Consider the following 115,343-nt stretch of genomic DNA (forward strand, 5'->3'; position numbering starts at 1 on the left):
AGCACAGGACTCTAGTCTGGCTGTACCTGGAGATATCTCGGTCATGGGATATGACGATATCGAACTGGCTCGCTATGTCACCCCAGCCCTGACAACGGTAAGGCAGGACACGGAACTATTGGGAAGACGAGCAGCGGAAATCCTGCTCGCCGCGATCGACAAGATCCCAGACGGCAAGGAAGCTCTGGCATTGCCAGTGGAGGTCATTGTAAGAGATTCCTGTGCACCCCCGGGGAACAAGGAGTAACTATAATCGGGGCCCATCCGGTCTTAGGGAATAAGCACGGATGGCGCTTCAGTTGGCTCTCTGCTATGATTTTTGCGTCAAAGAAGAAGATCATTTTTTTTCGAAACAATCGAAACCGGTTTCGATTGTTTCGAAAGCCATCATTCCAACTATAAGGAGATATGACAATGACAACAGTTCAAACCGTAGTGACCGCCAAAGACACAGGAGAACGCCTCAGCAAGGTAGACGGAATTGAGTTTAAGGCCAGAGAGGGCAGTGTTGCAGCCCAAGTGGAGCTGAAGCCTGAAGAGTCCTACCAGAAGATGATCGGCTTCGGCGGAGCATTCACTGAAGCCGCTGCGTATACATTGTCCCGGCTTAGCCCTGAGAAGCGGGCCGAGGTGATTCACCGCTATTTTCACCCTGAAGAAGGACTTAACTACTCCATGGGCCGCGTACATATCCATAGCTGCGATTTTGCGCTTGGCAACTACACTTACGTGGAGGACAACGATACAGAGCTGTCCACTTTCGATATTTCCCATGACCATCAATGGGTACTGCCACTGATCAAGGACGCCATGGCTGTTAAAGGTGGCGAGTTCACCATGCTCGCTTCCCCATGGAGTCCTCCAGCATGGATGAAGACGAACGGAGAGATGAATAACGGCGGACAACTGAAGCCCGAATATGCTGATGTATGGGCGCGTTACTACACGAAGTTTATTGAAGCTTACAGTAAAGAAGGCGTGCCGATCTGGGCAGTTTCCGTACAGAATGAGCCAGCAGCTGTTCAGACATGGGATTCTTGTGTGTACAGTGCGGAAGAAGAACGCGACTTCGTGAAGAATCACCTGGGACCGGTGATGCACAAAGAGGGCTACGGCGATGTGAACATTGTAATCTGGGATCATAACCGGGACATTATGGTTGAACGTGCGTCAGCAGTGCTATCCGATCCTGAAGCTGCAAAGTATGTCTGGGGTACAGGTATTCACTGGTATGGTGGCGAGGAGTTCGAGAAGGTGGGCCAGGTACATGATCTGTTCCCTGACAAGCATTTGCTGTTCACCGAAGGCTGCCAGGAAGGCGGCGTGAGACTGGGTGAGTGGTTCACGGGCGAACGTTACGGACGGAATATGATTGGCGACCTCAATCATTGGACCGAAGGATATCTGGACTGGAACCTGGTGCTGGATGAGACTGGAGGCCCGAACCATGTTAACAATTTGTGCGATGCTCCAGTGATTGCTGACACGACTACGAACGAGGTTCATTATAACAGTTCGTATTATTATATCGGGCATTTCAGTAAATATATCGCTCCAGGTGCAGTGAGAATCGGCCTGAAAAATGCCGCTGAAGGCGTCCTGTCCACAGCTTTCCGCAATCCGGATGGCAGCCTTGCCGTCGTGCTGATGAACGAAGGAGAAGACTCCCGCGAGGTTACTTTGGGACTGGGCGATGAGGTTGCCCGCTTCGAGCTTCCGGCCCATTCCATCATCACGCATCTCATTACACAATAGTTCATTCAGGGAGGTCAACAGTATGAGCCATTATTATTTTGATTCCGGTAAATTTGTGATAGAGCAGTTCCATGAAGGTAAGCCGTTTGCCAGTTTCCTACCTGGTCTAGCCGGCCTTAAAGGGATTCCGATGTGGTCCTTCTATGTGAACCGGGGCCAAGGGGTATGCAGCTTCGGGATCCGCGACAAGAACTCGCCGATTATGGAGTTCTCTCCGGCGAACATCTCTTACAAGAATGTCGCCAATTCTGGTTTCCGGACCTTTATCAAGATCAAGGGGGAACGGGAAATTTACGAGCCGTTCCAGTCAGCGCGACCTGATGCCGACGCCAAGCGGGTCATGACCATTCTTCCAAATGGCCTGACCATTGAAGAGAGTCATGCCGGACATGGATTGAAGACGACAGTTCACTACTTTAATCTTCCGAATGAAGATTACGCTGCACTCGTACGGCGGGTGACAATTGAGAATATCGGGGGCCAGGAGATCGATTTTGAGCTGCTGGATGGTCTTCCGGAAATTCTGCCGTTCGGTGTTGAGAACAGTGGCTACAAAGACATTGGCAACCTTCTGCGGAGCTGGATGGATGTCTACAACCTGGAGAACGGCATCCCGTTCTACAAGCTGCGTTCCAGCACCAATGACGATGCGGAAGTCAGCGAGATTACGAAGGGTCATTTCTACCTGTCCTTTACTGGTGAGGGGGAGAAAATCTCCCCGTTCGTGGACTTTGAGGTTGTATTTGGCGGTAATACTTCACTGTCTTATCCCGACCGCTTTGCGGAGCTGTCGTTGTCTGGCCTTGCAGAACTGCCGCAATATCCGGTCAATAAGGTTCCTTGCGGTTTCAGTGGTGTAGCACGGACTTTGGTTTCAGGTTCCAGCCTGACAGTGAACACTCTGATTGGCCATGTCAACGACATTGATAAAATTAACAATAAAGCAACGGACATTTGCCGTGATGCATACATTTCTGGCAAAGCAGAGGAAGCTGTCAGACTGACTGAGGATTTGACTGAAGATATTGCAACGAAGACCTCTTCTCCGATCTTTGATGCGTACTGCCGTCAGTCCTATCTCGACAACTTCCTGCGTGGGGGCTACCCGTTCATCTTCGACAACGGTGGAGATGGCTTCGTAGTGCATTTGTATTCCCGTAAGCATGGCGACATGGAGCGGGACTACAACTTCTTCTCGCTAGCGCCAGAATACTATTCGCAGGGCAACGGGAACTTCCGGGATATGAACCAGAACCGGCGCAATGATGTGTTCTTCAATCCGAAGGTCGGTAGCTTCAATATCAAAATGTTCTACAGCCTGATGCAAGCTGACGGGTACAATCCACTGAGTGTTCAGGGGACGACCTTTGAAATTCTGCCGGAGAACCGCTCTGCGCTGGAAGCCTGGATTGAGAAGGGCGCAGCAAATCAGCACGAAGGGCTTCGCAAGCTGCTTAGTGGCGTTTTCACCGCAGGCGGTCTGATCAATTACATCGCTGACGATCATGTCGAGCTGCAAGTAGAGGAGCAGGAATTCCTGTCTGGTGTGCTTTCCTTGTCCAAACAGAACATTGAGGCTTCCTTCGGAGAGGGATTCTGGTCCGATCACTGGACGTACAACCTTGATCTGGTTGAGGGGTATCTGGATATTTTTCCTGACCGGAGACAAGAATTGCTCTTCGGGGACGCTACCTATGCGTTCTATGACAGTCCGGCCTATGTTCTCCCACGCAGCGAGAAATACGTCATCAGCGACGGGAAAGTACGTCAGTACGGTGCACTGCTTGAGGATGAAGAGAAGTTGCATAAGCTGAAGCGTAAAGCTGGAAGCACGGAGTGGCTGCGGACAGAACGCGGTCGTGGCGAGGTGTATAATACAAACCTGTTTGTGAAAATAGTATCGCTGGCTCTGAACAAATTCGCTACACTTGATCCTTACGGTATGGGGGTGGAGATGGAAGGCAACAAGCCGGGCTGGAATGATGCTATGAACGGCTTGCCAGGATTGTTCGGCTCCGGGATGAGTGAGACCTTCGAACTTAAGCGGACCGTATCCTTCTTGCTGGATGTACTGGATAGCCCGGAAAATGCGGAAGGCACAGCCCGTCTGCCAGAAGAAATAGCGTATCTGCTAGAGCAGGTGAACGCTGCTGTTATTTCTGTGTTGGAAGGGGGGATGACTCAGTTTGCATACTGGGATACGGTAGCTTCGGCCCGTGAAGCTTACCGCGAGAGTATCCGGTTCGGCATTACGGGAAGCGAGTCTGAGGTCGCTCTTACTGATATCCGCGGCGCCTTCTCCCGGTTCCTGCTCAAGCTTGACGAGGGTATTGACCGAGCGGTGAAGCTGGGCAACGGACTGACCCCGACCTATTTCCGCTTCGAGGCTACTCGGTTTGAGCCTGTGGTAGATGACGAAGGTGGACCCGTGCTTAGTGGCTATGGCCTGCAAAAAGCAGTAGTACAGGAGTTTGAGGCCCAGGCGTTGCCTTATTTCCTGGAAGGGCCAACCCGCTGGCTGAAGACGTTGAAGAATCCGGCGAAGGCCAAAGAGATCTATACCTTGATCAAGGGTACCGGACTATATGATCCCCAGACTTCGATGTACCAAACGTCTGTAAGTTTAGAAGAGGAATCCCATGAAATCGGGCGGATGCGTGCCTTCACTCCAGGCTGGCTGGAGCGGGAGTCTAACTTCTTGCATATGACTTACAAATATCTGCTGGAGCTGCTGAAGGCTGGACTGCACGAGGAGTTCTATTCGGAATTAAAAACCTCGCTCGTTCCGTTCCTTGATCCGGCCGTGTATGGTCGGAGTACGCTGGAGAACTCGTCGTTTATTGCTACGGGAGGCAATCCCGACCCTGGCACACATGGCCGTGGCTTCGTAGCCCGGTTAAGCGGATCGACGGCTGAATTCCTCAGCATGTGGCGCAAAATGATGGCCGGCAGCAAGGCCTTCTCTGTGGTGGATGGAGAGCTGGCGTTATCCCTCAGTCCTGTGCTTCCGGGCTGGCTGTTTGACGAACAGGGAGAGCTGACCTTCACCTTCCTGGGTCAAACCAAGGTGACATATTATAACCACCGCAAGGTTAACACCTTTGGAGAAGGCGGAGCAACCATCCACAGTATGACGCTTCAGCATACGGATGGTACGGTTAGGAGAATCAACGGCGCATTGCTACGCGGAGCAACGGCGGAAGCGCTTCGGCGTGGTGAAATCAGCCTGATCAAGGCTGAATTAGAATAGAAGCAATAGAATAACATCAAGCGAGCAGTCAGCTCGCTTGCCAATGGAATGCAGGCAGCAGATCCCCGGTTATCCGGAGGTCTGCTGCTTTTTTGTGCTGGGATCCTGTTCTTGATCACCGGCTGGGAGATTAGACCCGAAAAATGGAACCCCTCACATGAAAAATGGAACCTTACGGAGTAAGTAGGGTAGCGCATACAATGATAGAGAGTTAAATGGAAGCGCTTTTATAAATGAGCTGGAGCATGGAGGTCCGTAAGATGGAGAACAAAAGAAGCGCCGAACCTGCCGGGGGCATGACACCGCTCATCCCTGCAAATTACAAAACCGGTACCGGCACCGGTAACCGTCCCTCTCTCTGGAGGCGGCTGATCACCCAGAAACACTTGCAGACCATGGCGCTGCTGGGCGTCATTTGGATGATTATTTTCAACTACATCCCGATGTACGGCATCATTATTTCATTCAAGGATTATAACATTGTCAAATCCATTGCCGAGGCTCCGTGGGTGGGGCTGACCCATTTTCGAGAGTTTATGGCGGATGAGAACCTGGTCAACGTTATCAAGAATACACTAGGCATCAGCTTGATCAAACTGGTTATCGGTTTTCCACTTCCCATTATATTCGCTTTATTCCTGAACGAGATCCGTTCGGTCCGGTTCAAAAAGAGCATTCAAACGATCTCCTACCTGCCGCACTTTCTCTCTTGGGTTGTGCTTGGAGGGATTTTAGCTACATGGCTTGCAGACGTAGGAATTATCAACAACATTCTGCTGGCGCTGGGTCTGATTGACCAGCCGATCTCCTATCTGGCAGAACCCAATTATTTCTGGGGAATTGTCATCACGTCCGATATCTGGAAAGAGCTTGGCTGGTCTGCCATCATTTATCTCGCGGCCATCTCCGGGGTCTCTCCGGAAATGTACGAGGCAGCTACGATTGATGGAGCAGGACGTTTTCAGAAAATGTGGTATGTCACCTTACCGGCCATCAAGGCCACGATCAGTATTCTGTTCATTCTGGCGGTCAGCGGCGTACTCAACTCTAATTTTGACCAGATCCTGGTCTTGCGCAACGCCCTCAATGACAGTGCAAGCAACGTGATTGACTACTATGTGTACTACACGGGTATTCTGTCCGGGCGCTTCTCCTATTCGACTGCAGTTGGCCTGCTGAAATCGGTCATTGCGCTAATCTTACTGCTGATTGCTAACAGCGTATCCCAAAAAATCAACGATACGTCGCTGTTCTAGGACAAGGGGGAACTACACATGTGGTCATTAAAGCGTAAAACAACAGGCGAGGCACTGTTCGATTTCGCCAATAACATCATTATGTTATGCCTTTGCTTCGTCACGTTGTATCCGATCTGGTATGTAATTGTGAATGCGTTCAATAATGGTTCAGATGCGATGCAAGGCGGGATTTACTGGTGGCCGCGAATGTTCAGCCTGGAGAATTTCAAAGCGGTCTTCGCAAGTCCAGGCATTATGCTCGCTATGTGGATTACCGTTGCCAAAACTCTGGTGGGTACGGTCACGCACGTTTTCTTCACGGCGATGGTGGCTTATGCGTTCTCGCGCAGGAATCTGATTGGCGGCAAAATCTATATCCTGATGGGAACGGTGACCCTCTTCTTCAGCGGCGGATTGATTCCGACCTTTCTGCTGATCAGGAACCTTCACCTGCTTGATAATTTCCTGGTCTATATTATTCCGGTACTGTTCAGTTTCTTCGATCTCATTATCTTCATGACGTTCTTCCGCGATATTCCCGAAGGTCTTGAAGAAGCGGCGCGTATTGACGGCGCCAATGACTGGTCGATCTTCCTGCGGGTGGTGATTCCGGTATCCATGCCCGTGATCGCGACGATCGCGCTGTTCCATGGTGTGTATCAATGGAATGATTATTTTGCGGGGATTATCTATGTCAATAATACAGATCTGCAGCCAGTGCAGACGTTCCTGTACCGTGTTGTAGCACAGTCCAGTTCGAATCAGATGATCACGGCTGTACAGGGCAGCAATGTGGTGAAAAGCGTCACCTCACAGTCCATCAAGCTGGCGACGATGATTGTGACTACGCTGCCGATTGTCTTTGTCTATCCGTTCTTGCAGCGATATTTCGTTAAGGGCATGATGCTGGGTTCCATCAAAGGTTAGCCTACCGTCTCCTGGTAACTCCTCAGGCTGCTTGTACTCAGCGTCTGAGTTGCGTTTATATTGAATACATTCTTAGAAAAGGGGTAAATAAACATGACAATAAAGCGTAAGCCGAAGAAAATGGTGACCTTGCTACTGGCAATGATTATGACATTATCTGCAGCAGGCTGTTCCAGCGGAGGTAATAGCGGAGGTAATAATGGCGGCAATGCCGAAGGAAGCAAGAATACAAATTCTCCAGCCCAGACAGAGCCGGCCACAGAAACGAAGCTGTCTGAAGATGAACCAGGCTGGAAGGCCGATACCTCCCCGATCACGTTTGACTGGTACTTGAACTTCTCCTGGTTCGCGAACAAGTGGGGCGTAGATGCTACCTCAAAATATATTACGAAAAAGACGGGCGTCGACATTAACTTTATCGTCCCTGCCGGTAATGAGAATGAGAAACTCAATACGCTGGTCGCTTCCGGCAAGCTTCCCGATTTCATCACCATTGACTTTGCGAATGATAATGTAAAGAAGATGATTGAAGGAGATTTGGTGCTTCCGCTGAATAAATTGGCAGAAGAATACGATCCTTACTTCTTCAAGGCATCCGACCCGGCGAAGCTGAACTGGTATACCCAGGAGGACGGCAATGTCTACGGATATCCGAACGCATCCTCGTCCCCGGCTGATTATGAGAAATATGGTGATACCTATGTTGCCAATCAGGTCTTCGTAGTCCGCAAAGACATGTACGAAGCCCTCGGCAAGCCGGATATGAGTACACCGGAAGGCTTCCTGAAAGCCTTGCAACTGGCGAAAGAGAAGTACCCGCAGGTGAATGGCCAACCTCTAATCCCGCTCGGCCTGCATGAATTCGGCGACACCGGGAACTACTCGCTGGAAGCCTATATACAGAACTTCCTGGCCATTCCAAGGGAGAAGGGCGGCAAGCTCTACAACCGCGAGACGGATCCCGAGTATGTTAGCTGGCTAAAGACACTACGTCAAGCGAACCAGGATGGGCTGCTGGCCAAGGATATCTTTATAGATAAACGTGTACAAATGGAGGAAAAGATCGCACAGGGCAGATATTTCGCCATGCTGTATCAGCGGACCGATTTTGCCACTCAGGAAGGGACACTCTTCCAGAAGAATCCTGAGCAAATTTATATTGCTATCGATGGCCCGGCCAACAGCAAGCATGATGCTCCGACCTTGGATGGCCCGGGGATCTCCGGCTGGACCGTTACTCTTATCTCAAAGAATGTTAAGGACAAAGCGCGGGCTATTCGCTTTCTGAGCTATTTAAACAGTGAGGAAGGCAACAAGGATCTTTTCCTTGGGGAAAAAGGAGTCAGCTATGATACGATTGACGGGAAAGACCAATTCAAACCGGAGGTTCTGGAGCTGCTCAATAAGGACCGCTCGGCCTTTGACAAGCAATACGGTTCTTCCTTTACTTTCTGGATGCTGATGAATACGAATATTACCCAGCAATGGAATAACCCTGCGGTTGAACCCTTCAAACAGTTGGAGGATTGGACCCGAGGCAAGACGAAGAGTGCCTCTGCCTTCGAAGGCATTGACCCGACAGGCAATTCGCCGGAAGGGATTATCGGCTCCAAGATCAAATCGCTGCGTGCTAAAACGCTGCCGAAGCTACTAATGGCGCCATCTGATGCAGAGTTCGATAAGATCTGGAACGATTATCTGGAGAAGCAGCAGAAGGAAGGTCTGGATAAGTTCCAGGCATATCAGCAGAAGAAATACGAAGAGAACAAACAAAAACTGTCGCAATAACTCTCAAGCATAATTCGATGGCCCGCTGCCGGCGGGCTTTTGAGTTATGTTAATGTGTTTTATAAAGGTCTTACCCGTGAGGAGCGAAGCGAGGCAGGGGGAATCAGGTGAGATTGGGCAAACGTACAGCAATTACTTGGCATTCATTTTATTACTGGTGGGGGCGTAGGTCCCTGCAGAGCCGTTTGATTGGTGCCTATGTATTTATCATCCTGGGACCGTGCCTGATGGTATCCTATTATTCTTACAGGGCTATTAACAACACGTATGTCCGGGATGCGGTGGAGAAGAACAGCTACTTGCTAGATATGGAGAAGCTACACATCCTCAACCAGATTGAAGCTATGGAACGTGCAGCTCAGATGGCGTTTGAAGATAAAGATGTTAAAAGCTATCTGGCCAATGAGCGTGAACCTGAGGTAGGAGAGCTTGTCGATTTTAATACAAGCGCTTACATTAATTTGATGCGCATTCAGTTTAACAACCCCAATATCGAGCATTTACGACTCTACTCGCGAAGTCCCAGCGTACATGAAATTTGGCCGATGATCTACCGGGAAGAACGTGTGATTTCCGAGTCCTGGTTCCAGAAGGGCTTGCGTGGCAAAGGGCAAGAGGTGTGGGCATTTCAGGACAGTGATGCAGAGCCAATGCAGAGTTATCTCGGCCTGACGCCGAAGAATACCCCGAAGATTTCCCTGCTGCGGGAAATGAGTATTCCTACGGGCCATCATATCGGGATGGTTCAGGTGGATATGCTGCTGGAGCGATTTACGCCCAAGACGTATACCAAAGTACAGGACAGTCAATCCCAGATGTTCCTTGTCGATGATGAAATGCAGTTATTTACAAGGACAGAACATTCTTATCTGCCAGGCAATCCTAACATGGCTGAAGCTATTACAGACCGTACTCGGAAGTATCAGGAGACGGGGGAATGGGATATCCACTATGAAGAGAACGGTAAAACCTATCTGTTAATTAACACCCCGCTGGACCTCATTCATGCTTCATTGGTAAATGTCGTGTCCATGGAGGGCGTCATGAGCGATATTTCCCATACACGCAATCTGATTATCGGGGCCAATATTGGCTTCATCGTTCTGGTTACTGTGATTGCCAATGTGCTGAATGCTTTTATATTGAAGAACCTGCGACGGCTGACGGAAGCGATGAAGAAAGTGCGCAGAGGCGAAGCTTACAGTGGAATTACCATCCGCGGCGGCGGAGAAGTGGGCGAACTGGCGCACCATTTCTCCAAGTTGATGAACACCATTAACTCGCTGGTAGCTCAGGCGGTACAGAAACAGGCGCTGTCCAAAGAAGCCGAACTTCGCACTCTGCATAATCAGATCGACGCTCATTTTCTTTACAATACACTGGAGAATATTAAAATGCTTGCCGAAATTGAGAATCAGCGGGTGATCTCAGACGCGTTGACCTCGCTCGGGGGCATGATGCGCTATAACTTTAAATGGTGCGGTGAGTATGTGAAGCTGCGCGACGAAATCCGTCATATCGAAAATTACATTGATGTTATGAATATCCGTTTTGAACATCCGATTGAGCTGGTTCTGAATATTGCGCCCTCCTATCTGGAGTTAGAGGTGCTGAAAATGTCGCTGCAGCCTATCGTGGAGAACAGTGTCAAGCATGCCTGGCCCGGGGGAGATACGGAAACCGCCTCCCGGAAGATTCACATTAAGGTAGAAGAAGCGGATAGTGATATCTTCATTTCGATCCGTGACAATGGTATTGGGCTTGCTCCAGAGAGGCTGGCCTCGTTAAATGATGCGATTTTTAATACTAAGGAGCCGGATATTGAGCTGACCGGACCGGGAAAAGGCAGCCGTCAGGCGGGGGGGATCGGTCTGCGTAATGTCTATCAACGCCTGCAGCTGTTCTATGGGGAGTCGTATGGACTTGAAGTAATGAGCAAGGCAGGGGAGTGGACGATGGTATCCATGTGTCTGCCGAAAGTTCTATTAACGGGGGAAAGCAGCTATGACGAAACTTCTAATCGTGGATGACGAGAAGAATATAAGATATGGGCTGAAAATCATGATTGAACGGGAATATCCGTCTATGTATGCGATAACGATGGCTGGAAACGGCGCAGAGGCGCTCGCGTATTACGAGGCTGAGGGAGCCGACATCGTGATTACTGATATCCGCATGCCCGTCATGGACGGCATTGCCCTGCTGGAGCAGTTGTCCGCGCAGAACCGGGTGGGGGAAGGTCCCGCACTGGTTATTCTTAGTGGTTATGATGACTTTGAATATGCTAAAAGTGCAATTCGTTATCGCGTAAAGGACTATCTGCTTAAGCCGATTCGCCGCGATGAGTTGTTCAGTATTTTGGAGCGTATCCAGAAGGAACGTGACGAGCGGGAGAACAATGTCCGTCTGCAGGAAGAGAAAGCAGCCTGTCTGCGCCAAGAGCTACGCGCAAGTCGGCTCCGTGGATTGCTAATCCATGAGGAAGTACAGCCTAATAGGGAGCAGGCGGAGGAACTGGCCATCCTGTCCCTGCCTTTTACCGTTGGTGTTCTGAGTTATTATTACAATGACGGTACACGGATGAAGCCCACTGAGATTCAGGGACTAACGGAGCGCTTGTCTGGACCTCTGGAGAAGAAGTATCCGGAAATATTAACAGACTGGGAAGGTAAACTGGTGCTGATCGGGAGTAGCAAGAAGGATTTCATGGAGTTGTCGCGGCAGGCCGAAGCCAGAGAACTGAAGGGACTGCTGATTGGTGTGAGTAGCCTGGGGCGCGTGGGAATAGACATCCGCCGCTGCTATCAAGAGGCTTGCCGGGCGCTGCAATACACCTTCCTGTATCCCCAAGTGAACCTTATTGATTATGAGAATATCAGAGAAGAGCGCTTGAGCTTCCCCAAACCGGATCAGGAGCTTCACAAGCTGCTTAACATGCTCGGTACAGACCGTGAAAAGGAGCTGAAGACACTGCTGGCTGCTATTTTCCAAGTAGAACAGATCAAGCAGCTCGATCTGGCGTATCTGGAAATGGTGGGGCGTAGTATCAACGAACGTGTGCTGGACGAAGTCTTTCGGGTGCACGGCGAGGCCTCGATAGAGGTGCTGAAGCTGTACCGATCTGTAGGGAGTATGTACAATTTCCGGCATTTTCACGACTATTATCGAACACTTGAGCATTTGCTCCTCTGCGTGAACGATTATATTATTGGAGTAAGGACCGCTCACACCGAGCATAAGGATATGAAGGAGGCGCTGGCCTATATTGAAGCTAATTACAGCCGTCCGCTTAACATGGCTATGGTCAGCAATCACGTTTCCTTGAATTATTCCTATTTCAGCGAAGCTTTCAAGGCATATACCGGAGAGAACTTTATTATATACCTGAAAAAAGTACGCATTCGTCACGCCAAAATGCTGCTATCTGAGGACTCAGGCAGGCTGGCCTATATCGGGGAGGCTGTCGGCTTCGAGAACAGCAAGCAGTTCGCGCGGGTCTTCAAGGAACTTGAAGGCATCTCTCCCGGTGAATACAGAAGCAAAGCTTTACAGAAGATGTATTACGCTCAGGAGGAACGGGAGTCCTAACCTGCTCTGCTGATGCCACTCGGCAGCTCTCTATTCCAGCGGCATGGTGGGTTTAAACGCATAGATTTGGAGGGCTTGAGGGTGGAAATGATACAAGGTAATTTAATTACAGTGGAAACATTGGCGGAGGATTTCCGCCGCCTGGGGGTGCATAAAGGGATGACACTAATTATGCACTCTTCATTTAAATCGCTTGGTCAATGGGTGGCTGGTGGGCCTGTTGCTGTTATTTTGGCGCTTGAAGAGGTATTGGGAGAAGAGGGCACACTGGTTATGCCTACTCATTCGAGCGATTTATCCGATCCTTCCGGATGGTCACGGCCCCCAGTTCCTGAGGCCTGGTGGGCTTCAATCCGGGAAAAGATGCCTGCGTATGATCCGGATATGACTCTGCTAAGTGGGATGGGGATCATACCGGATACCTTCCGTAAGCAAAAGAGTGTCAAGCGCAGTGGTCACCCCATTCATTCGTTCGCAGCTTGGGGCCAGCACAGGGAGCAGATTGTAGACGGACATGAGTTAGACTTCGGATTGGGGGAACATTCACCCCTGGCCCGCATCTATGATCTGCACGGAAGTGTTCTGCTACTAGGGGTGGAGAACCTCAATAACACCTCACTGCATTTGGCGGAATGCCGGGCTTCTTTTCCTAGCAAACAGGAAATCGTGGGTGGAGCGCCAATAATGGTGGACGGGAAAAGACAATGGGTGGAGTTCAAGGAGCTCGACTGGGAGTCCGAGGATTTTATAGCCCTGGCCGGGCAATTTCAGGAGGATACAGGCGGAATTGCTTTGGGCCGGGTTGCAGCAGCTCCTGCTAAGCTGATTCCTCAGCGGGAGATCGTAGATTATGCGGTCAGCTGGATGGAACGGAACCGGACATAAGGAGGATTGGCGATGAGCACAACAACAATTTATTTGACCCGGCACGGACAGACGGAATGGAATGTACAGCACCGCATGCAAGGTCATAAAGATTCGGCGCTGACACCGCTTGGTGTCCAGCAGGCAGAATGGTTGCAACGGGGCCTGGTCACCGAACGGCTAGATGCCGTCTATGCAAGCCCCAGTCCAAGGGCTTGGCGGACGGCAGAGATCATTATCGGGGAGCGGAATATTCCGCTTCAGTCTGCCGAAGAATTCCTGGAGATCGGGATGGGGATTTGGGAGGGCAGTGACTCCACAGAGCTTGAGGTCATCCATCCGGATCAGTACGAATATTTCTGGAAGGACCCTGCCAAATTCAAGGTGAAGGGCAGCGAGACCTTTGCAGAAGTACAGGAACGGGCACTGGACAGGCTTGCCGCGATCGTAGATGCCCATAAGGGTGAAGCTGTACTGATCGTCACCCATACGGTGGTGATCAAGCTGTTAATGGCATACTTCGAGGGTAGACCCCTTCCTAAGCTCTGGGATCTCCCGTATATCCATCCTACCTGCCTAAGCCGGATTGATTTTACAGGGGACATTCCGGAAATCGTGCTGCATGGAGATATCAGCCATTATGAATCTAATGCTGACGAAGTAAAATCCTGACAGACAGATTACCTTATACCATATCATTGAACTATTACTTATAGAGTTGTTGATCAAAAGGAGATGCTCCGTTATGTCGGAATATCTCCTTTATTCGTTGTTAGATGTTGTTTTATCCTGTGTGTTGCCTCCAGGTCTGACAGATCTCCGTTAATTCCTTTTAGAACAGGTAGTAGCATTGCTACTCCTGAACACAGGATAGGAATCAGACCAGCGGCCAGGAAAAGAATAGGCAGGCCGTAAGCATGTGCTATTGCTGCTCCGCCCATAGCACCGATTGGTTGCAGGCTGCCGCCGATCAGAAAGCGGATCGAGTTGACTCGCCCCTGCAAATGGGACGGAACCAGGCGTCCATGCAAGGAAGAGCTTAGTGAACCGAAGAAGGGGACTGCTACTCCGGTGATGAACTGAGCCGCCAACACCAAGGGGTAACTCGAAGCAAATCCCATTAATACCGTAGATAGGCCGATAACTATGAGGCTTGATAGCATGACTGTCTGCCTCTGTTTGATTTCTCCAAGGAATGAAATCATGGTCAGCCCGACTAAGGTACCCAGTGCAAAGACTGTCGTCAAGATGCCTATAGCGGCGGCATCCCTATTCAGCACATCGCTTACAAAGGGAATGATCATCGTCCAGACGGCCATATTGCACATGTTACTGATTGCCACCATGCACATGATCGCCAGCATGGCTGGAAAGTTCTTATAGAAAGAGAATCCTTCTGTAATCTCCCGGATGTAGCGGGCCAAGGATAAATTGCTGCCGTTTTTTACAGGTGTCTGCATCTTGGGCAGCCATAGTAAAGTAACGATGGCTCCCGTGTAGCAGACGGCGTAAATACCCAAGGCCGGCAGAGCTCCGGCGGCGACTGTCAGAGCGCCGGCCATGGCAGGGCCCAGCAAGGCAGCTGCGTTCTTGAAGCCGTCGATTACGGCAAACGCACGCACTAGCTTGCGAGTGTCCGCCACGTCGGGCACGACGGCCATCGCCGTTGGCATAAAGAGGGCGGCACATGCACCGCTGAGTCCGGCTGCAAGAAACAGATGCCACAGCTGCAGCTGTCCGGCCAGACCCATCGTCAGCGGCACCAGTATGGCCAGCAGACGTACTGCTGCCAGGCCGGCCATGAATCGGCTGCGGTGCAGCCGATCAGACAACGGTGAACCGATGAGTCGGAGGACGAATTCGGGAATGCTGGAGCTGAGTACTAAGGCACCCATGGCCAGTTTGGAGCCGGTCAAATCATAGACCAGCCACTCCATCGCCAGCAGACCGAAGGTATCTCCCAGGGAACTGAGCGATATTGTGGCCAGCAAACCGTAGTAACCGCATTTTAACATGTGATTCCTCCCTAAAGCTTGGGTTCTCCCTAATGTGCCTTTCCCATCAGCTCTTCATGTAATCGCCGATTTGCCGGGGCAGATCGTTCAGTGCCTCCAGGCGCAGGCTATAGTCTGTAGTCTTATTGTTATAGTGCACGATAACCAGTCCTGCCGCTCGAAGGGTGATGAGATGGTAGTGAATCGTACTTTTGGATAAGCCAACCTCTCGAACGATCTCGGTGAACGTAAGCTGCTTCCCTGTCAGCAAGCGAAGGATGCAGAGCCTTGTTTCGTCCGACAGGGCTCGTGTTAGCCGCAACAGCTCTGCAGACGGGCGGCCTTCCCCAGGCGGAAGAACATCGCAGGAATAGCTGGTGAAAATAACCTCATCATAAATAGCACTGGTTACGAGTGGCCGGGTATGATACTGGGGGATGATCACAACTTGCTTCAGAAGATCGGTAGGATACAGCCGCATGCCTCCTGTAGCCTGCTCATAGACCTCCATACTATTATCTTTGTTCAATATGCGGCGCTTGTACTCGGCTTCACGCGTAAGACCCTCAATGATAGCCTGATCGATGCCGCTGAAGTAATGGGTGTTCCAAGCCCGTAAAGCCTCAGAGGCTAGGTCGCGTAGTTCTGGAAGATTAGGCGGAACGCTGAGATTATACCGGGCAGCGATCTCATATAGCTCTCCCGAGGAGAGGGCGTCTAGCCAATCCAGGAAGCCGGTAACAGAACGATCGCCTGGACAGTTCCAGATATAAGGATAGAGATTGGACTCATCCGTTGCATCCATGGCTTTTTGCATCTTTTGTAGCAGTGCAGGTGATAAGTGCTGCTGAACTTCCCGAACCCAGAGTTTTCCTGAATCCATGACCGCATGGCTCTGCTTGCGGAGAAACGCGTTGAAGCTATTCACGCATTCATAAATGGGCGCGAAATCTACTTCCACGATGTAGTTGGTAGGGGGCATAGGTTCACTTGTCCTCTCAGCGTTAATTGATGTTGATTAGTTAGGTTAAACACGATCATTTTATTTGTTCTATAAATATAGAACTATATATTGGTTTCATTATAATGGAACAAATTCAAAAATTCAATCCCGATTTTAACATGGAAATAGCGGTTGTACTGCAGGCCAGACCTAATGCAGGCTCCAGTCTATACAAAATAATAAGAGGGACCTGGACGAAACTTTCGCCCAGGTCCCTCTTTATTGATGATTTACGATCTGTGGTTTAATGATGGATAAACTTGAAGTTTAGTTGATGAAGTGAAGCGACTTCAGAGTCTTCTCCAGCATGGTTACGGCTTCCGCACGGGTTGCCGCCTTTTGCGGAGCGAAAGCTCCGTCTGGTGTTCCCTGAATGATACCAGCGGCCGCGATTTCTGCTACGGCTTCGCGGGACCAGGCCGGGATACCGGCTGCATCGCTGAACTTGGCTAGCACCGCAGGGTCTGCATTCAGGGTTGCGCCTGTATACTTGATAGCTTTAGCTAGTACAGCTGCCATTTCCTGGCGGGAAATCTGACTGTCCGGACGGAAAGTACCATCCGTATAACCAGAGATCAGGCCAGCTGCAGAAGCTGTCTGGATAGCACCCGCATACCACTTGGAAGAGCTGACATCGCTGAACGTTGTTCCGCTGCTAACAGTTTCCAAGCCGAGTGCCCGTGTGATCAATGCTGCGAATTCAGCACGGCTGACCGATTGTGAAGGGGAGAAGGTAGTGTTGCTTGTTCCGCTCACAATTTGTTTGGAAGCCAGCAGATCAATAGATGACTTCGCCCAGTGTCCAGTAGTATCTCCGAACGATTTGCTGGATTGGATCACAGTATAAATGCTGTTGCTGTTGCGTGTAATGGTTACTTCTGTTGTTCCGTCTGCTTTGGCTGTAAAGACGGATGGCACGAAGATCAACTGTCCGCTAGCTTGGTCGAAGACCACTGCTGTAGCGTTCTGTGCATTCAAAGTGCCTGGCACGATGATTGTCCGCTTAACATACGTGCTGCCAAAGCTATTTACAGGGACCTTCTTGGCTCCTGCTTGGGCTGTGATACTGAATTCAATCACAGGTCCGGCAAGAGTGATAGAGCCTTGCTGTGCCGCGGCTTTGTTCACGCTGCTCAGCGTAACCGAATCTGCTGGTGTCATGGAGACAGTAACTGTAAAGTCACTTGTACCCAATTGATCAGCAAGTGCAGATCCCTTGATGATGCTTACAGGCATGGAGTAGGAAGTGCTGCCTGCAGTAAAGGTCAGGATAGTATTCGGTTGTTTGACTGCTTGAGCCACAATAACGCTGCCCGGAAGGACGATTTGAGAACCGTTAGCCGAGGCATTAACTGGGATCGTCAATTCTTTGCTGCCCGCAGACATTTTTGCCAATTGTGCTGTCAGTTCAGCTTCTGTAATGGTCGTCACTTGCGGCGTGTCCGATGATGCCGGAGTCGCTGTAGGTGAAGTTGTTGCAGTTGGTTTAACTGTTGGTGCTGGTGTAGACCCTGATCCCGATCCTCCAGATGGAGCCGTTGGCACCGGCGTCGGTGTCGGTGAAGTCTCAGGCGTTGGTGTAGGCACAGCAGTTTTCAGGTCGATAATCCGTCCCTCAAGACCGATGTTCACATCGCCAATTTGTTCTAGGTAGTCTGTGAACACTACATAGTCCGGCATGTAAAGCTCATAGTAACGTCCGTCTGCCTTAGCTTTTGCCAAAGAGCGGTAGAAGTCACCGCCGCCAGCCATGAAGGAGTTTGTGGACAGGATATAGTAGCCATTTGGATCAATAGCAGCGTAGCTTCCGTCTGCTTGTTTGATCTCTACAGATACCATCCGTTCCCCTTTTTGCTCCAGGACGTTGGTGGTTGGGTTGATGATTTCCGGTTTCTTCTTGGAGTCAAAGGTGTACTTCATACCGGATACTTGTGCAAAACGTCCTTGGTCACTTTCCAGTCCGCTTACACCGTTCTCCAAGGATTCAATAATCTCTTGACCTGTTACTTTCAACGCTACGAGACTGTTGGAGAATGGCATTACAGAAAGTACATCCCCAAGGAAGATCTCGCCCTTCTTAATCGGTACGCGGATGCCACCACCGTTTTGAATCGAGACAAAGCCTTTGATCGTGCTCAGTTCGTCAGCAGACAGCAACTTCGTGACCAACTCTTTAGATTTGCTGTTCACGCCATCTGCGATCAGATTTCCGATCGCTGTTTCTTCCTGGCGCACAACACGTACGGACTTACCATCGATCATCCGGTTGGTATCGAGCTCTACATTGGTATGTCCAACCTTGGTTTTGCGTGTTGCTTCCAAATCCTTATCATAATCAGCAAGAAGAGACTTGGCATATTCATCTTCAGCAAATTTGCTGACATCCAGCAACTTGCCTTGGTATGAAGTAATAACACCCTTGTCGTTGAATTTAACATCCAACTCACCAAGGTTTTGACCATACTCGCCGGTCTGTACGATTAGAGTCGGCTCGCCGTCTTTGTTCTTGACGACAGGCGCATCCAGCTTCGTATGGGAGTGACCACCAACGATAACGTCGATGCCTGGTACTTGTACTGCGAGTTGCTCATCCACAGTGTAGCCCAGGTGGGAGAGAGCAATGATTTTGTTGATACCTTGATCTTGCAGCATTTTTACGGTATTAGCTGCGCTTGTCTTGTAATCTTTAAAGGCAATGTTGTCGCCTGGAGAAGACAGTCCAACAGTGTCCTCGGTAGTGAGACCGAAAATACCAACCTTCTCTCCGTTGACTTCTTTAATAATGGCAGGGTAGATGTGGCCATTTTGAACGGAAGAGTTCAGTCCGCCGATCTCATTCTTGAAATTGCCTTTCAGCTCATTGTCTTTGGTCATAAAGTCAATGTTAGAGCTAACAAATGGGAAGTCTGCCTTATCAATGAATTTCTTCAGTGTAGGCAAGCCATTATCAAATTCGTGATTACCGAAGGTCATGGCATCGTAACCGATGTAGTTCATGAACTTCAAATCGGCAAGTCCTTTGAACGTCGTATAGTACAGTGTACCGGAGAATACATCACCTGCATCGAGCAGGATAGAGTTGTCGGTACGCTCTTGCTTAATTGCAGTCATCCGTTTCACAACAGTCTCAAGATGACTGTGAGTATCGTTCGTGTGCAGGATACGTAGCGGGAAATCTTTTCCTGGCGCTGGTGTACCTTTCAGGTCGGTAATCCGGCCCTCTAGCTCCATGTTCACCTCGCCAATTTGTTTCAAGTAACCCGTGAATACTTCAAAGTCAGGCAGATACAGTTCATAGTAACGTCCGTCTGCCTTAGCTTTTGCCAGGGAGCGATAGAAGTCACCGCCGCCCGCCATGAAGGAGTTCGTGGACAGGATATAGTAGCCTTTAGGATCAATAGCAGTGTAGCTTCCATCTGCTTGTTTGATCTCTACAGATACCATCCGTTCCCCTTTTTGCTCCAGGACGTTGGTGGTTGGGTTGATGATCTCCGGCTTCTTCTTGGAGTCATAGGTATATTTCATACCAGATACTTGTGCAAAACGTCCTTGGTCACTTTCCAGTCCGCTTACACCGTTCTCCAAGGATTCAATAATCTCTTGACCTGTTACTTTCAGTGCTACGAGACTGTTGGAGAATGGCATTACGGAAAGTACATCCCCAAGGAAGATTTCACCTTTCTTAATCGGTACGCGGATGCCGCCACCGTTTTGAATCGAGACGAAACCTTTGATCGTAGCTTGCTCTTCTGGAGATAATAGCTTGGAGACCAATTCCTTGGACTTGCTATTCACGCCATCTGCGATCAGGTTTCCGATTACTGTTTCTTCTTTGCGAACAACACGTACGGATTTACCATCGATGATGCGGTTGGTGTCCAGTTCCACGTTCGTTTTACCGACCGGGGTTTTACGTACTTCTTCCAAATCCTTGTCATAGCCAGCAAGAAGAGACTTGGCATATTCATCTTCAGCAAATTTGCTGACATCCAGCAACTTACCTTGGTATGAAGTAATAACACCCTTGTCGTTGAATTTAACATCCAACTCACCAAGGTTTTGACCGTACTCGCCGGTCTGTACAATTAGAGTCGGCTCGTTATCTTTGTTCTTGACGACAGGCGCATCCAGCTTCGTATGCGAGTGACCACCGACAATCACGTCGATGCCTGGTACTTGTACAGCCAGTTGCTCATCCACAGTGTAGCCCAGGTGGGAGAGAGCAATGATTTTGTTGATGCCTTGATCTTGTAGCATTTTCACAGTATTAGCTGCGCTAGTCTTATAGTCTTTGAAAGCGATGTTGTCGCCTGGCGAAGCCAGTCCAACGGTGTCTTCAGTAGTGAGACCGAAGATCCCGACTTTCTGTCCGTTAACTTCTTTAATAATGGCAGGGTAGATGTGGCCATCTTGAACGGAAGAGTTCAGTCCGCCAATTTCATTCTTGAAATTGCCCTTCAGCTCATTGTCTTTGGTCATAAAGTCAATGTTAGAGCTAACAAATGGGAAGTCTGCCTTATCAATGAATTTCTTCAGTGTAGGCAAGCCATTATCAAATTCGTGGTTTCCGAAGGTCATGGCATCGTAACCGATGTAGTTCATGAACTTCAAATCAGCAAGCCCTTCGAACTTCGTATAGTACAGTGTACCGGAGAATACATCACCTGCATCCAGTAGGATAGAGTTGTCGGTACGTTCTTGCTTGATCGCAGTCATCCGTTTCACAACAGTCTCAAGGTGACTGTGCGTATCGTTCGTGTGCAGGATGCGCAGCGGGAAATCACTTGTAGCTTTTACGTCAATCTGAGCCATCACGGCATCATGATCGGATACACGTCCTCTGGAGGATGGGAAGTCAGCATTCAGGTGAATAACATCCACATCGGCAGAAGCCGTCAGTTTTTTGCTGACCAGAATATGGTCAAGTACTTGAGAGTTACCGTCATAAGTATACGTATACTGCTCATTCAAAGGCAGTTTGTCGATCAGATTATCCAGTTCGTCGCCTTTCAGAATCGTGGCAGTCGGCGTGAATTGGAAATCGTTTAGGTCGCCAAGTGCTACGATGTTGGCATCAGGATTGGCTGTCAGCACTTGCTTGACGAAGCCATTCACAACAGCCGCGATCTTGTGGCGCTGAGTTTCACTGGACAATACCGGAGGTTGAGTGCTGCCGAAAGGAGCAGTGTCTCCACCTTTGGAGTTGAAGTGATTGGCAATAACAATGACTTTCTCACCGCGGAAGACAAATTGTGCTGCCAGCGGTTTACGCGAACTTGTAAATGCTTCGTTGGTCGGATCAATCCGGCCAGGGTTGTAGGTCAGCTTATCGGCTGCTTTATCGTAGCCTACCGCTTGTGTAGAGGTGCCCTTTTGACCATTAACACTGTCTGCCAGCTCTACACGTGCCGGGTTGTACAAGAAGCCTACGCGGATGTTTCCGCCCGGAGCTCCTCCGTCTTTTTTATCCTGTGGAGCAACATCAATGTACTTGTATGCTGGACCGCCTGCAGCCTGAATGGCTTGAATAAGCGGGATAGCGTTGGCTTCAACCGTTCCGTTGTCGGTTTCGCCATTGCTGTCTTGCATTTCAATAACGCCGATAATATCCGGTTTTTTCATGTTGGCTGTGATGGATTCAGCGAGCTTTTTGGTCTTGGCTTCGCCTACACCTGGGTAATAGTTCTCGATATTGTAGGATGCGATCAAGAGCTTGTCCGCATTAACATTAATCGTCGATGTCTCTTGATTGAACGGGCTTGTGGTGATGGAAGGCAGCTTGCCATACTCCGGAATCACCTTAAAGTTGCCATTGTTGTAGCCGATTACGCCGGTAATGTCACCGTTGAAAGTGTCTCCAGTACCAACTTCTTGGCCAGGGTTACCATAAGCGATCAGGAGGCGCTGAGGGTTGTAATTCTTGTATTCTTTCAGCGCAAGGCCGCCTGCTGGCGTAATAGCATCTTCAGTTCCGTTATCAATTCTTGTTGCGATGTTGTACACCTGGGAAGTACCGTTACCACTTGTCCAATAAGGACTGAGGATGGTTGGTGAAGGAAGCTTCACCAGCATGCCTTCCAGGGATTCATAAAAATCGATAGCATCTTTATCGGATTGGAACTCAGTTCTGTTGTCGAGAATGGATGTAGGAATGACACGTCCACCCTTGCCGAGCACGACTGGTTCCGGGAAAGATACACCTGCTTTAGGCAGTTGTTTGATCGATGACAAAGTGATTTGGGTTGAAGTCAGGTTCGTGCTACTTCCTTCATTATGTTCGGTTACTACACCTGTTACGGAGACAAAGTCTCCAACAGTAGGTTTCAAGCTTTGGCTTGTGCTGTATACGAAAATCCCTTCGGAAGTGTTCGGATTGTTATCCGGCTTCGGATCTTGGATAAAGAATCCTTTGTAGTTGCCGTTCGCAAACGTATATCCGTATTGGGTCACAATACCCTCTACATCCGTGACGGTATGACCTTCAAACTCGGACTTGTGGGTCTCGCCCTGGATATCATGGATACGCGGAGCTTCAGAAGGTGTGTAAGCAAAAGTGTAAACCTTGCTTGTCAGGCCTCCGGCCACGGCAATGGCTTTAATGGTAATTTTCTCGTTGACCACAAGCGGGGCGGTGTACTTGGTGCTTGCCGCTGTGGGGTCTATTCCGTTGATTGTGTAAAAAATCTCTGCGCCAGCCGCTGGACTGGAGAGAGTTACCTTACCGCCAGTGATGATGCGGCCTGCGCCTGGGCTTGCCATTACGGAAAGAGTTTCTTCCACCAGTGCGTTCTCGTTAAGCGGGATGAACTGGTAGGTTGTATTGAATTGTTTAATTACACCTGTAATGCGTTCAAACGTTTTTCCACTTGTTCCAGGATCAAGCTTCGACAAAGCGGAATAAATCGTAAACTCCTGATTCCCTTGCTTTGCGATTACTGTACTTCCTGTCTTGCTAACGATACTGACATTCTCCATCGTTACAAGTTGTGCTTCATGTTTCTCACCGTTAGCTGCGCTCAAATCAGCTGCAGTCAACAGTTTTGGAGCAGGTACGCCTACATCTGGCGTAACGACTTTGTAAGACAAACCGGGTTGCAGCTTGATTTCTTGCAGACCGTTATAAATTTCCATGGCACCGGAGACTTCAACTTCATCTCCAATGTTGGCGAATGTTGGGAATCCGTAAACAACAATCCCTGCATCGCCATCCTGTATGTACATTTCAGCTCCGTCGATATGCGTCACGATGCCTTTTGTCCACACATTTTGTCCTTTTTCCATAACTCTTGTAGCAGGAATGGTGCTTTGGTACAGCACCGAGTAAACAAAATTAGTGATAGGGCTGTCAGCCAAACCAGGGGCCGAAGCAAAAGCGTTAATTCCTGTATCAGCAGTTAATTGAATCGGCTGATCGAAGAGCTGATAGTCTCTTGTACCGCCATTGCCGTACACAGCAGCATAGACAGACGCTCCTACAGTAGGAGAGCTAAGGGAGATTGAAGTCCCCAATGGCCATGCATTCGGAGCCGGTGCGGCAACGACAGGAGCTGCCGCAGTCGGCGCTTCTGGCGCTTGTCCGTAGCTGCTGTTGCGCGGGCTAGGTGCACCGACACTGAAGTCGTTGAAATTGTCATCGGTGTCGCGTCCACGACTGTCAACTGGTTCTCCGTCAATCGCTTTGCGAGTTGCGGATAAAATAGCAGACAGGGCAGGGGTAGGAGCTTTATCGAACTCATTGGCTGTACCGAAACCGACAAAGTCAACACGTTTGCCAGAATCGTCAAGAAGTTCAACTTTTCCAGCGGCAGCCCCCATATTAATTGTGCCTGTAATGTCAGGAGTAGGAAGCTCTTTGGTGCCGCCTGCACCCGGTGCTTCCTGAATCAGATAATACCCCTTGGCGGATATAGTTCCACTTAACGCTGTAATAATTGTAGAAGAGTTGATAGGATTGTTTGCGCTGTTATAACGTACCTTCCAACCACTCAAATTTACAGCGGAATCGGTCGGATTGTATAATTCTATGAAGTCATTTTTAAACTCCGCTCCACTGTTTCCTCCGCCACCATAAACCTGCGATATGACTACCGCGCTATTATCTGGCGCTGCTTGGGCAGTATGGACAGCAGGGAATACATTGCCGACCGTAATCAGCACCGCGAGCCCTGCTGCAAGCCATTTCCTTACCCTTTTAGAGATAACCATTTGTTTAAATCTACCCCTCTCAAGAACTAAATTTGACAACCTATACAATCCTATCATTTATTTGTTAAATGAAAGGTTGCCTCACATCAATATATATTAATTTAATGTTAATTTGAACGGATTTATAATATATTTATAGTTAATAAACTTAAAATAAAGAGAAAGTACCATGAAATTTATAATACATTGGTCAATTATATGTATTAGGTACTATTGATTTCATCTTTTTGTTGATTTATGTAAAATGCATGTTAAATATATTTATATTTTCATGTTAGATATATCTTTGGGACTAGATTCTCCTATTTAATATGGCGATAGGTAAGCAGACAGCACTAAAAGGCAGCGGAATCCGCTGCCTGTAGGAGTGATTCTATCTATTTTTTCAAAAGGTGACTCTTCGCACTATTAGCTTACTTTCATGTTAGAGAATTAGTTGTGTTTGCCCATCCATATATTTGCGCAAAGCCTGGGGAATATAGATGCTGCCATCCTCCTGCTGATGGTTCTCCAGAAGGGGAATCAGAATTCGCGGCGTAGCCACGGCAGTATTATTCAACGTATGGCAATACTGCAGTCGTCCATCGTAATCCCGATAGCGAATGCCCGACCGGCGAGCTTGGAAATCCAGCAGATTGGATGCCGAATGGGTCTCTCCATATGCGCCTCTGCTAGGCATCCAGGTTTCGATATCGTATTGCTTATGTGTCTTTAGGGCCATGTCCCCAGTACAGACGGCGACTACTCTGTAAGGCAGTTCCAGCAGCTCAAGAATATATTCGGCATTGGCCGTTATTTCCTGAAGCAGGCTCTCCGATACGCCCGCATCCTTCCGGCAGAGAATGACCTGCTCAATCTTTGAGAATTGATGCACCCGGTACAGTCCGCGTACATCCCGTCCCGCCGAACCGACCTCACGCCGGAAGCAGGTCGACATGCCGGCGATGCGGAGGGGGCTATCCAGATCCACGATTTCGTCGCTGTATAGCGAAACAAGCGAGACCTCCGAGGTTCCTGCGAGCCAGCGATTCTCCCCATTCAGCTCATAGGTCTGTTCCATACCGCCAGGGAAGAACCCGGTGCGTTGCAGCGTCTCCGGACGAACAATCACGGGCACATCCATAACGGTGAAGCCGCGCTCGGTCAAAACATCCAGTGCGAGCCGCTGCACGGCAAGGTGCAGGTAGAGCCCCGCGCCTTTAAGCACGTAGCTGCGCGGTCCACCGGCCTTGACACCCCTGGGGATATCCAGAATATCATGCAGTTCGCCAAGTTCTACATGATCACGCGGCGTGAAATCGAATTCTGGTGGTGTTCCGACTCGGCGTAGTTCGACATTATCGCTATCATCACGTCCTACGGGCGTATCCAGCGATACAGGGTTCGGGGCGAGCAGCATCAGCTCGCTACTGCGCTGTTCAGCTTCGGCCAGCCCGGTCTCCAGCCCCGTTAGCGCGCTATTGATCTCGCGCACGCGCTCCTTCGCGGCTTCTCCGGCAGGGCGGTTACCTTCACGTAGCCATTGCTCCACTTCTTTGGTCAGCGCATTACGCTTTGCCCGCAGTTGTTCCGTCTCCTGAAGCAGGCTACGCCGTTTATCCTCCCATGCCAGTAATTCATCCAGTGGAAATACCACATTCTTCTGTGTTGCCGTGCTTCTGAGAGTCTCCGTGTTTTCCTTGATCCAATTCATGTCCAGCATACCGATCCGCTCCTTTTGTCTTATAAAAACACAAAAACGCCCTCATCCATGGGACGAGGAGCGTCAGCTCGCGGTGCCACCCAGGTTGACCGAATCATCGTCTCGCATGATGAATTCGATCCTCTTTGGTCTTCGCGGTAACGGGCGAAACCCGGTAAACTTAGGGAACACAAAGAACTGCTCCGGTCGCAGACGCCTCACGGTTGGATGCCGATCACTGGCCTGATCTCAATTTAATATTGTTGCCTATTATAATGTAAGAAAGAAAACAACGCAAGGGACGCCAACTTCACGTTTATGTTTGACAAAAATCCGCTCCCTTTGTTACGATTAGATTTAATTTAAAGTATTTTAGTCGGAATAAACAGCGCAAGCTGATAAACAGAACAGAAGAGGTGGAGAAATTGGCTAAAATTGTTGTCATTAACGGAACGCCATCCCTGGTATCACGCATCAATGCAGTCATCGAATATGCTGAAGCGGATCTGGTCCGTCGCGGTTTTGAGGTTGACCGTATTAATGTAGCGGAGCTGCCAGCGGAGGATTTGATTCATACCAAGTTTGAGAGTGAAGCTATCGTTAAAGCGAATGGTCTGGTTGCCGAAGCTGATGCTGTGATCGTAGTCAGCCCGGTATATAAAGCCTCCTATACAGGTGTGCTGAAGACTTTCCTGGATCTGGTTCCGCAAAAAGGGCTAGCCGGCAAAGTAGTGCTTCCGCTCTTTATGGGAGGCAGTCTGGCGCATCTATTGTCAATTGACTATGCATTGAAACCTGTATTGTCTGTGCTGGGTGCACGTTACATTCTCGGTGGTGTGTATGCTGTTGACTCCCAGGTCGTTCGGAATGATCAGGGCCAAGTGGATGTCGCAGAGGAATTACAGCTGCGTCTGAATGCAGCTCTGGAAGAACTGGCCGAAGAAACCGAGCATCGTGTTGCAAGAGGCGTTAAAGCTTAAGAAGTAGGGAGTTATTTCGGTATCATACTGTACAGTCAAAAGTCCTACACTTCTAATAAGCCAACAAACCCTCGTCAATGTGCTCGATTAGGTTGTTTTTCTATGTGACAATATTCGACAAGAACTTTTGACTGTCAAGTATCATATATGGATGAAAATAAAGCGTCTCTTCTACCGGTAGTGTGGGAGGGACGTTTTTTGTGATTAAAATAAAAAATGGGAATAAATATAATTGTGTAAAAGAAAATTGTGGTAATACTAAATTTAGTAAAGTATACTATTTTGGCTATATCTTAATAACAAGAGATAAGGAGGCAGAAGTTACTATTATTTTGAAAAAGGTGGTTAAGTTGAACAGAATGTAATCTTTTAAAAGTATCCATGCTTTGCCTTAAGATTAAAAACGGAGGGACAATTAATTGAGGAAGATGTTTTCATTTTTATTAATGTTTTTTTTAGCGAGTTTTTTTGGTTACCAAGTTTTTGCTCAACAAAATAATGTTCCTCAGCAACAAGAACTGAAAAAAGGTAGCGAAGGGGAGCTAAGGAACGGGCACAACCTAGAAAGAAGTTTATTGAACATTAATTCGGGTATTGATTCGAGAACTTATCCAGATAAAGAGCTAGTTGATAAGCGAACGCAATATAGTAAAACTTTTGATTTAGGTAACGAGGTGTATGATGTTAAGCTCGTAGATCAAGACGGTGAGCAGCAGGAAGAGAGTTCAGAACAAGATGATAGCTCGGTAACTGAGGATGTATACTTAGAAGGAGTAAATAACTTTCTTTCCATGGCTGTTGAAAAACCGCCAGTTTTAGAGAAGCCACCTGTCTATAACAAAACTTCTTTTAATGAAGCTCCTTATGCTATTGGTATAAACAATGAAAATGTCTCCAGTATGTCGGGTGGGCTATCCATAGAAAACGATGATTTGTCCTTGCCGGGCCGCAATGGACTTTCTTTTACATTGACTAGAAAATATGATTCGAACTCTGCCCAATTCTTCGGGATGGATTATAATTACAGAACCTTTAATTATGATTCCTACGATTGGGGAGTGACGTATAACGCAATTAAAAAAGATATTATAAATAAATATGATGTCTATATGCGGGAGAATCTGCAAATCGAATATGACTATAACGGTGATGGAAGCGTCGATAATAGAAGTATCCTTGTGGAGCAACCTAAAAGAAATATGGGAACATACGGCACTGAGAATGAGGCGAGACAACGTGTGAATCAAATCCCAAGTCTAACCTATACAGTTCCTTCAGATACCCTTGAGATTAACCGCACTGTAACTAGTACATCTAATATTTTTAACTCTTACTTATTCTATAACTCAAATGGTTATGGAGGAACCTTATATACGTCCGGAGGCTCTTATGTAAGTGGCGGTTCTTACATTCCTGCACAGTCAAAAACTGCGAAGGATAGCTGTGATAATATAATTAGCGGTGCCTATAACTCATCAGGAAAGTGGGAAGCTACCTCACAAGGAACATCTTGTCCTTCAACAAAGACGTATAACGAAGGTGGCTATGCGGGAGAACTAAGTAGGACAGGCACTACGACCAATAAGGATTGTCCTACCAACGGTACACCTGGTTATAAATGTACTAAATCATTTACCGCAAACTATTCGGGAACAGTAACAAAGCCTTCAGTAGATACGAGAGAGTATACACAAAATTACAGAGGAAACGTGACGAGAGCGTCGTATACAAGTACAGATCGTTATGAAGGTTGGGTTAACGATGGGAATGGTAGAACGAGAAAAGTGTATTCCCGTTATGGTGCTGCATGGGTTGAGCAAAAACCTCATGAAAGCAACACGGGTACTCCAATCCGTTTGGGTGTTTATGAGTTGCCTGAATATTCGGACGCTGTCTATGTTGTAAATTATATTAACGCTAGTGCAGGCGAATTTATTGCTCAAGGAGATTCCGGCGGTGTAACTTCTAATTATTATTATTCCACTAGCCCTAATCCAGAAATAATTAATTATAAATCTGGTGAAGGAGTTGGATATGAGTATTATAATTCGACAACCAAACCACTGGAAGAAAAGTTGTATCCAATCGGTAAAGGATGGAGCTGGAAGCTGCCGTATGTTGAGTATAAGGACGAAAAACCTTATGTGCATTTAGCAGAGGGTGGCAGTTATGAGGTGGAAAACTCTACTCTGAAGAATTATGATTGGCTCGGAGTAACATTTACCCCGGATTCTTCAGTCAATGTTAATGGGTTAACTTCAACATCTGTGTTATCCAGTGCAGATGGCACAGAGAAGCAATATTTTGATAAAGAAGGCCGCTTGATCCAAATAGCGGATGCTTACAATAATACGATCCAATTCTTCTATGATCAAAACCCAACCTATGGACTGCCGCTGCTTAGTAGAGTAAAGGATTCAATAGGCAACGAAATCCAAATTTCTTATACTGCTTCTGAAGTTGTTTTGAGTAAAGGTAATCAAAAAATAACTTATTCTAAACACACCCAAGATGGTGTTGAGCTTCTAGATGTTGTAAAGGATGCTGAAGGACGTAAGACAACATATAATTATCAAATAAAAAATGCTCAATTCAATTTATTATCTAATTATGGGGAGAGAGCACTTTCTAATCCTTATGCATTGTTGTCGAAGGTACAGCACCCTACAGGTGCAGCCACGGAATATAATTATGAACCTCAACCTGTAAGACGATTTATTGGGGAGAGTTCGTATAATGAAGCGTATCGGCTATCTTCCAGAAGAGATTTGATCTTTTATGATAATGGAACGTCAAAAGAATTCAATCGGCATTCACTGTTCTATAACAATAGTGATATGGGTTCTTCTTATAATCAGAATATGTCTTTCTCTACGACGCTAAATGACGGTCTGACCGAAACGACCTTTAATTACAAGAAAATCTTTATCAATAATGAAACCCCTTCTCAGTATTATTTGGATTCTTCGGTTCAGAGTGCTGGCGGTATGGAGAAGAAAACAGCTTATACCTATGATAAATATGTAGGATCAAGAGGCTATGCTGCATCAGTTCCGACCCGGGTAACAGCAACTGATAACAAAACTTCGGATGTTATTGCAGTTGCGAATAAATATGATGATTACGGAAATGTCGTAGAATCAACAGATGAAAAGGATAGGACACAAACGCTTACCTATGATAATAGGCATTTATTGCTAACTGCATTAAAACCGGTTAATAATGGAGCTTTTACTTATACGGAGTACAGTAGAAATAACCAGGGAAGCATTACACAACTTATTGTAAGGAAGGATAATGCGTCCGGGGAGATCCTGCAGCAAGTTAATTTTAACAATATAGATAACTATGGTAATCCAACGGTTCAATCCGTTCTTAATGGAACGAAGACCATTACCACAAATACAACTTATGACCAGAATCATGCTTTTCCCAAACTGCAACAAGTCAATGTAACAGATGTTAAAGGTCAAGTATCCCAAGTTATTGTGGAGAAAACCTATGATCCGGCTACAGGTTTGGTATCTTCATTTATTGACGGGAATGATCGTCTTACACGTTATGCCACAAAGTACACGTATGATAAGTTAGGGAGAGTACTGACAGTAACGTATCCGGATTACTCTAACATAAGTGCGGTATATGATGATAAGAACAACACGGTTACAGTAACTGATGAGACAGGCGGAATCACTCGTACATCATGGAATGCTTTGGGCTTGCAGATGGAGACTGGAATTATTGCCCAAGGTATTTATCAAAAGAAGACTTTCGTGGATTACGACGGATTCGGTAGAGCTCAATCCAGTCAGGACGCTCTTGAAAACACTACACAATATAAGTACGACTTATGGAGTCGGCCGATTCATACGATTTATCCTGATTTGTCACAGTCTTCAGTAGAATATAATGATATAACCCATACGGCATCTATCAAGGACGCTGAGGGTTATATCATTGAGGAAACCGCCAATAAATGGGGGCAAGTGGAGAGTAGAGGAGAGCGCCTCTCAGCATCTGCTGCACTGAAGCCACTTGAAAGAATCAACTACAACCCATGGAACGATCAGGTCATGAGTCATACTGACGGTGAAGGGAACACCACAAGTTTCTCTTATGATTACAATGGTAGTCTTACTTCTGTAACGAATGCTAAAAAAGAAGTGACTCAATATACTTATGATATGTTCGGGAACCAACTCTCCACAACTTATCCAAGTGGTGAAGTGAAGAGAAAGGCGTATGATGAATTAGGACGGGTCATCTCTTCAACGGACGAATTAGGACTAAACAATCAGTATACGTACGACGCAAATGGCAATGTACTGACTAGTACCGATCGAAATGGTACTGTGTTAACGATGTTATATGATAGAAGAGACCGTTTGAAAGAACGGGTAAGTCCAGATGAGACGGTAACGTTTATGTATGATTCTGCAGGAAGACGAACCAAGATGAAAGATAACTTGGGCGAAACTTCTTATGACTATGATCCTTATGCTGGCTATATAACACAGGTCAAGTATTCAGATGGACTGACCTTGGAAATACCCGAGTATGATGCTAATGGGAACCGTAAGAAGATGGTTGATCCTTTTGGCGAGACGATCGATTATTCCTATGATGGGATGAACCGCCTTGTAACCATTGCTCCTGGGGGAAGTAATACTACTCCTATAGCGAGCTATACTTACTACCGCAACAGTCTGCCTAATCTGGTAAGCAAAATAAACGGGGTGGAATCTAAGTCTAAGTATACGGGGCTAGATCTTACGCAATTAGAACAAAGCAATAAAGGCTTAAGATTAAATCTATATCAATACACTTATGATCTAAACAAAAACATTCAAACCCGTACTACGAATAATGTTTCGGACAGCTATAAGTATGATGAATTGGATCGGATCTCTTCATCTACAGGAAGCAGCAATCTCGCGTATAGTTATGATAAAAGAGGGAACCGGGTATCACTGGAAGGTGATAGCACATTTGGAGAACTCAAAGACACAGAGTACACTTATGATAAGCAAAACCGCTTAACTAGAGTAAATAGTGAAGGTAGTGCGGTTCAATATCGTTATAACGGGAATGGACTCTTAGTTGAGCGTGAGGAACGCGGGGAAATAATTCGTTATTATTATGATGGTGACCAAATTATAGCTGAAGCTAAAGTTGTAAACGGGGTTCCACAGAAAGTAGCAAGTTATATTCGTGGGCAACGCTTAGAGGCTATCAAATATAATGATAGTACTACAGCTTATCCAACATACAACGGTCATGGCGATGTCGTTGAATTGCGTGACGAAAATGGAGATATTTTAAATAAGTATGATTATGACATTTGGGGGAATATCACTTACAAGGATGAGAAGGTCCACAATCCTTTCCGTTATTCAGGGGAATTATGGGATGATACAACTCATTTGCAGTATCTCCGGGCCAGATGGTACGATCCGAGTGTAGGAAGATTTTTGAATGAGGACACGTTCGAAGGAGATATAAATAATCCTCTATCATTGAATTTGTATACGTATGTATCGAATAATCCACTAATCTATGTAGATCCAAGTGGTAACGTATGGAGCTGGGTAGGGAATACTTGGAAGGCAGTTAAAACAGGAACAGTTGCTGTAGCTAACTTCTTGGTTGTTGATGATATCCGTACAATTCTAGATCCTAATGCATCGACTTTTGATAAGGCTTTATCTGCTGCTAGTTTTGTCCCTTTTGGAAAAGTAGTTAAGGGAGGAAGTCTGGTAATTAAGCTTATCAATAAAGAAGGAAGGATTATTGAGAGAGCTGTAGAAAAAACTGCCAGCAATGAACAGGCGATTGCCAAGGTATTAAAAGGATGTAACTGTTTTGTTGCAGGGACCAAAGTTTTAACAGACAAAGGGGAGAAAAATATCGAAGACATTGAGGTCGGAGATAAGGTTCTAGCCAAGGATGAGAATAACCCTGATGGAGAAGTAGACTACAAGGAAGTAACGAACCTTTACCGTAACCAACGTGATGATATAATTAAATTGTACGTCGGGGAGCAAATCATCGAGACGACCGACAACCATCCGTTTTGGGTTGAAGGAAAAGGTTGGGTCTTCGCAGATGAACTTCAAGTGGGCGATAAACTTCAAAAGGCAGACGGAAGTAACCTTACGGTTAATAAGGTAGAGCTTGTTAAATTGAATGAACCCGTTACGGTTTACAACTTTACGGTTGCTGACTACCATACGTATTATGTAACGGATCTAGGAATATGGGTTCATAATACGAATTGCTTTAGTGGTTCTGCGACAGACTTAGCAAATTTTGCAAACAAGTCAAAAAAGATTGATGGATTGCCTGGTGCAGTGGTTCCGCTAAATCAAGTATATGATGCAGGAAAGCAATTTGTAGGTAGTGGATATTCCACTATTCAGAAGAATGGATATACCTGGTATACGAGTAGCAATGGTTTGAAAAGAGTTAGGGTGGGCACTAAGGCGAGTAAACCTGGAGAAATTGAAGCTAACTATGAGACTTTCAAGAATCCATTTGATTTTAGTCGTGATAACCAACTTACAAATTACCACGTAACTGTGCAAAAACCTTAATAAGAAAGGCAGGTAGGAGCTTTGATTATTCCAGAAATAAAAGACATTATTATTACAGGGAATCCTGCAGTTATTGGTAAATTAGAAATTGATGAAACTGATAATTTAGGGGAGGATTTTCTTCTGTCAGGAACAGCATGTATTGGTACAAGGGAATCCAATGCATGTGATAATTTTGACTTTACTGTCATTTCTCCGAGAGCACTTGAGAAAAAATTAAGTACTACAAACTTAATTCATGGGCGAGCATACTTCATATTAATGGAATTTAATTACCAAGTACTAAAAGAAAGACTAAACAGTATAGTTTCGAGTTGTCAGGGTGAGACATGGGATGAAATCGCATTGAAATTAAGCCCATATTTTTACTGGGAATACGAAAAATAAAAAATGTGCAGTCATTTTGGCCTTAAGGGGTATATCCCTTAGGGTCTTTTCTTTTACCTCCCACCCAGTGCCGAATGAATCGGGCGGCATGTCACTAAAGAACTTTACCCTCATCTGCCCCTTACCAAAATTCCATCAAAATAGTGTACGCACAGCTACATGCTTGAATGTTATACCCTTTTTGTTGTAACGTTCACCTTCACTATTGCACCTAAATCCCCAGTTACCATCATATTTCATGTCAAATTCCTTACCTTTGCTTTCTTGCGGTTTTTCCAAATAAAACAGCTTCCGCAACTTCATTACTACATAAGCCGACTACGAATAGTAAGAGAAATTTTAAATCCTCCGCAACGATCTGGCAATAAGCAACGATGGTTATAGCAGAGCGACAGTCTGGTGACGACCAGTTGACATAGAACAGGTAAGGTAACGCTTAGGCTAGCCGCCTTCCTGACTGTATAGCCGGCCCACGGCGGTACACCAATCGCATGGAAGGTAGAGACGAATGAAAACGAAGTACAACGACTTCTGGTTGACTAAGAACAACACCGCCGCTAATACGTACATGGACGAGGTTGCCAAGGAGAGCAACTTTACAGGATATCATAAGGGATACACTATCCTGCCGCATAAAATCCATCGGTGTTATGGACTCAATGTGTATGAGAAGCTGATTCTAGTTGATATTATCGCGTATATGAGCGACAAGAGTCAGTGTTACCCCACCATTGAGATGATTGCCCGAAACATCGGATGCAGTTCCAAGACCGTAGAACGTCACATTGGGAGTTTAGCCGAGAAAAAGCTGATTCTGGTCATTCAGAGCAAGAACAACACGTACTACCTGCCGAACTATCTTCATTGCCATCCGAACTTACTGATGTCTGAAAAGACACATGAGTTCATTGGGGGCCTGAGGAAGCAGGTAACCGAGAGGGAACTGACGCTGTGGATTCAAGAGGTCGTAAAGAGTGACGGTTACACAGCGTATACGGCCCGACTCCAGAGACTTCATGAAAGACGCTTTGCGTCCGACAAATTCGCGGAGAAGGAAGACTTGGACAGCTATGCCCAGTATCTAACAACAGCGTTTGCTGAGAGATTTCCGCCAGATGTCAACGGGGCATAATGGAGAGTCTGTTATTTCAATGGACTCTATGTCCAGATAGCCGTCACACGGTCGGTTAAAGGTAAGAAATAAGGGCTGTAGACTCTGTGTCCGCGATTTCGACAGAGAGTCGGCAATGCCAGACCGAGAGTCTGAATCGTAGACGTAGAGTCTGTTACGAACCGTCAGATAGTCTCACTAATAAGAATCAATAAATAAGATTCAATTCAATAAGAATCAAGATAAGAATCACTTGAAAAAGAAGCAGCAAACACGCCGTTGGCGGTCTGCGATTTCGGGGGGAGATTCTTGATTCTTGGGTGGGAGGGTAAAGTTGGCGGATAACTCTTTACAGATACTTTACTCAAGCATCAAAGATAGAGTTCCGCCGCCGCACCTTCTGCCTGCCCCATTGGGCGGCTTGCTCAATGGATCTGAGAACGCACAGGAATCCTTTATAGGCATTTAATACGTTGGGAGTAATTGGATATGGTTGAAGTAATATGAAAGATCTACAAGCCTTATTATAGGTGATATGGGATTGGTGTAATGCTACTCGTCTTCTACCGAGACAATGAGTTGGTCTACAGTAATATTCAAGGCTTCGCAGATTTGTTCCAACGTTCGGATATAAACCCTGTCTACAGATTCGGAACAGAGATGATTTATTGTTGGGTGACGAATCCCCATCATTCGTGCAAGTTCTCTTTGAGAAATACCTTTTTCTGCAAGAATTTCTTTTAAGCGTAATTTTATTTTCATACGATTTCCTCCGACCAAAACTTATGAAATAACTATACCATGAATTTTGATAAAAGGCATTGACTGGTAGTCTTAACCGTACTATTATTAGGCTGTGGTAGTCATAAGCGTAACGGTAATCAAAATTATCGTAACGGTGGGGAGGAAACAGCATGAAAGTCATCGGTTATGTCAGAGTTTCAACAAGTGGACAAGCAAGAGATGGTTACAGCTTGTCCTATCAGCAGGACGAAATCCGCTCCTATTGTGAACAGCAAGGATGGGACTTAAAAGACATCTTTATAGACGAAGGAATCAGTGGAGCAAAGATTGACGAAGAAGCCCTAGAGGTGGACAGAATTGGCTTTCAGACGATGCTAACTGCTATTGCCGCCCAAGATGTGGATGCAGTTATTGTCCTCAATACGAGTCGATTATGGCGGTCTGACATCGTTAAAGTTCTTGTACATCGGGAGTTCAAGAAGCATAGCGTGGATGTGAGAAGCATTGAACAGCCAACGTACAGCATTTACAAGAAAGACCCTTCCGACTTTCTGATTAACGGACTGATGGAACTACTCGACGCTTATCAACGGTTAGAAATCTCGATGAAGCTAAGTCGAGGACGCAACAAGAAGGCACAGCAGGGCGGCTACGCAGGTGGGCGAGCGGCGTTTGGGTACAAAGCTACTAAAGGACATAAGGCAATTGAAATCAATCTTGATGAAGCATTAGCCGTACAACGAGTATTTGAACTAAAGGAATTATTCCCTGATTGGTCATTATCCCAATTGGCGTATCAGATGAACTATGACAGTTATACTACTGCTCAAGGCAAGAAGTTTACGAAAGTACAGGTCAAACGAATCCTTGACCGCAAGGCGTTCTATCAAGGACTTTATCTATACGGCGATATTCAAGCAGATGGGCTTCACCAAGCCATTATATAGGCGGTAGCGGCAAGCGTTTATAGAGGAAGAATAGACACGCTTACCCTTCAATGTACGCTTCCGAGCGAATACTAAACAGACGATGCGGCTATTCTTTTTCCCTAAACGCTATAAGCGGCAAGGGGGATACTCAACATGAAACACCGTAAAGAACAGTTTATCTATGTTGGCGTTGATTTGCATAAGCGGACGCATACTGCCGTTGTTATTAATTGTTGGAATGAGAAGCTAGAAGTAATAGAATTTGAGAATAAGCCAAGAGAGAATAGTAGAAATGTGTGTTCCACAAAGAAAGCTATGCTTATCCTTGAAAGTGTTCAAGCCGATGGAGATACGAAGCGAACAGGTCAGGAATACCGAGATTTTTAGTACGTAGTCTTGTGAACCAAGTTCGAGATGTACAACGTGAGATGAGCGATGTTGGGGATAATATTGCTGACATCATGAAGAAACTAGATTTCAAACTGAATACATTTACAGGCATAGATACGGTAACAGCTTCCGCTATTGTAGCTGAGATTGGAGATATCAGCCGATTTAGTAATGCAGATAAGCTAGCTAAGTATGCAGGGCTTACGCCAAGCCAAATGAGTAGCGGCGGCAGAGGGAAAGAGCGCAATCAGCGGCAAGGGAACAGAGCCTTAAACAAGATTCTGTGGGGGCTAGCTGTAAGACAGGTTCAGACTGATAGAACATCCAAGAAGCCACTCAATCCTCTATTCCATGCCTATTACGAGAAGCGATTAAGTGAAGGCAAAAAGAAAAAACAAGCGATCATCTGCATTGTGCGAAGGATAGTCAGCATTATCTATGGCATGATGAAGAACAAAACCGAATATCGGCTTGCTCCTTTGCCTGAACAGGTAGCAAGTTAATGATACAATGGCGGTAGCTACAAAGTTGCCGCCTTCTTTCTCCCCTAAATCAAGTTTATAACTAACGAAGGGGAGAAGAATATCGAAGACATTGAGGTCGGAGATAAGGTTTTTGCCAAAGATGAGAATAATCCTGATGGAGAGTTGGCTTACAAGGAAGTAACAAATCTTTACCACAACCAACGTGATGATATAATTAAGCTGTATGTTGGGGAGCAAATCATCGAGACGACCGATAACCATCCGTTCTGGGTTGAAGGTAAAGGTTGGATTTTTGCCGATGAACTCCAAGTGGGTGATAAACTCCAAAAGGCTGACGGAAGCAACCTGACAATTGATAAAGTTGAATTCATTAAACTAGATGAGTCTGTCACGGTTTATAACTTTAGGGTTGCGGACTACCATACGTATTATGTTACTGATTTAGGGATTTGGGTGCATAATACTAGATGTGGTGAAATAACCCTCCCTAGTCTTAAAACATATGAACAGGCTAGAAATAAAGCATTCGACCTCATTGGAGATATGGGAGAAACAAGGGCTTACTATGGTCGATTAGAATCTAGTGCAGGTTACGGTAAAATAATTGGTAGGGAATCTCTCGATGGTAAAGTCAGATGGAGATTGGATTATGACCCAACAAAAGGAATGCACATTAATGTTGAGGACTTTAGAAATGGAAAAGGGGAAAAGGCCCTGAAATATGTTGTACCGTTTGATGGCAATGAGTCCACATATAAATCATTAATAAAGATGTTAAATAAATAGTAGTAAATAAATAGTAGGGAGAAAGACTATGACACTATTTGAAGAATGCATAGAAGCTCTTGGTAATCCAAGCATTATGAGTGAAATAGAATCTCAAGGAGAATTTAATCGTTTTAGAGAAATCTTTTCATTTTCATATGGTAGGATAGATTGGAGTAAAATCGAAAAGAAAGAACCTGTTGAAGAAATTTCTGATATTCCCAATAAAGTAAATAAGCATGGAGATGATTTTCTCATCATTTGGGATAATGCACGTTTGCCAATAGTTAAATCGAATCTAGAAAGTATTATCAAAGCGTTAGATGATGTCTTAGCTGTTAGTTTTGATACATGGTTATATAGACCTGAAGATGGAACAATTATTGAGTTTTTCCATGAAGGTGACGTAACTATAGGTAAGATATAACAATATGACCTTGGGGGCGGCAATCCTCAAGGTCTTTCTATTACCCCCACCTAGTGCCGAATGAATCGGGTGGCTAAATTCATTATAACCTACCTGAACTAGTGATTATTTCCAATTAACCCTCAGAATCATCAGATACCACCGTATTGGGAAGCAAAAACATCAGCTCTGTTTTCTCACGGTTTTCCAAAATAAATAGAGTCTGTAGATGACCGCCAAGAGCGGTCTTTTTAAGTTGAATCAGATTTGCAAATTATCAATAACATAGCCCGACCACTATAGTATGAGCGGCGGATAAAAATTTATAATTTGTTCCGCAACGATCTGGACATAAGAAGCGAAGATTACCCTGCAAAGACAATCTGGTAACATGCCAGTTGACATGTAGAAGGAAGGAACTAAAGATGAAGACAAGGAGAAACGACTTCTGGCTGACTAAAAGTAACAAAGCCGCTAATTCGTACATGGACGAGGTAGCTAAAGAAAGTAGCTTTACTGGACAACACAAGGGATATACTATCTTGCCGCATAAAATTCATCGCTGTTACAGCTTGAGCCAGTATGAAAAGCTGATATGATTGTTCTTATCGCTTATATGAGCGACAAGAATCAGTGTTACCCCACCATTGAAAGGGTGAGACGGTGTATATTTGTAAAGTTTGTGGTTATGATGAATTGGAATGGCCACAATATCTTGAAGATGATGCTCCGAATTTTATTATTTGTGAATGTTGTGGTTTTCAGTCTGGATATGACGATTTAGATCTTGGGAAGACATTTGAGGAATATCGTAATGAATGGATAGCTAGAGGCACTCCTTGGACGAATCCAAGGAAGAGACCCGCAAATTGGGCTATCAAAAAACAACTATCCAACATAAAAGCTTGACCAAAAGACCTCGAGGGTGCTAATCCTCAAGGTCTTTTCTTTTTCCCCACCCGATGCCGAATGAATTGGGAGATACATTCCTAAAAAATATAGCTTCGATTCTTCATTCCCCTTCGTTAGTGTCTAGGATTTCTACAACGCTGCATTACAAATGTTGTATTAGAATAAGTGATGGAAAGTGTTGGTTTTATCTCCTTATTAATGCTCGACTAGCAAAAACGCATATTCTTACCTTACAACTATTTCGTCTAGAGTGAGAATGGGAGAATTACACTAATCTTTATTATTTTATAAGCATTTATTTCAGTTTTTGCTTAGTCGCAGATGACTTGTTTTTTATATCATAGCAATTACATGTGTTTAAATCTTTGTGTAAATTAAAAAATGAATGAAAGCAGATTTAATAATCTATTTTTAAAACAATAAAGCGATGTTATAAATCTATTCCCCAACTTGTTTGCTTAATTTAAATGACGAAAAAATTTTGTTACACTTAGTTAAATCAAAAAACTATACCCCAAACAATATTCTTTGTTTGGGGTATAGTTCAAGATGAATCAGTAATCTTTTTTCTTACAAATCATCAAATCCGTTATCTTCGCCTACCTTGCCGTAATTGCGGGACTTGGCTTCGAAGAAGTCGGTTTTCGTTGCATTTAGTGCGTCGTCAGAGAACGGCTTGATCCAAGGCATGCAGTTCACATCTACGCCTTCATAGGCTTTTTCCATGCCCATCAGGGTCAGGCGCTTATTGGCAATGTACTTGATGTAATCGCTGAGCTCGTTCAGGTCGATACCTTCTACATTGGAGAGGGTATAATGCGCCCAATTGGTCTCCAGATCCACTGCACGGTCAAAGGTACGATAGACATAATCCATGTTTTCCTTGGTGTTCAGCTCTGGGAAATCGGCCAGCAATTGCTTGAACACTTCGGCGAAGAAGTAGCAGTGCTGGTTCTCGTCACGTTGGATATAAGAGATCATCTGGCTAGTCGCCATCATCTTCTGGTCACGGGCCAGATTGTAGAAGAAGGCGAAGGTGCTGTAGAAGAAGACCCCTTCGAGAATGAGATCGGCCACGAGCGCACGGAAGAAGGTCTCCTTGGATGGCTCATCACGGAAAGCTTGATAGATTTCGGAGATGAACTGATTGCGTTCCAGTAGCACAGGATCTTTTTTCCAATATTCAAAAATCTCCTTCTGCTCCCCCTCCGAAACGATGGAAGAAAGGACGTAGGAATAGGACTGGTTGTGTACAACCTCCTGCTGTCCAATAATAGCGGAGATCGCCTCCAGCGAGGAGTCGGTTAAATACCGCTTCACATCACCCACGTACATCGTCTGCATGGAATCCAGTACGGCCAGCAGGGCGATGTTGATCTTGAACACACGCTGCTCTTCAGGGTCCAGGTTCGGGAATTGTTGAGCATCCTTGGACATCGGAATTTCATCAGCGATCCAGTGGTTCAGCAGCAGCACCTTGTACAGTTTGTACATGTGGGGCATGCGGATATCGTTCCAGTTCAGAATCCCGGAGCATTCACCTTCGATGATACGTGTGGATTGGTTGGGTGCTTCGGTGTTGAATATTTTTTGCAATTGCATTTATTTTTCCCTCCATTTTTTGCGCGTTTAAACTAAGCAGATCGCTTTAAAATCCGAAGCCTTAAAAGTCACTTCGAGCAATGTTTGAATTTCCGGTCACTGCAGACAGCCTGCGTTGCGAGCTTTCCTACGGAAAGCTTTCAGGCGAACGCAATGCTCTACAGATCCAAACGTTCCTCTCCGTGACTACGGCTGTGTAATTAACGGCAATTTTGTACCTTAAAATAACTGTACTACCGGGTTTAGTGGTAATTAACGGCAATTTTGTATCTTAAATCTGCTATAAAACCTCTTTTAAGAGCATTTTTTCTAAATTAAGATACAATAATGCTCTTAATTCCCTTATTTCCCTTCATTTCATAAGTATAAGATACAAAAATGCTGTTAGTTGGAAAGAGTCCCTTCATTCCATCTCACTCTTTTTTAGCTCGCGCAAGATTCGCACTCTTCAATCGTCAATGCACGGCTGCGCACATAATAAGTGGATTTCAGACCGCCCTTCCAGGCGTTCAGATGAAGCTCCAGGAACTCTGTTGCTTTGATGTCAGGGCGCACATACAGGTTGAAGCTTTGCGCTTGATCGACATGGCGCTGACGGGCCGAAGCCATGCGGATCGACCAATTTTGATCAATCATGAACGCTGTTTTATAGTACCAGATGGTCTTCTCGGACAGATCTGGGGCAGGGTTGGCAATCTTGTACGTTGTTTTCTCCTCGTAGGAGAGCAGCTCGTACAGTGGATCAATACTGGCTGTAGAGCCGGCAATGATCGAAGTGGAGCCGTTCGGCGCAATCGCGAACATCCAGGCGTTACGCACGCCGTCCTTGGCAACTTCCTCTTGCAGTTCACGCCATTGCTCTGTGGTCACATACTTGCCTTCTTGCTCACCGTTAGTGTAGCCGCGTGAAGTAAAGTATGCGCCAGATTCCCAATCGGAACCGGCGAATTTCGGATAACGTCCTTTTTCGCGAGCAAGCTCCATGCTGGAACGTACCAGTAGATAGTTAATATGCTCGTACAGATGGTTGTTGTATTCTACGGCCTCTTCGGACTCCCAACGGATGCCTTTCAGGGCCAGCAAGTGATGCAGACCGAAAGTTCCGAGGCCGACGGCACGGTATTGGCTGTTTGTATATTGTGCTTGCAATACTTCAATGTTGTTGATGTCGATAACGTTATCCAGCATACGAACCTGGATCGGCACCAGACGCTCCAGCACACCTGCAGGAACTGCACGGGCCAAGTGGATGGAGTTCAGGTTGCAGACTACGAAATCGCCAGGGATTTTGGAGATAACAATTCGGGTCTGGCCGTCTTTGGTCACCAGTTCTTCTTGTTCAATAACAGTAGCGGATTGGTTCTGCATAATTTCGGTGCACAGGTTGGAAGAAAAGACCATGCCTGCATGTCTGTTCGGGTTCGCACGGTTGACCGTGTCACGGTAGAACATGTATGGCGTGCCTGTCTCAAGTTGAGATTTCATGATCCGTTTCATAATGTCGATGGCAGGAACTGTGATCCGGGACAACTCCAGGTTAGCCGTAGCTTCTGCATATTTTTCACGGAAGGTGCCTTGTCCAAGCTCTTCGTCGTAGAAATCTTCAAGACCGAGAGGGCGGCCGTTCTCGTCCTTCCAGCCCATCACTTTCTTGATTTCATGCGGGCAGAACAGGTTCCAGTGACTGCGCGCTTCTACAGCTTCCATGAACAAGTCCGGCAGGCAGACGCCATGGAAAACGTCATGCGCGCGCATCCGCTCGTCGCCGTTGTTCAGCTTAAGATCCAGGAAGGCCAGAATATCCTTATGGAAAACGTCGAGATATACAGCCACGGCGCCTTTGCGCGTACCAAGCTGGTCTACACTGACAGCGGTATTGTTCAGCTGGCGAATCCATGGGATAACGCCGGAGCTGGTGTTCTTGTGGCCACGGATATCGGAGCCGCGGGCCCGGACTTTACCGAGGTAGACACCGATACCGCCGCCCATTTTACTAAGCCGAGCTACGTCTGTATTGGAATCGAAGATACCTTCGAGAGAGTCATCAACAGTGTCGATGAAGCAACTAGAGAGCTGACCGGCTACCTTTTTACCCGCATTGGACATAGTTGGAGTAGCGGCAGTCATATAGATGTTGCTCATCGCCCAGTAGGCTTCTTTTACAAGCTCCATACGTTTCTCTTCCGGCTCGGTGTGCATCAGGTACATCGCAATGATCATGTAACGCTCTTGCGGCAATTCCATGACACGGCCGTCAAAATCATGCGCCAAATAGCGGTCAGACAGGGTCAGTAGGCCAATATAGTCAAACAGCAGGTCGCGGGTATAGTCGATAGTAGCGCCAAGCTCGTTGATTTGTTCTTTGGTATAGTGAGATAGTAGTTCTTCGCGGTAGATCCCTTTTTTCACCAGGTCGGCAATCAAGGGATACAGCTCACCATAAGGCTCTTCCGGATAGGCTTTGTAACGGCGGTTTACAGCAGCTTTCTTATATAATGAAGTTAAAAGCGAACGTGCAGCAGCAAATTTCCATTCCGGCTCTTCTTTGCTCACCAGTTCCAGGGCGCTCATCGTGAATGCGCTGCTGATTTCTTCTCCGCTCACTTCGTCGCGACGTAGCTTGGATTGTACTCCGCGCAGGAGGGACTCCTTGCTGAGTTGTTCAAGTCCGTTCAGAATGCGGTCGGCGTATACGGAAAGGCGGATTTCATCAAAAGCCAATTGGCGATTATCGGGTTTTACTACGAATTGCGGCATAGTTGTACATCCCTTCATATTTTGAATTTAATTATGATTATTAAAAATTGATCTATTAGACCGTAAAAGGCGCCAAAAACGGCTAAAGCGTCGTTGGCTGCCAAAGTACGATGTCAGGGCCGGCAAGGCTGGCCTCAATATCAATAATGCGCTGATTGGAGCTCCCGCGGTAGGGGAGGGTGGTGTCTTTTAAAGCTTCTTCAAAACGTCCGTCAATCAGCACCTGACACTGGCTGAGCAGACGCCATTCCGGTGAACCGGAGACCGCTGTAACCTCTTCGTACGTGTACCCGCTGTAGATCCAGACCGGAAAGTCTGGGAGCGTGGCACGAAGTTCCTCAATGAACTCTACTACTTCTTGTGCAGAAAAGAAAGGGTCACCGCCTGCCAATGTTAGTCCGTCCAATAGCGGGTTGGCCGCAATCTCCGCGATTAGCTCACGTCTGCGCTCCGGGGTAAAGGCTTCCCCGTAATTAAAATTCCACGTCTTCGGATTGAAGCAGCCCGGGCAGCGGTGGCGGCACCCGCTAATGAAGAGGACGGCCCGCAGGCCCTCGCCTTCATTAATTGACTCGGGATAGTAGCCACAAATATTCATAGATGCTTAACCCGGTCCCTTACTTCCGCCTGCTTGGCCGCATTGAAGCGGGTCTGATAATCTCCGGTCAAATATCCCGTCACCCGGCGCAAGCGCCGGATATGAACTTCATTCTCATGGGCGCCGCAGGAAGGGCAATTCGTGCCGATCACCCCTTCATAGCCGCAGCCTTGGCAGCGGTCTATAGGGTGGTTGATGCTAAAGTAGCTAATCTCCTGCTGGAGAGCGTATCGGATAATTTTGACAAAAGCGGCCGGGTTGCTGCGTGCATTGCCATCTAATTCGACATAGGATATCGCACCGGCATTGCAGTACTCATGGAAAGGAGCTTCCAGACTGATCTTCTGGGCAGCGCCCAGAGTGTAGTATACAGGAATGTGAAACGAGTTGGTATAATATTCGCGGTCGGTGACGCCGGGAATGGATCCCAGTACCTTATGATCGACCTTCGTGAACTTGCCGGACAAACCTTCAGCAGGCGTAGCGAATAGGGTGATATTGAGATTATATTCCTCGCTCTTCCGATCACAATATTCCCGCATGTGGCGGACAATAGCCAGCGCTTTGGCGTGAACCGCCATGTCTTCCCCGTGGTGCTTGCCATACATAGCCTTCATGCATTCCGCAATCCCGATGAAGCCAAGCGACAGGCTGCCATGCTTCAACAGCTCGCCAACGCTATCCTCTGGCGCCAAATGTTCGCCGCCTTCCCAGACCCCCTCACGCATCATGAAATCGGATGCTTTGGCTTTCTGGGAGGCTTGAATACGGAAGCGGTGAAGCAGACCGTCCAGCGCGATGTCCAGATAATGATCCAGGTCGCTATAGAAGCCTTTTTCATCGGCTACCTTGCGGCGACCTGTGACGATGCCATGTGCCAAACCGAGGCGCACCAGATTCAATGTATTAAAGGAAAGGTTACCTTTACCAGAACAATGATTGCGGCCAAAACGGTCGCTGAGCACGCGAGTGCGGCAGCCCATGGTGGCGAACTCGGTATCGGGATTAGAAGAATCATAATACTGCATATTCAGCGGTGCGTCTAGGTTGGCAAAGTTCGGATATAGTCTGCGTGCAGAGCACTCAGCCGCCTTGATGAACAGTTCATAGTTCGGATCACCCGGCTGCTGGTTGACGCCCTGCTTGCACTTGAAGATTTGAATCGGGAACACCGGCGTCTCGCCACTGCCGAGTCCGCGCATGGTTGCCGTTAGCAAGGAACTGATCACGAGCTGGCCTTCTGGCGATGTGCAGGTACCGTAGTTGATGCTGGTGAACGGAATCTGTCCGCCGGACCGGCTCGACATGGTGTTCAGATTATGTATCATACTCTCGGCAGCCTGGAGTGTTTCACTTTCGGTTTCTTTTAGCGCAAAACGGAACGCCTTAGGATACTGCTCTGCCAGATCGGTGCGGCTCATATGAATTTCGCCAAGCTCAAGTGGCTCCACGGTTTGTTTTTCTTCAAAATAATCCAGGCCCTTGCGGAATAGCTTGGCAAAGGATTTGGTGACATATGGAGCTAGATCGTAATCCAGCTTATTGGCGGATACACCGCCGTATTGGGCATTTTGCTGGGATTGAAAAATAATCGCTACCAGTGCCATAGCCGTCATAATTGAGTTCGGGGGGCGTACACTGCCATTGCCCGTGTTGAAGCCTTCACGCAGAAGCTTCTCGAACGGGATAAAAATACAATTGGTCGTTCCGATCGCATATTGGTCCAGATCATGCACATAGACGACGTTGTCCTGGATGGCTTGTACCAACTGCGGCGGCATCGTGAAGTTACGGGCATACCATTTGGAATATTCACTGCCGAACTTGCTCATTTTACCGGAGAAACTCTCCCCGTTCAAATTTGCGTTCTCCCTGAGCAAGTCGAGGTCCCGGCTGTCAATAATATCGCGCCCCAAATGAATAACTTCTTCCAATAAAGCTTCCTGTGCCTGTTGACCACTGTTGTACGGCTTCTCCAGCAATGTCATGTACTGATCTCCTCTCCATATAAAAAGACATCCTCTGCTGTGACATGCAGAAAATGCCCGTGTGCTTGTCGTAACTATCCTAAACAGGATAATAACCCGGTCTTGTGATGTAGGCTTGCATGCGGACACCATTTCTGCTTCCTGCATACCTCTATTAATCTCCCGATATACGGGAGGGTGAAAACACCGTTTACCACTATATTTTGTCGATAGAGATTACGATACATCAATATATTGTGTTTGTAAAGATTTTTTAGCAAACCCGCGCGGGGGCTGGGATCACCCGTTTTTCTCCACAGATAGTCCACAGACCATCCACAGGTAATCCACAAATCATCCACAAAAAAAGCTGAAATGGTTCATAATTTATCCGAAAATATGCCACAAACCGTCCATAAATGAGATATAGGTTTTTACTAGATTTTGTGCTACGAGAGCTAGAAATCTCTAAGGGCAGAAAACAATTATACATCCGGTTTGTAGGAGAGACGGAGAGTGGGTACAATAAGGGAAAGTAGTTGTTTTTCCAAAATGAAAAGACAAGGGAGGGATTTGGCATGCCGATAGCTGAAGTTACGGTCATTCCGATTGGCACGGGCAGTACCAGTCTGAGCGCTTATGTTGCGGATATGCAGCGTGTGTTAGAGACGGTGGAGGGAGTGACGTATGAACTTACGTCCATGGGAACCATTATTGAAGGCCCGCTACAGCGGATTCTCGCCGCTGTGGAAGCCCTGCATGAGTCTCCTTTTACTAACGGGGCCCAGCGTGTCTCCACCGCTGTCAAGATTGATGACCGCCGTGACAAGCCCTCTAGCAGTAGAAGTAAGCTTGAATCCGTAGAGCGTAAGCTCCATACTGATCTGGTGGAATAACCGGGTCTGTCATTAGCCTCGAAAAAGGAATTGATTTTTCCAGAATAAGGGGTATAATATTTTTTGTTTAACGAAGTTACAGCTTCAAGCTGGTGTAGCTCAGGGGTAGAGCAACGCACTCGTAATGCGTAGGTCGGGGGTTCAATTCCCTTCACCAGCATTTCCAACAAGATGATATTGGCGCGGATTCCGGGGGTTCGGAGCCGCGCCTTTTCTGTTCTTTTACCATTCTGCTTGGATTCATTTAATTCATTCTCTTTAGTTCTTCATCAATAAAGTTCTTTGTAGCCCTTTCTTTAGAAAATTTGTCGTTATTATATTGTTTGGAACCCTGCTTTGGAACAGATAAACTTTCCCAACTACTCTTTTTTAAAATTTTTGCAGCGTAAATGATTTGCCCAACGTGATATGGGTAATGTGCCAATTGTCTATTGATTGCTTCAATAACGGTGTGTCCTTCATTCCGTATATAAATAATTTGTGATAATTGATCCGCATGAATTGAATCCATTGCATTGAATAAACATGTCCAGCCTTCGTTCCATTTTATTAAAAGATCCTCTTTAGTGTTAATGTCATTCTCAAACTCTGAATCTCTATCTCTCCATGATTTTTCTCCGTCAGTGCTTAGAAAATCTGTCCATCTTGAAAGCATATTTCCCCATAAGTGTTTTACTATAGTTGCAATACTATTGGAATCGTCATTAAAAGTTACAAATAATTGTTCGGGATCTACTTGATTAATGGCTGCTTCCCCGAGGGTTTTGTAATAAAGAAATTGTTTTTTGCTACTTTCCAAATAGATTTGCTCATTATCCATTTCAAACACCTTGCTTTCGTATATTATTTTTAATGATCTTATTCTATCAGAAGTCCATTATTTCTGTTCGGACACAGGGCCTAATAGAACTCAATAACACATAAATGTGTTGCATTCGTAATGCGTAGGCCGGGAGTTCAATTCCCTTCACCAGCGTCCTCAAAAAGACAATAAAGGCGCGGATTCCGTGGGTTCGGAGCCGCGCCTTTTTTCAATTAAAGTGCTCGTTAAATTATTTATTTGTTTGCCAGAGTTAGGGCTGCTTCCTCTGCTTCTTTAAATGCTGTCTTTAATATCTCGTCCTTGTTCAGTAGAGCAGTCCCTTGTACTCTCAGGGTTTGGAAATCCTCAATACCAAAGAAATTAAACATGGACTTTAAGTATTTATGCGAGTATTCAACCTCAGTGTACCAGTCATCATTAGTATAGATCGAACCGCTCGCCTGAATGACTACCATGCTTCTCCCATCTTTTAAAAGTCCCACTGACCCTGTATCGGTATACTTAAATGTCTCCCTTGCAATCATAATGTTATCGACATAATCCTTGAGCTTTGATGGAACGTTGAAGTTATGCAGCGGGTGAACAATAAGATATTTATTAGCACTTTTGAATTGTTGTAATACTTCATTCATTCGTCCGGTTACTTCTTTTTCTTGAGTAGTTAGTGCTTCGCCTTTTGCAGATTTGTCCCAAGCGCCTAGGACAGTCTTATCAATTAAGGGAATTTCATCTTCGTATAGGTTAATTTGTTCTATGATTTCATTATTAGGTTTATGCACTTCATAAGTCTCCATGAAGTGTTTGAATACACCAAGACTGAATGAAGTAGTTGAATCAACTAAAGGGTGTGCGTTAATGATAAGCAATTTGCTCATTAGATAGTGCCTCCATAATTAAGTTTTTTGTTGTACATTTATGTAGACAAATGTGAAGGACAATCTGTGACACTTAATCACAAAAAATGAATTTTTGCTGCATGGATGTCTTGGTTAATTTTGTCCGGACATTTCATGATATATGCAAGTGCGTTATGTGGACCGCTTGCAACTTTGTTAATTGTGGTGTTGGATAAGAAGTTCGATATCTAGATAAATGAGTTATAGTAGGGATGTACACCTGATGGCTCAGTGAAATAAAGAAGGAGATAACACAACATGCGTTGCTTAACAATACGGCAGCCCTGGGCTACATTGGTTGCGCTTGGTGAGAAAAACTACGAAACCCGTTCATGGCGAACGGCATATCGTGGAGAACTGGCAATCCATGCCGGTCTTAAAATAGACAAGGCCGCATGTAGACGAGAGCCGTTCCAATCGCTACTCGCAAAGCTCGGCTATACAGAAGGGAATTTACCCACGGGTGTTATTATTGCTACAGGGAAACTGAAGGAGTGCCATGGTATTACTGGGTTGAATGGTATTACTGGGTTGAATGGTGTGGCGCAGTGGATAAGCGAGAACGAACGGGCTTTTGGCGACTATACAGAAGGACGTTTCGCTTGGGAGCTGGAGGATGTTCGCCCGCTGGTTCATCCCGTCCCGGCCAAAGGGCGACTGGGCTTCTGGGAGTACCCCCTTTCGGATGAAGAGGAACATTTCTGATCTTCGTTTAACAAAAATCGTGACATTTTTTAAGCTAATTTTTATCTTAAGATCAGCTTATTTTCAGGTTCGGGGGTTATATTGGATTTACCAAACGCCCCCCAGTGTTTAGTGGTATAGATTTGGGTCCTGCCAACTCCCATGGCAGGGCCTATTTTTTTAACCGATCCTTAGCATAGGGTAGATTTAGAGTTGAGGGGCAGGATTGATTCTGTATTGCTCCTGCTCATTTCGGAAAGCCGAAATATCCAGTCCTAGATACTTGCGCATATGGATTCCTGCTTGTGCGGCAATGAGTTCATTCAGCAGCAGCATCCGTTCGTGATATCCCCGGCAGATGAATTTAGCCTCAAGGCCATGCGGGAGCTTATGTTGTTCATATACCTTAATGCCGCGAATTCTCATCTCCGTGCGGATATCCCTGAGATCTGCAGTAGCTGCATGGGCTGCCGTATCCAAAACTTCAAGATAAGGTGAAGGTGTTCGGAGCTGCGCGGAAATGATGCTGGCATCGCGTTCAAAAGCAGATAGGATCAGCGGGAGAAGCAAATACGATTTTACCAGATGATTGTCTATACTCTCGGCTTTGTGCATGCGTATCACCACCTAAAATGAGAACGTGTATTCCTATTCTACTCCGAATTTCAAAAAATATTCAATGGTATTTATAAACTAACACAATATTGTGATGTAATTCACAATTCATTCGAAGGAATGATATTATATTTAATTTGAAATACTAAAAGGAAGACTATTGTAATATTGGGGAGAAGTGAGCCATGGAGCATGAAGGGAATATTTATCGGGGTATGTTGTTCGGACTGTTCCTGAGTATTCCGTTATGGATATCAATTATCGGGTGGATACAGATGTTCTAAAAAGAGGATAAAATGACGATTTGAAGCGCCTTTTGGCGCTTTTTTCATTTAAATATTGTACAAAAAGGAATTCGTTGACAATGCGATAACGCCAAGCTACACTATTGATAAATTACAGCAAAAAATATCACGCAGGGCCTGCCGTATGTTGTTTTGCGGGCATTTCTAGTAAGTTATTATCGTCATGTATAATAGCAAACCGTCTGAAAAGACGGGACGCAAAGTCCAGGAGTCTAAAGTACTGACAAGTGCCATGACCGTCCGACTGCCATGAAGAGAGCTTCTCTACTTCTTGGTGGTCTTTTTTTGTTGTCATCGTAGCTGCTACGAGATCATATAAAATTTAATAGGAGGTGTAAGCATTGAGGAAAAAAATGAAGTCGGCAGTGAAATTGTTCCTGGCAGGGCTGCTGACAGTGGGAAGCACGTTTTCCCTGGGCGTCCCGGTGAACGCAACATCGGGCTTGCCGTATACCCCCACGCCAGTTTTGGGGGTTGCCGGGAATTTTAATGCTTTTGTGTTTGGAGACTTCACGCAGTCGAACGACCAGATTCACGGGCGGCTTGCGGCCGCAGGGAACATCAGCCTGAAAGGTTATGGCGTATCTAAGGATGCCCAGGGCGGCGATGTTCTAATTGCGGGAGGAAACATTAATTTGACTGATGGAACTGTGTATGGCACAGCCGTTTACGGGGGATCTTTGAGCAAGGAACGGGCTGATATCAAAGAAGGCGAGAGAAAGGCTACTCCAATTGATTTTGCTAGAGAAAAGCAATTTCTGATTAATAAATCGGCTGAGCTGGCGTCTCTCCCCGAGGCAGGATCTTTCAAGAAGGAATACGGGAAAATAACCATCAACGCCCCGGAAGCCTTTAATGTCGTGAATCTATCCGCCTCCGATTTGGCGGATGCCAACGGTCTTCAGTTCAACATTGCAAACAATGGCACTGTTATAGTCAATGTTAGCGGAGGCGCGATCAGCATTCCAAGTTTTCAAATCTGGGGAGGAAGTCCCCGGAAGGTATTATTTAATTTTTATCAAGCAGGCTCAATCAGTATAGCTAATACAACGATAGAAGGTACAATTCTGGCGCCAAAAGCGAGTGTGTTCTACAGTTATGCGGAGTTGCATGGCACGTTGATAGCCACTTCATTCAACGGTTTTGTGCAAATGCACCATTATCCGTTTGAAGGAACCACCCCGTCAACAACGCCTACGCCAAGCCCAAGTCCGACACCGTCTGCTACCCCAACACCATCACCGAGTGCAACGCCGAAACCAACAGCTACACCGACAGCGACGGCAACACCAAGTCCGAAACCGACAGCTACACCAACAGCGACGGTAACACCAAGTCCGAAGCCAACAGCTACGCCGACGCCAACGCCAAGTCCGAAGCCAACGGCAACACCGACAGCGACGACAACACCAACGCCAACACCATGCCCAACACCAACACCAACGCCAACACCAAAGCCGACAAAAACACCTAAACCAACGGCTACGCCGACAGCGACGCCGAAACCAACACCGACAGCAACGGCAACACCAACAGCGACGCCGAAGCCAACACCAACGGCAACGCCGACACCAACAGCGACGCCGAAGCCAACACCAACGGCTACGCCGACACCAACAGCGACGCCGAAGCCAACACCAACACCAACGGCTACGCCGACAGCGACGCCGAAACCAACACCGACAGCAACGGCAACGCCGACAGCGACGCCGAAGCCAACGCCGACACCAACGGCTACGCCGACACCAACGGCTACGCCGACACCAACGGCTACGCCGACACCAACGGCGACGCCGAAGCCAACACCAACGGCAACGCCGACAGCGACGCCGACGCCGAAGCCGACGCCAACACCAACAGCGACGCCGAAGCCGACACCAACGGCTACGCCGACAGCGACGCCGAAACCAACACCAACACCGACGGCAACGCCGACAGCGACGCCGAAGCCAACACCAACGGCAACGCCGACAGCGACGCCAACGGCAACACCGACACCAACGCCAACGCCGACACCAACGCCAACGGCAACACCGACACCAACGCCAACGGCTACACCGACGGCAACGCCAACGCCGACACCAACGGCAACACCAACGCCAACGGCTACACCGACGGCAACGCCAACACCAACGCCAACGGCTACACCGAAGGCAACGCCAACACCAACACCAACACCAACACCAACACCAACGGCAACGCCAACAGCGACGCCGAAACCAACGGCTACGCCAACAGCGACGCCAACACCAACACCAACGGCTACGCCAACAGCGACGCCGAAACCAACGGCTACGCCAACACCAACACCAACGGCTACGCCAACACCAACACCAACGGCTACGCCAACAGCGACGCCGAAACCAACACCAACACCGACGGCAACGCCGACAGCGACGCCGAAGCCAACACCAACGGCAACGCCGACACCAACGCCAACGGCAACACCAACGCCAACGGCTACACCGACGGCAACGCCAACGCCGACACCGACACCAACGCCAACGGCTACACCGACGCCAACACCAACACCAACACCAACACCAACACCAACACCAACACCAACACCAACACCAACACCAACACCAACACCAACACCAACACCAACGCCAACGGCTACACCGACGGCAACGCCGACACCAACGCCAACGGCAACACCAACACCAACACCAACGGCAACACCAACACCAACACCAACACCGGAAGTAACGCCGACACCAACGCCGGAAGGAACACCAACACCAACACCGGAAGTAACACCGACGCCAACGCCGGAAGTAACGCCGACACCAACGCCGGAAGGAACACCAACACCAACACCGGAAGTAACGCCGACGCCAACGCCGGAAGTAACGCCGGCACCAACGCCTGAAGGCACACCGACACCAACACCGGAAGTGACGCCGACGCCAACACCGGCATCGACGCCCGAAACACCAACATGGACGCCATCACCACCAGTGGTTACACCGGAGCCAAGTCCAACGACGCCACCTGTAATTGGCACAATCGTTGTGGATCGTGATCCGGTACCGGCTGGACCAGTGTCAACACCAACAGCAACAGCAACGCCAACACTGACGCCAACACCAACACCGGACAATGATGAAATCATCATTGAAGATGAGCAAGTACCACTGGCACCGGTGCCGACGTCCACGCCGTCACCTTCGAAAAAACCGTCCACGCCTGCTATCACCCTGGCTAATAACAGCGTTCCGCTGAGTGGTCCGGCTGTAGATAAGCTGCCGAAGACGGGTGAATCGAGCCCTGTCCCTTATTATGTAACTGGGCTAGGTTTAGCCGCTTTGGGATTGCTAGTAAGATTCAGATTCTCTAGAAGAAACAAATCTTAATCGGCAGACGGGATCATTCATTGTTTTGCCGCAAATAACAGCAGAGCCGCTTTCGGAATCTTCATTTTCCGGAAAGCGGCTCTTTTTCTATGAACTCCATACTTCACTTTGGTCTCCTTGCAGGGCATGCTATACTAGCTTCATCTGGAAAAATTATGATGTTCAATAGGAGGGAAATGCAGATTGTCATGGACATTGATTATTGGCGCAGTGATTGTTATCGTTGCAGCGGTGGTGGTATACGCCGGATTCTTTTTCTACGGAGTTGCAGTCAAGCGGGCGCCCAAAGAATTTCTGGGTAGCAGTCCTGACCTGAAGGTCGATCCTCCCGTTGCTGGTCCATCCTGGGGTGAGGGGAAGGAATGGATCTCACGTCAGATCTTCCAGGACGTTAGCATCGTCTCCGAGAATGGGCTGGAATTGAAAGGGTATTTCCTCTCTTCGGAGCGTGCGGAGGGACGTACGGCTATCATTGCTCATGGCTATTCTGGTCAGGCAAAAGATATGGGGGCCTACGCCAAATTCTATTATGAGAATCTTGGCTATAATGTGCTGCTGCCGGATGCTAGAGGGCATGGTGCGAGTGCTGGGGATTATATCGGCTTCGGCTGGCCCGAACGTCGCGATTATTTGCAGTGGATTCATTATGTGACCGAGCAGACAGGGCTGGGTGCGCAGATTGTTCTGCACGGGGTATCCATGGGCGGGGCAACGGTGCTAATGACATCTGGCGAGGTGCTTCCACAGCAGGTAAAAGTCATCGTAGCAGATTGTGCCTACAGCTCGGTTACAGCCCAACTAACATATCAGTTGAAGCGTATGTATAAGCTGCCTAGCTTTCCGTTTGTACAAAGTGCCAGCACAGTTACCCGGCTGAAGGCAGGGTATCGGTTCAGCGAAGCTTCCGCGCTCAAACAGGTACGCAAAGCACAAGTGCCGATTCTCTTCATCCACGGTGATGCCGATAAGTTTGTGCCTTTTGCCATGCTGGATGAGTTATATGAGGCTTGCCGAAGCCCCAAGGAGAAGTTTGTTGTTCCGGGGGCAGGTCATGGATTGGCCTATGATACGGACAAGGAGGCCTATAAAGCCAAGGTTGCTGGATTTGTAACTCGTTATGTACATTGAGCGAAGAATTGCCGAGAAAATGTCCTGAAACGTAGACGACGCCCGATATCCGCGAAAAGCGGTTATCGGGCGCCTAATTTTTTTCCACACATGGCCAGTGTTCCTGAGCAAGAGGGACTATGTACCATGCATCTCGTTATATTTATCCCCTGCCGTCGTGAGCAACGGGGTCATTATTCCTTGTTATTTCCAGCAGCCGTATGGCGAGAGTAATCCTTCCAAAACGACAAAAGCCCTACCTCTCTTTTGTCCTTGCGGCTCCGTGGCCGCGCCAGTGCGAATCGGAATGCTATGTTCGAATTTCATCTCATAAAAAGGAAGAGTTCTGCAAGAAAACGTAAGAGATTGTGTCCAAAATGCCGATAATAATAATGAAAGCAACGATCGGCCTGACATCTTCTTGATGGGGATACATATAGCGACAATCAAATATTATTAAATCTTAGCATATAAATACAAATAAAGCAAATAAGTCATTGACATCATGGGAAGACCGGGATCGGAGGAATAGATGGTTTTATATACGGCATTTATACAAAAACAGATCCGAAACTACTTGTTCGGCTCTATTGTCGCTGTGCTCGCAGTAGGCAGTGTGTTGTTGATCTCCTCCCTGGAGCTGTCTGCACTGGAGTATGGCCGCCTTTTTTTGGTTTTGCTATTTTCTTTCCTGGTGATGGCGCTACTGGAGATCAGCTTGTTCATGAAGCATGTCAAGCCCATCCGCACCGCCCTGAGGGCAGCTGACCCCAGCCTGGAACTGCTGGAGAAGGCTTACCAGTATACTCATCGCCTGCCCAAGCATGCTGTGTACCGGATTCTTGGTCCGCATCTGTTTGGAATGGCGGTGCCTGCGATTCTGATGACCTATTGGATGATACATGCCGATCTCGTCAGCTTGCCGTACTCCGTTCTCTATCAGGCGGTAACGGGTGCGGTGCTGATCGCATGCATGCACGCTTTGATTGAATTTTTCCTGACCTGCTCTGCCATTATTCCTCTAATCAAGGAATTCCGGAATCGGGCGCTTGAACGTTATAATGTGGATTTCTCGCTTGAAGGCTATGTTTTTGTTCCGATCGGTCCCAAGTTCATGATCAGTTGCATGTTGATTGGTACTTTCCCACTGGCGCTATTCATTATGGCGACCAAAGTGCGACTGCATGATACTGCGCTTAGCAGAACCGGAATTCAGAATTTCTGGGGCTGGGCGGGGATGGTGTTATTCATCGGCACAGCGTTCTCCGCCATTGCTGCATGGTTGTTGACTAAAAGCGTACAGCATCCTATCAATGAGTTATATAAGGCGACCAATAATGTTAAGGATGGACAACTGCTGCAGATCCAGGATGAATACTTGGATGAATTCTCCAATCTGGTCGCCGGGTTCAATATGATGGTACGTGGCCTACAGGCCCGGGAAGAGCAGAACAGACAGCTGCTGGACAGCTACTTTACTACCTTGGCCGTAGCGCTGGATGCAAGGGACCCCTACACAGCCGGACATTCCTTAAGGGTAGCCGAGTATTCGGTTATCATTGGACAGTTGGCCGGGATCACGGGTGTGGAACTCGACAATCTGCGCAAGTCGGCGCTGCTGCATGATATCGGCAAAATCGGTGTGCGAGACAGTGTGTTATTTAAAGAAGGCAAACTTACAGATGAAGAGTTCGATCAGATCAAGGCCCACCCAGTGTTGGGTGAGAATATACTGCGGCAGATTGAGCCTTTGGAGAAAATGACTCCTTATTTGGGTGGCGTGAGATCCCATCATGAACGATACGATGGCAAAGGCTACCCTGATGGGCTTGCCGGACAGGCGATTCCGTTATACGGAAGAATTATTGCCGTAGCTGATGCCTATGATGCTATGACCTCAGATCGTCCTTACCGCAAGGGGATGGATTCCGAGCAGGCGCTGGGAATTCTGGAGCAGGGGAGAGGGACGCAATGGGACCCTGTTTTTGCTGGATTGTTCCTGGCGTATTCCCGAGAAAATAGCAAGCTTAGACCGACGGATTATCCCACTACAACGGGATAATCCGTTTTCTCGTAAGAAGGGACTATCCTTTTTTGCAAAGACAGGAAAGGTTCGTGCCTATTTTGTGAAATTATGCACTTAAAGGTGACAATAAACGTCTACATTCATTGAAGGATTGATAGAGGACCGTTATAATTAATAAGTCAGGATTTTAATTAAAAAATAAGGGAGAATTTTATGAAACGCGCAGATGTTTGGCTGATTTCCATCGTTCTGGTGGCTGCGCTCGCTTTTCTCGTACCACGCTGGTTTTCAAGTGATGAGAGTAAAGGTGGGATTGGCGACAACCTAGTGGCCAATGTGACGGTGGACGGAAAGTTATTTAAAACAGTTAAGCTTACTAAAGAAGAACAAACCATTGATATCCGCACGGATCGGGGCTATAACATTTTGAAGGTGCATGACTATGGCATTGAAATGTATGATGCTGATTGCCCGGATAAGGTATGTCTCGGTTTTGGAAGGATTACCCGGACCAAGCAAACGATTGTCTGCCTGCCGCACCGGGTGCTGGTAGAGATCGCTAGTGTGTCGGGGGAGGATGAAGTAGATGGGTATGTCCAGTAGTGAATCAGCTACGGCGCTGAAAAGAACGGTCATTATCGCGATTTTCGCTGCAGTGGCTGTAGTGCTGAGTCTAGTGGAGGCCCAAATTCCACTGTCAGGAATGGGGTTGGTACCTGGTGCCAAGCTGGGCCTGGCTAATATCATGATATTGACCTGTATTTTCTTTTTGCGCGGACGCGATGCCTTCCTGCTCGTTGTTCTGAAGACACTGCTTACCGCATTTATACTAGGCACCTTTTCCAGTTTATTGTTTAGTCTATTCGGGTCGTTGTTCAGTTTCGTAGTGATGTACCTGTTGATGTTAATTGGCGGGAAGCAGCTTAGCCTGATCGGCATCAGTATAGCTGGCGGAGTCGCTCACAATATCGGACAGCTGCTGGCAGCGTCGATGGTCTTTGCTTCACTGAAAATATTCTACTATTTGCCGATGCTGCTCATTACAGGGGTGGTTACAGGGGTGGCTGTAGGATTTGCTGTCCGGTATCTGGTCACCTCACTGTCTAAAATCTCGTTGTTCGAAGAGTTTCTGGACGATCCGGGAGACGCAGCGAAAGGATGACACTAACATGAAGGAAGCGCATGGAGAACAATCTAACGGAGCGCAAGCGGGACAAGTGGTAATCGCGCTAGAGGGTGTCTCATTCGGCTATGGTCCGGAGCATCCGATTCTGCAAGACATATCGTTCACCATTCCCCAAGGGCAGTGGGTAAGCATCGTTGGCCCCAACGGCTGTGGTAAATCCTCGCTGGTGAAGCTCTTTAATGCTCTGCTGCCTGCAGGGGAGGGAGAGATTACCGTTTGTGGAATGAAGCTTGAAGAGGCAGCGATTGGTCCTATCCGGCAGAGCATCGGCATGGTCTTCCAGAATCCTGATAACCAGTTTATCGGGGCTACTGTAGAAGAAGATATTCTTTTTGGCCTGGAAGGACTCTGTCTATCCCGCGAAGAGATGGAGAATCGTCTGCAGATCTATTCGGAGCGCTTAGGGATTGCTCATCTGCTGGCCAAGCACCCCGGGGAGCTGTCGGGAGGCCAGAAGCAGCGTGTCGCCATTGCTTCCATTCTTGCGATGGAGCCAGGCATCGTCATCTTTGACGAGGCCTCTTCTATGTTGGACGAGGGAAGCCGTGACGAACTGCTTGGCATCCTGAAAGGGATGCATGCCGAAGGCAGATATACCCTTCTGATGATTACGCATGATGCGGATGAGATTCTGGCTTCTGAGCGAGTGCTGGCCCTTCACGGAGGCGGGCTGGCTGCCGATGTGACACCAGCCGAGCTGTTTCGCAACGAGGAGCTGCTGGAGAGATGCCATCTGCGCGCGCCATACGCATGGCGGCTGGCAGGCGAGCTGGAGGAGCATGGAATTCAAGTGGACGTTCCCCGCAGTGAAAAGGAGCTTATAGAGACGCTATGGCCATACAATTACAGCAAGTAAGCTACACCTATGCCGACCGAAGCCTGTGGAAACAGACGGCACTGCATGACATTGATCTGAGCATTCCGCAAGGCTCTATTGTAGGCATTGCTGGGGCGACAGGCTCCGGCAAGTCCACACTGCTGCAGTTGTTCAACGGTATCTTGAAGCCATCGGAGGGGACTGTAAGGGTGCTTGATGTAACGCTTCGTGCCGGAGAGAAGTCACCTAGGCTGCTGCCGCTGCGCCGCCGCGTAGGTCTGGTCTTTCAATTCCCGGAGCAGCAGATGTTTGAGGAGACGGTTGAGAAGGATCTCTGTTTCGGTCCGCTGAACTTTGGAATGAGTCCGGAAGATGCAAAGGCACGTGCGCGCAAGGCGATGCTGGACATGGGACTGGATCTGGAACTTCTGGAGCGTAATCCGTTCAAGCTCAGCGGCGGCCAGATGCGTAAGGCAGCGATCGCCTCTGTGCTGGCGATGGACCCTGATATTATCGTGCTGGATGAACCGACAGCCACTCTTGATCCCATCAGCCGTAGAGAACTGATCTCGCTGTTGGAACGGCTGTGCCGGGAGCAGGGCCGGACGGTGGTTATTGTGACCCACCGGATGGATGAGCTGTTACCCGTGGCAGACCGCTGGATCTTGTTAAAGGAAGGCCGAATGGCTTTTCAGGGAAACGCCAGTGATCTTGCCAAGGACCCAACCATTCTGGAACGCTGCGGTCTTACGGTGCCACAGTCGCTCCGTTACTGGAGCGCAGTCGCTGACCGATTGGGATTAGAGGATGAAGTGCCTCGACTGACAGCTGAGAGTCTTGCCGAACTTATAGCCTCACTACCTACAGAAGGCAAGGGCCTTGACGGGGCTGGCCGAAAGAGGGATGACCATGAATGAGAGGCTGCTGCTGGGTCGCAGCATTGAAACGGGATCATGGGTACACAAGCTGGATGCCAGAGCCAAAATTACCGGGATGCTGCTGTATGTAGTCGTCATTCTGCTATCCAGCTCCTGGATGGCGATGGCACTGCTCGCGGTATTCTCGGTGGTGGTCATGGCTTCGACCCGAATCCCGCTCAAGTATTTCCTTAAAGCAGCTAAGCCGCTGCGCTACCTGATGCTATTTATTTTTATCGTACAGATTGTATCCGTAAAAGAAGGAGCAGTGTGGCTGTCCATTGGTTCTTGGGACTTGTACGAAGACGGGCTTCGTCTGGGTGCCTTCTCGGTGATTCGTATGTTCTTCCTGATCACCTTCTCGGCGCTGCTGACCTTCACGACCACTCCGGGCAAGCTGAATCAGGGTCTGGAAGGAATTCTGTCACCGTTCAAAAAAATCGGGCTATCGCCGGACCGTATCACGCTCATGATCGATATCTCGCTGCGGTTCATTCCTACGATTCTCGATGAATCTCAGATCATTATGAAGGCGCAGGCTTCACGCGGTGCTGATCTGAAGGAACTGCCCTTGAAGGAGAAGGGGCGGATGCTGGTGTCGCTGCTTGTTCCCGTTATCGCCAGCGCCTTCCGCCGCGCACAGGACCTGGTCTACTCCATGGAGGCTCGTGGCTTCCGTATGGATGCGCCGCGCAGCCGGTATCACCGCCCGATATGGGGCGGGGCCGATACTGTTTTTATACTAATGTTTGTCGTGATGGGCGTTGCAGTAGCTTGGCTATAGCGCGCTTTATTGGCGACAATGCATTTATAGAGCAAGATCAACTTGGGAGGGAACAACTATGGCACGTTATTTTAATGGTAGAGAGATTGAACTGTTAGCACCGGCCGGCACCTTCGATATTTTTAAGGAAGTCATTCAGTCTGGTTGCGATGCCGTCTATTTGGGCGGCCCGGTTCTCAATATGAGAATGATGCGCAAAGGGTACAATCTGTCACATGAAGAGATCGTAGAGGCGCTGGAGATTGCCCATCGTCTGGACAAAAAAGTATATATCACAGTAAACAATCTGTTTAGTGAAGAAGATGTGGAGGAAGCCCGCGAGTATCTGCGTTTTCTGGATAGCGTTCGTCCCGACGCCTTAATCGTACAGGATATGTCGGTGCTGGAATTGATCCGCGAGATGGGGCTCAGCCTTATGGTTCACTCTTCGGTCATGATGAATGTACACAATTTAGAGATGATTTACGCACTGCGTGATCTTGGCGTCACCAGGGTCGTCACTTCACGGGAAATGGATCTGCAGACAGCTAAGCTGCTGGGCCAGCGGAGCGGAATGGAACTGGAATACTTCATGCATGGTGATATGTGTTCCGTTCACGGAGCGAATTGTTACTTCAGCTCCCAGGTGTTCGGCATGAGCAGCAACCGGGGCAAGTGTATGAAGCCGTGCCGGTGGGACTATCGCGTGAAGAAGGACGGCTATGTTTTCCCCGCTGAGTACCCGCTTGCGGTCAAAGATATGTACATGTATGAGCACATCCCTGAGTTGATCGAATCCGGCATTACCTCCTTCAAGATCGAAGGCCGGATGCGTGATAAAGAGTTTATGGTGACGCTGGTGAACAGCTATGGTGATGCGATTGAACGGTACATCGATGATCCTGTAGGTTTTGAACGCACAGTGGATTCGAAGCTGCTTTATCAGAACCGCAAACGTGATTTCTCTACAGCCTATGCTTTCGGCAACCCTGGACTATCCAATATTAATCGGCGTTATGAGGGAACAGGTAAGTTCTACAGCACTGGCAAGGTATTCAGCACACCGACGGCAGAGCGCGAGCTGTCCCAAGAACGTGTAACCTTATTACGGGAGCGGATGGCACAAGCTGGACAGAAGAGACAATCTAGACCGGAGCTTGCGGTACGCGTTAACAACATGGAGCAGGCGAGAATGGTGCTTTCGCAGGGCGTAGACATTCTACACCTTCCTGGAGATGTATTTGAGCCAGATCGTCCGTTCACGAAGCGTGATATACAGGAGCTAGGCACATTGAAGGGCGATACGAAAATCTACCTGGGCATGCCGCGCATGATGACTGAGCTGCATTTTGACCAATATGACCAGTTGTTAAACGGTGAACGCCTGCCGATCGATGGTCTGCTCGTAACCAATCTCGGAGCCATTCGCCGGTACAAAACTACTGGCTACCCAATGATCGGCGACAGCAATCTGAATGTGTACAATCATTTGTCTGCTGGATTCTATGCCGGATATGGTCTGAACAAGCTTACTGTATCGCCGGAGATGACACTAGAGCATTTCACTACCTTTGCCGCCCGCTGTGAGCAGCTGTTGGAAGTGGTCGTGCATGGCACACCGGCGCTGATGTATATGGATCACGATCTCTATGAGAATACAGAAGTTATGGAGCCGATTGGTCAGGAAGACAACCTGTATGTAAGTAATGAAGTACTGGTACTCAAAACTGACAAAGGCGAGAATCCGGTCTACCGCGATCAGCATGGACGCTGCCATTTATTATTCGCTAAAGAGCTATGTTACCTGCCGATGATACAGGAAATGAGTGGGCTGGGGATTGCCAGCTTCCGAATCGAAGGCGCCACGTACACCGTGAAGCAACTGCGTGACATTATTATTTCGTATCAACATGCGATACAAGGCTTGAACCAGAACGACGAACTGCTCGGTGGCCTGAAGCCTGTCTATGCGGGCTATACTTTAGGGGCCTTGCAATTTAATTAAAATTTTAAATAAATAGGGTTGGGGAAAAATAGCGGTAGATGATGAGTTATATTGTTATTATTTTCACAAAGTATTCATTTTATTCACCGATTATGCCGCTATATAAGTTAAAATTAAAAATAACATGTAGCCTGCGAATAATCCCAAGTCTCGGGTTATCAAGCAACAGAAAGGGAGGAAATCATCGATGGAACAAGGAAGCTATATTGGAAGAGAAGCAGTAGCTGCCAAACGCAAACAATACTTCTATCCCTGCACAGCGCATTTTTATCGCGATTCTCCACAGATCGTACGGGGGAATATGCAGTTTGTCTATGATGAAAAGGGGAAGGAATACACCGACTTCTTCGCTGGCGTCTCTGTAGTGGCTTGCGGTCACTGTAATCCGGCCATTACCGAACGGACGATAGCACAGCTTCAGCAGTTGCAGCATACAACAACGATCTATCTAACGCAGCCAGCTGTAGATCTGGCGGAGAGACTGGAGGAAGTGCTGCCAGGTAACTTGCGCCGGACTTTCTTCGTCAACAGCGGATCAGAGGCTAATGAGGGGGCGTTGCTCCTGGCCCGGATGCACACCGGACGCAAAGGGTTTATAGCGCTGGAAAGCGGCTTGCATGGCCGAACTAACTTGACGATGAGTGTGACAGGTCTGCCTATGTGGCGAACAGATCGTTATCTCGATGAGGATGTTACGTTCATTGAACGGCCTTATCATCCGGGTCTGACGCTTGAAGAGGCGGCAGAGATCTCGCTGAAAAGTCTGGCACGGGTGCTGGAGGAAAAGGGAGACAGTATCGCCGCGCTGATCGCTGAACCGATTCAGGGTAACGGAGGCATGATTATGCCAATATCCTGGTACTTCCGCGAGGTGAAGGCGCTGCTGGATCAGTACGGTGTGCTTCTGATTGCTGATGAGATCCAAACCGGCTTTGGGCGGACGGGTGCCATGTTTGCGATGGAGCACTTTGATGTTGTGCCGGATATCATCAGCATGGCCAAAGCACTTGGTAACGGCGTACCGGTAGCGGCTTTCGCCACCACGGATGAGATTGCACTTTCGCTGAACCGCCCGTCTGCCTCTACCTTTGGCGGAAACCCGGTATCAGCTGTTACAGCCCTTGCTGTGCTTGATTATATCCGTACTGAGGGGCTGCAGGAACGTGCGGCCTCGCTCGGGGCCCATCTTAAGGCAGGTCTTAAGTCACTGCAAGAACGTTACCCGGCGTTGATCTCCGATGTGCGGGGAACCGGATTTATGCTGGGTGCGGAGCTTACTGGGGGCGATGCCGCTGCTGCCGGGGCCTTAACGGACGACATTTTAGAAGAGATGAAGGACCGTGGTTATCTGATTGGCAAGAACGGAATCAACCGTAATGTATTGGCTTTTCAGCCGCCACTTATCGTTACAGCCGAAGATATTGATGGTATGATTACAGTATTGGATGAGGTGCTGCGGCAAGTCTCGAAGTAATAGTGCAAGCAATGGGTTTGACCCGTGGGCGAAGCCGCATGCTACAGGAAACGAAGAAAGAGGAATCATGCTATGGTGATATTCAATGCTTTTAAGAATGCTGCTCTAAAAATAAAAATGTTCGGCGAATTGGTCATGTTCTCCCATACGCTGTTCTCGCTGCCGTTTGCCATTATTTCTATGGTCTGGGCAGCAGGCGGCTGGCCGTCCGGCCGGGTCATGCTATGGGGACTGATCGCTTTGATCGGCGCCCGAAACGGTGCGAATGCGTTCAATCGGCTGGCAGATCGCGCTTTTGACAAAGCCAACCCTCGCACCGCCCACCGCCATCTGCCACAACGGCTACTGATGGAGAAAGAAGTCATTTTATTTATCATTATCAACTATGCTATCTTTATTGTGGCTTCGGGGATGCTGAATCTGCTCTGCCTGGTGCTGTCGCCGGTAGCGATTCTGCTAATCTCCTCATACTCGTATACCAAGCGTTTTACGTTCCTCAGCCATCTGTATCTGGGGTTTGTGATTGCTTCGGCTCCAATCGGCGCTTGGTTCGCCGTGACGGGCAATATTGCCTTCACCCCATTTGTCATTGGGACAGTAGTCATGCTGTGGATTGCCGGCTTTGACATTATTTACGGCACGCAGGATATTGAATTTGATCGCCGGCATGGGTTGTGGTCCATTCCTAGCTTTTTCGGCTTGGAGAATGCTCTGCGCATCGCCCAGGGGCTGCACTTTATCATGATTATGCTGCTGCTCTTCCTGTACGTCTGGCGTGATCTAGGCTGGATCTATCTGCTCGGAATCGGTATAGCGACGGTCCTACTAATGACTGAACACAAGATCATCAAGCCCTCGAATCGCAAATTGATGAAGGTGGCTTCGTATAATCTAAATCAGGTGATCAGTATGGTGATCCTGTTGTGTACGCTGGTGGATTATTTTTACGTTAGCTGAGTGGAAGGTTAGGTAAGGTGGGCAGTTAGCTAAGTTAAGTGCAAAGTGCTAAGTGCTAAGTGCTAAGTGCTAAGTGCAAGGTGCAAGGTGCTAGGTGCTAAGTGCAAGGTGCAAAGTGCTGTTAGTGCGGCTTCCGGGAATGTGCGGCTTAGGGCTAAAGTTAGTCTATTGAGCTTAGTGCTATAGTGAGCCTATTGTTTATGCTCGTATTATGGATGAACTCGTATTACGATGAACTTGTATTATGAATTAGTTTGTATTATACACGTAGGAAGGTAACGGGAGAAATTCCTGTTAAATCGAAGGAAAACGGATTATTAGGACGAATAACGGGAATTTATCCAGTTGTTTCATTAGGTTAGCCTATTTTTAGGTTGAAATACAAAGATTAATGGGAAAAATTCCTGTTAATCTTTTTCTTTTGGTGTTAAATGGCGAATTAACTGGAGATTTTCCAGTTAATTAAAAGGGGCGGATTTCCGGTGAAGAGAAGTGTGCGTAGTTAAACTAATCTTGTGAGGCTGCGGCACTCCATCTGAAGTTTATCGTTAAGAAGAGTGGTTGAATGATCAAAAGTAATGGCTACAAGATCAAAATGGTGGCCGCAAGATCAAAAAGAGTGGGTAAAAGATCAAAATAGTAACTGTAAGATCAAAAAATAACGGAAATGGCTTCTACATCCAAGATTATGCTATAACAAAAAAAGCCTCTACAACCACGCTAAGGTGGGAGTAGAGGCTTTTTGTTCCCGGCGGGGGATTGATAACCCCGCCGCTAGTGGTCACGCGCTGAGAAGTATTCCAGCAACGTGACCAGGTTGGTATGCGCCGGGTAGGATGACAGCTGCTGGATAATGACAGCAGCTTGGTCCAGATAATCCCGGCTGACCTGCTCGGCCCGCAGCAGCGCATCGCTGCGGGTGATGAGGCCAAGTACATGAGAAATCTCGGCATCCGAAGAATCGGGGCCGATCATACGGATGGCCGGGGCCAGCTCAGGGTCCTGCAGGGCGAATAGCACCGGCAGCGTGACTTGGCCATGGCGCAGGTCACTGCCGGCCGGCTTACCGAGTACCTCAGCAGACTGCGTGAAATCCAGCAGATCATCCTGGATTTGAAAGGACATGCCCAGCGCCTCACCGAAGTTGTACAGAAGGCTTGCGGCCTCTGTTGTGCTTTCGGATGACAAGGCGCCGACGCGTAGGCAGGTAGCCATCAGCAGCGCTGTTTTGTTGCGTGATTTCTCCAAGTATTGCTCCATGGTGAAGTCGTAATCATAGGCATGTTCCAACTGCTGGTACTCACCCAGACAGAGCTGAGCGGTCGCGACAGCAGACAGGTCATGAACATAACGATTTTTATCTCCGGTGTGTTTGCTTAACAGCTCAATGACCCGGGCAGACATGTAATTCCCGATATGTACGGCGGAACCTACGCCGGTTATGACATGGAGAGCAGGACTTCCGCGCCGAACTTCTGCATCGTCAATAACGTCATCATGAATCAAGGAGGCGGCGTGAATGAATTCCGCGGCTGCGGCTAGCTGGAGAGCTCTGCGTCCGGGAAGCTTTCGGCCAAAACGGCTTCCGACGATGACCATCAATGGCCTAAGCCGTTTACCGCCGGACCCGATCAATTGCAGAATGCCTTGGGCAAGCTGCGAATTCTTAGGCACATCTTTATCACGCGCCACCAGATTCTCAATCTCCCGGTTTATTTCCTTCAGGTCGATGTTCAAGGCCTCATGCAGCTTCATCTTAATGATCCCCACCTGTCAAATGGCTTTGCTTGTGCGTCCCTGTTGTCTTTGTTCCCTGATCAGGAACTCTTCCATTATAACAGCCAGATTCTCTTCCGCGAAGTTTCCATTTGCCCGTCTAATCTGCATTTTTTTGATTGAAGGAGCCAAATAAGCTACGAGATCCAACTCGCGGGTTTTCACCGCAAATTGTAAGTAAAAGCTGTATAAATAGTCTCCATCCAAAATGTTGCGGGTAAGGTCGGGATGATGTGGTACACATTCCATATGGCGTTTCGCAGCCAGGGTGAGAATGGTGTAAATACCCAGCAAATGAACTTTGCGGCTGTATTCCAGATCATGGCGTTCCAGTACCGGGAGCAGTTGCTCACCTTCCACCGGAGAGAGATGCAGCTGAATTCCGGCGATGGGTGACATGTCAGCCTGTAGCAACCGGAAGGTCTCTTGAGCGAGTTGATTATTCACAAGAATCTCTCCTTCTTGTCGGTTTTGCTGGAAGGAACCATTCCCGATCATCCCTACAAAACCACTCGTAAATAAGTAGAGTAATGTGTCCGCGGACACATTACTCTGAAGAATACACATATTAAGCTGAAAGAACATACAAACTTCACATTTTAACGATATAAATGTTTAAAATTTGTGAATGCTAATGAAATAAGGGAATTAACGTCAGTCGGTGAACAGATACCAGCGCCTTACGAGCGGAATTCTCTTCCACTGCTTCTTCAGCCAAGGCAAGACATAGTAATCCAGGCCAAGCGTGCTACCGGAACCGCCGATGCAGGCAACAGCTGCTGCAGCGTACCAGAGCATTTCCGTCGAAGCCATCTTGGATGACCAGATCATAACGGCCATGCCTATCGTGGCTATGGAAGAAATAGCAGTGAACAGACCGACGATCAGCATAACACCAAAGACAATCTCGGCGGCAACCATACCGATTTGGAACCATTTTGCCAGGAAAGTATAGCTTCCGTCAGCTTGATAGAACATCAAATCCATGAACCAGTTGGTAATGCTGTGTACAAAGTTCGGAACTGGCAGTGCTTGAACCGCTTCTTTAGCGGTGGAAACAGCTGAAGCTGCGGATTGAGCATCCACCGTATCTTTAACGGCATTGACTGCTTCACTTGCTGCGGAAGAAGCATCTACAGCATGCGGTGCGGCAGGAATCAGGAAGATTTTATTAGGGTCACTCCATATCTTCTGGAGCTTATCAATACCTTCATACAACCACATGCCACCCAGCAGAACGCGAAGCGGAACGAGCCAGAAGTTCGGCGAACGTTTGGAGAAATGACCGCCGAGGAAGCTCTTGCGGTTCTCCACATGGAAGAATTCATGCATCATATAAGTCCATACTTTGTTAAAGCCTACAACCTGGGACAGATAGAACATATTGATGGCGTGCTTGGAAAGCATAGCCATAAAGCCGGTAAGCATAAACAGTTTGCCAGGAAGACCAACGTTTGCTACACCGTAGCGGCTACCGATCGATACCATGGTACCGTGGAAGCCTGGTTTGTAGGCTTTTTTCGCCGTACCTTTAATGTCAGCTTCAATGTTGCCAGCAACGATTGGGGCTGCTTGCTCAGCATTCTCAACCATCTGTGGAACAGGACGGGTCTCACCCTCAGGGATGAAGAAAATGTTATCCCCGACAACGTACACGTTCTTATGATCTACACTTTCAAGATGCTCATTCGTAACGATACGTTTGCGGCCCTCTTGCTTAACATCGCCTTCGAGGCTACCTACGATTTCAGAGCCTTCAACACCGGCAGTCCATACTACAGTATTCGCAGCAACGACATTCTTCTCGCCAAGAGCAATGCTGCCTTTGCCTACTTCAGTGATCTTGGCTCCGGTAACGATCTCTACGTTCAACTTTTTCAGATAAGCCGTTGCTTTGGAAATCAGCTTATCTGGCAGAATCGGCAGAATCTTAGGAGCCATATCTGCAACGATCAACCGGACTTCGGATGGATCGATATAGAATTCTTTACAAAGCTCTTCGCGATACTCGGCCATCTCGCCGACCAACTCGACACCAGTAAATCCAGCACCGATGATTACAAAGGTAAGCATGGAACGGCGCACCGCCGCATTCTTTTCCTTTGCCGCTTTGGTGAACATGTCGCGAATCTGGCGTTTGAGTGCAACCGCATCATCATTGGACCAGAAGGAGAAGGTGTTCTCTTCTGCGCCCGGAATGCCGAAGTAGGTTGGCTTGCTGCCTGTACCGATGACAAGGTAGTCAAACGCATAGGTAGCTTTCTCGGATTTAAGCTTTTTACCTTTAAAATCAATATTGCTGATTTCATCCAGTACAACATCGACTTTCAATCCGGCAAAGATTTTTTTAAGATCAATCTTGATCGAATCCTCAGGAGCGCGGTTTGCGGCAACCTCATGCAACTCAGTTAAGAGCGTGTGGTACGGATTCCGGTCAATAAGCGTAATTTCAATTTCTTTGTTGTTCTTAAATTTCTTTGCCAGTTTTTTAGCCGTGAGTACGCCGCCGTAGCCGCCGCCCAAAATGACTATTTTTTTCAAAAGAAATTCACCTCGTTCGTCTGATTAGCTGTAAGAGGGAGCTGTCGTTAAATTACTTTGCTCCTTCAAGCGCTTTTGCTGCCAATGTGTAGTACTCTCCAACGTGGATCGATACACCGGAGATTGCATCTGTTTTGCCTTCGGCATCCAGTGCAGGAGCAGTGCCTTTGTTCTCTACGAAGTAAGCTTCTGCTTTGGCGATCTCTTCATGCCACTCTGCTTGAGCGCCGCCTTTTTTCATGCCGTACTTACCATCAATGGAGAATTGTTTCTTGTCATCACCAGCAGCATTTACACCGCTGAAGTTAGCAGCGACAACGTTACCGTCAGCAATAGTCAGGGCTACAGTGGATTTCCAGCCAGATTCAGCATCCATTTCGCCTTCTGCAGTGTAACCACCGTCTTTGTAAGGGCCCGCTTCGGAAGGTCCAGCAGCCAGGGCAGCCTTAGCGGATTCAACCAGTTCACCAACGTGAATGGATACACCGGAGATTGCATCTGTTTTGCCTTCAGCGTCAAGGGTAATTGCCGCAGGATCTTGTTTGTCGATCAAAAATGCTTCAGCTTTTGCAGCTTGCTCGTGCCATTCTGCTTGAGCGCCGCCTTTTTTCATACCGTACTTGCCATCTTCAGAAACCTTCTTCTTCAGATCACCAGCAGTTTTTACATTGAAAGCATTCCAGTCGGCTTTTGTGATTTTTCCGCCTTCAACAGTCAGAATAGCGTAGGATTCCCAGCCAGTTTTTTCATCAGCAGGTGCAGTTCCGTAGTAGACGCCGTCTTGATACTTGGCAGTTTCAGTTCCGGCATTTCCGGAATTTGCGGCAGGTGCAGTTGTTTCAGCGGGGGTGTTAGTCGCAGTCGTGGCATTGTTGCTGTTGTTGTTGCCACAGCCTGCAAGCAAACCAAGAATCAGGGCACTCGACAAGATTACAGAAGCTTTTTTCATTTGGTATGACCTCCAAGAAAATAGTTTAAAATATATATATTAAAATGTAAAACATTTTAACGACTTTGGAAGTGATAAAAATCACTTTATAAATGACATTTGTCACTTTAATTTTGGGGCGATTGCTCTGATTGTAGCTGTTACATGACATATATCGGTTATGTATAATGAAAAATTTAATGAACTTGTTTCATCTTCGATGGCATTCTAGCACAGAAATGATGCTTAATTATGTGAAAATAATCACTTAAATCTTTAAAAAATTAATTTATATATGTAGTATATCAAATTTTAGAAAATATTGAAAGCTATTTTAAAGATTATTATGTGACAAAAGACGACTTCTTTCCCCAAGGTGAAGAACAAGTCAGGATTCATGCTTACGAAGGAGGGGTAATAAGGCCTGTGAAGGCATGTCCGATATACGAAGGACGCTCAGAAGAAGAACATAGAACCTGGGACGTTCGTTCTTGGGGTTTATTGGAAACAATAGCATAGGAAATGAGCGCAAATCGCATCTGATTTGCGCTCTTCTGCTGCCGATGAGAAGGGTGCTTAATTAGATGCTGGAGATTGTAGTATAGTGCCTGTTATTCTATGAATTAGGTGGAATATTTATGCTAGTATTACTGGTAGTTTCTAATATTTAGGCCAGGAGTGATGCTATGGAATATTTAAAAATATTTTTCGTGAACACAGCAGTGTTGATCACCGTTGCCTATCTGGCCAATTTATTATACAAGCATCTCATCACATATGCGTCTAAACGCGTGAAGCAGGTAAGTTGGGTATTCCTGGCGATACTCGCCGGATGGATCAGTTCTTTTTTTGGATACAGACTGGATGATCATGTCATCTTTGATTTGAGGTTCGTGCCGATCATTATCACGACAATCGCCTTTCCGCAGCCCTTTCCCCTCTTATTGATCGGATTTGGAACGGGTCTGACCCGTTTGACCTTCGGATGGAACGAAGCAGCACTGGCGGGAATGCTCAATCTATCGATTCTTGGTTTCCTCTGCGCCGGACTCAGCTTCTGGATTACCCGTTCAACAGCTTCCATAATAAAACAAGGCCTTATTGTCATTCTGGCGGTGAATGTCATGAACGCGCTGAATATTACTATATTTGGTGTAATCCCTGCGACAGAGTACATAACAGAAATTATGCCGATCACATTTCCTTCTGGATTGCTTCTCAGTATTTTATTTGCGCTGATCATCTGGGACTTTCAATTGGAGCTTTCCCGCAATGAGCAGATACGGCGTGCGAACAAGCTGTTGTCCGCTCAAACAGAGGAACTGCACAAGAATGAAATCGTGCTAGAGGAAAGAGCGAAGCAATTGATGCTGGCCTCTCAATACAAATCGGAGTTTCTGACCAATATGTCACATGAGCTGAGGACCCCTCTGAACAGTATAATCAATCTATCGCAATTAATAGAAGAAAATGATAATTCCACTACCGGGGAAGAGATCGCTGAGTACGGTGGTATTATTCATCGTTCGGGCGAAGAACTACTGATGCTTATCAACGATATCCTTGACCTGTCCAAGGTGGAAGCGGGCCGACTGGATATTATCAGGGAACAGGTGAATGTAAGCGAGATTCCAGAGCTATTGTCTCTGCAGTTCAGTGTGATTGCGAAGCAGAAGGAGCTTGAATTTGTGGTCAGTGTAAGTGAAAATCTCACTCCGACCATTATCTCAGATCCACAGCGGGTGCAGCAAATCTTGCGAAATCTGCTATCTAATGCGTTTAAATTCACACAGATGGGCAGTGTAATGCTGAGTATCCGAGCGGAACAGCGGTGGGAAGACGGGCAGGATCTGAACTGGGTGGTATTTGAAGTCAGGGACAGTGGCATCGGCATTGCCGAAGAGAAGCGGGTGATCATTTTCGAAGCCTTCCGGCAAGCGGACGGGACGATCAGCCGTAAATACGGCGGAACAGGGCTAGGGTTGTCCATTAGTCATGATCTTGCCAGACTGCTCGGCGGCTTCATCACTGTTCAGAGCGAGGAGGGGAAGGGCAGTATCTTTTCACTGTATCTGCCTATTTAGGACAAGAGGAATTTCAGGAACGGGGCTCCAATTTTATTTGTGATTTCGCCATATTGACAGGAGATTGATGCGGAGTAGAATGAAGCCAAAGCCGCATCAAAGGAGTGTTATCGTTCCCATGAGCATCATGAGAAACAGGCAACCGGTTCATCGTCCCAAGCGTATTCGCAAAGCCTCTGTACAGCGCAAGAATTTGCAGATAGCCACATTTGAGGGGATTCCTGCGACGATCTTCCAGGTCCTGCTTCAAGGGCAGTTTCTTACTGGCTTTCTGTTATATTTAGGAGCTACCTCGAGTCAGATCGGTTTTGTGCTGGCGTTGACGACGCTGGTCAATATCGGCCAGATCGGTGTTGCGTTCCTGATCCAGAAGCTGCCCAGTCGCAAGTGGGCTATGGTCACTTTTGTTGCTCTTCACCGGATACTGTGGAGTTCTACCGGCCTGGTGCCGTTTATCTTTCCAAAAGAATACTGGGTAGTAGCTTTTATAGCGTTATATACAACCGCTTTCATTGCGAATACAGCCGGCTCCGTGTTATGGAGCTCTGTTATCAGTGATCTGGTTCCGCCGAAAGTGCGCGGCCGTTATTTCGGAATCCGTAATACTTTTCTAAATGCTCTGGGCAGTCTGGTGATGTACGGCGGTGGCATCGTTCTGGACCGTTATCCCGGGGGCCATGGGTTTCTCATTTTGTACATTGTGGTATGGATTTTCTCAACGGCTAACATTATTGTCTATCTCTTCTACCCGGATGTGCCGTTCGAGAAGTCTGAAGAAAACAAGTTTCTACCGATGCTCAAGAAACCGCTCCACGACACACTGTTCATGAAGTCTACATTGTTCCTTGCTGGCTGGCTTTTGCTGCAAAACCTTGTCGTACCACTGTATTCTTATGTGATGCTGCAACTGCTGAATATCAATTATCAAACGATGTCGTTGCTCAATGTATCACAGACGGTGTTCATGATGGCCAGCTTCTATGTCTGGGGGAACTTGAATGCGAAATATAGCAACAAGCGTTTGTTGCTTTGGACGCTTCCCATTATTGCTGTTTCCTCGTTAATTTGGGGTCTGCTCGCGGTTCTGCCGATGTTGGTGGTGCTGTTCGCCGCCCATATTGTCTTCGGGGTGGGTGTTGGTGGCTTCAATCAGTTGGCTTTCAACTTTATTATTGGCGATACTCCCAAAAAAGAGCGTCCGATGTATATGGCAGTGTATGCAGCGCTTACGGGTATTTCCTCGTTTTTTGGTCCGCTAATTGGCGGTAAAATCTACGAATGGATTGAGGATTGGCCGCACTGGATCCAGGTATTCGGAACGCAGTTAGTTGTCGGATTGCTGATGATTGTGCTGGCTGCAACTCTCGGACGGAAAATTCTTAAAGATGCGTAAAGGTGATATGATTTATGATGATTTTTGTGAAAAAGGAGGCTCTGCGATGTCACGAATAGCAATGGTGCTGGGAGCCACCGGTTTGGTAGGGAAGGCAGTGACCCAGGAGCTATTACGCCGGGGAGCCTGGGATGAGATCAGGGTGCTGGTCAGACGTCCCATCGGGATCAAGCATCCTTTACTCAAGCAGACCATAGTGGACTGGGAACAGCTGTCTCGGTACAGAGAGCAGTTCCGGGGAGTGCAGGTGATGTTCTGCTGTCTCGGAACGACGATCAAAACCGCAGGCTCGCAAAGCAGCTTCGAACGGGTCGATCTTGGATATCCGCTTGAGGCTGCTGCTATAGCAAAGGAAGAGGGAGTACGGCAGTTGCTGGCCGTCTCCTCGATAGGGGCGGATGTGAAGTCCCGCAATTTCTACAGCCGGACCAAGGGACGTGCCGAGGAAGGGCTGATCGCGACTGGCTTCCATGGTCTGCACCTGTTCCGGCCTTCTCTGTTGCTGGGACAACGTAAGGAATTCAGGCTTGGGGAGCGAGTGGCGGCCCGCCTGATGACTGCGCTGGATTTTGCCATGGTTGGTAAAGCGGCCAAATACAGAGCCATCCACGGAGAGACGGTAGCCCGGGCCATGGTGAATATTTCGCTGGCTGGCACCGCTGGCGTACATATCTATCCTAATGATGTGATACATGTAATCGGCAAGGGCTAGGCAGGCGACCTCACGTCTTATGCAGATTGATGTTTGCATTAGACAGAGAACAGGACGTACAATGGGACCATAAATAATCCATGGATATGGGAGGAATAAAATTATGAGTAAGAAGCAAGTAGCAACATCTAAAGCGCCTGGTGCAATTGGGCCATACAGCCAAGCTATCGCTACGGGGAACTGGGTGCACACTTCCGGTCAACTAGGTTTGAATCCAGAGACGGGAGAACTAGCAGAAGGTGTACAGGAACAAACTCGTCAAGCCCTGAACAACGTCAAGGCTATTCTTGAAGAAGCAGGAGCCTCACTGGATCATGTAATTAAGACTACAGTGTTCCTTAAAGATATGAATGATTTTGTAGCCGTGAACGAAGTATACAGCACGTTCTTCACGGAGCCTTATCCGGCACGCAGTGCGATTGAAGTAGCTCGTCTACCTAAAGATGGACTGGTTGAGATCGAGGCGATTGCTCGCAAGAAATAAACCATATAAAAATTCCGGCAGCGCGGGACAAGCTATTTTGCACTGTTGGAAGTTGACATGAAAAGCAATAGGGAAGTTTACAAGTCAGGGAGTCGCGGCAGGAATGCTGCGACTCCTTTTTGCTGTTACCCGCTTATGACTTGAATAAGCAGCAGGCTTCATTCTCGAAAAGGCTTCAGAGCAGTCATCTGATCCATTTCTTACGAGTCTGCTCCGGCAGCTTAGGGCGAGTTGATAGGGAATCCTATCGCTCCCAGGTGCGACTGTGCTTTTCGTCAATAAGGGTGACCGAAAATCCTCTCAGCTGTCCGCTTTCCACGCTTGTAGATCCTGTTGCAGGAAGCTGAAATTCAGCAGTGTAGCTACCGCGATCATGGGGCTTCAGCTCAAGGGAAGAGAGGGGAATGGAGCCTCCGGCTAGCGGGTGTCCTTCGAGCTCAGGCCATTGAAGGACTACTTTTGCCACGACTCCGTTGGCACTGTAATTGCGCACAGGCAGCTGACATTGACCGTTGTAAGTTACCCCCTCAAGCTTGTATGTGCATATTATTTTTTCAGGTTTTAGTTCAAGTGCGTACACACCTGAAGCGAACAAGCGCTGGTAGCTGCTGACCAGCCCATCAGGCACTTTCGTTAGTAATATCATGAAGACTATGAACAGAAGTAGCCGATGACGTGACAGAGACATGTTGAAAAAGGCAATTGAGGCTAACAGTAAAATTAGTGATACTATACCGGAATAGTGCAGGCCGGTCCGTGTTGCTGGTGAGCTGTATAGCGGAATCCCGAAGGTATTCAGCAGGATATTCATCCAGGAATCCGTCCCGGGATAGCGGATGTTAAGCACAATGAGTGCAACGAATAAAATCAGACCCGTCATGAATTGTCGTCGATTTAGGATTAATGGGGGTTGTGATTTGATCTATGCCACCTCCTGTTAAATAATCTCAATTATAGCATACGGACGAAATTATCTCCGGTTGCAGGGGAGGTTCCATGGAAATCTGCAGAAAAAAAGCAGAAAGGTTTTTAAATCGGCGCTTTTTCGTATATGATGATGAGATGAAGTCTTTTACTTCAAGGATATCTGATCCTTTATATATTTGAATTATTTATTAGGAGATCATCAATGAATAAGCATCTGTATGCAATATGGTTAGGAGACGTTTTATTTTGCTTCTCCGGCGAGACATCTGAGCCGAAGGTAGATGCGTGGACCCGTGTGGTCAAGCGTCTGGAGCTGCAGGGAGGACTGCGTCCTTTTGCGAGCGCAGCGCTGCGCTTGGCGGAAGTGAAATATCCAGTCTTGCCTGTGGAAGGGAAGCCGGTCCGCCGCGCGCTGCCGGGTCGTACCTTTGAGGGGCTGGCCTTGGCGCCCAAAGATGCTTTTGAATTGCTGCTCGCGTGGGACGCGGAGCAATGTCTGAGCCAGGGCGTAGAGCCTGGCGGCGAGCTGCGTTACTGGGCAGCCGCGGCCCGGTTTGCCCTGGAGCTAATGGGCACGGGCGGGTTTGTTCCCGGCGCCCAGCCGCTGCGCCCGGTAGGCTCACGCCGTCGGGGCGGCGAACAGGCAGCTGTGGCCTGCTGGTCACCTGTTTTTCGCCAACCGGAGGACAGAGAGTACTTTCTTCAGCTCGCTGCCTCAATGCCGGTATTGGCACTAGGAACACACACAGCTGAAGCCAGTGAGGTCACATCCCGCGAAGATGCGGGGGCGTATGTGCTGTATTCCTTCTTGCAGGCGATCATGACAGCCGAGATCAAGCGGGTCATAACCGGGATGGAAGGGGAGCTGTCCCCCTTCAAGGCTAATTATCGGCGCGGCACCTCTCCGCTGACGGAGCTGTGGTGGAACAGTCTGCTGACCGGCAGCCGTGACATTCCGGTGCAGGGGACCCAGGCTGAGGTTGATGAATTGCTGGCCGGTGTGAATGAAACCGCAGGAAGTGGAGTTCCGCAAACCGCGACAGAAGAGGAGCAGAGCGGGCAGCTTGGCCTGGGTCTGCGTCTGGAGCCACCGGTAGAAGAGGCGGAAGTTTGGCGATTGTCTTTTTGGGCAGAGAATCGGGAAGAAGGGGAGTTTTGGCTGCCCGCTCAAGCCATCTGGGGCAGTAGAGAACAGGAATTTACGTTGTGGGGTAGGCGCTACCGTAATATCCAGCAGCAGTTTCTGACGGCGCTCGGAAGTGCGGGCAAGGTATCGCCTGACATCCAAGCCGGGCTTAAGTCTCCAGCCCCAGAAGGTGTAGATCTGGAGCCGCATCGTCTGCATTTCTTCCTGAAAGAGACGGTGCAGCAGTTGACTGCCCGGGGAATCACGGTCCAGATGCCTTCGCGCTGGAGCCGTGAAGGGCGTCGGCGTGTCGGCATGAAGATGAAGATGCAGCCGCCGGGAGGATTAGACGGTCCACCAGCGGTTGCGCTCGGCATGGAGGAGCTGATCTCCTTCCGGATTGAGGCTTCGCTAGGTGATACTTCTATCACTGAAGAGGAATTGCAGGCACTGGTGGAGGCGGGGGTTCCTTTTGTCCGTTTCCGGGGTGAGTGGGTCGAGGTAGATCCGAAGGAAATTCGCCAAGTGCTCAGATATATGAAGCGCCATGAGAGTGGTGAAATGACTGCTGCGGACTGGATGAGGCTGGAGGCAGAGGATGGCGAAGATCGGCTATGGAAAGGAATGTCCGTTACGGGCATGGAAACTTCCGGTCTGCTGGCTTCTATCATGCACGGCGATGTGCTTAGGGATGAGGATCGTCCCGTCCCACATGTCCTTCACGGCACGCTGCGACCTTATCAGGAGCGGGGATATCAATGGCTGGCTGCCTTGGGCAATCTCGGTTTCGGGGTCTGTCTGGCCGACGATATGGGCCTTGGGAAGACGGTGCAGGTGATTACCTGCCTACTGGATCGCGCACTTACAGCTCCTGAGGGGGAAAAGAAAGGGCCGGTACTAATTCTGTGCCCGACCTCGCTTCTCGGTAACTGGCAGCGTGAGCTGCAGCGATTTGCACCTTCGCTGTCGCTGCACATCCATCACGGCAGTCGCCGGATCCGCGGCGAGGGTTTTCTGGATCTGGCGGACAGCCACGACATTGTGCTGACGACATATCACTTGGCAGGCCGGGATAGTGAGGATCTTGCAGGCGTGCAGTGGTCAACGGTTGTACTGGATGAAGCGCAATATATCAAGAACCACCGCACCAAGCAGGCGCAGAGTGTGATGAAGCTCTCAGCGCCGCATCGGATCGCGATGACGGGAACGCCAGTAGAGAACAGACTTGGCGAGCTATGGTCTATTTTCCACTTTTTAAATCCTGGCTATCTTGGCACCTATCACTCCTTCCGCCAGCGGTATGTATCCGGTGAAGGCGGAGAGCGGTTGCGTGAGCTGCATCGTTTGGTGTCGCCTTTTCTGCTCAGACGGCTTAAGAGCGACCCGGACATATCCAAAGATCTTCCGGAGAAGCTAGAGCTCAAATCGTATTGTCCGCTTACGGATACCCAAGCAGCGCTCTATCAAGGGGTTGTGGACGAAATGCTTGGGGTGATCGGTGAACGCTCCGGTATGGCTCGGCGTGGTCTCGTGTTGTCCTCCCTTACGAAGTTGAAGCAGATCTGTAATCATCCCCAGTTGTTCCGGCGGGACGAAGGCCGGGGCTTGCGGAGTGAGCAATCCGGCAAAATGGAGGTCATGTTCGAGGTGCTGGACAGTATTGCCGAGCTTGGTGAATCTGCATTGATCTTTACCCAGTATGTTGCGATGGGCGAATTGCTTGTCAACAGGTTGTCGCGTCGTTACGGAAGAGCGCCGTTGTTCCTGCATGGCGGGATTTCGAAGCGCGAGCGTGACGAGATGGTGCATGATTTCCAGAATGGAGACCAGCCGACATTCTTCGTGCTTTCCTTGAAGGCAGGCGGGGTCGGACTCAATCTGACGCGGGCGAACCATGTGGTGCATTATGATCGCTGGTGGAACCCGGCAGTAGAGAACCAGGCGACAGACCGGGCCTTCCGCATCGGACAACACAAAAATGTGCAGGTTCACAAGTTAATTTGCCAGGGTACGCTTGAAGAACGGATTGACGAACTGATTGAACGCAAAAAAAGCCTTTCCGAGCAGGTAGTTGGCTCTGGCGAAACGTGGCTGACCGAGATGTCCAATCATGAACTGAAGGAGCTTATTGAGCTGCAGGGTCAGGACTGGATGTAGAACGGGAAGGGGAACAGGAGGGATCACATGAGTGAGTTATCAGAGCCAAAGCTGAAGCTGGAAGTCTCCCCCGGTAAAATAAATGCACTGTGGGACGCTGATGTCAGGGTCAGTCTAGAGGTTCCACTCTGGGCAATGGATGCCAAGAGAGGCATCATACGCATGCTGGCGGGGCAGGCTGGTGAAGTGTATGGGCTGCTTCAGGGGCGAATAGCTGATGCGGTTCTTGAGACATATATTTTGCCGTCTGCGGCTGAATTGGAGGGGGGGAATTACAGCCTCCTCCATGAAGGCAAGCAGATCGAATTGCTAAGGCTGCTGAGGAACCAACTGGCTCATGATCCATGGTTAGCTTTTGCGCTGCGGGGGATGAACCAGGCGGAGCTGCTGAACGGAGTATTCTCGCTTTGGGCAGAGGAGCAGGGGGAGGAAGCTGTAGAGGGCGAACTGGCAAAGCCAAGTGATCTGGTATCTGAACTGACCCGTCTCGAGCGGAAAGGACCGCCGGTCACCTCCGGGGAGTGGCTGGCCGAGGCAGCGGCTGAAGGCTCGCTGCATCAGCCTGGTACGCTATTCCATGAAATCGCAGAACGTGCTCTCCCCTCCGCACCGGTGACTGTGGACACGAAGGAAGAGTGGGAGCTGCTACTGCCTCAGACTCCTAAAGCTCGCGAGGGACTGCATCTGGTTATGCAGCGGGTGTCCGAAGCTGCTGTTAAGCGGGCGGAGAACATTCGCAAGGTGTAATATAGAGTTGTGAAATGCACAGGCAATATTTGCGATGTGCCGTGCTATGTCATAGTACATTGTAGTGAATCGTAGTGAATCGTAGTACGTTGCAGTACACCGTAGTACGTCACAATGCATCGAAGTAGTAAGCATGTATTACTGTGATAGATATGGTTTTGCCTAAGGAGCAGGTGAGGTGGGGGCTAACGGGAATTTCTCCCGTTAATTTGTAGGTTTCGCGAGATATCCGCTAATGATCAGGAAAAACTCCTGTTAATATTGTCGTTTGGCCGGATAGTGGGGGATATTGAGCGAATTAGCTGGAGAAATTCCAGTTAAATGAAGGATGACTGAGTTTTAGCTCTGAATAACTGGAGATAATCCTGTTGTTTTCAGAATTGAGATACTGAGCGATGGATAAGGTGCAGATAAGAAGCGGAAAGTAAGAAGTAAGAAGTAAGAAGTAAGAAGTAAGTAATGAGTAAGAAGTAAGTAATGAGTATAAACCGAAAGAACCTTCGATGCCGCTACTCAAGCTCGGGCATGAAGGTTCTTTTTAGATAACGCAGAGTTGTTCAATCAACACTTGTATAGGTAGCAGCCTATTGAGCTATTGACTCTTGGCCTAGGCTTGAAATTCTGTTCAACAATGCTGAGGCTTGTTAGTCTGCTTAAGCAGAACAGTTCTTAAGTATTACGCAGTCCGGTACTGCTACCGTTGCTGTCGCCCTCGGTTAGTTCCAGGATTTCTCTGCGCAGGCGGAGCATTTTTTGATCGAGTTCATCTGCGGCGCGCGCGGCTTCTTTGAGTTCGTCCGCAACATGTGTCGGAAGCTGTTTATCGAATTTATAATACAGAATGTGTTCCATACTTGCCCAGAAATCCATAGCAAGGGTACGAAGCTGAATTTCTGCCTTCACCCAGCGTGTCCCTTCAAGCAGGATCAGCGGGATAGCGACGATAACATGCAGGCTTTGATAGCCGTTCGGCTTAGGATGGGCGATATAATCCTTGATCTCCAGAACGCGCATATCCTCACGTGTACTTAAATGATCCACTAGACGGTAGATATCTTTGACAAATGCACAAACGATTCGCATACCGGCAATATCATGAATATAATTCTCCATATTCTCAAGGCAAAGATCATATCCCTTGCGTTCCATCTTTTGGATGATACTTTTAGGTTCCTTGATACGGGATTTGACATGCTCGATTGGACTAAAGCCATCACGAACCTGCCATTCTGTCCTGATGATATCAATTTTATTCTGAAGCTCATTAAGAGCATGACGGTAAAGGGCCGGTAATGCCTTGAATTCCTCAATCTGTCTGGCAAAATCCTCATTGGCCTTCCATTGCTGAAGATCCTTTACGTGTACCTGCAACTGACTCAGCGTAAGCTGACGGCTTTCTTGTTCGTCTTCCACTGCTTCTCTCCCGATTTCGTTATGTGTAGCTGACTCCATTTTAACCGATCTATGTCCCCGGAAGCAAAAAAACGAACACCGAAGGATTCCCCTCCGGTGTCCGGTCAGCGGCTGTTCAAGGATTCTTCACAATCATTTGGAGTTAAATTACGTATTACTGTACATACAGCCGCTGCATCTTGCGTATCTATTGGTTCAGGGTGTGTCACGGCCATAACCTTTGTCTTGATAAGCGGTGTTCTCCAGCTTGGTTAATACATTCAGGGACTTAATCATTTGTGTGGTGTCGTTGCTGCCATGCTCGTACAAATATGAGTATAAGGCAATGGTCTGATCATCAAACTCCTGGGCGGCGTCATCGTGATCGGCGGATTTAAACGGAACAAAGGCGCGGCGGAACGTATAGTCATCGTCGCTCTCCAGACTAGTTAACAGATCCTGCAGGATCGTAAGCTCCTCATCGTTCAGGTGTATCTCAAACTCATTGGACTCGTTGCGGATATTCTGGATTACGCCATGGGCTGCAGAGACAAAATAACGTTTTTTCTGGTCATCGGTCGGCATCGTGAATCCCTCCATTTTCCGTTATATTGCCCTTGGGTTCATTTTTTACTATTATACACAGAACGGTAAATAATGAATCTGTGCGGCACATTTGGTATGATAGAAGCACGTTTCACTGTGGAGAAGGAGGAGCATCGATGAACTTATTGCAGCGTATCAAGGACGGTGCCAGCCGGGTTACCGAAAAAGCACAAGGTTCTGTGGAGATCGGTAAGCTGAATAACCAGATTTCAGATATCGAGCGTGAGATGGAAGTTGAATTTTTGAAGATGGGCCGGTTTTTCTACGAAGGATATCGTTTGAGAGATATGTCAGAGGCCGAAGGAAAAATGGTGGAGCTGTCACGCGTCTGTTCAAGACACCAGGAGAGAATCGACGTTTTGCGTTCCCGCATAGCTGAGTTGAAAAATGAGCGGTTGTGCGCCTGCGGCCAGGTTGTGGCCCTGGACGCCAATTTTTGTCCTCACTGCGGACGCAAGCAGGAAGAGCAGGCTTTTACGTATAAGGCACCTTCCCAGCCGGAGCCGGTGTATACCGTTCATGAGGAAGAAGATGAGCATCAATACTATGGCGCTGAGGACCTGACCGATGAGGAGCGGGAAATCGCGTTGAAGATGAGTCCGGCTGGCGTGTACTCTGAAACAGGGCTTGCCGAGGATGAACTGCCGCTCGAAGAGTATGATGAGAGCATCTCGGATGTTGATAAGGAACGTCGTCATGCTGATGAATTGGAACGTGAACGGTTACGGCAGCTTGAACTGGATCAGCGCATCCGTGATTGGAAATCGGGAGAACAACAAGATCCGGCAGCGACGAGCGAGGAGCATGGCGGGCGGGATCTGGTGAAATGCCAGATTTGCCGCACAGATCTTCCAAAAGGCTCCATGTGGTGCCCGCGCTGCGGCTCGGAGCAAATATAGTTTTACAGTCAGCTTAGGGGGACACAAGAATGGAACAGTTGCTGCTGCATCTGCGCAATCTGGGCTTCACAGAGATGGAGTCCAAAATTATGGTGGAGCTGGCGACCAAAGGTCAAGCTTCGGGCTATGAAGTAGCCAAACAGCTCGGAGTATCGAGATCTAACGTATATGCTGCGCTGCAGCGTCTGACACAGCAAGGATATGTGCGATGCGGGGAGGGAGAGCCTGCACGGTATAGTGTACTGAATCCGGAGGAACTCTCGACGATGATCTCCGGACGGATTCAGAGCTCCCTCGCTTATATGGAGAACGAAATGCCGCGCGGCGGACCGGTCACCCCATCATTTTACAATGTCGAGGGAGACCGCAACGTGCTTGGCGCACTGATACATCAGTTGAATCTGGCTGAGCAGGAGATCGTGGTTGATGTTTGGCGGGAGGAAGCAACGCTACTGCGCAGCGAGTTGGAACAAGCTGAGCTGCGGGGGGTTAGGCTCCTGTGGGCGTTTGACGGCGACAATGCGGTTGCAGCTCCACCTGCCTGGACGCCGCTCGGCGGAAAGCCGCCGCGCAGTGATGGTCGCAAATTCTCGTTCGTGATCGATCGGAGCTGGTGCATGCTTGGCATGCGTTACAGTGACGGTACGGCACAGGCTGTCGTCACCGAGCATCCGGTGATGGTGGAGTTGCTGCTGAATCACTTTACGCAAGAAATGGTACTTTTCGAGCTAGAGCAGGATATGGGCGCCGAACTGGAACAGCGGTACGGTGATCGCTATAGCAGCATCTATAGTAAATATGTAATGCACAGCGAGGGTGGGCAAGAATAAGGCTGAGCCTTTCGGCCCGAAACGAAATTATTTCAGGGAGGTGAAAGATATGGAATGCATCGTTCATTTTGAAGTTGTGCATCCGGAAGGTCCGAAGCCACTACGCGGACTGTTGTTTTTGGATGAAGGCGCCACTCCGGGTGAGGCTGAGCTGATTGGCATGTTCAAGGACATGAAATTCGAGGTGCGTCTGGAGGACCGGGAGAAGCTGATTTTTAAACCGGTGAATGCAGGGGCTAACTATTCGGAGATTCGGATTACCGGGTATGACACGGGTAACACGCAGGATCAGCATAAAGAAGACCATGATTTGAAATCCATTGTTGGGAACCTTATGCCTCAGAAACCGACCGGGCTGTAGTCTGTGCGGAAGAAAGGGTTCATTTTGTGGGAGAAGGAGGAGTACATATGGATTTGTTGAGGCGAAAAGTAATCGAGGAAGGCATCGTTCTCGGCCAAGGTGTGCTCAAGGTAGATTCTTTCTTGAATCACCAGATGGACCCGATTCTGATGCGGGAGATCGGGCGCGAGTTTACCCGCCGTTTTGCAGGGGAAGAGATTACGAAGGTGCTGACCATCGAGTCCTCTGGCATTGCGCCGGGCATCATGACGGCTCTGGAGCTGGATGTGCCACTGATTTTTGCCCGCAAGCAGAAGTCGTTGACGCTCACAGAAGATATTTATGTGGAGAAGGTGTACTCTTTTACGAAAAAAGAGAGCAATGAAATCACCGTCTCCAAGAAATTCATCGCTCCGGGAGAACGGGTGCTGATCGTCGATGATTTCCTGGCGAACGGCGAAGCTGCCTTTGGACTGGCAAGGATTGTGGAGCAGGCCGGAGGCAGCGTGGCTGGAATCGGTATTGTGATCGAAAAATCTTTCCAGCCGGGCTACCGGCTGCTGCAGGAAGCGGGCTACCGCGTGGAATCGCTCGTGCGAATTGCTTCGCTCACAGACGGGCAAATTGCATTTGTGGAAGACGACGAGGTGCTGCCGGGTTAGACGGCAGCGCCTCGTCGTAGTAAGCGGGAAACCCGGGCGGCTGCCCATGGTTTCCCGCTTGTTTCGCTGCGGCTATTCTACGCCGCAGCGAAAAAGGCCAGCACGCGCAGTAGAGCGCGTGCTGGCCTTTTTTGTCGTGCCGTCCTATCCGGCACGACGGTGCTCTCCTGCCTAGCCGCTGGCTTGGCAGGATCTCTGCGCCGCGGCTGTGCCCTGCGGCGACAGCACGCGCAGCGCGCCAGGCTCGCAGCGCACGGCGAGCGGCGCGAGGCCGAGGCTCTCGCCGTCGCCGATGGCCTGCCGGGGCTGCTCGAAGGTCACAGCTACGCTGCGTCCGCGCAGCATGGTGACGAAGGGCAGGGACACGTGCCTGCCCTTCAGTACCGTAGGGAACAGCCGCAGGAGCTGCCCGCGGCTGCACCCGTGCACGACGCAGACGTCGAGCTGGCCGTCCCCGGCCTCCGCCTGCGGGCAGATCTGTAGCCCGCCGCCATAGCCCGGCAGGTTGCAGACCGAGACGAGCCAGGCCGTCTCGAAGGAATGTTCCTTGCCATCGCAGGCTACGTTGACTCGGCAAGGCTTGAAAGTCAACAGCGTATGCAGGATGCCGATAATATACGCCAACTGCCCGGCACCGATGGCGTTGCAAAAACGCTTGTAGCGGCTGCTATTCACATTAACCGCCACCTGGGCGTCAAAACCGCTAGCGACAGCGGTCAAGGTGAATCCATCCCTGCCGGAGAGCAGGTCACTGTCCAGCCAGCGTCCACCGGTGGCTGTCGCCAGTGCCGTCTCCGGGTCCATAGGGATGCCGAACCCGCGGGCCGTATCATTGCCGGAGCCGGCTGGAATTACCGCAAGTCGGATTCCGGTCTGATGAAGAGCGCCGAGCACGCTGTGAATCGTGCCATCACCCCCGACAACGACGGCAGCCTCCCAATGCTCCCGCCGGGCCAAGGCCTCCAGCACGGCACGTTCTGCGCTTGCAGCATCCTTGGTGAACAGGGTCTCGTAAGAGATGAGCCGCTGCTTCAGCAGCTTCTCTACGATTCGCCATGTTCGCTGCCCTGTGCCTCCCCCGGAACGCGAATTTATGATAAATAAGTACATTTCTTTTCCCCCAGCTTCAAAGATCCAGTCTAGTCTACTCTCCATTGTAAGGAGTGGAAGAGTGAAAGGGAATCTTTTTTACGCAAGAGGAGGGTGATTAAATGTGGCGGAGCTGTTGTTCCGCGAAAGCTCCCGCCCAGGGCAGCCGATACCATCTGCCACCGAGCGAGTGGTAAACCATCAGGAGCCAGATCGCCAGGCCACAGAGGGAGAGGATGGCGGCAATAAACGGACCAATAAGTGGCAGCAGTCCGCTAAGTACATGTCCGACCATCAGCGCGCCGAAGGCGATCAGTGATTGCAAGGCATGGAAAAGCACGAAACGACTTTTTTTCTCCAGCGCTAGAAAAACGATGCCGCCTGCAAAAGGGAAAAAATAGCATAGCGCACCCGCGATATTGTCGGGCAGGCCTGTAGATGATCTGAAAGGGGACAAAGGGATCACACTCCTTCTCCCTATCATTCTATGAGGGCGGTGGACAAAGTATGTGATCCTCAGCTCATGGCAGGGATCAGATATTGCTCCACCAGTCTCCGTGGATTCTTCCATTGCCTGACTTTGGTTTCTGCGGTGAAGATGACAGCGGCGTCCAGGCTTGGCAGCAGCACAATCTGCTGTCCGCCATGGCCGTGCGCAAGTCGGAAGGGCTGTCCGCTCATCGTACCGCACCAGAACTGGTATCCATATTCACCGAAGGCTGGGTAGCCGGATGTTTGAGGTTCAAGAGCTTCCTGTAACCATGTCTGTGGAACGATCTCTTCGCCCGCCCAGAAGCCGCCGCTGAGCAGGCAGATGGCTGTCTTGGCCATATCCCTGGCGGTCAGGAACAGGCCGATATGACCCATGCTATGTCCTTCGGGGCTTGAGGTCCAGGCAACATGATGAATTCCTAGCGGAGTGAAGAAATGCTGGCGGGCATAACTGAAGGTATCCATACCTGTAGACTCCGAGAGCATCATGGAGATCAGGTGGGAATCGGTACTGCGATACTGGAAAGTTCCGATACTGCCGGGAATAATGGGCAGACTCAGGGCAAAGGCCCCCCAGCAGCGGCTGTTGTGGAACTTGCGAATGAGTGGCTCTCCCAGTTTCTTTCCCGTGATCCAACTGAAGCCAGTGGTCATGGTCAGCAAATGACGGAGAGTGAGCTCTTCGAGTTGGGGAGAAGGCTGGGAAGGAATATGACGATGCAGCACCTCGCAGACTGGGGTTTTAACACAAGGAATGTCCCCACGCTTGATCGCAATCCCGGTCATTAGGGAGACGAAGCTTTTGGTGGCTGAACGCAGATCATTCAGTGACCCGGCTTGGAAATCATCATAATAACGCTCAAAGATGAGCTTTCCTTGGCGCACTACTAGCATACTGTGCATTCTGGGATAACTCTGCAGGATGGTCTGATGTGCTTGCTCCAACAGGAAGCTGTCTGTGCTTGTGTCTTCAGGGAGCGCTGTTTCGATGAAGGAGACGGGGTTATGGGGTGAATGAAGTAAATCCAATGGCTGATTCATCATAGCGGCCCCTTTTCTTGATCCAGACAGGCATGCTAGCCGAGTTGAAATATGAGTGTATTTTACCCGGAATCCGAAAAGTTTACCCCTATTCGATGACATAAAATAAAAATATTTCCCATAAGCACATTTTACATGGAAAGGTGGAAGTTGCGCCGGAATATGATACAATATAACGATAAGGCCCGAAAGGAGTGATTCAGTAAGTGGCTCTTCGGGTAATTAAAGTGTCGAGGTGCTTTCATTACAGGCATCTCAAGCTCTCAGCCCAAAATCACGACGAACCTGCTTCTCCTGCAAGATGATGTATCCACGGTCAGTAAGTATTGGAACAGCGTCAAGCGGATAGTGCGAGCTACGTATGTGTAACGGATACTGACTTGCATTTCGGAGTTACGGCGGACTTTTCATCATGCATTCTCTACAACGGAGCATTCATTTTCAATGTTTTGGGAGGGAACTGATCATGGCAAGTAAAGGTCATAACGAAGTTAAGGAAAGTCTACGGGAAATGACACGTATTTTCCGGCCCAAAGATCCCAAGAAATTCGTAAAGGAGTACGTCCGAAAGTATCGGATTACGGGAGGCTATGAAGAAGAGCTGACCATGGTCGTAGAGCATGAACTGGTAAAGATGAATTCATCCGTCTCCTAAATACAAGAGAGGATCATCACCCAGACGTTCTTACGACAACATTCTGAGTAACTACATCCATGAGGATTCTCATAAACCGTGTCCGGCGGCGTGCCGCTTCAGGAAGCGGTTTTTTTGTGTTCAAACGCTGGTGAAAAGTGGAAGAAAATCCGTTGTAAGCAAGCCCAGTAATGAATACATGAATTTTTATCCAACAACCAGACGTATAAAATAGTCAAATGAATTAATAGACACATTTTTAAATGTAATCGGTTACAGTGTGTAATTTAGTTTGTATACGTTTTCAAAAAACGTTAATAAACTCAGTAATGACAAGCATTTTTGCCTTTTAAAAAGACTTTGTGAACTAGCTGTGAACGATTGACAAAACACCCCCTTAAACTTATATTAATAGTGATTGTTATAATTGACAGGGAAAATACGGTAAATTATGAAATCGGGAAAAGCGGGGTAGATCTATGATGAAAACGTGGCAGGCTGTAAGGCGACTCCTTCCCATGATCGCAGTTTTTGGACTCATTCTTCTTACCGGTTGCGGACGCGCGGACTTGTCGGCACTCAGGCCGCAGGGACCGGCGGCAGAAACCTCGTACGGACTCATGAAACTGTCGATTACCATTATGGTTATCGTGCTGCTGATTGTCTTCTCCATCGCGGCGTTTGTGATGATCCGGTTCCGCAGAAAGCCGGGACAGAGCGAGATTCCTGAACAGGTGGAGGGCAGCATCAAGCTGGAGATTCTATGGACCGTGATTCCGCTGATTTTGGTAGTTGTTCTGGCGGTTCCAACGGTAAAAGCGGTGTTTGCTGCCGGTAATGATCATTGGAATGACAAAAATGCAATTAAAGTAAAGGTAACAGGTCACCAATACTGGTGGGAGTTTGAGTACCCTGATTATGGCGTAACTACGGCGCAGGATCTGGTGATTCCTAAGGGAAAGGATATTGCCTTTGAACTGAAGACAGCCGATGTAATACACTCCTTTTGGGTGCCATCGCTCTCTGGTAAGCTGGATACGAACCCGGCGGGTACCATTAACCGCTTTAGCTTCAGTGCGCCAAATGAAGGCGTTTACCGAGGCAAGTGCGCGGAGCTGTGCGGACCTTCTCACGGTCTGATGGAGTTTAAGGTCAAGTCCGTCAGTGAAGAAGCATTTCAGAAATGGATCGACGGCATGAAGAAACCGGCAGCGGTGCTTCCTGAAGATCCAGCCCTGGCCAAGACCTTCAAGGACCAATGTCTGAAATGCCATGCGGTTGGTGATCAGGGGTTATCTGTTGGACCGAACCTGACGGGGATTGGCTCACGGGAAGCCATAGCTGGGATCTTGATCAATGATGATTCAGGAGTAGAGGGTGCTTCTGTTGAGGAGAACTTGAAGACCTGGCTGCATGATCCTAAGAGCGTGAAGCCGAACAATCTGATGCCAAGCCCCAAGGATTTGGGACTGACCGATGAAGAGATTGACGGCATTGCCCATTACCTGGCTAATTACAAATTGAACTAGTCCTTTCAACCATTAAACCAAGCAGCAATTTTGAAAAGGGGGTACGAATCTTGGCTCAAGCAGCTCCTGTCCTGAACCATTCCAAGCCGTTGAAGCATGGTCACACCGTCAAACGGCACACCGGACTGATGGATTGGATCACCACCGTCGATCACAAGAAGATTGCAATTCTGTATTTATGGGCCGGAGGTTTGTTTTTTGGCATCGGCGGTCTGGAAGCGATCCTGATCCGAATTCAGCTCATCAAGCCGATGAATACCTTTCTGAACGCTCAGCTCTTCAATGAGTTGATTACGATGCACGGAACCACGATGATCTTCCTTGGCGTTATGCCGATTATCTTCGCCCTAATGAATGCGGTCATTCCGCTACAGATCGGGGCACGCGACGTTGCTTTTCCTTTTCTTAATGCGCTTGGCTTTTGGACCTTCCTGTTCGGCGGCCTGCTGCTCAATCTCAGCTGGGTTATGGGTGGTGCACCTGATGCCGGCTGGACAGCCTACGCGCCATTGTCTACCAGCACTTATAGTACGACACACGGAGTAGACTTTTATACTATCGGCTTGCAGATCGCGGGCTTAGGTACCCTGATTGGGGGCATTAACTTTCTGGCAACCATTATCACAATGCGTGCGCCGGGAATGTCCTACATGCGGATGCCGATGTTTGCTTGGACCACATTTATTACTTCCGCTATTATTCTCTTCGCTTTTCCGGCCATTACGGTGGGCCTGGTACTACTGACTTTTGACCGAATCCTTGGAGCGAACTTCTTCGAGGTTGGTGCCGGCGGTAACCCCGTGCTTTGGCAGCATATCTTCTGGATTTTCGGACATCCCGAAGTGTATATCCTGATCCTGCCTGCGTTCGGGATCATCTCCGAGATTATTCCGACCTTCTCGCGCAAGCGTCTGTTCGGATATAGCTCAATGGTCTTCGCTACGATTTTGATCGCCTTTCTCGGATTCATGGTCTGGGCGCATCATATGTTCACTACAGGGCTTGGACCGGTCGCAAATGCGCTGTTCTCGGTCTCGACGATGCTTATTGCCGTACCTACCGGAATCAAAATCTTCAACTGGCTTTTCACGATGTGGGGTGGACAGGTGCGTTTCACCACGCCGAATCTCTTCGCAGCTGGTTTCATTCCAACCTTTACAATGGGCGGTGTCACCGGGGTCATGCTGGCGTCTGCACCAGCCGACTTTCAGTTCCATGACACATATTTTGTCGTAGCACATTTTCACTATGTTATCGTAGGCGGCCTAGTACTCGGGCTGTTTGGCGGGCTGCATTACTGGTGGCCGAAGATGTTCGGACGCATGCTAAGCGAGAAGCTCGGCAAGTGGACCTTCTGGACCTTCATTCTTGGGTTCCATATGACGTTCTTTGTTCAGCACTTCCTTGGACTGATGGGCATGCAGCGCCGTGTCTTCACGTATCTGCCGAACCAGCAGTTTGATCTCCTGAACCTGATTAGTACGATCGGTGCGGGTCTGATGGGTGTGGGAATGATTATCTTCCTGACCAACGTATTCCTGACTTCCAGAAAATCTGTGGGTGTCGCAGACGATCCTTGGGAAGACGGTCGTACATTGGAGTGGAGCATTCCTTCTCCGCCACCGGAGTATAACTTCAAGCAAACGCCGCTAGTGCGCGGCGTTGATGCTCTCTGGAAAGAAAAAACAGCAGGACATAAAGGGATGACACCTGCGGAGCCAGTCGGTTCCATCCACATGCCTTCCGCAACCGCACTGCCGTTCGTCATGTCCGTGGGAATCTTCATAGCGGGACTTGGATTTATGTTCAGCAGGGATGATTTCGGCAACGCATTTATGAGCTTTATTTTCAATAATTACATTGTAACGGCAATCGGGCTTCTCATTACATTCGGGTCGATGGTGCTGCGTTCCGTGTTCGATGATCACGGCTGGCATATTGAACCTGAAGAGTTGGAAGAGGGGTGAGGATGGAATGACAACGGCACACGCAGAAGCAGCTAACGGCGCGCTTCCACACGAACCGGAAAAAGCGACCCTGGAGGGACGCAATAAAGTTCTCGCCTTCTGGCTATTCCTGGGCGGGGAAGCGGTGCTCTTCGGCACACTGTTCGCCACCTTCCTGGCCCTGCGCAATCAGACCAATGAAGGCCCCACGGCTAATGAACTATTTCATCTGCCATTGGTTGCAGCGGCAACCTTCATCCTGTTAGTGAGCAGTCTAACGAGCGTATTTGCCATCCAGGCGATGCACCGGAATCGTCCGGCTGTGCTGCGGAACTGGCTGCTGCTTACTGTGCTGCTGGGACTCGGCTTTCTTGGACTGGAAATCTATGAGTTCAGTGAGTATATAAGACATGAAGAATTTGGAATGACTACAAGTGCATTCAGCTCCGCGTTCTACACGCTAGTTGGGTTCCACGGCGCACACGTTGCCTTCGGGATTGTCTGGATCGGAATTCTGATCGCTCAACTGTCTCGCAAGGGACTGAACGTTATCACTGCGCCGAAGATTTATGTCTCAGCCATGTACTGGCACTTTATCGACGTGGTCTGGGTATTCATCTTCACAGTGGTATACCTGCTCGGAAAGGTGGGTTAGATCATGACGACGGATCAAGATACACCACAAAGCGGAGTCAAGCACCGCTACCGGCATGAAGGACCACAAAAGCATATTGTAGTATTCATCTTTTCGATTGTACTGACCTTGATCGCTTTCGCTGCAGTAGCGGCAGGAGGAGTCAATGCATCGTTCGCGGTGATTCTCCTGTTGGTAATGGCTGTACTGCAAGTGTTTGTGCAGATGGGGTACTGGATGCACTTGAAGGATAAAGGGCATATGCTGCCCATCCTGTTCATGATCGGTGGATTTTTTGTAGCAGGTACTTGTATTGTCATGTCACTCTACTGGGTATGGTGGGACTAAAGGTGATTTGCGGAAGAGGCGGGCAGTTCATGCCCCCTCTTTTTGGCATTATGGCTACGCAAATGAAGACCTTATTACCCGCTTCCCTGCTAAGGAGGCATAAATAAGACATGCTGGGATTACAGTATTTTAGCTTTGCTGATTTATGGAGCCCGTTGTTTTTGGCGGGGATGCTGTTGGTTACAGCAGCCTATTTTGTATTGATTGGACCATTGTCGTCACGGTTCTCCGGTGCTGCGCCCGTATCGTTCTTTCGCAGAACCCTGTTTCTATGTGGGATGCTGGCACTGTATTTGGCCCAGGGGGGGCCAGTTAGCTTACTGGGGCATATCATGTTCTCTTTTCATATGCTGAGTATGGCCTTGTCCTATCTTGTCGCGGTGCCCTTGATCATGTTAGGTATTCCCGACTGGATTTGGAGGGCAGCCTTGAAGGCCAATCCTTTGCGGCGTCTGTCGTTTTTGGCCCATCCGGTGGTGGCGGCACTGTTGTTCAACGGATTATTTTCGCTGTACCACGTGCCGGTGATTCATGATTATGTTATGCTGCATTTTACGGTTCACCGTCTCTATTATATGATCCTCTTCCTGACAGCTGCCTTAATGTGGTGGACGCTGATTAACCCGCTGCCAGAACGCAAGATGGCTTCAGGACTCGGCAAAAGCGGCTTTATCTTCCTGAACATGGTGCTACTGACGCCGGCTTGCGGATTGATTATTTTTGCCGATCAACCACTCTATGCCACTTACAGTGATCCTGATACTTGGGCTAAGGCGATGGGCTACTGTGTGTCCGGTGACCCCGCTGCGCTCTTGAAGGCATTTGGGGGTCCGACGTTCTTCGGATGGCTGTCACCAAAGGTGGATCAGCAGGTGGGCGGCATCGCGATGAAGTTCATTCAGGAATTTATTTTCGCCTCGATGCTTGCTTATGTGTTCTATCATTGGTATAAAAAAGAGAACGGACAAGACGACAGGGAAGACTCCGGAACCTCTTCCGGGCTGGAAGGTGTCGTTTGATCCGTGATAGCTGGGAATGCCGAGGGGGATAATCATGGATATTTTTACGTTGTTTCCAACGATCAGTACGTCATTCATCGTGCTTAGTGCGGTGTTGGTAGCGATTGGCTGGGGACTCATCATCAAGGGCAAACGCGAAGCGCACAAGAATACAATGATTGCTGCCGCTGTCGCTGCTCTGCTGTTCTTTATTGTTTATGTTTCGAGAACGCTGTTTGTGGGGAACACTTCATGGGGTGGACCGGACGAACTGAAGACCATTTATCAGGTGTTTCTGATCTTCCATATTGTACTGGCCACCGTGGCTGCTGTATTCGGGTTAACTACGCTTACGCTGGGGTTCAAGGCGAAGTATGCTAAGCATCGCAAATGGGGAAGAGTGACCTCTGTAATTTGGTTCATTACCGCCATTACGGGCGTTATGGTGTATGTGCTGCTGTACATGTTGTATCCGGGCGGTCATACGAAGCCGGTATGGGAAGTCATTATGGGCGCATAGACGCCAGCGGAACAGGCCTAGTGGATTTGTATGTCTCCTGCCCGGAAGCATGCAGCCACAGGCCTGTTTTTTATCAGGAAAGAGAAGATTATGTATACTCTTTATGAGACCGCTTTCCTGCTGGGAAATCTGTGCTATACCGTCAATTGTAGATCTGTGAGTAGCAGGAACTGATCTACGATCTGGCTGTCAAACTGTGTGCCAGCGTGAGCGCGGAGTTCATCCTTAGCCTGCTGGATAGAGGTTCGTTCCCGATATGGGCGGAAGGATTGCATGGCGTCATAGGAATCAATGACAGAACAGACCCGAGCAAGAAAGGGGATGTCTTCGCCTTTCAGCCCGTAGGGATAACCCTTGCCGTCCCAGCGTTCATGGTGATACCGGATTACGTCGGTCACTCCGCTGTCTATACTGGGGAAATCTTTGGCAAGCTCGGCTCCGATCAACGGGTGCATCTTCAGGATGTTCCACTGTTCCTCCGTCAAAGGTTCTTGTTGGTCAAGAATCTCCACGGGAATGAGAGACTTGCCGATGTCGTGCAGAAAGCATCCTCTTACCAGGATATTTTTCTCTTTCTCTATTAGTTTCATGGAGCCTGCCAGTTCTTCTGCCATCATGGCTACTCTAATGGAATGCCTGTGCGTTTCCGGGTGTTTTTCCCGTAAAAAATTCATCCAAACGCTCACATGGGCCTCTTCCGTTAGAGCAATATGCACCTTTTTGACTAGTGCGGCTAATTCCCCCAACCTATTCTCCCTCCTCAACCTCTTGGCAAAACCCTCATCTGATCAAGTAGTAAGCGTGCAAACTGTACGGAAATAGAAGAAAGACAGCAGAAAAATGTCGTACAATATCACTTATGCGACATTTATTTTGAGCGAAGGAGTAATGGAATGGCTATAGAACGGACGATTTCAAGTAGTTTTCAGGTAGCTTTGGCAGCGTATGACGAGACATCAACCACTGATGATCAAATCGTCCAGATGTTCTTGGCAACCTGCTGCAGAACGGCTAATACAAGACGCAATTATGAGCGGGCCCTTGCTGCATTTCGCAAATTTATTTCTAACCAACCTTTAAGGGAGATCACATGGAGGGAGATCGAGGCGTACAAGCTTTTCCTGACGCAGGGGGGATATAGTTATCCAAGAACATTGGCTCCTGCCAGCATCGCTGCCTTTATCGCACCGCTTAAATCATTTTATAAATGGGGTAGTGATCAGCACATCGCCTTTTTCAGTAACAATCCCACGGCCAGCGTGCGTATTCCAACGATCACGATCACAAGCCGAAAGAATTTTCTCACCAAAAGAGAAGTGGGTGCCCTGCTCCGTCAGCTACAGAAACAAAGCTTGAGGAATTATCTGATCGGGCTAACACTAGTCCTCTTGGGCCTGCGTGTTTCGGAGCTTACCGCGATGAAATGGGGGGATTTTCACTCTGACCCGCTGGAAACCTCGATCTGGCTGACCATTGCCAATGCGAAGGGCGGTAAAAGAAGGGAGATCAAAGTGCCCGCCATGCTGTGGGAGCTTTACTCTGAACTGGCAAACTCACCGGTGGGGAATGCTGTGCCCGATCCTGAACTGCTCATGTTCCCGCTGTCCTCAAGGCAGGTAGAGCGGATTATTAAGAATGCAGGAGAGTACAGTTTCATTGAGAAAAAACTAACCCCCCACTGGCTGCGGCATACTAATGCTACACTAGCTCTGCTGCAAGGGGCCTCTCTACAGCAAGTACAGGAGAATCTGGGGCACTCGCATATCAACACTACACAGCGATATCTGCACACTGTTCAGCAGATCCAAAAAGCAGCTCCAGATTTTGTGGAGGATTGTCTGCGGGATGTTATTGAATAAGACAAATTCAGACAAAAAATTGAAGCATTATCTTATAATAACTATACAGTAATATACAAATGACCTATAATACTTACATAGTATTGTGTGTATGCATAAATGCGAAACAGACCTATATTTAGCACTAAAAATGTCGCATAAGTGATATTGTACGACATCATTTTAATAACCCGACATTCATTTGTCGAATTATAAAGAATTTAATACACTTTTTCTCGGAAAGTTAATCAAAAAGCAGAAAAATAGATTTTTAAGAGTAGTTGCCATCTTATGATGACTCATTTGGTAATACTGATTAATCAAGTAATAAAAGTGCGAACCGGACACGGAAGTGTCCGGCTTTTTTTATTGATCAGAAAGATTAGCTGCAATTTATTTTGATTTAAAGGTTGACGATGGAAAATAAAGGGCATATACTGTGTATATAGATATATACAGTAAGCACAGGTAACACAGTGCAGAACTCATTACTTTTCAAATTGAGATGCTAAAGCGAGGTAACTGTTTATGAGGACATTCAAGCAGTCTTGGTTCATTATCTTCGGTGATTTTCGGGGGGATAAGTCAAAGATCTTATTTGCAGCAGCGTTTTCGCTTTTCTTTATGGGATATCTGGGCGGTTTGACGGCGCTTATTCTGAATGACACGTTGGGTGGGAAAGACCGGGATGTCTTGGCAGATTTCATGCTGCTGACTGTAGTTCCGGTACTAGGCTTCACATATTCTCGCAGGACCATGAAATATTGGAGTCAGGACTCCTATACCAAGATGCTTATGTATCTGAAGAGTCTCCCGATCCCGATGGAGGTTATTGTGAGCAAAAGAAAAATCCAAACCTTCCTTTCCTTTGGCTTGAACGGTATCCTGTTCTTCGGATTGATCTATGCTATTGGTGAACATATTCAGGCGAACTTGAACTGGACCGAATATCTTTCCTTCGCCTTTACCTGGATCGGTTATGGTCTGATGATTGCAGGCGTGTATATCTACATTGAGTTCTTATTCAGTGGCAAAGCCTACGGCTGGCTTACCATGCTCATCATGGCGCTCTCGCTGGCGACAGCAGTGATCATCTGGTTATCGGGTGGGAATCTGTTCATCTTTACCATAGAAAGTTCGAAGGAATGGGGTCTGTTATCTCCGGTGATGTGGGGGATGCTGCTGGTGGGTCTGATCGCCCTACAGGTAATCTCCAAATGGACATTACACCGGCTAAAAAGGCGGAACCTCATATGATGAGGCTAAAATTGCAAGGAAGCATTCCGGGATGCCGGAATGAAAAGCGGGGTGTGAATCGTGTGGATACCGGTGCAAATTGACGAGAACAGCGCAGAGCCGCTGTATCATCAGATAGAGACGCAGCTAAGGTCGCTGATTATCAGCGGCGTTATTGTAGAAGGAACATTGCTTCCCTCGATACGTGAATTTGCCGGAGATTTGAAATGCAGTGTTATTACGGTTCGAAGGGTCTATCAAGACTTGGAAAATGAAGGACTGCTGCGGACGCGGCAGGGTACAGGAACCTTCGTCTCTGATGTCGGGGAAGGTGTGAGAGAGAATTATAAGCGGGATGCTGTGACAAAAGCGCTGGAGACCGCGGTGGATGTTGCGCATTCGGTCCAATGCACGAGAGAAGAACTTGTAGAGTTATTTAAAGAAATCGTGGAGCGCAAATATAAAGGTCAGGAATGAAAGGTGGAGGCACTGAAATGGCACAACTGGCAATCGAGCTGCGGAATGTAAGCAAAAAAAGGCGCAACAAAACGATTGGCCCACTCAATCTGAGTCTGCCGCAGGGGCATATCATTGCACTTGTCGGACAAAATGGCTCGGGTAAAAGCACATTGCTACAAATGCTCCTCCAGCTGACTCATCCCGAGGAAGGGGAAATTCTCTGGTATGACAAAGCCCATAGCGAAGGCATACCACTGGAGGTGCGGCAGACTATAGCCTATGTGCCAGAGAACTCACTCACTGAAGAGAATCACTGGAGTGCCGAAGAGGCTGCGGCCTTCCGCAGCCACTGGTACCCACATTGGGATCAGTCTTACTTTCAGGAACTAATGAATACCTTTGAGGTTCCACGGAATATCAAACTGGGCAAAATGTCCAAGGGGGAGCGTCGCAAGTTCGAGATTGCTGCAGTTCTGGCTGCAAAACCCCAGTTGCTGTTGCTCGATGAGCCCTCTTCCGGGCTGGACCCCTTTGCCTGGAAAGCTATGATAGAGGCATTGCGCAAATATATGGAGCAGCATAATGCGACGATTCTGATCTCCACCCACATTGTGGATGAGGTAAGAAGACTGGCCGATTATATTGTGCTTATGCACAAGGGCCAACTGCTAGGCATGGCGGACAAAGACAGCCTGTTCGGGGCTTGGAGCGAGGTATGGGTGAACGTGGCGGATGCAGAGGAGCTTGCGGAACTGTCTGCCGAGCTACCTGGAACACTGAATCATGCAATGGATGCCAAAGGGGTGGCCTCGTTCGTTACCGGACAATTTGAGCAAATGGAGGAACGCTTGCATCATATGGGCGTAAAGGTAGTTAAGAGCCGCGTATTGGAGCTGGATGAGATTTTGGGCTTATGGACACAGGGATATCGTCCAATTCTAGTTGATGACAAGAAAGGGGACTGAAGATGGAAGCTTTGAAGCTGGAGCAAGTAGTGAAGCAGTATGGAGAGAAAACCGCTGTAAATCAAATTAGCCTGAAGGTAAGTGAAGGGGAGATTTATGGATTGCTTGGTGCCAATGGTGCGGGCAAGACAACAACCATGCGCATGGTGCTGGGTTTGATTTATCCCGATGAAGGCAAGATTCTCTACAATGGAAAATCATTTAACAGTGAGCTTCAGCGCATCATGGGCTATTTACCGGAGGAGCGCGGATTGTATCCAAAGGTAAAGATTAGTGACCAGATCACTTATTTGGCCCAGCTTCGTGGCATGTCCAAGAGCGAGGCCGACAAGAGCCTGCGTTATTGGCTGGACCGCTTCGAAGTTCCTGAGTACTACAACAAGAGGATTGAAGAGCTTTCCAAAGGAAATCAGCAAAAGATGGGCTTTATCGCCGCAGTTGTCCATAAACCTCAAATCCTCATTCTGGATGAAGCATTCAGCGGCCTGGACCCTGTGAATGTTGAACTGCTCAAGGATACAGTCAAGGAATTACGCGATCAGGGCACGAGTATTCTTTTCTCCACACACCGGATGGAACACGTCGAAGAGCTCTGCCGTAATATCACCATTCTCGACCGTTCCAATACCGTCGTGCAGGGTGAGATCCGTGAAATCAAGAAGGGGTATCCGCGTGAACAGGTGCTGCTTCGCACCCCTGGTGAAGTTTCCGGTCTGGAATCTATTGCAGGTGTAACGGCCGTTAAGCGGCAGGAACGAGGCTATCTGGTTACGATCAGCGAGCTGGCGGCCGCACAGCGTATTTTGCAGCAGGCCATCGGACAGGGTGAAGTGGAGCATTTTGAAATCAAGGAACCGACTTTAAACCAAATCTTTATCCGGGCGGTGGGTGAATCTCATGAATAAGATGGGGACAATTATCGGCTTTACCTTTAGGAATAAAGTACGAACGAAATCATTCATGATTACTACGTTGATTATTGTGCTGCTACTCAGTATCGGAATGAATATCCCGTACATGATTAAAGTGTTCAAGGGTGATGATACCGCTAGTGGTACGGTAGGAAGTGCTACAGTGATCGGACTTGTAGCCGAGGGTGGAAACCCAGCAACAGAACTGCTTAAGACTTATAGTCCTCCAGCAGGGATTCCCAAAATCACACTGAATTCTTATGCCGCAAGTGATGATCCCGAGCTACAAAAGGCGCTGGATGATGAGAAGGTACAGGGTTACCTCTCTCTGGGAACAGCATCCGCTTCAGGTCTACAGGAAGTGACTTACTTCAGCCGTGACGGCAAGCTGAAAGGGGAAGTGCAGACCTATTTGCAAGGGGCATTGCAGCAGGTTAACGCACAGCTTATCGCCGGAGATAAGCTGACGCCTGAGCAGATCAGCGCGATGAATACGCCGGTAGCGATTGGTACCAAGCAGCTTAGCGCCACAGGTGAGGTAGAAACAGAACCATCCCATCCTGCTATCAATTACGTGATAGTATATGTGCTTTTAATTCTGTTCTTTATGTCGATCATGATGACAGGCAATATGATTGCAGCAGAAGTTACTTCGGAGAAGAGTTCTCGTATTATGGAGATTTTGATCACAAGCGCTTCGCCACTGGCGCAGATGTTCGGTAAAGTTATCGGAATCTTCCTGGTTGGATTAACTCAAATTGTAATTATCGCCGCGGCAATTGCCGCCAACCTGAAACTGCCGCATAATGCGACCATTATGAGCGACTTTGACCTGAATTTCAGTCAGTTTAATATTGGTCTACTGACATATGGCATCATCTTGTATATCCTGGGCTACTTCCTCTTCGCTCTTATGTACGCAGCCGTTGGCTCCATTGTCAGCCGTACGGAGGATCTCGGACAGGCGATTATGCCGATCATGATGCTGGGCTTTGCAGCTTTCTACATCCCTTTGTTCAGCATCGCTAGCCCAGATACCCTGCTGGTCAAGGTTGCAAGCTTTGTACCATTCACCTCTCCATTGACTCTGTTGCTGCGAATTGGTGTGGGCAGTATAGCGTTGTGGGAAATTATCGTCTCGCTGGCGATTCTCTTGGTAACGACGTTCTTCTTCGGCTGGCTCGCCGCGAAGATCTATCGCACCGGTGTCCTGATGTATGGTAAACGCCCGAGCATCAAGGAAATTAGAAAAGCGATGAAAGCTTATAAAATTTGATTTGGTTTCACCCATTTGTGAGTAACCATTATAGTTCGGACAGTTTAAAGGAATAATTGGAATATGTTTACAACACATGTGTAAGACAATTTTAAACCCTTGTATCACGGGTGATTTTGATGTATAGATGTGAAGTCAATAGTCCTACTTATGAGGGGAAATGAAGAATTCGTATCTTCAAACCAATATTAAGGAGTGGAAATAATGAATAAAAAACAACAACAAAGTTTAGGAATGCTGTTTTCAGTCTCTTTTCTTTTGCTAATGGCAAGTAAAATTATCCATTCTAACGGTAGTAATCTGATGGATTTCGCTCAAGGGATTGTGACTGGAATGGGTATTGCGGGTATGGTGATGACCATTATAACTTTTGGTAGATATAATAAGCGTAGTCAATAAGAATTGGATTCTGAGGCAAAGATCAATCCAGTTGAAAAATAGGCTCATTCGCGGTTGAAGCGAGTGTGCCTATTTTATTGGTATTTAGGAAGTAGTTTTGAAAGTTACATAGCACAATCATTCATTCTTTTTGGATTTGTTAGACATCCTAGATATCCAGTCTAATAACGATGTATGTTTAATCGTGCAGCATCGCATGTTATAATATCCCCACTAATGGAAAAAGAGGGGAAAAATGAATAAAGAGACTTTTGAAAAAAAACTATTCTATTTGGATGGCATTAGGGGCCTCGCGGCATTTGCTGTGGTGATTTCGCACTACATACAAGTATTTTATCCAGCTGCGTTAAATGGAAGACCGCAACAAGCTCATTTTAAATGGGATATCTGGTACGGACATTCTCCGATTAATTTATTTTATAATGGACAATTTGCTGTTTGTTTGTTTTTTGTGCTAAGTGGTTATGTACTCAGTGTGAAAATGTATGAAAAAGAGCTCGATAGTGAGACCTTTCTAAAATTGTTGCATTCCAGCGCCCTACGAAGGTACATTCGGCTTGCCGTACCGGCAGCGGTATCCGTCTTGCTTGTATATCTAGCTATTATTACAAATGCCTTTTATCTCCAAGATATATGGGATACAACATGGACTGATATGAAAAAGAACTACTACGCGTTAGATACAAATATATATACTGTGATCAAGGCTGCTATTTTTGATCCGTTTTTCCGTTTTGAAGCTCATTCATACAATCCAGTTCTTTGGACAATGAGTTATGAGCTATTAGGTTCCTTTTTGATATTCGGTTTTCTTGCTTTATTTGGACGAGTGAAAAAAAGATGGATTGTGTATGTGGTTTTATCCATTGCTTTTATTCAAACCTATTTTGTCGCCTTTTTGTGGGGAATGCTGCTTGCCGACTTGCTCAAGCACAAATGGATGCAAGGCAAAATAACGGCAGTACTCGTGCTTTTGATGGGGATTTACTTAGGTTCGGCGCCTTATACTTCATTAATGGGGACTATGTATGCACCTATAGAAGTGTGTACAAAAATTATCAATCAATGGATTCAATTTAACATCGATCCACGACTTTTTGCACGAACCCTAGGTTCTGCTATGATTTTGTTTGCCTTGCTTCGTTTAAGAGTGTTACAGCAGGTATTTGGATGGAAACTGTTTGCTTATTTAGGACAGATTTCTTTTTCTCTTTACCTCATTCATTTTACTTTCCTGAATACGTTCTCCGCGTTCCTGTTTAGTAAAATGATTTATCACTTTAGTTATAATCTTGCCTATGCGATTACGTTTATGGTTTCCATGGTGCCCTTATTTATTTTGTCGCATTATTATATGAAATATATTGATCAAGGGGCATTAAAACTAGCTCGAAAAGTTGAAAAAAAGATGATCGAATGACTCAAAACGCAGAGTTGAAATCAACAATTCTGCGTTTTTTGTAAATTACCTACTTTTTGTGTGGAGCATACAGGTACATAATTATAGGGGCAAAGGGGAATAGCAAAAATAAAGCTCGTCCCAGACCTTCAGAGCTTCAAAACAAGCGATTCACTAGCATGAGCTTGTTGACAAGGATCTTGTCGAGTAATGTAAGAGTCTTGTTTTATAAGAGATTTTTTTCAAAAAAAATGAAATAGAACTAGTTCTTAGTATATAAAGATTACATGTCATTAAATGTCGTATTATTAGTTATTTGGGATTATATACCTAATCAATTTTTGTGTGTTAATATTTCAATGTGTTCAAAAAAATATTATATTGGGAGGACGTTACGAGAATGACAAACAAATTTATGAAGATTATTGGTACTAGTGTATTATCTATTTCTCTTATTGCTGGAGTTGCTGGTGCTGTTTCGGCAAATGAGAATACAGTATCCAAAGAAGAAAATGAGGTCATTGAAATTACTCCTTTTGCACTCCAACAAAAAAACTTTAATTGGGATTTATTGAATAATACTATTGCAGATCCAGCTGATAAATGGACAATAGATATTGGATTCCCGCATATCAACTTATATGCAAAAAATACTGGAGCAAAATCTTTTAGAATTGAAGTAAAGCATAAAACTAAGGGTACAATTATCTTTAATAAAACCATTGCAGCAGACGGAGTAGGAGTAAATTTCATAAATAATGATAAAGATCCGCTTGTTCCTTCAGGTGAATACACAGTGACTGTTTACGGTGGAGCAGGAGTGCCAAAAGGAACAATTATAATGAAAGCTTCTGACACTCCTTGGTAAGCGTTATAATCTTGCATTGGGCTGTCCCAAAAGTCATAAATAATGACTTAGGGCCAGCCCTTTTCTCATTCTGTAAAACAAAAATAATCCTTTATTTTGGTAATATGCAGGTGCCACCCAACCACATACCAAAAGAAGGGGTTTCTTTGCATATCCAATATAGCATGGACCAATTTCACCTGTATGGGAAGTTGCTTCAGAAAAAGAAAAGATAGTGATGTGAAAACAAAAACAAAAACAAAAACAGAACCCTTGTTGGCCGCTCATCTGGCTAACAAGGGTTTTTGCTGTGTTTACAGGGAGTTTGATCTCCTATACTGCCATGCAGGGAGGAATAAGCAAAACCTGAGTCCACTTCACGTTCTGGCGGGTAGGTAGGGGATATATAAGTATCTTTTCGGAGACAGTTAATTAACCCTGCTCTTTAATAATTTGTTTTCGGTAATCCTGCGGAACCAAGCCCATTTGTTTTCGGAAAATAAATGTGAAATAACTTGCGCTTTGAAAACCACAAGCAATGGAAATCTCGCATATTGATCGTTTCGTTTCCTTTAGCATTTCACAGCTTTTTTGAATGCGGTATCTTGTCAAGTACACGGTTGGAGTTTGGCCTACGTATTTATTAAATAATGTACAGCAGCGGCTTCTACATACAGCTCCTGCGGCTGCTATATCATCAAGAGTGATTTTATACTCATAATTTTGATGAATGAAACTCGTCATCTGCTGGACATTTGTCCATATTTGCACATCCTCAGAATGCCCCGATTTTTGCTGCACCTGATCTCCAATACAAGCACATAGTGCTAAAGCCCGTGATATTAAACGAAGGGGATTGGGTGCGGAATGCGTATGCATTTCCTCATATATTTCTTGTAAGGAAGTGAGTACTTCTCGGTGCCAGTCTATTTGGTTAGTAAGCAATATAAAATTATCCATCATGGCGCTAAACTTGTCTTCCCAGTACGTTTTTGCCAGAGATGGACCTTCGCCAAGAAGCGAGGGATGAATCACAACAACGATGTATGAGCAATCGGTATGATCGTGGGAAAAACCAAAATGCAAACGGCTGCTATTCACGAAAATCCCATTTCCTTGATCAATACGTATAGTATGCCCGTTAACAAAAAAGTCCATTGATCCTTCGAGAACGTAAATAAACTCCACGTCCAGATGCCAATGAGCTGTAGCCGCATAATTGTGAAACTGATCCAAACTTCCTTTTCGAATATATAAGGGTAAATCAGGGATATTATAATTCAAGCGTTCGGATAAATCAGAGAATATTTCTAATGGATTTTTCAAAATGGAGTACTCCTTTGAGTTTTATACGATTTTTATAGGATTATATTCGATATTGGTGGAAAAGGACAATGGATTTATTCTATCTTGATAGTATGAATCATTAAATGAGGGGAAGGGTTGTGAAGTGAACGAAAACAAACAAATAATTACAACTTTGAATCCTTCTTTCAATCGTGAGCTGATGACTTTGGTCATTCCTATTGCATTGCAGAATCTAATTTCTGCAACGGTTGTATCAGCAGATATCGTCATGTTGGGTATGATTAGCCAATCTGCAATGTCAGCTGTATCCCTTGCAGGACAGATCACTTTTGTATTGACCCTGTTCTATATGGGGTTGTCTACAGGGGCTGGTATCCTTACTGCACAGTATTGGGGGAAGAAGGACCAACAAACTATACAGCGCATTCTAAGCATCGCATGCCTGTTCTCGTTTATTGTTTCTATTTTATTTTTTTCGTTTTCCTTTTTATATCCCGAGAGGCTCATGCGAATTTTCACAGATGATGGCGATTTGATTGCGTATGGTGCGAGGTTTTTGCAAATAAATGCGTTCTCTTATCTTGCAATGGGCATCTCGCAGATGTATCTCAGTGTGATCAGAAGTATGGAAAATGCGAAACTTAGTGCCTGGATTAGTGCTGTGTGCCTGATCTTAAACATCATCTTCAACGCGCTTTGCATATTTGTATTCTTTCCGGGTGAGCCCGAACTGGCTATCACGGCAGTTGCTCTCGCTACAGTTACTGCGCGTTTCATTGAACTCGGTTGTTGTCTTGTTCATTCCTTTACACGGGGACCCATCCATTTCCGCTTACCTGTACGCGATAGTATTCAACGAAAACTATTAAGGGATTTCTTCAAATATACCCTACCCGTGCTGGGCAATTATATCGTTTGGGGTGGAGCTTTGACTGCGACGGCAGCGATTATCGGTCATGTTAGTGCTGATATGGTGGCGGCAAATTCAGTGGCGTCGGTGGTTAAGAACCTGGCGATTGTGCTATGTGGAGGTATTGCCAGCGGTGGAGCTGTACTTATTGGAAAATATCTGGGGAATGGACAGATTGAGAAAGCGAAGCAAGCAGGTAAGAGGATGAATCTCTATGCTCTGATATTCGGGATACTGGCAGGCTGTACTATTTTGTTGATAAAACCGCTGGTTTTCTACATGGTGAATTTAAATGAAGTTGCGCAAGATCAATTGAATGGAATGCTTTATATCTGCGCCTATTATTGTATTGCAAAGTCATTTAATTCTAATACCATTGCAGGTATCTTCACCGCTGGAGGAGATTCCAAATTTGGTTTTTGGTGCGATACTGTCGTGATGTGGGGCATTATATTGCCACTCGCTTATCTTTGTGCTTTTGTCTGGCAAGTGTCTCCCCTTGTGTTGTACGCCGTCATTAGCCTAGATGAAATCATTAAGCTGCCTGTGGCGTATATTCGATTTCGCCAATACAAATGGCTAAACAATATTACAAGGAATTTTGGGGAAGTCGTATAAACATTGGATCTATGGCTTCTATATAAGATGAATAAAAGAAATTAACAAAGAGCGAGAAGGAACAAAGGGGAAGGTTTGGAACTGTAGGAGCGAAGCGCTCGCCTGAAAGCTTTCCGAAGGAAAGCTCGCATCGGAAGCCTAAGCTGTCGCCAGATTTCAACCGCTAGTAGCGGTCAAAAAAAGGAAATCTCGGTGACAACAGCGACCGGAAGTTCAAACATTCACCGTAGTGACGATCAAGCTTAAGTGAGAATCTTAAGTTCGTCTTATATATAAGAAAAATATGAATTATAAAGGGAGAATAACCTATGAATATTCAAGAACGAATGGCAAGCTGTCAACTATTCACTGATCATGATCATAATTATCCTGAGGAAGCTGAAGCTCTGGCCCGTGCACGTCAACGTGGCAAGGCGCTCTGTTATGAAATCAATCGCTTGCATCCGGATGATTTGGAAGGACGCAAGTCTTTAATGAAACAGCTCTTTGGGAGCATGGGCGATAATGTATGGATGGAACCTCCAATTCGCATGTCGTATGGTTCAAACACTACTGTAGGTAGCAATGTGTATATCAACTTTAATTTAACCGTCGTAGACGATTATAAAGTTACCATTGGAAACGATGTGATGTTTGGTCCAAATGTAACGATCGCTGTGACCAGCCATCCCGTACATCCTGAAAAGCGCAAAGAGGGAGCAATGTTTGCTCTGCCCGTAGTCATCGAGGATGGAGCTTGGATTGGCAGTGGCGCGATTATTGTTCCAGGAGTCACCATCGGAGCGGGCAGCGTGATCGGAGCGGGGAGTGTCGTAACTAAGGATGTTCCGGCTAATGTGATCGCCGTCGGTAATCCCTGCAAGGTACTCCGTGAGATCACGGAAAACGACAGAACATATTATTACAAAAACATGCGTTTCGATCAGGTAGAGTGGTAACTCATCATTCCTAAAATCAGTATTCCCAAAAGAAGGAGCTCAGCAAATGAACATTAAAGATAAACTTCACAACGGTAGTTTATATTTGCCTGGGGATGAACAACTCAGTAAAGAGCAAACGCTTTGTCTAGAACGACTTTATGATTTTAATATGACACGGCCATTAGAATATGACAAGAGAGCAGCTCTACTTCAAAATATGTTTGCAGAAATAGGTGAAGGTTGCTATATTGAGCCGCCACTGCACTCTAATTGGGGTGGGAAGCATGTTCATTTTGGCAGTAATATTTATGCGAATTTTAATTTGACTTTGGTGGACGACACCCATATTCATGTTGGTGATTACACCATGTTTGGTCCAAATGTAACCATAGCAACAGCAGGGCACCCCATTCTACCTGAGCTTCGAGAACAAGCATATCAATTCAATGCACCTGTTTACATTGGGAGAAACTGCTGGATAGGGGCGGGAGCAATTATACTTCCCGGCATTTCTATCGGGGATAATACGGTGATTGGTGCAGGGAGTATTGTTACAAAGGATATTCCTCCAAATGTCGTAGCCGTGGGTAATCCATGTATCGTACTTCGTGAAATTAATGAACGCGATAAAATGTATTATTTTAAGGATCGCAGAATAATCGATGTATTATTTCAAGGATCTCCAAATAAATGAGTGTTAATTATAACCAAAACGCCCGAATCGTGCGTAACTTCTTATTTCTGTTATTTGCTCTACCAGGGGTAATCTTTGCTTCGTGGGTGTCCCGAACTCCTGATGTTCGCGATTTACTGCAAGTTTCAACTGCTGGTATGGGTATCCTTATATTTGCACTAGCAACAGGTTCGCTTGCTGCTTTGCTTTTGGCCGGTTCGATGATAGTTCGTAAAGGTGCACGATTCGTCATCTTAATTAGTTCTTTCATGATTGTCACAGGTTTTATAACGATTGGAATCGGTGCAGCTACGACAACAGTATCTGTAGTTACAGGCGGACTGCTGTTATTTGGTTTCGGTTATGGAGCTGCGGAAGTGGCATTAAATGTTGAGGGTGCTGCAGTTGAAAAGGCAATGAATCGAACACTCTTGCCGGCGTTTCATGGCTTTTTTAGTGTCGGAACACTCGTTGGAGCCTTACTAGGAGTAGGGGCTCTCGCCATCCGTCTTCCGATACTGATCCACTTTTCAATCCTCGCCTTGCTGATGGCGGTTATAGTTTTATATGCCGTTCGTTTCTTACCAGAAGGAACTGGAAGAGAACAGAAGGAAACTGCAGATCAAAAAAGATTCAATATCAAGCAACAGTTTGCGGTATGGAAAGAAAAGCGGACGTTGTTCATTGGAATTATGGTTTTAGGAATGGCATTTGCAGAAGGTTCTGCTAATGATTGGTTGCCGCTCATCATGGTAGATGGTTATAGTGTCAGTTCATTGGAAGGCTCTTTTATTTATGGCTTGTTTGTTACAGCCATGACAATAGGACGCTTTGCAGGAGGAGCGTTTCTAGACCGTTATGGAAGAGTTCGCGTATTATCCGGATGCGCAATTTCGGCCATTTTGGGGTTGGTTTTGGTAATCTGGGGCCAGCATTATTTGCTTGCTTCGGCTGGTGTACTCTTATGGGGGTTCGGCGTTTCACTTGGCTTTCCAGTAGGTTTGTCTGCTGCAGGAGATGAACCCCGGGGTGCTGCTGCAAGAGTAAGTGCTGTGGCTACAATGGGTTATCTTGCATCCTTGGTAGGTCCACCAGTGCTAGGTTTTCTCGGAGAGCATTTTGGGTTATTACGTGCAATGATTGTAGTTCTAATTGGGATTGTTGTCTCAGGATTTCTGGCTCGCTCCGCAAAACCGGTACAAAATTCAGAAAATTCACTTCACGATATGAGAGGATAGGAAATATATGAAAACAGAAAAACAAAAGATGCTGGATGGAGAACTATATGAAGCTTGGGATGCTGAACTGGTACGTGAGCGAGCCTATGCCAGGAGGATGACACGGATATACAATCAGACAACTGAAGCGGATGAAGAGATGAGAGTTCAGATGCTTAAAGAACTGCTTGGGTCGACTGGGAAAAACATCGGTATGGAGGCGAATATCCGATTTGACTATGGCTATAACATTCACGTAGGTGAAAACTTCTTTTCAAACTTTGATTGTACGATTCTCGATGTTTGCGAGGTGCGTATAGGAGACAACTGTATGTTTGGCCCAGGTGTTCATGTGTATACAGCGACGCACCCTGTGGACCCTTACGAACGGATTAAGGGACCCGAATACGCCAAACCTGTGACGATCGGCAATAATGTATGGGTTGGTGGACGAGCTGTTATTAATCCAGGCGTGAAAATTGGAGATAATGTCGTTGTTGCTTCAGGGGCAGTAGTAACTAAGGATGTTCCAGACAATGTGGTTGTTGGCGGCAATCCTGCAAGAGTCATTAAAAATATCGACATTGGATAATAAATGATATCGTTGTTAGATTCTTTGCTGAATGGCAATGAATTGCATGAACCGGAGCCTACCTACAATGGGGCTCCGGTTTTTTTATTTACCTAAAAACTAATACTATACTGCTCATCCCCTATATTGGCGTATACTCCTTTGCCACGCGGGTCACAATAAGGGCAACCTAATTTTGCTAAATGAGAGGTGGCTTCCATGCAACTGGTGTCGGATTCCGGGAAATTGCTGGACGCTGATCTGCACAACAATATTCGGTCCATACAGGAAGCATTGGGCAGCAGTCCGGATCTGATTATACGGGAGATGGTGCTTGCCGATCAGTGGGGAGTGGCCTTGCTATACATGAACGGTCTGGCTGATCGCACTATGATCCAGACAGCTGTGCTGAAATCGCTGACTAATCTGGGGGCGTTAAAACCGGAGCAGGAATCATCCTTCCGGGAGGCCCCACTGGCCTATCTGAAGGAAAAGGCCCTTACGGTGGGAGACATTGGATATATCCATGGGATAGACACGCTGTTCACACATCTTCTGTCGGGAGATGCGATTCTTTTGCTCGACGGATATGCGGAGGGGCTCCGAATCGGGGTGACCGGACGCGAAGACCGGACCGTGGGCGAACCGACTTCTCAGCCGAGCATTCGTGGGCCGATGGATGCTTTTACCGAGAATATTCAGACCAATATCTCGCTCATCCGCCGCAGGATCAAGGACCCGCAGCTATGGCTTGAAATCCACCCCATTGGCACGATAACCAAGACTAGCGTTGCTATTATGTACCAAAAAAATATTGTGAGCGGACATATCCTTCAGGAAGTGCGTAACCGTCTGGATGCTATTGATATCGACGGCATTTTGGAGAGCGGCTATATTGAGGAATTTATTCAGGACAAGACAGCTACTCCTTTCCCAACGGTTTACAACAGTGAGCGTCCTGATACCATCGTGGCGGGAATTCTGGAGGGGAAAGTAGCGATAATCATTGATGGTACGCCATTTGTCCTGCTCGTTCCAGCACTCTTTGTTCATTTCTTACAGACGCCGGAAGACTATTACCAGCGCTCCGACATCAGCACCCTGATTCGGATGATCCGCTTTATGTCCTTTCTGATTGTCCTGCTTGCCCCGTCATTCTACATCGCTATTACAACCTTTCATCAGGAGATGCTGCCCACGAATCTGCTGCTAAATCTGGCCGCGCAGCGGGAAGGCGTTCCCTTTCCGGCTTTTATTGAGGCGTTGATGATGGAGATTGTCTATGAGATTCTGCGGGAAGCCGGCATAAGGATGCCAAGAACGGTGGGTCAGGCCGTATCCATTGTAGGTACACTCGTTATCGGGCAATCTGCGGTAGAAGCGGGCATTATCTCCGCGGCAATGGTCATTATCGTATCTATTACGGCGATTTCTAGTTACGTCATTCCGGCGAATACAATGTCCATTTCAGTGCGAATGATCCGGTTTGTATTAATGGGGTTGGCCGCTTCATTTGGGCTATTCGGCATTCTCGTGGGGGTTATCATCCTTGTGCTGCACCTGAACACGCTCCGCTCCTTCGGCGTTCCCTATCTGAGTCCACTCGCTCCATTTAATCTGGACGCTCAGAAGGATTCGCTGTTCCGCTTGCCTTGGCCGGCTATGCGCAATCGGCCGAAGATGTACAATCGCAAGAACCCGGTGCGGCAATCACGCAAATAAATAGCTATCGTTGAGGTGCATCCATGAAACGTATTACAGGGGGGATTTTAGCGGCAGTAGTGATCCTTGTGCTGTTGACAGGGTGCTGGAGCCGTCGGGAATTGAATGAACTGGGCATTGTGTCGGGCATCGCAATTGATAAATCTGGGGACCAGTACCATTTGACCGTACAGGTGGTTATACCAGATCAGGTGAATGGCCGTACAGGCAAGCAGGACACTCCGGTTGCGGTATATAAGACGGTGGCGCCGACCCTCTTTGAGGCCTTCCGTAAGCTGACAGAGACGAGTCCCCGTAAGATCTATACTGCTCACATCCGGACCATGGTTCTAAGTGAAGAAGTGGCTCGGGACGGTATTGCCAAAGTGATTGACATTCTAGTACGGAATCCGGAGACAAGACCGGATTATTACATATTGATCGCCAAGGATGCCCCTGCGGAGGATATTCTGAAGGTCTTGACACCGCTGGAGAAAATCCCTGCCGAGGCATTATTCTACTCGCTGGATACTTCAACTAAGGTCTGGGCACCGGTGGCTGCGGTGACTGTCGACACGTTGATTGACCAACTCATGACTACGGGAATGAGTCCTGTGCTGCCGGGGATCTCCATTTTGGAGAATGATAGTTCGGATACTAAATCGGAGGACATGAGACTTATTGATCATCCGGTAAAACTGGGATATTCAGGTATGGCAGTCTTCCGTAACGACAAGCTGATTGGATGGATGACCAAGGACGAAGGCAAAGGTTATAACTATATCAGAAACACGGTTAGCAGCACGGCAGGGCATTTGAAATGTCCAGATGGAAAGTATATTAGTCTGGAAATTATCCGTTCAAACACGGAAATGAAAAGCCGCCTGGAAGCGGGTAAACCTGTTATTGAGATCAGCGCCAAAGTGGAAAGCAACATCGGGGAATTGGAGTGCAGTCTGAACATCAATGATCCAATGGTGCTGGAACAGCTGCAAGCTGCTGGGGAACAGGATCTTGAAGATTTGATGAGGAAATCGGTTGAGGCGGTCCAACGCCGTTATAAAGTGGATGTTTTCGGGTTCGGACAGGCGATCAACAACGCTTACCCCAAGCTGTGGAAGAAGATGGAGCCCCAATGGAATGATGAATTTCCCCATCTGAAAGTGGTGTATAAGGTGGATGCTCATATTCGTAACACGGGCATGATCAGCAATTCGATTGAGCGTCGGATGAAGGAGAAATAGACATGACACTTACGATCATTGTCGTCAGTTTTTGTTCCCTCGCCATCGCTGCCTTCGAACTCCCTCCCTTGATCAGGAAAGGCTGGGCGCGAGAAACGCTAATTTTTATAGTTTTGCTGGTTGCCGGGGCAGTCGTCAGTATTGTGGCTTTAAAAGGAATCCAAACACCCAGTCCAATGCGGATTCCTGAGCTGATCTACAAACCTCTGTATCGATGGATGCAGCACATTCTACAGGTAAAGGATGATTGAGGCATGGAAAATGGGAGAATCAGCTCCAGACAACTTGCTGTGCTGGTCATCTACTTTATTATTGGTGATATGCTGTTGATTCTTCCCTCGCTCACGATATCGGCAGCCAAGCAAGATGGATGGATCTCTGGCGGAATGGGCCTTCTGATCGGTTGGCCTATTGCCTGGTTTCTGTACCGGTTTAGCCGCCTGTTTCCCAAGCTGACGATTATTCAATACAACCGGCGTCTCTTGGGGAGATGGATCGGTGGGCTGATTTCTTTATTTTACCTATACTATTATTTGGTTACTACAGCGATGCTTCTCCGGGAAGCCGGTGATTTTCTCACTACCCAGATTTTTACGGAAACACCGATCAACGCCATTCACTTCATGATGATCATTACGTTGGTATGGGGAGCGAAGAGTGGACTAGAATCGATTGCCCGGTCGGGAGAGACTTTTTTTCCTTTATATATCTTCCTGTTTCTGGCCCTGTTCGTTCTGTTGCTACCTCAAGCCGAATTGTCCAGACTCCAGCCTGTAATGGGCGAGGGACTTCGGGCGATTACGCATGGTTCATTATACAGCAGCACTTTTACGTTCTGTGAGCTGAATACTGTGCTTATGTTCCTACCCTATGTGGTTACCAGCAAGACTACGGAAAGGGATTATTTAATCGGGGTTTTCCTTGGAGGGATGGCGATTTGTTCTATAATCTTGCTCACTCTTCTAGTGATTGGACCCAACCTGGCCTCCAGCTATCTCTATGCTACCTATGCCGCAGCGCAAAAGATCAACGTGGGGAATTTTCTGCAGCGAGTGGAGGCTATCCTGGCTATCAATTGGATTTTATCTACATTTTTCAAAACAATTCTGGACTTCTATGCTTTCCTGCTCGGGACCGCGCAACTCTTCAAGCTACGTGATTATCGTCCGTTGTCTATTCCTGGCGGCATGCTTGTCTTTGGATTGGCGTTTGCCATCACGACCAATACCGTTTATTTCGATTATATTGTCGACTACTATATCTTCTGGGACTTCACCTGTGCTTTAATCCTTCCGCTGATGCTTTATGTTGTATATAAATTTAGGGGTAAAACGTTGTTAAGCAAGTAGTGGGAAAGAATCGTGAGCCGTGCACATGTCTTCGCGCAGGGCTCTTAGCTGCATCTTCAGCTCAGGGACGGGGAGATGGAGAATCTCACCAATGTCCGCCAAGGGAAGGCCCAAGCCGTAGCGCAGTGCGGAGAGGACAAGCCGGTCGTATGCCGGCTGTCCAGGCTCGCCCGCCAGGTATGCGGCGGGCGGTACGGGGGCTGCTGATATTGTGGACAAAGGGGTGTGCATGGTGCGCACCTTCCTTTCGGAGTGGAAGAATGTTGACATTACAGAATGGAATAATAGGCGACGGAGTGTTCCACCAGCCAGCCTGTGTCCAGGCTGATCCATGCTGGTGGCAATGAGGATGCTCCAGGAAGTTGTTCCACGGACAGATGGAGCAGCTTAGGCTTTTGATTCTCCTGCTGGAACTTTCCGGAAAGGACAGGCGGGTACAAAATTGCCTGCAAATTCTGCAAGGCAGTCTGCACCATTGCGAACTGGCTCGGTTGCCAGCTCTGGATAGCCCCGGAAGCAGGGACAGCAAAGATTTCTATTCGTGTCAGCTTGTGTTGTTGTTCTAGTTCCACCTTGGACCCTCCCCGATTCCCATGATTTGCAGAGGGATGTGATGAGTGTCGGTAGCAATATAGCTATGATCGCTGTTATCACACCACAATACGCCAAAGCACACCCGCTTCAGGCGGTGTGATCATAATCCGAATCATACGCCGCACCGCTTTCTTTTGTAAAAAGAGAAAATCTTTCATAGTAACGTCTATCCACGGAATTTCAGCAACCAAGGGAGAGAAAGGGGAGTAAAAGCATGTTTATTGCACGTTATGAGGCCTCTATCTCCCTCAAGCATCGTTTTTCATTTTTGAACGGAAAACGGGCGAAAAACCTGAAATTCCGTCCTTTGGAGAAAAAGAATCCCCA

General features: G+C 47.7%; 93 protein-coding genes, 1 tRNA gene, 1 pseudogene and 1 riboswitch (2 of these 96 running past the window's edge). Of the genes and pseudogenes, 70 read left to right on the forward strand and 25 right to left on the reverse strand.

What is annotated here, in order from left to right; all coding sequences use genetic code 11:
- From ACFVRY_RS11405 to ACFVRY_RS11450, 10 genes are all read left to right on the forward strand, one after another.
- Positions 1-247: the end of a LacI family DNA-binding transcriptional regulator gene (locus tag ACFVRY_RS11405; RefSeq protein ID WP_387500237.1), read on the forward strand. Its footprint begins 773 nt before the window's first position; the window shows 247 of its 1,020 coding nt (coding positions 774-1,020); the start codon falls outside the window, past its left edge; it ends in the stop codon at positions 245-247.
- A gap of 167 nt (positions 248-414) precedes the next feature.
- The gene (locus ACFVRY_RS11410) at positions 415-1,755 is read left to right on the forward strand and encodes a glycoside hydrolase family 30 protein (RefSeq protein ID WP_387500239.1); all 1,341 of its coding nucleotides are present in this window, start codon (positions 415-417) and stop codon (positions 1,753-1,755) included.
- Positions 1,756-1,777: 22 nt separating this feature from the next.
- A complete protein-coding gene (locus ACFVRY_RS11415; protein ID WP_387500241.1) occupies positions 1,778-5,005 on the forward strand; it encodes a cellobiose phosphorylase in 3,228 nt (1,075 codons plus the stop codon).
- Positions 5,006-5,301: 296 nt separating this feature from the next.
- Positions 5,302-6,261: an ABC transporter permease gene (locus tag ACFVRY_RS11420; RefSeq protein WP_387500488.1), complete on the forward strand. Its 960-nt coding sequence runs from the start codon at positions 5,302-5,304 to the stop codon at positions 6,259-6,261.
- Positions 6,262-6,279: 18 nt separating this feature from the next.
- Complete coding sequence (locus ACFVRY_RS11425) at positions 6,280-7,170, forward strand: carbohydrate ABC transporter permease (RefSeq protein ID WP_387500243.1); 891 nt, start codon at positions 6,280-6,282, stop codon at positions 7,168-7,170.
- 93 nt (positions 7,171-7,263) lie between these two features.
- Positions 7,264-8,958, forward strand: coding sequence for an extracellular solute-binding protein (locus ACFVRY_RS11430; protein WP_387500245.1), 1,695 nt, complete (start codon positions 7,264-7,266; stop codon positions 8,956-8,958).
- A 107-nt stretch (positions 8,959-9,065) separates the two neighbouring features.
- Positions 9,066-10,988, forward strand: coding sequence for a cache domain-containing sensor histidine kinase (locus tag ACFVRY_RS11435; protein WP_387500247.1), 1,923 nt, complete (start codon positions 9,066-9,068; stop codon positions 10,986-10,988).
- Complete coding sequence (locus ACFVRY_RS11440; RefSeq protein ID WP_387500249.1) at positions 10,963-12,546, forward strand: response regulator transcription factor; 1,584 nt, start codon at positions 10,963-10,965, stop codon at positions 12,544-12,546. Before ACFVRY_RS11435 ends, ACFVRY_RS11440 begins: the two co-directional genes overlap by 26 nt.
- 81 nt (positions 12,547-12,627) lie before the next feature.
- Complete coding sequence (locus ACFVRY_RS11445) at positions 12,628-13,431, forward strand: AAC(3) family N-acetyltransferase (protein ID WP_387500251.1); 804 nt, start codon at positions 12,628-12,630, stop codon at positions 13,429-13,431.
- Positions 13,432-13,443: 12 nt separating this feature from the next.
- Positions 13,444-14,082: a histidine phosphatase family protein gene (locus ACFVRY_RS11450; RefSeq protein WP_387500253.1), complete on the forward strand. Its 639-nt coding sequence runs from the start codon at positions 13,444-13,446 to the stop codon at positions 14,080-14,082.
- A gap of 71 nt (positions 14,083-14,153) precedes the next feature.
- On the opposite strand, the gene ACFVRY_RS11455 is transcribed toward ACFVRY_RS11450, so the two are convergent.
- From ACFVRY_RS11455 to serS, 4 genes are all read right to left on the reverse strand, one after another.
- On the reverse strand, positions 14,154-15,425 hold the full coding sequence (locus ACFVRY_RS11455) for an MFS transporter (RefSeq protein WP_387500255.1): 1,272 nt from the start codon (positions 15,423-15,425) through the stop codon (positions 14,154-14,156).
- Positions 15,426-15,471: 46 nt separating this feature from the next.
- The gene (locus tag ACFVRY_RS11460; RefSeq protein ID WP_387500257.1) at positions 15,472-16,332 is read right to left on the reverse strand and encodes an ArsR/SmtB family transcription factor; all 861 of its coding nucleotides are present in this window, start codon (positions 16,330-16,332) and stop codon (positions 15,472-15,474) included.
- 342 nt (positions 16,333-16,674) lie between these two features.
- Entirely contained in the window at positions 16,675-24,612 is a 7,938-nt protein-coding gene (locus ACFVRY_RS11465; RefSeq protein ID WP_387500259.1) for a 5'-nucleotidase C-terminal domain-containing protein, read from the reverse strand.
- A gap of 424 nt (positions 24,613-25,036) precedes the next feature.
- Positions 25,037-26,314 carry a serine--tRNA ligase gene (gene serS, locus ACFVRY_RS11470; RefSeq protein ID WP_387500261.1) on the reverse strand — a complete coding sequence of 426 codons (1,278 nt, stop codon included), beginning with the start codon at positions 26,312-26,314 and terminating at the stop codon, positions 25,037-25,039.
- A 404-nt stretch (positions 26,315-26,718) separates the two neighbouring features.
- Between serS and ssuE the strand changes: the two genes are divergently transcribed.
- From ssuE to ACFVRY_RS11490, 4 genes are all read left to right on the forward strand, one after another.
- Positions 26,719-27,273 carry an NADPH-dependent FMN reductase gene (ssuE, locus tag ACFVRY_RS11475; RefSeq protein ID WP_387500263.1) on the forward strand — a complete coding sequence of 185 codons (555 nt, stop codon included), beginning with the start codon at positions 26,719-26,721 and terminating at the stop codon, positions 27,271-27,273.
- A gap of 428 nt (positions 27,274-27,701) precedes the next feature.
- Entirely contained in the window at positions 27,702-33,866 is a 6,165-nt protein-coding gene (locus ACFVRY_RS11480; RefSeq protein WP_387500489.1) for a polymorphic toxin-type HINT domain-containing protein, read from the forward strand.
- Between the two features lie 21 nt (positions 33,867-33,887).
- Positions 33,888-34,253 (forward strand): Imm8 family immunity protein, encoded by a 366-nt coding sequence (locus ACFVRY_RS11485; protein ID WP_387500265.1) that lies wholly within the window; start codon positions 33,888-33,890, stop codon positions 34,251-34,253.
- A gap of 508 nt (positions 34,254-34,761) precedes the next feature.
- Positions 34,762-35,385 carry a helix-turn-helix domain-containing protein gene (locus ACFVRY_RS11490; RefSeq protein ID WP_387500267.1) on the forward strand — a complete coding sequence of 208 codons (624 nt, stop codon included), beginning with the start codon at positions 34,762-34,764 and terminating at the stop codon, positions 35,383-35,385.
- Between the two features lie 531 nt (positions 35,386-35,916).
- Here the strand turns inward: ACFVRY_RS11490 and ACFVRY_RS11495 are convergent.
- Positions 35,917-36,126, reverse strand: coding sequence for a helix-turn-helix domain-containing protein (locus ACFVRY_RS11495; RefSeq protein ID WP_387500269.1), 210 nt, complete (start codon positions 36,124-36,126; stop codon positions 35,917-35,919).
- 152 nt (positions 36,127-36,278) lie between these two features.
- On the opposite strand from ACFVRY_RS11495, the gene ACFVRY_RS11500 reads away from it, so the two are divergent.
- From ACFVRY_RS11500 to ACFVRY_RS11525, 6 genes and pseudogenes are all read left to right on the forward strand, one after another.
- Complete coding sequence (locus ACFVRY_RS11500) at positions 36,279-37,055, forward strand: recombinase family protein (protein ID WP_387500271.1); 777 nt, start codon at positions 36,279-36,281, stop codon at positions 37,053-37,055.
- A gap of 135 nt (positions 37,056-37,190) precedes the next feature.
- Entirely contained in the window at positions 37,191-37,424 is a 234-nt protein-coding gene (locus ACFVRY_RS11505; protein WP_387500273.1) for a hypothetical protein, read from the forward strand.
- An 11-nt stretch (positions 37,425-37,435) separates the two neighbouring features.
- Complete coding sequence (locus tag ACFVRY_RS11510; RefSeq protein ID WP_387500275.1) at positions 37,436-37,930, forward strand: transposase; 495 nt, start codon at positions 37,436-37,438, stop codon at positions 37,928-37,930.
- Between the two features lie 51 nt (positions 37,931-37,981).
- A pseudogene (locus ACFVRY_RS11515) lies at positions 37,982-38,698 on the forward strand (polymorphic toxin-type HINT domain-containing protein); the annotation flags it as partial.
- Positions 38,699-38,726: 28 nt separating this feature from the next.
- Positions 38,727-39,104: a CDI toxin immunity protein gene (locus ACFVRY_RS11520; protein WP_387500277.1), complete on the forward strand. Its 378-nt coding sequence runs from the start codon at positions 38,727-38,729 to the stop codon at positions 39,102-39,104.
- Positions 39,105-39,508: 404 nt separating this feature from the next.
- Positions 39,509-39,682 (forward strand): hypothetical protein, encoded by a 174-nt coding sequence (locus ACFVRY_RS11525; RefSeq protein WP_387500279.1) that lies wholly within the window; start codon positions 39,509-39,511, stop codon positions 39,680-39,682.
- An 883-nt stretch (positions 39,683-40,565) separates the two neighbouring features.
- On the opposite strand, the gene ACFVRY_RS11530 is transcribed toward ACFVRY_RS11525, so the two are convergent.
- From ACFVRY_RS11530 to ACFVRY_RS11545, 4 genes are all read right to left on the reverse strand, one after another.
- Positions 40,566-41,597, reverse strand: a complete 1,032-nt coding sequence (locus ACFVRY_RS11530; RefSeq protein ID WP_387500281.1) for a ribonucleotide-diphosphate reductase subunit beta — start codon at positions 41,595-41,597, stop codon at positions 40,566-40,568.
- A gap of 423 nt (positions 41,598-42,020) precedes the next feature.
- Positions 42,021-44,354 (reverse strand): ribonucleoside-diphosphate reductase subunit alpha, encoded by a 2,334-nt coding sequence (locus tag ACFVRY_RS11535; RefSeq protein WP_387500283.1) that lies wholly within the window; start codon positions 44,352-44,354, stop codon positions 42,021-42,023.
- Positions 44,355-44,436: 82 nt separating this feature from the next.
- Complete coding sequence (nrdG, locus tag ACFVRY_RS11540) at positions 44,437-44,952, reverse strand: anaerobic ribonucleoside-triphosphate reductase activating protein (RefSeq protein ID WP_387500285.1); 516 nt, start codon at positions 44,950-44,952, stop codon at positions 44,437-44,439.
- Positions 44,949-46,940: an anaerobic ribonucleoside triphosphate reductase gene (locus tag ACFVRY_RS11545; protein WP_387500287.1), complete on the reverse strand. Its 1,992-nt coding sequence runs from the start codon at positions 46,938-46,940 to the stop codon at positions 44,949-44,951. Before ACFVRY_RS11545 ends, nrdG begins: the two co-directional genes overlap by 4 nt.
- A gap of 557 nt (positions 46,941-47,497) precedes the next feature.
- Here ACFVRY_RS11545 and ACFVRY_RS11550 point away from each other — a divergent pair.
- Both ACFVRY_RS11550 and ACFVRY_RS11555 read left to right on the forward strand, forming a co-directional pair.
- The gene (locus ACFVRY_RS11550; RefSeq protein WP_387500289.1) at positions 47,498-47,815 is read left to right on the forward strand and encodes an MTH1187 family thiamine-binding protein; all 318 of its coding nucleotides are present in this window, start codon (positions 47,498-47,500) and stop codon (positions 47,813-47,815) included.
- A gap of 88 nt (positions 47,816-47,903) precedes the next feature.
- Positions 47,904-47,975: transfer RNA gene (locus tag ACFVRY_RS11555), tRNA-Thr, on the forward strand.
- An 84-nt stretch (positions 47,976-48,059) separates the two neighbouring features.
- Here the strand turns inward: ACFVRY_RS11555 and ACFVRY_RS11560 are convergent.
- Positions 48,060-48,635 (reverse strand): DUF1572 family protein, encoded by a 576-nt coding sequence (locus ACFVRY_RS11560; RefSeq protein ID WP_387500291.1) that lies wholly within the window; start codon positions 48,633-48,635, stop codon positions 48,060-48,062.
- 236 nt (positions 48,636-48,871) lie between these two features.
- Positions 48,872-49,513 (reverse strand): FMN-dependent NADH-azoreductase, encoded by a 642-nt coding sequence (locus tag ACFVRY_RS11565; RefSeq protein WP_387500293.1) that lies wholly within the window; start codon positions 49,511-49,513, stop codon positions 48,872-48,874.
- Between the two features lie 279 nt (positions 49,514-49,792).
- On the opposite strand from ACFVRY_RS11565, the gene ACFVRY_RS11570 reads away from it, so the two are divergent.
- Positions 49,793-50,239, forward strand: coding sequence for an ASCH domain-containing protein (locus tag ACFVRY_RS11570; protein WP_387500295.1), 447 nt, complete (start codon positions 49,793-49,795; stop codon positions 50,237-50,239).
- Positions 50,240-50,425: 186 nt separating this feature from the next.
- On the opposite strand, the gene ACFVRY_RS11575 is transcribed toward ACFVRY_RS11570, so the two are convergent.
- On the reverse strand, positions 50,426-50,833 hold the full coding sequence (locus ACFVRY_RS11575; protein WP_387500297.1) for a YhjD family protein: 408 nt from the start codon (positions 50,831-50,833) through the stop codon (positions 50,426-50,428).
- A gap of 467 nt (positions 50,834-51,300) precedes the next feature.
- Positions 51,301-51,390: riboswitch (cyclic di-GMP riboswitch) on the forward strand.
- Between the two features lie 89 nt (positions 51,391-51,479).
- Here ACFVRY_RS11575 and ACFVRY_RS11580 point away from each other — a divergent pair.
- The 11 genes from ACFVRY_RS11580 (at position 51,480) to ACFVRY_RS11630 (ending at position 65,746) form a co-directional block, all read left to right on the forward strand.
- The gene (locus ACFVRY_RS11580) at positions 51,480-54,494 is read left to right on the forward strand and encodes a choice-of-anchor A family protein (RefSeq protein ID WP_387500299.1); all 3,015 of its coding nucleotides are present in this window, start codon (positions 51,480-51,482) and stop codon (positions 54,492-54,494) included.
- A 183-nt stretch (positions 54,495-54,677) separates the two neighbouring features.
- Positions 54,678-55,622 (forward strand): alpha/beta hydrolase, encoded by a 945-nt coding sequence (locus ACFVRY_RS11585; protein WP_387500301.1) that lies wholly within the window; start codon positions 54,678-54,680, stop codon positions 55,620-55,622.
- Positions 55,623-56,133: 511 nt separating this feature from the next.
- Complete coding sequence (locus ACFVRY_RS11590) at positions 56,134-57,663, forward strand: HD domain-containing phosphohydrolase (RefSeq protein ID WP_387500303.1); 1,530 nt, start codon at positions 56,134-56,136, stop codon at positions 57,661-57,663.
- A 177-nt stretch (positions 57,664-57,840) separates the two neighbouring features.
- Positions 57,841-58,230 (forward strand): NusG domain II-containing protein, encoded by a 390-nt coding sequence (locus ACFVRY_RS11595; protein ID WP_066374703.1) that lies wholly within the window; start codon positions 57,841-57,843, stop codon positions 58,228-58,230.
- Positions 58,214-58,789 (forward strand): Gx transporter family protein, encoded by a 576-nt coding sequence (locus ACFVRY_RS11600; protein WP_066374702.1) that lies wholly within the window; start codon positions 58,214-58,216, stop codon positions 58,787-58,789. Before ACFVRY_RS11595 ends, ACFVRY_RS11600 begins: the two co-directional genes overlap by 17 nt.
- Positions 58,790-58,796: 7 nt before the next feature.
- On the forward strand, positions 58,797-59,669 hold the full coding sequence (locus tag ACFVRY_RS11605) for an ATP-binding cassette domain-containing protein (RefSeq protein ID WP_387500305.1): 873 nt from the start codon (positions 58,797-58,799) through the stop codon (positions 59,667-59,669).
- Positions 59,645-60,547, forward strand: a complete 903-nt coding sequence (locus ACFVRY_RS11610) for an energy-coupling factor transporter ATPase (RefSeq protein WP_387500307.1) — start codon at positions 59,645-59,647, stop codon at positions 60,545-60,547. Before ACFVRY_RS11605 ends, ACFVRY_RS11610 begins: the two co-directional genes overlap by 25 nt.
- Positions 60,540-61,331: an energy-coupling factor transporter transmembrane component T family protein gene (locus ACFVRY_RS11615; protein ID WP_387500309.1), complete on the forward strand. Its 792-nt coding sequence runs from the start codon at positions 60,540-60,542 to the stop codon at positions 61,329-61,331. Before ACFVRY_RS11610 ends, ACFVRY_RS11615 begins: the two co-directional genes overlap by 8 nt.
- Positions 61,332-61,389: 58 nt before the next feature.
- Entirely contained in the window at positions 61,390-63,315 is a 1,926-nt protein-coding gene (locus ACFVRY_RS11620; RefSeq protein WP_387500311.1) for a peptidase U32 family protein, read from the forward strand.
- A gap of 187 nt (positions 63,316-63,502) precedes the next feature.
- Positions 63,503-64,789, forward strand: coding sequence for an aspartate aminotransferase family protein (locus ACFVRY_RS11625; protein WP_387500313.1), 1,287 nt, complete (start codon positions 63,503-63,505; stop codon positions 64,787-64,789).
- A 72-nt stretch (positions 64,790-64,861) separates the two neighbouring features.
- On the forward strand, positions 64,862-65,746 hold the full coding sequence (locus tag ACFVRY_RS11630; protein WP_387500315.1) for a UbiA-like polyprenyltransferase: 885 nt from the start codon (positions 64,862-64,864) through the stop codon (positions 65,744-65,746).
- A 774-nt stretch (positions 65,747-66,520) separates the two neighbouring features.
- Here ACFVRY_RS11630 and ACFVRY_RS11635 read toward each other — a convergent pair.
- The 4 genes from ACFVRY_RS11635 to ACFVRY_RS11650 all read right to left on the reverse strand — a co-directional run bounded on the left by ACFVRY_RS11635 (position 66,521) and on the right by ACFVRY_RS11650 (position 71,012).
- A complete protein-coding gene (locus ACFVRY_RS11635) occupies positions 66,521-67,501 on the reverse strand; it encodes a polyprenyl synthetase family protein (RefSeq protein WP_387500317.1) in 981 nt (326 codons plus the stop codon).
- Positions 67,502-67,519: 18 nt separating this feature from the next.
- A complete protein-coding gene (locus ACFVRY_RS11640) occupies positions 67,520-67,969 on the reverse strand; it encodes a hypothetical protein (RefSeq protein ID WP_387500319.1) in 450 nt (149 codons plus the stop codon).
- A gap of 207 nt (positions 67,970-68,176) precedes the next feature.
- On the reverse strand, positions 68,177-70,063 hold the full coding sequence (locus ACFVRY_RS11645) for an FAD-dependent oxidoreductase (RefSeq protein WP_387500321.1): 1,887 nt from the start codon (positions 70,061-70,063) through the stop codon (positions 68,177-68,179).
- 52 nt (positions 70,064-70,115) lie between these two features.
- The gene (locus tag ACFVRY_RS11650; RefSeq protein WP_387500323.1) at positions 70,116-71,012 is read right to left on the reverse strand and encodes an FMN-binding protein; all 897 of its coding nucleotides are present in this window, start codon (positions 71,010-71,012) and stop codon (positions 70,116-70,118) included.
- 665 nt (positions 71,013-71,677) lie between these two features.
- Here ACFVRY_RS11650 and ACFVRY_RS11655 point away from each other — a divergent pair.
- The 4 genes from ACFVRY_RS11655 to ACFVRY_RS11670 all read left to right on the forward strand — a co-directional run bounded on the left by ACFVRY_RS11655 (position 71,678) and on the right by ACFVRY_RS11670 (position 75,664).
- The gene (locus ACFVRY_RS11655; protein ID WP_387500325.1) at positions 71,678-73,075 is read left to right on the forward strand and encodes an ATP-binding protein; all 1,398 of its coding nucleotides are present in this window, start codon (positions 71,678-71,680) and stop codon (positions 73,073-73,075) included.
- 118 nt (positions 73,076-73,193) lie between these two features.
- The gene (locus tag ACFVRY_RS11660; RefSeq protein WP_387500327.1) at positions 73,194-74,468 is read left to right on the forward strand and encodes an MFS transporter; all 1,275 of its coding nucleotides are present in this window, start codon (positions 73,194-73,196) and stop codon (positions 74,466-74,468) included.
- Positions 74,469-74,514: 46 nt separating this feature from the next.
- Positions 74,515-75,180, forward strand: a complete 666-nt coding sequence (locus ACFVRY_RS11665) for an NAD(P)H-binding protein (protein ID WP_387500330.1) — start codon at positions 74,515-74,517, stop codon at positions 75,178-75,180.
- Between the two features lie 103 nt (positions 75,181-75,283).
- Positions 75,284-75,664: a RidA family protein gene (locus ACFVRY_RS11670; RefSeq protein WP_066374678.1), complete on the forward strand. Its 381-nt coding sequence runs from the start codon at positions 75,284-75,286 to the stop codon at positions 75,662-75,664.
- 244 nt (positions 75,665-75,908) lie between these two features.
- Here ACFVRY_RS11670 and ACFVRY_RS11675 read toward each other — a convergent pair whose 3' ends face one another.
- Complete coding sequence (locus ACFVRY_RS11675; RefSeq protein WP_387500332.1) at positions 75,909-76,544, reverse strand: hypothetical protein; 636 nt, start codon at positions 76,542-76,544, stop codon at positions 75,909-75,911.
- A gap of 249 nt (positions 76,545-76,793) precedes the next feature.
- Here ACFVRY_RS11675 and ACFVRY_RS11680 point away from each other — a divergent pair, with 249 nt between their 5' ends.
- Positions 76,794-79,874, forward strand: a complete 3,081-nt coding sequence (locus ACFVRY_RS11680; protein WP_387500334.1) for a DEAD/DEAH box helicase — start codon at positions 76,794-76,796, stop codon at positions 79,872-79,874.
- Positions 79,875-79,901: 27 nt separating this feature from the next.
- Positions 79,902-80,621, forward strand: coding sequence for a hypothetical protein (locus tag ACFVRY_RS11685; protein ID WP_387500336.1), 720 nt, complete (start codon positions 79,902-79,904; stop codon positions 80,619-80,621).
- A 669-nt stretch (positions 80,622-81,290) separates the two neighbouring features.
- Here ACFVRY_RS11685 and ACFVRY_RS11690 read toward each other — a convergent pair.
- On the reverse strand, positions 81,291-81,992 hold the full coding sequence (locus ACFVRY_RS11690) for a GTP pyrophosphokinase (protein WP_387500490.1): 702 nt from the start codon (positions 81,990-81,992) through the stop codon (positions 81,291-81,293).
- A gap of 237 nt (positions 81,993-82,229) precedes the next feature.
- Positions 82,230-82,598 carry a hypothetical protein gene (locus ACFVRY_RS11695; RefSeq protein WP_387500338.1) on the reverse strand — a complete coding sequence of 123 codons (369 nt, stop codon included), beginning with the start codon at positions 82,596-82,598 and terminating at the stop codon, positions 82,230-82,232.
- Between the two features lie 137 nt (positions 82,599-82,735).
- On the opposite strand from ACFVRY_RS11695, the gene ACFVRY_RS11700 reads away from it, so the two are divergent.
- From ACFVRY_RS11700 to ACFVRY_RS11715, 4 genes are read left to right on the forward strand one after another with little or no spacing between them, the layout of a single operon-like run.
- On the forward strand, positions 82,736-83,518 hold the full coding sequence (locus tag ACFVRY_RS11700; RefSeq protein ID WP_387500340.1) for a zinc ribbon domain-containing protein: 783 nt from the start codon (positions 82,736-82,738) through the stop codon (positions 83,516-83,518).
- 29 nt (positions 83,519-83,547) lie between these two features.
- A complete protein-coding gene (locus ACFVRY_RS11705) occupies positions 83,548-84,348 on the forward strand; it encodes a TrmB family transcriptional regulator (protein WP_387500342.1) in 801 nt (266 codons plus the stop codon).
- Positions 84,349-84,397: 49 nt separating this feature from the next.
- Positions 84,398-84,709 (forward strand): hypothetical protein, encoded by a 312-nt coding sequence (locus ACFVRY_RS11710; protein WP_387500344.1) that lies wholly within the window; start codon positions 84,398-84,400, stop codon positions 84,707-84,709.
- Positions 84,710-84,756: 47 nt separating this feature from the next.
- Positions 84,757-85,350 carry a xanthine phosphoribosyltransferase gene (locus ACFVRY_RS11715; protein WP_387500346.1) on the forward strand — a complete coding sequence of 198 codons (594 nt, stop codon included), beginning with the start codon at positions 84,757-84,759 and terminating at the stop codon, positions 85,348-85,350.
- 171 nt (positions 85,351-85,521) lie between these two features.
- Here the strand turns inward: ACFVRY_RS11715 and ACFVRY_RS11720 are convergent, their stop codons facing one another.
- The 3 genes from ACFVRY_RS11720 to ACFVRY_RS11730 form a co-directional block, all read right to left on the reverse strand.
- Entirely contained in the window at positions 85,522-86,460 is a 939-nt protein-coding gene (locus ACFVRY_RS11720; protein WP_387500348.1) for a diacylglycerol/lipid kinase family protein, read from the reverse strand.
- Between the two features lie 97 nt (positions 86,461-86,557).
- Entirely contained in the window at positions 86,558-86,896 is a 339-nt protein-coding gene (locus ACFVRY_RS11725) for a DUF4870 domain-containing protein (RefSeq protein WP_387500350.1), read from the reverse strand.
- Between the two features lie 59 nt (positions 86,897-86,955).
- Entirely contained in the window at positions 86,956-87,972 is a 1,017-nt protein-coding gene (locus tag ACFVRY_RS11730) for a serine hydrolase domain-containing protein (protein ID WP_387500352.1), read from the reverse strand.
- A gap of 466 nt (positions 87,973-88,438) precedes the next feature.
- On the opposite strand from ACFVRY_RS11730, the gene ACFVRY_RS11735 reads away from it, so the two are divergent.
- The 7 genes from ACFVRY_RS11735 (at position 88,439) to ACFVRY_RS11765 (ending at position 94,581) form a co-directional block, all read left to right on the forward strand.
- Entirely contained in the window at positions 88,439-88,627 is a 189-nt protein-coding gene (locus ACFVRY_RS11735) for a hypothetical protein (RefSeq protein ID WP_042123803.1), read from the forward strand.
- A gap of 458 nt (positions 88,628-89,085) precedes the next feature.
- Positions 89,086-90,135, forward strand: coding sequence for a cytochrome c oxidase subunit II (gene coxB, locus ACFVRY_RS11740; protein WP_387500354.1), 1,050 nt, complete (start codon positions 89,086-89,088; stop codon positions 90,133-90,135).
- A gap of 128 nt (positions 90,136-90,263) precedes the next feature.
- Entirely contained in the window at positions 90,264-92,102 is a 1,839-nt protein-coding gene (gene ctaD, locus ACFVRY_RS11745; protein ID WP_387500491.1) for a cytochrome c oxidase subunit I, read from the forward strand.
- 7 nt (positions 92,103-92,109) lie between these two features.
- The gene (locus ACFVRY_RS11750; protein ID WP_387500357.1) at positions 92,110-92,736 is read left to right on the forward strand and encodes a cytochrome c oxidase subunit 3; all 627 of its coding nucleotides are present in this window, start codon (positions 92,110-92,112) and stop codon (positions 92,734-92,736) included.
- A gap of 3 nt (positions 92,737-92,739) precedes the next feature.
- Positions 92,740-93,063, forward strand: coding sequence for a cytochrome C oxidase subunit IV family protein (locus ACFVRY_RS11755; RefSeq protein WP_387500359.1), 324 nt, complete (start codon positions 92,740-92,742; stop codon positions 93,061-93,063).
- A gap of 110 nt (positions 93,064-93,173) precedes the next feature.
- Complete coding sequence (gene ctaG / locus ACFVRY_RS11760) at positions 93,174-94,082, forward strand: cytochrome c oxidase assembly factor CtaG (RefSeq protein ID WP_387500361.1); 909 nt, start codon at positions 93,174-93,176, stop codon at positions 94,080-94,082.
- Between the two features lie 34 nt (positions 94,083-94,116).
- Positions 94,117-94,581, forward strand: coding sequence for a DUF420 domain-containing protein (locus ACFVRY_RS11765; protein ID WP_066374639.1), 465 nt, complete (start codon positions 94,117-94,119; stop codon positions 94,579-94,581).
- A gap of 134 nt (positions 94,582-94,715) precedes the next feature.
- Here the strand turns inward: ACFVRY_RS11765 and ACFVRY_RS11770 are convergent, their stop codons facing one another.
- The gene (locus ACFVRY_RS11770; protein ID WP_387500363.1) at positions 94,716-95,327 is read right to left on the reverse strand and encodes an HD-GYP domain-containing protein; all 612 of its coding nucleotides are present in this window, start codon (positions 95,325-95,327) and stop codon (positions 94,716-94,718) included.
- A gap of 147 nt (positions 95,328-95,474) precedes the next feature.
- Between ACFVRY_RS11770 and ACFVRY_RS11775 the strand changes: the two genes are divergently transcribed.
- The 9 genes from ACFVRY_RS11775 to ACFVRY_RS11815 all read left to right on the forward strand — a co-directional run bounded on the left by ACFVRY_RS11775 (position 95,475) and on the right by ACFVRY_RS11815 (position 103,932).
- A complete protein-coding gene (locus ACFVRY_RS11775; RefSeq protein ID WP_387500365.1) occupies positions 95,475-96,440 on the forward strand; it encodes a tyrosine-type recombinase/integrase in 966 nt (321 codons plus the stop codon).
- 507 nt (positions 96,441-96,947) lie between these two features.
- Entirely contained in the window at positions 96,948-97,676 is a 729-nt protein-coding gene (locus tag ACFVRY_RS11780; protein WP_387500368.1) for an ABC-2 transporter permease, read from the forward strand.
- A 60-nt stretch (positions 97,677-97,736) separates the two neighbouring features.
- Complete coding sequence (locus ACFVRY_RS11785; protein ID WP_387500370.1) at positions 97,737-98,132, forward strand: GntR family transcriptional regulator; 396 nt, start codon at positions 97,737-97,739, stop codon at positions 98,130-98,132.
- A gap of 17 nt (positions 98,133-98,149) precedes the next feature.
- The gene (locus ACFVRY_RS11790; protein ID WP_387500371.1) at positions 98,150-99,079 is read left to right on the forward strand and encodes an ATP-binding cassette domain-containing protein; all 930 of its coding nucleotides are present in this window, start codon (positions 98,150-98,152) and stop codon (positions 99,077-99,079) included.
- A gap of 2 nt (positions 99,080-99,081) precedes the next feature.
- Positions 99,082-99,984, forward strand: a complete 903-nt coding sequence (locus ACFVRY_RS11795; RefSeq protein WP_387500372.1) for an ABC transporter ATP-binding protein — start codon at positions 99,082-99,084, stop codon at positions 99,982-99,984.
- Positions 99,977-101,266: an ABC transporter permease gene (locus ACFVRY_RS11800; RefSeq protein WP_387500373.1), complete on the forward strand. Its 1,290-nt coding sequence runs from the start codon at positions 99,977-99,979 to the stop codon at positions 101,264-101,266. Before ACFVRY_RS11795 ends, ACFVRY_RS11800 begins: the two co-directional genes overlap by 8 nt.
- A 204-nt stretch (positions 101,267-101,470) precedes the next feature.
- Positions 101,471-101,665: a hypothetical protein gene (locus tag ACFVRY_RS11805; protein WP_387500374.1), complete on the forward strand. Its 195-nt coding sequence runs from the start codon at positions 101,471-101,473 to the stop codon at positions 101,663-101,665.
- A 235-nt stretch (positions 101,666-101,900) separates the two neighbouring features.
- The gene (locus tag ACFVRY_RS11810; RefSeq protein ID WP_387500375.1) at positions 101,901-103,085 is read left to right on the forward strand and encodes an acyltransferase family protein; all 1,185 of its coding nucleotides are present in this window, start codon (positions 101,901-101,903) and stop codon (positions 103,083-103,085) included.
- A 379-nt stretch (positions 103,086-103,464) separates the two neighbouring features.
- Positions 103,465-103,932 (forward strand): hypothetical protein, encoded by a 468-nt coding sequence (locus ACFVRY_RS11815; protein WP_387500376.1) that lies wholly within the window; start codon positions 103,465-103,467, stop codon positions 103,930-103,932.
- 411 nt (positions 103,933-104,343) lie between these two features.
- Here ACFVRY_RS11815 and ACFVRY_RS11820 read toward each other — a convergent pair whose 3' ends face one another.
- Positions 104,344-105,237 (reverse strand): helix-turn-helix domain-containing protein, encoded by an 894-nt coding sequence (locus ACFVRY_RS11820; protein ID WP_387500377.1) that lies wholly within the window; start codon positions 105,235-105,237, stop codon positions 104,344-104,346.
- A 124-nt stretch (positions 105,238-105,361) separates the two neighbouring features.
- On the opposite strand from ACFVRY_RS11820, the gene ACFVRY_RS11825 reads away from it, so the two are divergent.
- From ACFVRY_RS11825 to ACFVRY_RS11865, 9 genes are all read left to right on the forward strand, one after another.
- A complete protein-coding gene (locus ACFVRY_RS11825; protein WP_387500378.1) occupies positions 105,362-106,747 on the forward strand; it encodes an MATE family efflux transporter in 1,386 nt (461 codons plus the stop codon).
- 308 nt (positions 106,748-107,055) lie between these two features.
- Complete coding sequence (locus ACFVRY_RS11830; RefSeq protein ID WP_387500380.1) at positions 107,056-107,685, forward strand: sugar O-acetyltransferase; 630 nt, start codon at positions 107,056-107,058, stop codon at positions 107,683-107,685.
- A gap of 46 nt (positions 107,686-107,731) precedes the next feature.
- On the forward strand, positions 107,732-108,361 hold the full coding sequence (locus ACFVRY_RS11835) for a sugar O-acetyltransferase (RefSeq protein ID WP_387500381.1): 630 nt from the start codon (positions 107,732-107,734) through the stop codon (positions 108,359-108,361).
- Positions 108,358-109,578, forward strand: a complete 1,221-nt coding sequence (locus ACFVRY_RS11840; protein ID WP_387500382.1) for an MFS transporter — start codon at positions 108,358-108,360, stop codon at positions 109,576-109,578. The genes ACFVRY_RS11835 and ACFVRY_RS11840 overlap by 4 nt, the downstream gene beginning before the upstream one ends.
- A gap of 7 nt (positions 109,579-109,585) precedes the next feature.
- Positions 109,586-110,149, forward strand: a complete 564-nt coding sequence (locus ACFVRY_RS11845; RefSeq protein ID WP_387500383.1) for a sugar O-acetyltransferase — start codon at positions 109,586-109,588, stop codon at positions 110,147-110,149.
- A 198-nt stretch (positions 110,150-110,347) separates the two neighbouring features.
- Positions 110,348-111,850: a spore germination protein gene (locus ACFVRY_RS11850; RefSeq protein ID WP_387500384.1), complete on the forward strand. Its 1,503-nt coding sequence runs from the start codon at positions 110,348-110,350 to the stop codon at positions 111,848-111,850.
- Between the two features lie 23 nt (positions 111,851-111,873).
- Positions 111,874-113,073 (forward strand): Ger(x)C family spore germination protein, encoded by a 1,200-nt coding sequence (locus ACFVRY_RS11855; RefSeq protein ID WP_387500385.1) that lies wholly within the window; start codon positions 111,874-111,876, stop codon positions 113,071-113,073.
- Between the two features lie 2 nt (positions 113,074-113,075).
- Positions 113,076-113,324 (forward strand): hypothetical protein, encoded by a 249-nt coding sequence (locus ACFVRY_RS11860; protein ID WP_387500386.1) that lies wholly within the window; start codon positions 113,076-113,078, stop codon positions 113,322-113,324.
- A 3-nt stretch (positions 113,325-113,327) separates the two neighbouring features.
- Positions 113,328-114,422: a GerAB/ArcD/ProY family transporter gene (locus ACFVRY_RS11865; protein ID WP_387500388.1), complete on the forward strand. Its 1,095-nt coding sequence runs from the start codon at positions 113,328-113,330 to the stop codon at positions 114,420-114,422.
- 269 nt (positions 114,423-114,691) lie between these two features.
- On the opposite strand, the gene ACFVRY_RS11870 is transcribed toward ACFVRY_RS11865, so the two are convergent.
- Positions 114,692-114,994: a hypothetical protein gene (locus ACFVRY_RS11870; protein ID WP_387500389.1), complete on the reverse strand. Its 303-nt coding sequence runs from the start codon at positions 114,992-114,994 to the stop codon at positions 114,692-114,694.
- A gap of 236 nt (positions 114,995-115,230) precedes the next feature.
- Here ACFVRY_RS11870 and ACFVRY_RS11875 point away from each other — a divergent pair, with 236 nt between their 5' ends.
- Positions 115,231-115,343, forward strand: the 5' end (the start) of a protein-coding gene (locus ACFVRY_RS11875) for a hypothetical protein (protein WP_387500390.1). It continues 187 nt past the right edge of the window; 113 of the gene's 300 nt are visible here — the first part of the coding sequence; its start codon is at positions 115,231-115,233; its stop codon lies off the right edge, out of view.

The sequence above is a fragment of the Paenibacillus sp. NPDC057934 genome (assembly GCF_042887565.1).
In the GTDB taxonomy this organism is placed as follows: Bacteria; Bacillota; Bacilli; order Paenibacillales; family Paenibacillaceae; genus Paenibacillus_AQ.

Excerpts from the sequence above, each read along its gene's own strand:
- ACFVRY_RS11410 (WP_387500239.1), top strand. The coding sequence starts at position 415 with ATGACAACAGTTCAAACCGTAGTGACCGCCAAAGACACAGGAGAACGC.
- ACFVRY_RS11415 (WP_387500241.1), top strand. The coding sequence starts at position 1,778 with ATGAGCCATTATTATTTTGATTCCGGTAAATTTGTGATAGAGCAGTTC.
- ACFVRY_RS11420 (WP_387500488.1), top strand. The coding sequence starts at position 5,302 with ATGACACCGCTCATCCCTGCAAATTACAAAACCGGTACCGGCACCGGT.
- ACFVRY_RS11425 (WP_387500243.1), top strand. The coding sequence starts at position 6,280 with ATGTGGTCATTAAAGCGTAAAACAACAGGCGAGGCACTGTTCGATTTC.
- ACFVRY_RS11430 (WP_387500245.1), top strand. The coding sequence starts at position 7,264 with ATGACAATAAAGCGTAAGCCGAAGAAAATGGTGACCTTGCTACTGGCA.
- ACFVRY_RS11440 (WP_387500249.1), top strand. The coding sequence starts at position 10,963 with ATGACGAAACTTCTAATCGTGGATGACGAGAAGAATATAAGATATGGG.
- ACFVRY_RS11450 (WP_387500253.1), top strand. The coding sequence starts at position 13,444 with ATGAGCACAACAACAATTTATTTGACCCGGCACGGACAGACGGAATGG.
- ACFVRY_RS11455 (WP_387500255.1), bottom strand. The coding sequence starts at position 15,425 with ATGTTAAAATGCGGTTACTACGGTTTGCTGGCCACAATATCGCTCAGT.
- ACFVRY_RS11465 (WP_387500259.1), bottom strand. The coding sequence starts at position 24,612 with ATGGTTATCTCTAAAAGGGTAAGGAAATGGCTTGCAGCAGGGCTCGCG.
- serS (WP_387500261.1), bottom strand. The coding sequence starts at position 26,314 with ATGCTGGACATGAATTGGATCAAGGAAAACACGGAGACTCTCAGAAGC.
- ACFVRY_RS11480 (WP_387500489.1), top strand. The coding sequence starts at position 27,702 with ATGTTTTCATTTTTATTAATGTTTTTTTTAGCGAGTTTTTTTGGTTAC.
- ACFVRY_RS11490 (WP_387500267.1), top strand. The coding sequence starts at position 34,762 with ATGAAAACGAAGTACAACGACTTCTGGTTGACTAAGAACAACACCGCC.
- ACFVRY_RS11495 (WP_387500269.1), bottom strand. The coding sequence starts at position 36,126 with ATGAAAATAAAATTACGCTTAAAAGAAATTCTTGCAGAAAAAGGTATT.
- ACFVRY_RS11500 (WP_387500271.1), top strand. The coding sequence starts at position 36,279 with ATGAAAGTCATCGGTTATGTCAGAGTTTCAACAAGTGGACAAGCAAGA.
- ACFVRY_RS11505 (WP_387500273.1), top strand. The coding sequence starts at position 37,191 with ATGAAACACCGTAAAGAACAGTTTATCTATGTTGGCGTTGATTTGCAT.
- ACFVRY_RS11520 (WP_387500277.1), top strand. The coding sequence starts at position 38,727 with ATGACACTATTTGAAGAATGCATAGAAGCTCTTGGTAATCCAAGCATT.
- ACFVRY_RS11525 (WP_387500279.1), top strand. The coding sequence starts at position 39,509 with ATGAAGACAAGGAGAAACGACTTCTGGCTGACTAAAAGTAACAAAGCC.
- ACFVRY_RS11530 (WP_387500281.1), bottom strand. The coding sequence starts at position 41,597 with ATGCAATTGCAAAAAATATTCAACACCGAAGCACCCAACCAATCCACA.
- ACFVRY_RS11535 (WP_387500283.1), bottom strand. The coding sequence starts at position 44,354 with ATGCCGCAATTCGTAGTAAAACCCGATAATCGCCAATTGGCTTTTGAT.
- nrdG (WP_387500285.1), bottom strand. The coding sequence starts at position 44,952 with ATGAATATTTGTGGCTACTATCCCGAGTCAATTAATGAAGGCGAGGGC.
- ACFVRY_RS11545 (WP_387500287.1), bottom strand. The coding sequence starts at position 46,940 with ATGACATTGCTGGAGAAGCCGTACAACAGTGGTCAACAGGCACAGGAA.
- ACFVRY_RS11550 (WP_387500289.1), top strand. The coding sequence starts at position 47,498 with ATGCCGATAGCTGAAGTTACGGTCATTCCGATTGGCACGGGCAGTACC.
- ACFVRY_RS11560 (WP_387500291.1), bottom strand. The coding sequence starts at position 48,635 with ATGGATAATGAGCAAATCTATTTGGAAAGTAGCAAAAAACAATTTCTT.
- ACFVRY_RS11565 (WP_387500293.1), bottom strand. The coding sequence starts at position 49,513 with ATGAGCAAATTGCTTATCATTAACGCACACCCTTTAGTTGATTCAACT.
- ACFVRY_RS11570 (WP_387500295.1), top strand. The coding sequence starts at position 49,793 with ATGCGTTGCTTAACAATACGGCAGCCCTGGGCTACATTGGTTGCGCTT.
- ACFVRY_RS11575 (WP_387500297.1), bottom strand. The coding sequence starts at position 50,833 with ATGCACAAAGCCGAGAGTATAGACAATCATCTGGTAAAATCGTATTTG.
- ACFVRY_RS11590 (WP_387500303.1), top strand. The coding sequence starts at position 56,134 with ATGGTTTTATATACGGCATTTATACAAAAACAGATCCGAAACTACTTG.
- ACFVRY_RS11595 (WP_066374703.1), top strand. The coding sequence starts at position 57,841 with ATGAAACGCGCAGATGTTTGGCTGATTTCCATCGTTCTGGTGGCTGCG.
- ACFVRY_RS11600 (WP_066374702.1), top strand. The coding sequence starts at position 58,214 with ATGGGTATGTCCAGTAGTGAATCAGCTACGGCGCTGAAAAGAACGGTC.
- ACFVRY_RS11605 (WP_387500305.1), top strand. The coding sequence starts at position 58,797 with ATGAAGGAAGCGCATGGAGAACAATCTAACGGAGCGCAAGCGGGACAA.
- ACFVRY_RS11610 (WP_387500307.1), top strand. The coding sequence starts at position 59,645 with ATGGCCATACAATTACAGCAAGTAAGCTACACCTATGCCGACCGAAGC.
- ACFVRY_RS11615 (WP_387500309.1), top strand. The coding sequence starts at position 60,540 with ATGAATGAGAGGCTGCTGCTGGGTCGCAGCATTGAAACGGGATCATGG.
- ACFVRY_RS11620 (WP_387500311.1), top strand. The coding sequence starts at position 61,390 with ATGGCACGTTATTTTAATGGTAGAGAGATTGAACTGTTAGCACCGGCC.
- ACFVRY_RS11625 (WP_387500313.1), top strand. The coding sequence starts at position 63,503 with ATGGAACAAGGAAGCTATATTGGAAGAGAAGCAGTAGCTGCCAAACGC.
- ACFVRY_RS11630 (WP_387500315.1), top strand. The coding sequence starts at position 64,862 with ATGGTGATATTCAATGCTTTTAAGAATGCTGCTCTAAAAATAAAAATG.
- ACFVRY_RS11635 (WP_387500317.1), bottom strand. The coding sequence starts at position 67,501 with ATGAAGCTGCATGAGGCCTTGAACATCGACCTGAAGGAAATAAACCGG.
- ACFVRY_RS11650 (WP_387500323.1), bottom strand. The coding sequence starts at position 71,012 with ATGAAAAAAGCTTCTGTAATCTTGTCGAGTGCCCTGATTCTTGGTTTG.
- ACFVRY_RS11655 (WP_387500325.1), top strand. The coding sequence starts at position 71,678 with ATGGAATATTTAAAAATATTTTTCGTGAACACAGCAGTGTTGATCACC.
- ACFVRY_RS11660 (WP_387500327.1), top strand. The coding sequence starts at position 73,194 with ATGAGCATCATGAGAAACAGGCAACCGGTTCATCGTCCCAAGCGTATT.
- ACFVRY_RS11665 (WP_387500330.1), top strand. The coding sequence starts at position 74,515 with ATGTCACGAATAGCAATGGTGCTGGGAGCCACCGGTTTGGTAGGGAAG.
- ACFVRY_RS11670 (WP_066374678.1), top strand. The coding sequence starts at position 75,284 with ATGAGTAAGAAGCAAGTAGCAACATCTAAAGCGCCTGGTGCAATTGGG.
- ACFVRY_RS11675 (WP_387500332.1), bottom strand. The coding sequence starts at position 76,544 with ATGACGGGTCTGATTTTATTCGTTGCACTCATTGTGCTTAACATCCGC.
- ACFVRY_RS11680 (WP_387500334.1), top strand. The coding sequence starts at position 76,794 with ATGAATAAGCATCTGTATGCAATATGGTTAGGAGACGTTTTATTTTGC.
- ACFVRY_RS11685 (WP_387500336.1), top strand. The coding sequence starts at position 79,902 with ATGAGTGAGTTATCAGAGCCAAAGCTGAAGCTGGAAGTCTCCCCCGGT.
- ACFVRY_RS11695 (WP_387500338.1), bottom strand. The coding sequence starts at position 82,598 with ATGCCGACCGATGACCAGAAAAAACGTTATTTTGTCTCTGCAGCCCAT.
- ACFVRY_RS11700 (WP_387500340.1), top strand. The coding sequence starts at position 82,736 with ATGAACTTATTGCAGCGTATCAAGGACGGTGCCAGCCGGGTTACCGAA.
- ACFVRY_RS11705 (WP_387500342.1), top strand. The coding sequence starts at position 83,548 with ATGGAACAGTTGCTGCTGCATCTGCGCAATCTGGGCTTCACAGAGATG.
- ACFVRY_RS11710 (WP_387500344.1), top strand. The coding sequence starts at position 84,398 with ATGGAATGCATCGTTCATTTTGAAGTTGTGCATCCGGAAGGTCCGAAG.
- ACFVRY_RS11715 (WP_387500346.1), top strand. The coding sequence starts at position 84,757 with ATGGATTTGTTGAGGCGAAAAGTAATCGAGGAAGGCATCGTTCTCGGC.
- ACFVRY_RS11720 (WP_387500348.1), bottom strand. The coding sequence starts at position 86,460 with ATGTACTTATTTATCATAAATTCGCGTTCCGGGGGAGGCACAGGGCAG.
- ACFVRY_RS11730 (WP_387500352.1), bottom strand. The coding sequence starts at position 87,972 with ATGAATCAGCCATTGGATTTACTTCATTCACCCCATAACCCCGTCTCC.
- ACFVRY_RS11735 (WP_042123803.1), top strand. The coding sequence starts at position 88,439 with ATGGCAAGTAAAGGTCATAACGAAGTTAAGGAAAGTCTACGGGAAATG.
- coxB (WP_387500354.1), top strand. The coding sequence starts at position 89,086 with ATGATGAAAACGTGGCAGGCTGTAAGGCGACTCCTTCCCATGATCGCA.
- ctaD (WP_387500491.1), top strand. The coding sequence starts at position 90,264 with ATGGATTGGATCACCACCGTCGATCACAAGAAGATTGCAATTCTGTAT.
- ACFVRY_RS11750 (WP_387500357.1), top strand. The coding sequence starts at position 92,110 with ATGACAACGGCACACGCAGAAGCAGCTAACGGCGCGCTTCCACACGAA.
- ACFVRY_RS11755 (WP_387500359.1), top strand. The coding sequence starts at position 92,740 with ATGACGACGGATCAAGATACACCACAAAGCGGAGTCAAGCACCGCTAC.
- ctaG (WP_387500361.1), top strand. The coding sequence starts at position 93,174 with ATGCTGGGATTACAGTATTTTAGCTTTGCTGATTTATGGAGCCCGTTG.
- ACFVRY_RS11765 (WP_066374639.1), top strand. The coding sequence starts at position 94,117 with ATGGATATTTTTACGTTGTTTCCAACGATCAGTACGTCATTCATCGTG.
- ACFVRY_RS11775 (WP_387500365.1), top strand. The coding sequence starts at position 95,475 with ATGGCTATAGAACGGACGATTTCAAGTAGTTTTCAGGTAGCTTTGGCA.
- ACFVRY_RS11780 (WP_387500368.1), top strand. The coding sequence starts at position 96,948 with ATGAGGACATTCAAGCAGTCTTGGTTCATTATCTTCGGTGATTTTCGG.
- ACFVRY_RS11790 (WP_387500371.1), top strand. The coding sequence starts at position 98,150 with ATGGCACAACTGGCAATCGAGCTGCGGAATGTAAGCAAAAAAAGGCGC.
- ACFVRY_RS11795 (WP_387500372.1), top strand. The coding sequence starts at position 99,082 with ATGGAAGCTTTGAAGCTGGAGCAAGTAGTGAAGCAGTATGGAGAGAAA.
- ACFVRY_RS11800 (WP_387500373.1), top strand. The coding sequence starts at position 99,977 with ATGAATAAGATGGGGACAATTATCGGCTTTACCTTTAGGAATAAAGTA.
- ACFVRY_RS11805 (WP_387500374.1), top strand. The coding sequence starts at position 101,471 with ATGAATAAAAAACAACAACAAAGTTTAGGAATGCTGTTTTCAGTCTCT.
- ACFVRY_RS11810 (WP_387500375.1), top strand. The coding sequence starts at position 101,901 with ATGAATAAAGAGACTTTTGAAAAAAAACTATTCTATTTGGATGGCATT.
- ACFVRY_RS11815 (WP_387500376.1), top strand. The coding sequence starts at position 103,465 with ATGACAAACAAATTTATGAAGATTATTGGTACTAGTGTATTATCTATT.
- ACFVRY_RS11830 (WP_387500380.1), top strand. The coding sequence starts at position 107,056 with ATGAATATTCAAGAACGAATGGCAAGCTGTCAACTATTCACTGATCAT.
- ACFVRY_RS11835 (WP_387500381.1), top strand. The coding sequence starts at position 107,732 with ATGAACATTAAAGATAAACTTCACAACGGTAGTTTATATTTGCCTGGG.
- ACFVRY_RS11840 (WP_387500382.1), top strand. The coding sequence starts at position 108,358 with ATGAGTGTTAATTATAACCAAAACGCCCGAATCGTGCGTAACTTCTTA.
- ACFVRY_RS11845 (WP_387500383.1), top strand. The coding sequence starts at position 109,586 with ATGAAAACAGAAAAACAAAAGATGCTGGATGGAGAACTATATGAAGCT.
- ACFVRY_RS11850 (WP_387500384.1), top strand. The coding sequence starts at position 110,348 with ATGCAACTGGTGTCGGATTCCGGGAAATTGCTGGACGCTGATCTGCAC.
- ACFVRY_RS11855 (WP_387500385.1), top strand. The coding sequence starts at position 111,874 with ATGAAACGTATTACAGGGGGGATTTTAGCGGCAGTAGTGATCCTTGTG.
- ACFVRY_RS11860 (WP_387500386.1), top strand. The coding sequence starts at position 113,076 with ATGACACTTACGATCATTGTCGTCAGTTTTTGTTCCCTCGCCATCGCT.
- ACFVRY_RS11865 (WP_387500388.1), top strand. The coding sequence starts at position 113,328 with ATGGAAAATGGGAGAATCAGCTCCAGACAACTTGCTGTGCTGGTCATC.